We start from the raw sequence: 93,807 nt of genomic DNA on the forward strand, positions 1-93,807 counted from the left end.
CAGGCATGACGCAGTCATGCGTCTGCGGCTGGTTTGCCCCATTTTGGCGGCCGGTTGGTCAGTAGATGGGCTCTTGACTGAGCGTGATGACGAAAAGCCTGGCATCCGGCTCCTTCTGGGCCCTTTCGGCCTTCCAGATGCCCACGAAGAGGCCGCCAAGGTCTCCAGTGGGCCGCCATGGGGCCTGAACGGTGCTTGGATCGGTCCAGATTGCGGTCAGTTGGCTTTTCTGGTGTCAGCAGACGGCACACGAGTCATCCCAGGGCCTCGGTAGTGCTGAAGAGTTGGTCGTCTCGTCCCATCAACCCCGGACGGGCCGCGGACGCCGAGCCGAGATCGGCTGTGTGGCGATCTGTCGCGCCTCTCCCGGCTGCAGACGGCCGTCGGGCGCCAACGGAGACAGGCCCTGTGGGATCTGTGGCGGCTTATGAGCAAGCCCAGACGGTCGTCGGCCGCCAAACCAAGATCGGCTGTGTAGCGATCTGTGGCGGCTTATTCCCAGCCCCAGACGGGCCGGGGACGCTATGCCGAGACCGGCTGTGTAGCGATTTGGGGCGATGGTGGCCCCTGCGGGTCCCGATGCCCATCTGGTTGGCGTCGGCTGCGGCTTGACCCGGCCTGGGCTCGGAAAAGGGGATCGATCGGCCCCGGATGGGGAACTGGCGGCGGGAACCGGCCCGTGCATCGCTGACGGGCCCGCTCCTGGACTGTCACCCCCCGGCCATTCCCCGGGGGCTTCCCGGCAGTCTGTTGTCTTTCCGGGGCGGGCCGGGCAGTCAAGGGTGGCCGAAGGCCATCGCGAAGCGACGCGACGACGAGGAACGAGGAGGAGCGCCCTTGACGGGCCGGACCGGCACGGAAGGACAGTGGACTGACGGGACGCCCCCGGACTCCCTCCGACCCCGGTGCGGGCATCCCGACCACCGAAGCCCCCGCCCCGCCTTCCGGCACCGCATGCGCGGATCCCCGCCCTGCCCCGCCCCGCCTTCCGGCCCCGCCCGCGGGCATCCCGCCCGCGGTGGCGCCCGCGCGGTGTCAGGTCAGGACGTCGTCCTGGTGGGCCAGGATCTGGTGCCAGGCGGCTTCGTGCCGGTCGCGGGCGGCTTCGTCGTAGAAGCCGGCATGGGTGAGGTGGAGGCGGGTGCCGATCGGGTGCGGGCCGAACTCGACGGTGACCACCGTCTCCGCCCCCGCCGTTCCGTCCCGGCCCGTGACCCAGGTGAGCTCCACCAGCCGGCCTGGCTCCAGGCGCAGGAAGCGCCCGTAATGGGGGTGCCGGGCCCCGGGGGACTCCGTCTCGAAGAAGAACGGCGCGTTGACCTCCGGCCTCATGAGGACCGAGTCCGGTGCGGCGAACCAGCGGCCGAACCTCGCGGTCCACGCCGCGTACAGGGTGTGCGCGTTCGCGATCATCGTGCGTTCGACGGTCAACCGGTGCGGGCGGTCCGACAGGTCGGGGATGCGGATCGGATCGGCGGTCATGGCGGCTCCCGGCTCGGTGCGTGACGCCAGCGTGGCCGTCACCCTAGTGGCCGGGAAGCTCCTCGGGGCGCCGGGACACCCGCTCCCGCGCGTCCTCGTAGGACTGCAGCTCCCACAGGTTGCCCTCGGGGTCGCGGACCTGCGCGGTGCGCAGCGTCGGCCCCCACTCCGGGCGGTCGGCCGGCGGGGCCGCGGGGGTGGCGCCGTGGGCCAGGCAGGCGGCGTAGGCCGCGTCCACGTCGGGGACGCGACTGACCAGCATCGTGCGGTCGTCGGGGGCGGCCGCGGGACGGGGCGTCGCCGGGGCGGGGGTCGCCACCCGGTCGAGCAGGGCCAGGACGCCCTGGTCGCCCACGTCCCAGGAGGCGTACGGGCCTTCGGCGCTGCCGCGGGTGCGGGTGGCGCCGAGGAGGGCGGGGAGCAGGGCGTCGTAGAAGCGGAAGGTCGCGTCGAAGCGGGCGGTCAGGAGGCGGGGGTGCAGGGCGTCCATGCCGGTTCTCCTTCGAAGGATGGCGATGGCCTCATTAGTAGGGTGGCACCTACTATTGGTTCCACCCTACGATAGGTCCATGACCTTCCCCGCGACGCCCCGACTGGCCGCGCTCACGCCCTACTTGCTCTCGAAGGTGGGCAAGGCGGCCCGCACCCTGGTCGCCGAACGGCTCGCGGCCCGCGGGCTGCGGCTGTGGGACATGGCGGTGCTCGCCGCCCTGGCCGACCACGGCCCGCAGGTGCAGCGCGAGCTCGCCGAGCGGCTCGACGTGCACCCGAGTGACATGGCGAAGGTGGTCGACGGGCTGGCCCGGACCGGCCGCGTCGAGCGCGCGCGCGACCCGGCGGACCGCCGCCGGGTGCTGGTGCGCATCGCCGAGCCGGGGCGCCGCCTCCTGGAGGAGCTGACCGGGGAGGCAGCGGCCGTACGCGACGAGCTGCTGGGTCCCCTGGACGAGGCCGAACGGGCCACCCTGCACGAGCTCCTGCTCCGCGTGCACCTGCACGGCGCAGGCCGCTGACCCGGCTCAGCGGGCGGACATGGCCCTGATCTGGGCCGTGTCGTCCTCGTGACGGCGCAGGGCGACGGTGAGGGCACCGGAGGCGTACTGGTAGACCCCGCCGGCTGCCAGCGGCACGGAGACCAGCAGCAGGCCGAGCAGTTCGGCCCAGTCCCGCGCACCGGCGCAACGGTCGCCCTCGGCGTCGGCGTAGGAGCGGGTACCGAAGTCCCCGTCGTCGTAGAACACCCGGGAGGCGCAGTCGTGGCTGCGTCCGTTGTGGTCGAGGGTGAACGGGACGAACAACTGGTAGGCGAGCCAGAGCCATATGCCGCTCGCCGCGAGAAGAAGACCGAACCCGATGGTCCGCCTGCGCTCCGCACGCGCGCGGAAGGCCGCCTCGTGCACCTCGGTCGCCTCTGCTGTCATGTACGCCGACGCTAGCAGCGCGGACCGGCGGTCATGAACGGTCAAACCGGCGGGCTTTGGGGTCTTTCCGGCACGGCTGTGAGATCTTTGTGTGGGGTCTTTGTGCGTCCTGTCGCCGGACCCGGTGAAGTCGAGACGAATGGTGTGCCACAACTGCCGGGGTGGCGGCGAGTCGCGCCCGAATACCTGATAGACAGTGAATATTCACGGCTCGACCCGCCGTATACGTTGCCGGCCGCCTTGGGGGATCGCCGCACTGTGAAGCCGCTTCACCGTCACCTCGTCAACACCTCGCGCAAGGTCCTGTGCACGGCCGCGCTCGCGGCCAGCCTGACGACCGCCGCCGTGGTGACCAACACGTCCACCGCCGACGCGGGTGAGTCCGAGCCGACGCCGGACAGCCCGCAGGCCGCCGACCGCGGCGACGCGCGGCTCGACCTGCCCGACGCGGTCGCCGACCCGGCCGCGCCGCCCGCCGCCGGAGCGGGAGAGGGGGCCAGCGGCATACCCGGGACCGCCCTCGACGCGTACCAGCGCGCCCAGACCGCGGTGGCCGCCGCGCTGCCCGGCTGCCACCTTCCCTGGGAGCTGGTCGCGGGCATAGGCCGGGTCGAGTCCGTCCACGCCTCGGGCTACGGGCTGAAGGCCGACGGCTCCACCGAGAAGCCGATCCGGGGCCCGCGTCTGGACGGCAACGGCTTCGCCAAGATCATGGACACCGACAAGGGCGAGTGGGACGCGGACTCCGTCTACGACCGGGCCGTCGGCCCGATGCAGTTCATCCCCTCCACCTGGGCCACCTGGGGAGCCGACGGCAACGGCGACGGCAAGCGCGACCCGAACAACATCTACGACGCGGCGCTGGGCACGGGGCTCTACCTGTGCGCGGGCGACCGCGACCTCTCGGATCCGGCCAAGCTCGACAAGGCGATCCTCAGCTACAACGACTCCCGCGAGTACGTGAACACCGTGCTCGGGTACATGCGCCAGTACCAGAACGGCGCCGTCCAGGTGCCGAACCCGCCCGTCGGCAGCTACCCGACCCCGTCGACTCCGGTGCTGCCCACCCCGAGGCCGAACCCGTCGGCGCAGACGAAGCCCGTCACGTCGAAGCCGACCCCGACCCCGACTCCCACCCCGACGCCCACGCCGTCGAAGCCGGCCGAGCCGCAGAAGCCGACCCCGCCGGCCCCGCACCTGGACAAGTTGGAGCTGCTGGGGAGCGCCGAACTCAAGGCCGAGGCCGGGGCCGCGGTCACCGTGCCGCGCGTCAAGGCGGTGCTCAGCGACGGCAAGCCGGCCGCCAAGCTGAGCCTGCTGTTCGAGATCAAGGACGACACCACGGGTGGCACCGGCTTCGGTGCCGAGGCCAAGGACCACCTGGTGGTGGAGACCGACAGCGAGGGCATCGCGGCGGCGGCCGAGCTCAAGGCCGGCGCCAAGGCGGGCACCTTCACCCTGCGGATCGCGGGCTACGACACCACGGCCAAGGCCACGGCGAACCTCACCGGCACGGTCACGGCGAAGCCGCTCCCGGTCGCGGACAAGCTGACCCGGACCGGCCCGGATGCGGCGAAGCCGCTGGAGGTCGTCGCCGGCACCAGCCTGACGGGCGTCCAGCTGACGGCCACCGCTCAGGGCAAGCCGGTGGAGGGGACGCAGGCCACCGCCGCTCTCGTCGAGCCGGACGCGGCGGGCAGCGGCTGGGTGCCGGTGGATCCGGCGAAGGCGAAGGGTCCGTACTTCAAGGGCAAGGACGGCGAGAAACTGTTCACCCTGGACCTGACCCCGACGGGCGCCGACGGCACGATCGCACTGCCGGAGCTGTTCACCGCGGACGTGGCGCCGGGCACGTACCACCTGCGCCTGATCACCAAGGAGAAGGTCGTCCTGATCCTGGACCTCAAGATCACCGCGCCGCCGGCATAGCCGGCCGACGGGAAGGCAACGGCCCCCGTTCCGCGTCCGGCAGGGACACGGAACGTGGGCCGTCCCCGTGAGCCGTCCCCGTGGTGCGCCGCTCGATGCCACGCGGCACAAGAGGTGCACCCGGCGCAAAGGCGCAAAAGGCAGGAGCCCCGCAACCTCCGCTTGCACGGAGGAGGCAGGGCTCCTTGGGTACTGCTATCCAACCCGCGATGAGGTTGGCCCAGGCGACTAGGCCGGGGTGACGTTCTCCGCCTGCGGGCCCTTCGGACCCTGCGTGACGTCGAAGTTCACCGTCTGGTTCTCCTCAAGGGAGCGGAAGCCAGAGGCGTTGATCGCGGAGTAGTGGACGAAGACATCCGGGCCGCCGCCGTCCTGGGCGATGAAGCCGAAGCCCTTTTCAGCGTTGAACCACTTCACGGTTCCGGTAGCCATGAGCCCTCCTATGGGCCAAAGGGTCGCCCTGCTCCAGAACCTGCTAAGAAGTCTGAAAACTACAAAAGCCTGCGGGTCACATTCTCCGCAGGCCTCGTACTGCAAGGGAAACCAAACTGCAACTTGCGTCGAGCCTAGCATGCAGAGTGCGGCCGAGACCAGAGGGAAAGATCACGTCACTCGGACGTTTGAGGGCCGCCTGAAGGCTGACGGAGGCCCGGCGGCTAGTCTCGCGATGTGGATGTCTATCGCAGTCGCCCCCGCGTGGGCCACATTCAGTTCCTGAACTGCCTTCCCCTCTACTGGGGGCTGGCCAGAACCGGCACGCTGCTGGACCTGGAGCTGACCAAGGACACCCCCGAGAAGCTGAGCGAACGCCTTGTCGACGGGCAGTTGGACATCGCCCCCATCACCCTCGTGGAGTTCCTCCGCAACGCCGACCAGCTCGTTGCCTTCCCCGATCTCGCGGTCGGCTGCGACGGCCCGGTCATGTCCTGCGTGATCGTCTCCCAGGTGCCGCTGACCCGGTTGGACGGCGCGCGGGTCGCGCTCGGCTCCACCTCGCGCACCTCCGTGCGCCTCGCCCAGCTGCTGCTTTCGGAGCAGTACGGGGTCCGGCCCGACTACTACACCTGCCCGCCCGACCTGGGCGTGATGATGCAGGAGGCGGACGCGGCCGTGCTGATCGGCGACGCCGCGCTGCGCGCCTCGCTCCACGACGCACCCCGGCTCGGCCTCGACGTGCACGACTTGGGGCTGATGTGGAAGGAGTGGACCGGACTGCCGTTCGTCTTCGCCGTCTGGGCCGCCCGCAAGGACTACCTCGCCCGCGAGCCCGTCGTTGTGCGCAAGGTCCACGAGGCCTTCCTCGCCTCCCGGGACCTGTCCCTGGAGGAGGTCGCCAAGGTCGCCGAGCAGGCGGCCCGCTGGGAGGCCTTCGACGCCGACCTGCTGCAGCGGTACTTCACGACGCTCGACTTCCGCTTCGGACCCGATCAGCTGGCCGGCGTACGGGAATTCGCGCGCCGTACGGGAGCGACGACGGGCTATCCCGCGGATGTCACCGTGGAGCTCCTGAAGGCCGCCGCGGAGCATCCGCTGCGCTGATATGCCGTTTCCCGGGAATTCGCGATCTTTTCGCATTTCCGTCGCCTCGGGAGAATCCCCCGGGGACGGCCTTCGCGCCGGCGGTGCTCGGCGTGCGACGTGCTCCGGTGCCCTCCTCTCCTCTCCTCCCCTCTCCTCATCCTCCGGGTCTCCTCTGCTCCGGGCGGCGCGGGCGGCGGGGCGGGGCCACCATGGAAGGCGAGGGGACGCCTGTCGTCGCCGGCCGCGAGCGTCATACGCCAAGGGGGCCGTTCGGAGTTCCGCCATGACCAATCGCAAGGTCGGCCGAGACATCACCGTCCTGGGTGACAGCCTCGAAGTGCCCGGGATCGGTTTCCTCCCGGTCAACGCGTTCGTCCTGCACGCCCGGGAGCCCGTCGTCGTGGACACGGGCCTCGGACTGCCCGACCGCGACTTCCTGGAGGCGCTGGGCTCCGCGCTCGACCCCGCCGACGTGCGGTGGATCTGGCTGACGCACCCCGACCGGGACCACACCGGGGGGCTGTTCGCCCTGCTGGAGGCCGCCCCTCAGGCACGGCTCGTGACCACGTTCATCGCCGCCGGGATCATGTCCTGCGAGCGGCCGCTGCCGATGGACCGGGTCTTCCTGCTCAACCCCGGGCAGTCCCTGGACGTCGGGGACCGCTCGCTCGCCGCGTTCCGGCCGCCGCTCTTCGACAACCCCGCGACCGTCGGGTTCTACGACGACCGCTCGCGGGCCTGCTTCAGCTCCGACTGCTTCGGCGGGCCCATGCCGAGCGCGGACCTCGCCGGCGGCGGTGAGGCGGCGTCGGTCGGCGCCGAAGACCTGCGGGCCGCGCAGCTCCTGTGGACCTCCGTGGACAGCCCGTGGGTGCACCTCGTGGACCGTGACCGCTACCTCGCCACCGTGGCGCCGCTGCGCGCGATGGACCCGGAGATCGTGGTCTCCACGCACCTCCCGCCGGCCGTCGGGATCGCCGACCGGATGATCGAGACGGTGAGCCTGGCGGCGGGCATCGACCCCTTCGTCGGCCCCGACCAGCAGGCCCTGGAGCAGATGCTGGCCGGCTTCGAACCCGGCGGACCGGCCGCCCCCGCGCCCGAAGGGGCGGTGCCCGTCACCCCGACGTGAGCAGAGCACCCCGACGTGAGCAGGAGTCCGCCCCGGCGCCACCACACCCCCTAAGGTGCTGCTTGGCGTTCGCACAACCACGGGGGAGGCAACGCGATGCAGCCGCTCGAAGCGGACGAGCCGCGGACCATCGGCGCGTACCGGCTGCTCGGCCGGCTCGGCGCGGGCGGCATGGGACGGGTCTACCTGGGCCGCAGCGCGGGCGGGCGGACCGTCGCCGTCAAGATCGTGCACCCGCATTTCGCCACCGACGAGGAGTTCCGGGCCCGGTTCCGTCGGGAGGTGGAGGCCGCGCGGCGGGTCGGCGGCGAGTGGACCGCGCCCGTACTGGACGCCGACCCGGAGGCGGCGGTGCCGTGGGTGGCCACCGGGTACGTCGCCGGGCCGTCCCTGGCCCGGGCCGTGGCGGCGCACGGGCCGCTGCCCCAGGGCTCGGTACGGGCCGTCGGCGAGGGGCTGGCCCGCGCGCTGGTGGCGGTGCACGGGCTGGGCCTGGTCCACCGGGACGTGAAGCCGTCGAACGTGATGCTCACCCTGGACGGGCCCCGGCTGATCGACTTCGGGATCGCCCGGGCCACCGACGGGACCGCCTCGCTGACCTCCACCGGGGTGTCCGTGGGCTCGCCCGGGTACATGGCGCCCGAGCAGATCCTCGGCAAGGGCGTCACCGGCGCGGCCGACGTGTTCTCGCTGGGCGCGGTCCTGGCCTTCGCGGCGACCGGGCAGCCGCCCTTCACCGGAGACAACTCGGCCACCCTGCTCTACAAGGTGGTGCACGAGCCGCCGGACCTCGCCGAGGTCCCGGCGGGCGAGCTGCGCGAGCTGATCGCGGCATGCCTGGCCAAGGCGCCCGCCGACCGGCCCGCCCCGCAGGACCTCGCGGTGGCGCTGGACGGCGCCCTGGCCGCCCCCGGCCGGCTCCCCGCCCCGCTGGTGGAGGAGGCCAGCCGCGCCGCGGTGGCCCTGCTCGACCTGGAGGCCGCCCCCGCCGAGGCCGTGGAGGCCGCCCCCGTCCAGGTCGTGGAGGCCGCGTCCGGCCCGGTCCCGTTCCCGGTCTCCGGGGGCTTCGGGGCGCCCGACCCCTCGTACGGGCCCTCCTACGGCAGCGCGGGCACGGGCGCCCCGTACGCGCAGTACGGGCCCTACGGGCCGCCCACCGAGACCGCGGGGGCGGCGGTGCCGCAGCCGCGGACCGCCCCCGACCCGGGCCGCCAGGTCACGGTCAGGGCCGCCGGGCGCCGCTTCAGCTGCACGCTGGTCCTGGCCGCGGCGGCCGTGCTGGCCGTGCTGTCCGGCGGGATCTACGGGCTGGACCTGCTGCCCGGCATGGGCGGCGGCAGGGACCAGCACGCCTCGGGCGGCGCCGCCGAGTCCCCCTCGGGTTCCGGCTCGGCCGCGGCCACTGCACCGACCGGCGGCGGCGCCACCGGCTCGGCCCCGCCCCGGGGCACCCGCACCGATGTCCCGAAGGAGCTGACCGGCACCTGGAAGGGCACCGTGACCACCGCCCGGGCGGGGGTGCCCAGCGAGTTCCAGATCACCATCAAGGGCGGCAAGGTCGGCGAGGTCGTCGCCCGGGACAAGTCGATCCTGCCCCTCCTGGGCACCGACTGCAGCGGTGACTGGAAGCTCGCCTCCGCCACCGACCGCTCCCTCGTCCTGGACACCTCGGGCGGCCCCAACCCGGCGCCCGGCATCTGCTCCAACGGCTCCGCCGACGAGCGGTTCACCCTCAACGCGAACGGGACACTCCACTACAAGTCGGGTGACGTGCCCGCCGGAAACCCGGAGGGCGACCTGACCCGCGTCCCCTGAGAGCCCCTTGGAATCCGGTGAGCGGGGCTGGCGTAGGCTGGATCGGTCCGGACCTCTTGACACACCGCCGAAAGGTGACGCACCGGTGACCGACCAGGCCGCTCTCCAGTCTGTCCTCGACCGCGCCGCCGCAGGGGGCCGCATCACCAAGGAAGAGGCGCTCGACCTCTACCGCCACGCCCCGCTGCACGCGCTCGGCCAGGCCGCCGACGCGGTGCGCCGCCGCCGCTACGCCGGCACCGAGCACATCGCGACGTACATCATCGAGCGCAACATCAACTACACCAACGTGTGTGTCACGGCGTGCAAGTTCTGCGCCTTCTACGCGGCCCCCAAGGACACGAAGAAGGGCTGGTCCCGCGACCTCGACGACATCCTGCGCCGCTGCGCGGAGACCGTGGAGCTCGGCGGCACGCAGATCATGTTCCAGGGCGGCCACCACCCGGACTACGGCGTGGAGTACTACGAGGAGCACTTCTCCGCCATCAAGAAGGCGTTCCCGCAGCTGGTCATCCACTCCCTCGGCGCGTCCGAGGTCGACCACATGGCGCGGATCTCGGGCGTGAGCGCCGAGGAGGCCATCCGCCGCATCCACGCGGCCGGTCTCGACTCCTTCGCCGGCGCGGGCGCCGAACTGCTGCCGGAGCGGCCGCGCAAGGCGATCGCGCCGCTCAAGGAGTCCGGCGAGCGCTGGCTGGAGATCATGGAGATCGCCCACAAGCTGGGCGTGGAGTCCACCTCCACCATGCTGATGGGCACCGGCGAGACCAACGCCGAGCGGATCGAGCACATCGCGATGATCCGTGACACGCAGGACCGTACGGGCGGCTTCCGCGCCTTCATCCCGTACACGTACCAGCCCGAGAACAACCACCTCAAGGGCCGTACCCAGGCGACGGTCTTCGAGTACCTGCGGATGATCGCCATCGCGCGGCTGTTCCTCGACAACGTCGCCCACATCCAGGGCTCCTGGCTGACCGTCGGCAAGGAGGCCGGCCAGCTGTCCCTGCACTACGGCGCGGACGACCTCGGATCGATCATGCTGGAGGAGAACGTGGTCTCCTCCGCCGGTGCCAAGCACCGCTCGAACCGCCAGGAGATCATCGACCTGATCCGCAAGGCGGGCCGGGTCCCGGCGCAGCGCGCGACGACGTACGAGCACCTCCTGGTGCACGACGACCCGGCGAACGACCCGGTCGACGACCGCGTGGTCTCCCACATCTCCTCCACGGCCATCGAGGGCGGCACCGCGCACCCCGAGCTGAAGCTCATCTCCTCCAACTGACGTCCCCGTGCTGACGCTCCACACCGCCGACCTCCTCGTCCCCGGGCCGGGCCGCGTGCCGCAGACCGGCGGGGCGGTCCTCGTCGAGGGCGACCGGATCACCCTGGTGGGCCCGTACGAGGAGCTCGGCGCGGCCTGGCCGTACGCGCGGGTCCGCCGCTGGCCCGGGGTGCTGACCCCGGGGCTGCTGGTGCACGGGGCGGACGCGCTGCTGGAGCGGACGTACTACCCCGACGACCCGTACGAGGTCACCGAGCTGGGCAGCGAACCCCTCAGCGGAGCCGAGGCGCTGGCCGACCTGAAGATGACCGAGGCCCGCTGGGGCCACAGCGCCCGGCGGGCCACGCAGAAGCTGCTGGCGCGCGGGGTGGTGGCGGTGACCGGGCGGCTCACCGTCCCGGCGGTGCGGACGGCGGTGGTCCGCTCGGGCCTGGCCGTACTGCCGCCCGCGGCCGGACACCGCGGCGACGCCGCGTCGCTGGACCCGTTCGCCGGACGGGACGCGGCCGAGCAGGCCTTCCACGGGATCCTGGAGCCGGGCGCCCCGGCCCGCTTCGCGGTGTTCGCGGTGGCGGACCCGGCGGAGCTGCTCGCCCAGGGCGCGACGACGTGCGTGGCCACGGTCATCGGGGGCCGGCTGCTGCACCGCCGGCGCTGAACCGGCCGCGCGCCGCGGGGCGAGCCCCCGGCGCCACCGTCCTGCGCGCCGGGTGTGCCCCCGGCGCCCGGGGGCGGGGGCGCCTGCGAGAATGGCCCGGTATCAGCCCACCCGTACCGCACCTGAGGGGCCCACGCCAGTGACCCGCGCTTCCCTGGACAAGCAGCCGCACGAAGTCGCCTCCATGTTCGACGGTGTGGCGGCGAAGTACGACCTCACCAACGACGTCCTGTCCCTGGGCCAGGCCCGCCTGTGGCGCAAGGAGGTCGCCAAGGCGGTCGGCGCCCGCCCCGGCCACACGGTGCTGGACCTGGCCGCCGGGACCGCCACCTCCTCGCTGCCGTTCGCCGCGACCGGCGCGTACGTGGTCCCCTGCGACTTCTCCCTCGGCATGCTGCGGGAGGGCAAGAAGCGCCACGCGTGGCTGCCGCTGACCGCCGGTGACGCGACGAAGCTGCCGTTCCGGGACGAGGTCTTCGACACGGTGACGATCTCCTTCGGCCTGCGCAACGTGCAGGACACCGACGCCGCGCTGCGCGAGCTGTACCGGGTGACCAAGCCGGGCGGCCAAGTGGTCATCTGCGAGTTCTCGCAGCCCACCTGGGCACCGTTCCGGACCGTCTACATGGAGTACCTGATGCGTGCGCTGCCGCCGGTGGCCCGCGCCGTGTCCTCCAACCCGGACGCGTACGTGTACCTCGCCGAGTCGATCCGCGAGTGGCCGGACCAGCCCGGGCTGGCCGCGCTGCTGCAGAAGGCCGGCTGGTCCAAGGTGGCCTGGCGCAATCTGAGCGGCGGCATCGTGGCGCTGCACCGCGGCACCAAGTAAGCGCGGCGGCGGGTGGACTACCAAGGGCTGCTGGAGCAGATCGCGGCGGACGTCGCCCCGCTGGTGGGCAGCGGCGCGCCCGCCGCGTATATTCCGGCGCTCGCGTCCGTGGACCCCGCGCAGTTCGGGATGGCCGTGGCCGACCTCGACGGCAACGTCCACGGGGTGGGGGACTGGCAGGTCCCCTTCTCCGTCCAGTCCATCACGAAGGTGTTCGCGCTGGCCCTGGCGCTGGCGGAGGGTGGCGACAGCCTGTGGGAGCGGGTGGGCCGGGAGCCCTCGGGCAATCCGTTCAACTCGCTCGTGCAGCTGGAGTACGAGAACGGCATCCCGCGCAATCCGTTCATCAACGCGGGCGCCCTCGTCGTCACCGACCGGCTGCAGACCCTGACGGGTGACGCGAGCAGTGAACTGCTGGAGTTCCTGAGGCTGGAGAGCGGCAACCCGGACATGGGCTTCGACGCGGAGGTCGCGGCGTCCGAGCACGAGCACGGTGACCGGAACGCGGCCCTCGCCCACTTCATGGCCTCGTACGGGAACATCGACAATCCGGTGCCGACCCTGCTGGACCATTACTTCTGGCAGTGCTCCATCGAGATGAGCTGCGCCGACCTGGCCCGTGCGGGGCGCTTCCTGGCCCGGCACGGGCTGCGTGCGGACGGCTCGCGGCTGCTGACGCGCAGCGAGGCCAAGCAGGTCAACGCGGTGATGCTGACCTGCGGGACGTACGACGCGGCAGGCGAGTTCGCCTACCGCGTCGGCCTGCCCGGCAAGAGCGGGGTGGGCGGCGGGATCGTCGCGGTCGTTCCGGGCCGCTGCACGCTGGCCGCGTGGAGCCCGGGCCTCGACGTCCACGGCAACTCGGTCGCGGCCGTGGCGGCCCTGGACCGCTTCACTACCCTGACGGGCCTCTCGGTCTTCTGAGCCCCCGCTGCCCGGGGGAGCCGGAGGGTCAGGTGAGGCGGAGCTCGTAGCGGCGGCCCGGGTTCCCGCCCGGACTGGTGAACTCCTCGGCCAGGGTCATGCCCAGCCGCTCTGCCACCGCCACCGACCGCCCGTTGCGGGCGTCGATCATCGCGCAGACCCGGTCCACGCCGAGCTCCCGCAGACGGGCGAGCGTCGCCAGCGCCGCGGCGTACGCGTACCCCTTCCCCCACGCGGCGCGGCCCAGCCGCCAGCCGATCTCGATCCACCCCACCGGCCCCCACTTCTGCGCCGGCCAAGGCTGCGCCCCGGTGAAGCCGATGACCTCTCCCTCGCCGTCCAGCAGCGTCCACAGGCAGTGGCCGAGCTGTGCGTCGTGCATCCGCTGGCGCGCCGTGAACTCCTCGTACAGGGACAGCTCGGCGGGACCGCCGAGGAACTCCATGACGTCGGGGTCGTCGAAGACGGCGTGCCAGGCGTGCGCGTCCTCGTCGGTGGGCACGCGGAGCTGGACGGCGGGGAGCGGCCGGGTCGGCGAGGTGGTCACAGTGGGCAGCCCTTCGGATTCGCGATCTCTCTCGCTGCATAGACTGCACATGTCCTGTGCCGTTGGGCACCCTTTATCGAGCCTTCGGGAGACCCCGCAGTGACCGAGCCCCTCTCCGAACACTCCGCGGATGTGATCGTCGTCGGGGCCGGACCCGCCGGCTCCACCACCGCCTACTACCTCGCCAAGGCCGGACTGGACGTCCTGCTGCTGGAGAAGACGGCGTTCCCCCGCGAGAAGGTCTGCGGTGACGGGCTGACCCCGCGCGCCACCAAGCAGCTGGTGGCGATGGGCATCGACATCTCCGAAGAGGCCGGCTGGCTGCGCAACAAGGGCCTGCGGATCATCGGCGGCGGCCAGCGGCTCCAGCTGGACTGGCCGGAGCTCGCCTCGTTCCCGGACTACGGACTGGTCCGCAAGCGCGACGACTTCGACGAGACGCTGGCCCGGCAGGCACAGAAGGCGGGCGCCCGGCTGTACGAGCGCTGCAACGTCGGCGAGCCCGTCCGCGATCCGCGCACCGGCCACATCACCGGTGTGCAGGCGAAGCTGGGTGAGGAGAAGACCCCGGTCACCTTCAGTGCCCCGCTGGTCGTCGCGGCCGACGGCAACTCCTCCCGGCTGTCGCTGGCGATGGGCCTGCACCGGCGCGAGGACCGCCCGATGGGTGTCGCGGTCCGTACGTACTTCACCTCGCCGCGGCACGACGACGACTACCTGGAGTCGTGGCTGGAGCTGTGGGACCGGCGCGGCCCGCAGGACCGGCTGCTGCCCGGCTACGGCTGGATCTTCGGCATGGGCGACGGCACGTCCAACGTCGGCCTCGGCATCCTCAACTCCTCCTCCGCCTTCCGGGAGCTGGACTGGCGCGAGGTCCTCAAGGCGTGGTGCGCGTCCATGCCGGAGGACTGGGGCTACACCCCCGAGAACATGACGCAGCCGATCCGCGGGGCGGCCCTGCCGATGGCCTTCAACCGGCAGCCGCACTACACCAAGGGCCTGTTGCTGGTCGGCGACGCGGGCGGGCTCGTCAACCCGTTCAACGGCGAGGGCATCGCGTACGCCATGGAGTCGGGGCAGATCGCGGCCGACGTCATCGTCCAGGCGCACGCCCGGGCGACGCCCGCCCAGCGCGAGCTGGCGCTGCACAGCTACCCGAAGGTGCTGAAGGAGACGTACGGCGGCTACTACTCGCTGGGCCGCGCCTTCGTGAAGCTGATCGGCAACCCGAAGGTCATGAAGGTCGCCACCCAGCGGGGGTTGACGCACCCCGTGCTGATGCGCTTCACGCTGAAGATGCTGGCCAACCTGACCGACCCGGCGGGCGGCGACGCGATGGACCGCATCATCAACGGCCTCTCGAAGGTGGCCCCGAAGGCCTGACCGGCCGAGGCGGGGTCGCGCGGCACGGCCGTGCGGCCCGGGGCGCTCAGGAGACGGGGCGGTCCGGGGCGCTTCCGGGGGTGCCAACGTCTTCGGCTGCGTGGACGGAGCGGACGCAGCGGGTCAGCAGGACCAGTCCGTACAGCAGCATCGTGAGGCCGGCGGCCCAGCCGAGGCCCAGGGTGAGCGGATGTCCGGGTTTGTGCCAGGGGCGGGTGGTGTTGAGGAGCCAGCCGCCGACGGCGAGCAGGAAGAGCCCGGTGGCGGCCGGCACGGCGGTGGGGTCACCGCTGCCGTGCGCGGGGGTCGCGGTGTGCGCGGTGTCTGCGGTGTACGCGGTGCCCGCGGTGTCTTCGGGGTGTTCGAGGTGTTCGGGGCGTTCCTCACTCCGCACGGGCCACCACCTCCTCAGGTGAAATCGGGGCGGGCGCTGCGCCTCCGCTATCTTCGCAGGGCCTCGGCCGGTTCCACACGGGCAGCCCGCCAGGCAGGATGCACCCCGGCCAGCAGCCCGGTCACGAGCCCGACGAGCGGAGCCGCGGCCACCGTCAGCGGGTGGATCACCGGCGTCCAGTCCCGTACGAGGGACACCCCGACCACCGTCAGCTCGCCGAGGGACGTCCCCACCAGGCCGCCGAGCGCCCCCAGCGCGGCGGACTCGGCGAGGAACTGGGCCGACACGTGCCGCCCCCGGGCCCCCAGCGCACGGCGCAGCCCGATCTCCCCGGTCCGTTCCAGGACGGCGACGAGCGTCGTGTTGGCGATCCCGACCGCGCCGATGACCAGGCAGATCCCGGCCAGCAGCAGGAACAGGGCGCTGAGGTCTGAGGTCACCCCCGAGCGCAACAGCCGGGGGTCGGGCGGCGGCACCGACTTCAGGTACTCGGGGTGGTCGGGCCGCAGCGCGAGCGGGGCGAGCTCGGCGACCTGCCGGGCCGCGCCGAGCTCGGTGGCGATGAGCATGCTCGCACTGCCGGGCGAGGGCGGCCCCCACAGTTCTTCGGCCGTGGCCCGGGGCACGAGCACGGACAGCAGGTTCTCCGGCTTGCGTTCCACGTCGGAGACGATCCCCGCCACGGTGAAGGGCTCCTGCCCGATGTAGAGCGCGGGCCGGGTGGCCAGAGTGGTGATGCCGAGCCGGTCGGCGAGCCCGCCGCCGATGACCACGACGCGCTGTCGGCTCCGCTCGGAGAACTCGTCGTAGAAGCGGCCCTCCCGGAGCGTGGGCACGAGGGCGGCGACGGCCCCGGGCGAGGCGGCAACCACGGACGCACCGGTGATGGACTCTCCGCCGCCGGACGGCAGGGAGCCGAGGGAGGTCCGCGAGTCCAGTCGTACCGTCCACAGCACCCCGGCGTGCTCGATGCCCGCGACGGCGTGCAGCCGTTGCTCGGCGTCGGCGGGGAAGCCGGGCCCGGCGAACTCGCTCTGCTGGGCGGCGACGTCCTCGATGGTCACCTCGGTGGCGGTGAGGACGTTGAACCGGCCGTCGATCTGCGAGGAGATGGTGGCGGTGAGGCCGAGCACGGCCACGAAGCTGCCGACGCCGAGGACCGTGCCGAGCGCGGTGAGCACGGCCCTGCCGGGGCGGCGCAGCATGCCGGCGACGGCCTCGGAGACGGTGTCGCGCGGGGACAGCCGGGTGGGGCGGACGGCGCTCACCCGGAGAGCCGCCCGTCGCGGATGGTGACGGTCCGCCGGCCGCGGGCGGCGACCCCGGGGTCGTGGGTGATCAGGAGGACGGTCATGCCGGAGCCGTGCAGTTCGTCGAGCAGGGCGAGGACGGAGGCGGCGTTGGCCGAGTCGAGGTTGCCGGTCGGCTCGTCGCAGAGCAGCAGCGACGGGCGCCCGACGAGCGCGCGGGCGATGGCGACGCGCTGGCGCTCCCCACCGGAGAGCCGCCCGGGGACGGCGTCCGCCCGGTGCCCGAGCCCGACCTGCTCCAGGGCCTCGCGGGCCCGTACGAGGCGCTGCGCGCGCGGGACTTCGGTGTAGAGCATGGCGAGGGTGACGTTCTCCAGGGCGGACCGGTGGGGGAGCAGGTGGAAGGACTGGAAGACGAAGCCGATCCGGCGCCCGCGCAGGGCGGTGCGCTCCCGGTCGGCGAGCGCGGCGGTGTCGATCCCGTCGAGGAGGTAGCGGCCGGAGGTCGGGGAGTCGAGCAGTCCGGCGACGTTGAGGAAAGTGGACTTCCCCGAGCCGGAGGGCCCGACGACGGTGATGAACTCGCCGCGAGCCACGACCAGGTCGAAGGGGAGCAGCGCCTCGACGGGAGGTGGGCCGGGATAGGTGAGTCCGACGCCGCGGAACTCGATGACGGGGGCGTCGGGCTCCGCTGCCCCGCCGGCCCCCGGGCCGTGGGCGTCGGCCTCGGGCGGCCGGGCTTCGGCGGGGCGCCGGGGGCGCGCCGGATCCCGGTCCTCGGGACGGCGGGCGGGCTCCGGCTGCCCGGGCCCGGTCTGCCGGCGGCCGGTGAGGCCGCGGCGCAGGCGGACTCTCATCGGGGCGCCCCCTTGGGTGCGGCTCCGACGACCACGCGGGTACCGGCCGTGAGGGCGCCCGGCTGGAGGGGGGCCACGGCCACGTAGCCGTCTCCGCTGGTGCCGATGCGGACCTCGATACGGCGCTGTGCGCCGTCGGCGCCCTGGACGGTGACCACCGTGTGCCCGTCCGCACCGGCGGAGACCGCGGTGACCGGGACCACGAGGGCCTCACCGTCGGTGGCGGCGGACTCGATGGTCAGCCGCACGTCCTGCCCGGCGAATGCCGCCGGCAGCGGCTGGTCGGCGCGGACCACCATGCGGTAGCCGAGCTCGCCGCCGCTGCTCCCGCCGCCTGTGGCGCGCTTCGCGCCCTGGCCTTGGCCCTCGCCCTGGTCCGGCCCCTGCTGCGGCTGCCCGGCCCCGGCCGCCTGCGCAGCGGACCGCTCGGCGGCGACCGAGGCCACCTTGCCCCGGGCGTCGCTGCCGGTGAGTTCGGAGGAGATCATCACCGTCATCCCGGCGCGCAGCAGCTGTTTCTTGTCCTCTTTGAGGTAGGCCTCCACCACGAGTTCTCCCGCTGAGAGCGTCAGCACCGGCCCGGACACGGCGGCGCCGACCTGCCCGCCGACCGCGCTGACCCGGGCGGGGAAACCTCCGAGGAACACGGTCTCGGCGGCGGGCAGCATCGGCCCGTCCGCGGCCTCGGCCGCGGCCAGCGCGGTCCGCGCCTCGGCAAGGGCCTGCCGGGCGCGCGCGAGTTCGCGGCCGGAGCCGGAGCCGGAGCCGGAGCCGGAGCTTGGGCCGGAGCTTGGGCCTGGGCCTGGAGTCGCACCGGAGTCCGAACCCGGCCCGGGAGTCGCGCCGGGCCCGGGTTTCCCGGTGCTTCCAGTGGCTCCGCCCGCTCCGCCGGCGGAGCCACTGGCGTCTTCCACTGCCCACTGCGCCGACCGCACCGCGTCCCGGGCGGCCTTCAGCGCCGAGCCGCCGTCCGCGACCGCGGGCAGGGGGTCGTACCCGACGGCCTGGTACCGGGCGACGAGGGCCGCCTTCGTACCGGGGCCGAAGACCCCTTGGGCGTCTGCGCCGGTGCCGTGCCCGAGCTCGCGCAGCGCCTGCTGGAGTTGCGCGACGTCGTCGCCGGTGGTGCCCGGCTTGAGGTCCCGGTACATCGGCAGGCCGCCCTGCAGTGCGAAGACGGGCCTCCCGGACACCTCGGCGAGCAGTTGCCCGGCCTTGACCGGATCCCCGGCCTTCAGCGGCAGCTTGGTCACCACCGCAGCCCCCTGGCCCTCACCCGTCCGCACGCCCTGGGGCGACACCGCGACGCTCTGACCGGCGACCACGGTCCCGCGCATCACCACGGTCTCGGCGAGGACCCGCCGCTCGACCTCAGCGGTCAGCGCAGCCTGGGCCGGGGGGCCGGTCTCCGCCGCCACCTGGGCGGGCGACTTCACCAGTGCCGTGGCCAGCAGACCGCCGACCGCCATCAGCGCGGCGCCGCCGACGATGCCGAGGACCGCACGCCTGCCCCGGTCGAGCCCGCCGCTCTTGTCCCCCACGGTCGCAGGGGCCTGCACCGTCCCCACGGTGTGGCCGATTTCGCTCATCTCGCCGGCCGGCACTTCCGAAGGGTGTCGAGGTGTTCGGTCTTGAGCGAGGACCACTGCTCGGGCGTGCCGCCCTTGCTCTGGTCGAACTCGGCCGTCACCGGATCCGGATCCGGATACCAGGAGATGCCTTCGGCCCGCATGCACTCGGCTTGTTTCTGCGCGGCAGCGAGCACGTCGGGGTCGGCCGGCTCAGGACTGTGCGGCGCCGGATGAAGCGAAGCGCACGCGGTGTGCGCTTCCTCGTTCCAGGGCTGGTCCTTGTTCTCGTAGGGCATTCCGTTGCCCCGGTAGACGATGTCGACGCCGTGCTTTTTCAGACAGTCGTGGTAGGCGATTTCCTGCTGCGTGGGCGGCGGACTGTCGCTTGCCTTGGGCTCCTTTTCGCCTCCGCATGCCGTCAGGGAAAGGCATATGGCGAGCAGTGGAGCGAAGTGGCGTGCGTGCACGTCGGCGATTCCCTAAGGCCGTAGAGATGAGGTGGGCGCGTCCGTCGTAAAACGTGGCGGGGAGCGCGTTGCCAGATAGTAGGGAGTGGAGATCCACTGCCACAAGTTACCTATCGGCAACATCAGATGACTGTCCATCAGGTGAGAAGGGGCTTTGCCGGAGGGCGTCCGACCTGTTGACTTCCCGGCCGGAAGGAACCGTGATCACGGTTCACCACCCCATGGGTGTTTTCCATCCCGAGGACGAGGAGCACATGATGGAGAAGGTATTCCGCAACGTGGCGACGGGTTGTCTCACCGCTGTTTCGGTCGCCGCGCTTCTGCTGGGCACGGCAGGCCCGTCGGCCGCGTACGGAAAGGACGGAATTCTTGAAGTCGACGAGTTCGGGCTTTTCTACAACCAGTACCAGTCCGGTTGTGTCTTCGACCTATACGGTGAGGACCTCAACTTCAACGACAACTACTTCAAGAGCGGTTGCACGGGCGGCACCTCGCTGGTGAACGACAACACCGAGTCCTACAAGAACCGGGATGTCTACGCCTGGAAGGTGGCGACCGACGCCTACATGGACGGGAACGTCGGCGAGATTCCGTCGAACTACCAGGGCAACGCCTCCGCCACCTTCAAGAACACCATCAGCTCGTCCACCTACACCCTCCACGCCTGAGCAGGTGAAGGAGTGTTCCACGATGCGCACCGCCGGCCCCGCCGGATCCCCGTCCCGGCGGCGCTGCTGGCGGCCGTCCTCCTTGCGGGCTGTTCGGGAGCCGGCGGCGGGACGGGGAGCGGCGGTGGGGAGCCGAAGCTGGGTGCCGTCGCCGTGAACCCGGCCACGTCCTCCCTCTCCCTGCCCATGGACGCGTACATGGACACCGAGGCGGACACCATGAGGATGGGCCGGGTGCAGGAGGGCCTCGTCGCCGCGTGCATGGCCCGGTACGGGTTCACGTACGAGGGGGTGACGGCGGTCGGGCGCTCTGCGGGCGGGGCGCCGGGTGACCGGCACGCCCATCTGTTCGGCCTGGCCGATCCGGCGGTTGCGGCAGCCCACGGGTACGACAAGACCTCGGGCGAGGGGAAGCCGGCCAAGCCGCCTGCCCCGAAGCTGAGCGACAGCGCGTACACGGTCCTGCACGGTGAACCGCCGGGCGGCGGCGGGCCGGGCGCACAGCCGCCCCCCGACGCGCTCAACGAGGAGGACGCCGCCCGCGTGGACAGCGGCATCGAGGTCGGCGGGCAGAAGGTGCCCGCGGGGGGCTGTGGGCGGGAGGGCTACCGCAAGCTGTACGCGCCGACCAAGGACAGCGTGGACCTCCTCTTCGCCTTCGGCCTGGCCGGCGAGGCGCACGACCGCTCCAAGGGCGACTCCCGGGTCGTCGAGGTCCTGCGCAAGTGGTCCGCCTGCATGGACAAGTCCGGCTATACCGGGCTCAAAACCCCGTACGAGGTCGTCGAGAAGCTGGGCCTGCAGAGCGACTTGGGCGGCGCCAAGGCCGTTTCGGCGGCCAAGGCCGACGTGGCGTGCAAGTACGAGGTGAACCTCGTGGGGGTCTGGTACGCCGTCGAGAAGGCCTACCAGCAGCGGCTCATCGAGGAGCACGCCGAGACGCTCGCGCTCTACAAGAAGCAGCGCGACGCCCGCTTCAAGCTGGCGGCGTCGCTCGGCTGAAGCCGAACCGGGGCATGGCCAAGGGCCGGTACTCCACCCCCGAGCGGGGGAGTACCGGCCCTTCGCGGTGTCCGGCGTGCCGCGGAGCGGGGATCAGAGGACGCGGACGGCGCCCGTCGGGCGGTCGTAGCTCAGGGAGCGCTCGACGATGCCCGTGCTGGGGTTCTGCGCGCCGACGAACTTGCCGCCGCCGACGTAGAGGGCGACGTGGTAGGCGTTGCCGCGGGAGCCCCAGTACAGGATGTCGCCCGGCTGGAGGGCGCTGAGGGAGACCGAGCTGCCCTCGGAGGACTGGTCCTGCGACATGCGGGGCAGGGAGATGCCGGCCTGGCGGTAGGCGGCCTGCACGAGCCCGGAGCAGTCGAAGGAGGACGGGCCGGTGCCGCCCATCACGTAGGCCTTGCCGACCTGCGCGCGGGCGAAGTTCACGATGGCGGCCGCGGATCCGGTGGCCGGGGCGGTCACGGTGCCGGAGCCCAGGCTGCCGGAGGCAGAGGTGCTCTGCAGGGTGGCGCGGGAGGAGCTGCGGGTGGCGCGCTCGGCAGCGGCCTTGCGGTCCGCCTCTTCCTTCGCCTTCTTCTCGGCGTCGGCCTTCTCGGCGTCTTCCTTGGCCTTCTTCGCCTCGGCGGCGGCGCCCGTGCGGGCTTCCTCCTCCTGGACGTGCAGCTCGCCGGTGACGGCGGCGGCGGCCGTGTTCTCGGCGGCCGTGGTGACGGCGGAGGAGACCTCGGCGGCCAGATCCAGGTTCAGGACCGGCATTTCGAGCGTCGTCTCGGCCACGGGCTCGGACGGGGACGCGCTCGCCGTGCCGGCCATGGCCAGGGTGCTGAGGACGCCACCGGCAACTCCGGCGCGGACCGCGAGCTTCGAGGCGCTGCGACGGGGCTTCCGGTGGCTGGGTATGTGAGCGGTGTGGGACATGGGTACAACCGCTATCAGGGGGTCGCGGTTCCCTTCAAGAAACGTGGTGTGCGCCACAGTTGTGCGCGATTCGGGCGCAACCGGACGCGCCGCGCGACCTATTGACGCCGTAACGGACGAATCGGACAGCCCCTCACAAGCCTGTGATCATGGGGTTTCAGTAATTAGTCCGAATTGATCCGCGGCCTACCATCCCCGCGCACAGTTGGCCAAGCCCTCTTTCGGAGGCACGAATCCGACGTGGCGCAGGTCACAGGAATGTCTCGCCGTGGGGAGTCTGTGGCCCGTCCGTGATCTCGCCGTGAACCGGCCGGGCACAACCCGCCGGGTTCGTGAACGGATGCACACGTCCACTCCCGTACGCGCGGCCTCCCTCGACCGGGCGACGCGGATCCCCTTATCACCGACGGGCCCGACAGGGCGAATTTGCCTGCACTGACCATCGTTTGATAGGAGCAGTCGCCTTCTACCTGCGGTAACGCAGCTAATGTCACCTTTCGTAGCCGTGTGAATCCTTCGCGTACAAAGATCGCCACCTGGAAGCCTTCATGATCGTTCGTCGGGTGGTGGAGATCACAAACTCGGTGTTGCAACCCGTGTCGCAGATCACAGACGAGCGGGCATAGGATGCGCATCAGTCCGGCTTGTGAACTGCCTCACATGTACACGATCTTCGCGAGGCAGGACTCCCCCAGCTCCCGCTGGGAGGGGCCCCGCGCCGGCGCAGCGGTCCAACGGTCAAGGACGACTGGAAGGAGCGAGGAGCGTGAATGCGTACGCGCCCATCCTCGTGCTCGGCGCCCTCGGCGCAGGGTTTGCGATCTTCTCCGTGGTCATGGCCACGCTGATCGGCCCCAAACGGTACAACCGGGCAAAGCTCGAAGCGTACGAGTGCGGCATCGAGCCGACGCCCACGCCGGCCGGTGGCGGTCGCTTCCCCATCAAGTACTACCTGACGGCGATGCTCTTCATCGTCTTCGACATCGAGGTTGTCTTCCTCTACCCCTGGGCCGTCACCTTCGACTCCCTGGGGATCTTCGGGCTCGTCGAGATGCTGCTCTTCGTGCTCACCGTCTTCGTCGCCTACGCCTACGTCTGGCGCCGCGGCGGCCTGGAATGGGACTGAGGGGCTGAATTTCCCATGGGACTGGAAGAGAAGCTGCCGAGCGGCTTCCTGCTGACCACCGTCGAACAGGCCGCGGGATGGGTGCGCAAGTCATCCGTCTTCCCCGCGACCTTCGGCCTCGCCTGCTGCGCCATCGAGATGATGACCACCGGCGCCGGCCGCTACGACCTGGCCCGCTTCGGCATGGAGGTGTTCCGCGGCTCCCCGCGCCAGGCCGACCTGATGATCGTGGCCGGGCGGGTCAGCCAGAAGATGGCGCCGGTGCTCCGGCAGGTGTACGACCAGATGCCCGCTCCCAAGTGGGTCATCTCCATGGGGGTTTGCGCCTCCTCGGGCGGCATGTTCAACAACTACGCGATCGTCCAGGGCGTCGACCACATCGTCCCGGTGGACATCTACCTGCCCGGCTGCCCGCCCCGCCCCGAGATGCTCATGGACGCGATCCTCAAGCTCCACCAGAAGATCCAGGGCTCCAAGCTCGGCGTGAACCGGGAAGAAGCGGCCCGCGAGGCGGAGGCGGCGGCCCTCAAGGCCCTCCCGACCATCGAGATGAAGGGGCTGCTCCGGTGAGCGACACCAGCCAGACCCCCCCGGACAACGGCAGCAACGGGAACAACGTTCCTGCTCCCCGGGGCTCCGCCGGACCCGAGGTGATCGGCGTCCGCAAGGGCATGTTCGGCGCCAACAACGGCGGCGACACCAGCGGCTACGGCCGCCTCGTCCGCACCGTGGCGCTGCCCGGCGCCAGCCACCGCCCCTACGGTTCGTACTTCGACGAGGTCGCCGACGAGCTCGAAGGCGCCCTGGAGGAGCAGGACCTCGTCCCCGAGAACGCCATCGAGAAGACGGTGGTCGACCGGGGCGAGCTCACCTTCCACATCGCCCGCGAGCACCTCGTACGCGTCGCCCGCACCCTGCGCGACGACCCGGCACTGCGCTTCGAGCTCTGCACCGGTGTCAGCGGCGTCCACTTCCCCGGGGACGCGGGCCGCGAGCTGCACGCCGTCTACCACCTGCGCTCGATCACGCACGGCAGGGTCCTGCGGCTGGAGGTGTCCGTCCCGGACGGCGACCCGCACCTCCCGTCGCTCGTCGCGGTCTACCCGACCAACGACTGGCACGAGCGCGAGGCGTACGACTTCTTCGGCCTGGTCTTCGACGGGCACCCGGCCCTCACCCGGATCATGATGCCGGACGACTGGCAGGGCTTCCCACAGCGCAAGGACTACCCGCTCGGCGGTATTCCCGTCGAGTACAAGGGCGCCCAGATCCCGGCTCCCGACCAGCGGAGGTCGTACAGCTGATGTCCACGTCCCACCACGCCTCCTCCGCCGACCACGCCTCGGCGCGCGAGACGACCGAAGGAACCGTCTACACCGTCACCGGCGGCGACTGGGACGAGATCGTCCAGTCGGCCGCCAAGGCGGACGACGAGCGGATCGTCGTCAACATGGGTCCCCAGCACCCGTCCACCCACGGAGTGCTCCGCCTGATCCTGGAGATCGACGGCGAGACGGTCACCGAGGCCCGCTGCGGCATCGGTTACCTGCACACCGGCATCGAGAAGAACCTCGAATTCCGCAACTGGACGCAGGGGACCACCTTCGTCACGCGCATGGACTACCTGACGCCGTTCTTCAACGAGACGGCGTACTGCCTCGGCGTCGAGAAGCTCCTCGGCATCACCGACCAGGTCCCCGACCGCGCCACCGTCATCCGCGTCCTGCTGATGGAGCTCAACCGGCTCTCCTCCCACCTGGTGTGCATCGCCACCGGCGGCATGGAGCTGGGCGCGACCACGATCATGATCTACGGCTTCCGGGACCGCGAGCTGATCCTCGACATCTTCGAGCTGATCACCGGCCTGCGCATGAACCACGCGTTCATCCGGCCCGGCGGCCTCGCGCAGGACCTGCCCCCGGGCGCCGTGGACCAGCTGCGCGACTTCCTGAAGACCATGAAGAAGAACCTGCCGGAGTACGACAAGCTCGCCACCGGCAACCCGATCTTCAAGGCGCGCATGCAGGACGTCGGCTACCTCGACCTCACCGGCTGCATGGCGCTCGGCGCCACCGGCCCGATCCTGCGCTCGGCGGGCCTGCCGCACGACCTGCGCAAGGCGGACCCGTACTGCGGCTACGAGACCTACGAGTTCGACGTGCCGACCACCGAGACCTGCGACTCGTACGGGCGGTTCCTGATCCGCCTGGAGGAGATGCGCCAGTCGCTGCGGATCATCGAACAGTGCCTGGAGCGGCTGGAGCCGGGCCCGGTGATGGTCGCCGACAAGAAGATCGCCTGGCCGGCGCAGCTCGCGATGGGCCCCGACGGCCTCGGCAACTCGCTCGACCACATCAAGAACATCATGGGCACCTCCATGGAGGCACTCATCCACCACTTCAAGCTGGTGACCGAGGGCTTCCGGGTCCCGGCCGGGCAGGCGTACGCGGCCGTCGAGTCCCCCAAGGGCGAGCTCGGCGTGCACGTCGTCTCCGACGGCGGCACCCGCCCCTACCGGGTCCACTTCCGCGACCCGTCCTTCACCAACCTGCAGGCCATGGCAGCGATGTGCGAGGGCGGCCAGGTCGCCGACGTCATCGTCGCCGTCGCCTCCATCGACCCCGTGATGGGAGGCGTCGACCGATGACAGCCGTGTCTTCCGGAGGGGCCACGCCCCAGGGCCCCCTCAGCCTGGGCATGCCCCAGCTGCCGGCCCCCGACTTCCCGGCCGAGGTGCGCGCCCGGCTCGACGCGGACGCGAAGGAGATCGTCGCCCGCTACCCCGACAGCCGCTCCGCGCTGCTGCCGCTGCTGCACCTGACGCAGTCCGAGGAGGGGTACGTCTCGCGCACCGGCATCCGGTTCTGCGCCGAGACGCTGGGCCTGACCACCGCCGAGGTCACCGCCGTGGCCACCTTCTACACGATGTACCGGCGGCGGCCCTCGGGCGACTACCAGGTCGGGGTCTGTACGAACACCCTGTGCGCGGTCATGGGCGGCGACGCCATCTTCGAGGAGCTCAAGGAACACCTCGGGGTCGGCAACAACGAGACCACCCCCGACGGCAAGGTCACCCTCGAACACATCGAGTGCAACGCGGCCTGCGACTACGCCCCCGTGGTGATGGTCAACTGGGAGTTCTTCGACAACCAGACCCCCGAGTCCGCCAAGGCCATGGTGGACGACCTGATCGCCGGCCGCACGGTCACCCCCACCCGGGGCGCGCCGCTGTGCACGTACAAGGAGACCGCCCGGATCCTCGCGGGCTTCCCCGACGAGCGCGAGGGCGCCGTCGAGGCGGGCGGCGGCGCCGGCCCCGCCTCGCTGATCGGACTGCGGATCGCCCGGGGCGAAAGCCCGCAGCAGGGCAGCAAGGTCGTGCACCCGCGTGGCGAGGCACCGGCTGCCACCGAGGAGGGGGAGTGATGACCGTGACCGCCGACATGCACACGAACGGCGCCCCGGACAAGCTGCTGGCACCCGTGCTGTCGGCCTTCTGGGACGAGCCGCAGTCCTGGACGCTGGAGACATACCGGCGCCACGAGGGGTACGAGGGCCTGCGCAAGGCGCTCGCGATGACCCCGGACGACCTCATCGCGTACGTGAAGGACTCCGGTCTGCGCGGACGCGGCGGGGCGGGCTTCCCCACCGGAATGAAGTGGCAGTTCATCCCGCAGGGCGACGGGAAGCCGCATTACCTCGTCGTGAACGCGGACGAGTCGGAACCGGGAACCTGCAAGGACATCCCCCTTCTCTTCGCCAATCCGCACTCCCTCATCGAGGGAATGATCATTGCCTGTTACGCGATCCGGTCGGAGCACGCCTTCATCTACCTGCGCGGCGAGGTCGTACCGGTCCTGCGGCGCCTGCACGAGGCGGTGCGCGAGGCGTACGAGGCCGGTTACCTCGGGGAGAACATCCTCGGGAGCGGGCTCAAGCTCGACATCACGGTGCACGCGGGAGCGGGCGCGTACATCTGCGGCGAGGAGACGGCCCTCCTCGACTCCCTCGAAGGCCGGCGCGGTCAGCCCCGGCTGCGTCCCCCCTTCCCTGCCGTCGAGGGGCTCTACGCCTGCCCCACCGTCGTGAACAACGTCGAGTCCATCGCGTCGGTTCCCGCGATCCTCAACAACGGCAACGACTGGTTCAAGGCGATGGGGACCGAGAAGTCCCCCGGCTTCACCCTGTACTCGCTCTCCGGGCACGTCGCCGGTCCCGGCCAGTACGAGGCCCCGCTCGGCATCACCCTGCGCCAGCTCCTCGACATGAGCGGCGGGATGCGCCCCGGCCACCGGCTGAAGTTCTGGACCCCGGGCGGCTCCTCCACGCCGATGTTCACCGACGAGCACCTCGACGTCCCCCTCGACTACGAGGGCGTCGGCGCGGCCGGATCCATGCTCGGCACCAAGGCCCTCCAGTGCTTCGACGAGACCACCTGCGTGGTCCGTGCGGTGACCCGGTGGACCGAGTTCTACGCCCACGAGTCCTGCGGCAAGTGCACGCCCTGCCGCGAGGGCACGTACTGGCTGGTCCAGTTGCTGCGCGACATCGAGGCCGGCAAGGGCGTGATGTCCGACCTCGACAAGCTGAACGACATCGCCGACAACATCAACGGCAAGTCCTTCTGCGCGCTCGGCGACGGCGCCGCCAGCCCGATCTTCTCCTCGCTGAAGTACTTCCGCGAGGAGTACGAACAGCACATCACGGGCAGGGGCTGCCCCTTCGACCCCAGGAAGTCGACCCTCTGGGCTGACACGGAGGTGAACGCATGACCGTCACCACCAACGCTCCCGCCGGTGGCGGGGAGGCGGCGGGGCGGCCGAAGGCCGCCGAAGACACGGTCTCGCTGACCATCGACGGCATCGAGCTGTCGGTGCCCAAGGGCACGCTCGTGATCCGGGCCGCCGAGCAGATCGGCATCGAGGTCCCCCGGTTCTGCGACCACCCCCTCCTCGACCCGGTCGGCGCCTGCCGCCAGTGCATCGTCGAGGTCGAGGGCCAGCGCAAGCCGATGGCCTCCTGCACGATCACCTGCACCGACGGCATGGTCGTCAAGACGCAGCTGACCTCCGAGGTCGCCGAGAAGTCCCAGCGCGGGGTGATGGAGCTGCTGCTCATCAACCACCCGCTGGACTGCCCGGTCTGCGACAAGGGCGGCGAGTGCCCGCTGCAGAACCAGGCGATGTCGCACGGGAACGCCGAATCGCGTTTCGAGGGCAGGAAGCGCACCTACGAGAAGCCGGTTCCGATCTCCACCCAGGTGCTGCTGGACCGCGAGCGGTGCGTGCTGTGCGCGCGCTGCACCCGCTTCTCCACGCAGGTGGCGGGCGACCCGATGATCGAGCTGCTGGAGCGCGGTGCGCTCCAGCAGGTCGGCACCGGCGAGGGCGACCCCTTCGTGTCGTACTTCTCCGGCAACACCATCCAGATCTGCCCGGTCGGCGCCCTCACCTCGGCCGCGTACCGCTTCCGTTCCCGCCCCTTCGACCTCGTCTCCTCCCCGAGCGTGTGCGAGCACTGCGCGGGCGGCTGCGCGACCCGGACCGACCACCGGCGCGGCAAGGTGCTGCGCCGGCTGGCCGCCGAGGACCCCGAGGTCAACGAGGAGTGGGTGTGCGACAAGGGGCGCTTCGCGTTCCGCTACGCGCAGCGCCCCGACCGGCTGACCACCCCGCTGGTGCGCGGCGCCGACGGCGTCCTCGCCCCGGCGAGCTGGCCCGAGGCCCTGGAGGTCGCGGCCGCCGGGCTCGCCGCCGCACGGGGCCGGGCCGGGGCGCTGACCGGCGGCCGGCTCACCGTCGAGGACGCCTACGCGTACGCCAAGTTCGCCCGGGTCGTGCTGGACACCAACGACATCGACTTCCGGGCCCGGATCCACAGCGCGGAGGAGGCCGAGTTCCTGGCCGCCGCCGTCGCGGGCACCGGCAAGGACCTCGACGGCAGCGGAGTGACCTACTCCTCGCTGGAGGCGGCGCCCGCGGTGCTGCTCGCCGGCATCGAGGCGGAGGAGGAGGCCCCCGGCGTCTTCCTGCGGCTGCGCAAGGCCCACCGCAAGCACAAGCAGCGGACCTTCGCCCTCGCCCCCTACGCCACCCGCGGTCTGGAGAAGGCGGGCGGCACCCTGCTGGCCGCCGCCCCCGGCACCGAACCCGAGTGGCTGGACGCGCTGGCCACCCGTACCGGCCTGGAGGCCGGCGGCTCCGAGGCCGCCGACGCGCTGCGCGAGCCGGGCGCCGTCATCGTCGTCGGGGAGCGCCTCGCGGGCGTGCCGGGCGCGCTGACCGCGGCCGTACGGGCCGCCACCGCCACCGGCGCCACGCTCGTGTGGATCCCGCGCCGGGCCGGGGAGCGGGCCGCCGTCGAGGCGGGCGCACTGCCGTCGCTGCTGCCCGGCGGCCGCCCGGCCACCGACCCGCGGGCCCGCGACGAGGTCGCCGCCGCCTGGGGGCTGGACGAACTCCCGCACCGCTACGGCCGGGACACCGGCCAGATCGTCGAGGCCGCGGCCGGGGGCGAGCTGACCGCCCTGCTGGTCGCGGGCGTCGAGGTGCGCGACCTGCCGGACCCGGCCCGCGCGCGGGTCGCCCTCCGGGAGGCCTTCGTGGTCTCCCTGGAACTGCGGCCCGGCGAGGTCACCGACCACGCCGATGTGGTGTTCCCGGTGGCGGCGGTCGCGGAGAAGGCGGGGGCGTTCATCAACTGGGAGGGCCGGGTCCGGCCGTTCGAGGCGGCGCTCAAGCCCGACCAGATGACCCGCCGGCTCGCCCCGGCCGACGCCCGCGTGCTGCACATGCTCGCCGACGCCGCCGACCGGCCGATCGCCCTGCCCGACGTCCACGCCGTACGCCGCGAGCTCGACGGGCTCGGCCCGTGGTCGGGGGAGCGCGCCACCGCGCAGTCCGCGGACACCGCGCCGCTGCCCCGGCCGCGCGCCGGTGAGGCGGTCCTCGCGGGCCACCGGCTGCTGCTCGACCTGGGCCTGCTCCAGGAGGGTGACGAGGCCCTGGCCGGCACCCGGCACGAGGCCCTCGCCCGGCTGTCGGCGGCCACCGCCGCCGAGAGCGGCGTCAAGGACGGCGACGTCCTCGCGGTGACCGGCCCGGCCGGCTCCGTGGAACTGCCGCTGCGGATCACCGACATGCCCGACCGGGTGGTCTGGCTCCCGCTGAACTCCGCCGGCTCCGGCGTCCTCGCCGACACCGGCGCCCTCCCGGGCGCCCTCGTACGGATCGGTCCGGCGACCCCGGCCGGCGCAGCCGACACCACCGCGGAGGTGGACGCGTGAACGCGGCACACGGTGACCTCGTACAACTTGCCGCAGAGGACCTGTCCCTGTTCGGCCGGGACCCCTGGTGGCTCGTGGTCGTCAAGGCGGTGTTCTGCTTCGCCTTCCTGATGGTGACCGTGCTGTTCTCCATCGTGTGGGAGCGCAAGGTCGTCGCCTGGATGCAGCTGCGCATCGGCCCCAACCGGCACGGCCCCTGGGGCATGCTCCAGTCGCTCGCCGACGGCGTGAAGCTGATGCTCAAGGAAGACATCATCGTCAAGCGGGCGGACAAGGTCGTCTACGTCCTGGCGCCGATCATCGCCGCGATCCCGGCCTTCATGGCGATCGCGGTGATCCCCTTCGGTCCCTCGGGCAACGAGGTCTCGATCTTCGGGCAGCGCACCACGATGCAGCTGACCGACCTGCCGATCGCGATGCTCTACGTCCTGGCCGTCGCCTCGGTGGGCATCTACGGGATCGTCCTCGCGGGCTGGTCCTCGGGCTCGACGTACCCGCTGCTCGGCGGCCTGCGTTCCTGCGCGCAGATGATCTCGTACGAGATCGCGATGGGCGCGGCCTTCGCCTCGGTCTTCCTCTACTCCGGGTCGATGTCGACCTCGGCGATCGTCGAGGCGCAGGCCGACCGCTGGTACATCGTCCTGCTGCCGGTCTCCTTCATCATCTACGTCGTCACGATGGTCGGCGAGACGAACCGCGCCCCCTTCGACATGCCGGAGTCCGAGGGCGACCTGGTCGGCGGCTTCAACACCGAGTACTCCTCCATCAAGTTCGCGCTGTTCATGCTGGCCGAGTACGTCAACATGGTCACCGTCTCGGCGGTCTCGGTCACCCTCTTCCTGGGCGGCTGGCGGGCCCCGGCGCCGATCTCGACGTACTGGGAGGGCGCGAACCACGGCTGGTGGCCGCTGCTCTGGTTCGTCATCAAGGTCCAGCTGCTGCTCTTCTTCTTCATCTGGCTGCGCGGCACGCTGCCGCGCGTGCGCTACGACCAGCTGATGAAGCTCGGCTGGAAGGTGCTGATCCCGGTCTCCGTGGTCTGGCTGATGCTCGTCGCGACCGTACGGGCGCTGCGCAACGAGAGGTACGACTTCTCGGAGATCGTGCTCTACGTCGGCGGCGCGGTCGTCGCCATCCTGCTGCTGTCCCTCGTCGCGGACCTGCTGCGCGACCGCAAGGAGAAGGCCGCCGGAGGAGGCGCCGGCAAGGGCGCCGCAGCCGAGTCCTTCGATCCGCTGGCCGGCGGATTCCCCGTACCGCCCAAGCCGGGCCAGCAGCTCGCACCCGTGCCGCGCAGGCGGCCCCGCGGTGCGGGGGAGCTGATTGTCAGTGGCGGGACGAATACTGACAGTGACCGAGAGGAGGGTGCTGAGAATGTCTGACGCGGACCCGAACGAGAAGTGGCAGAACCCGGTGGCCGGCTTCGGCGTGACCTTCAAGGCCATGTTCAAGAAGCGCCTCACCGAGCAGTACCCGGAGCAGCAGAAGACCACCGCCCCGCGCTTCCACGGACGGCACCAGCTGAACCGGCACCCGGACGGCCTGGAGAAGTGCATCGGGTGCGAGCTGTGCGCCTGGGCCTGTCCCGCCGACGCCATCTACGTGGAGGGCGCGGACAACACCGAGGAGGAGCGCTACTCCCCGGGCGAGCGGTACGGCGCGGTCTACCAGATCAACTACGCCCGCTGCATCCTGTGCGGGCTGTGCATCGAGGCCTGCCCGACGCGGGCGCTGACGATGACGAACGAGTTCGAACTGGCCGACTCCAGCCGCGAGTCGCTCATCTACACCAAGGAACAGCTGCTCGCCGGGCTGACCGAGGGCATGGTCGAGGCACCGCACGCCATGTACCCGGGCACGGACGAGCAGGACTACTACCGCGGGCTGGTGTCGGGCGCTGCTCCCGGTATGCAGCGCCAGGCCGCCCGGTCCAAGGGTGAGACGGCGGCTCCTGCCGGGACCGAGACGTCGGGCGCATCCGCTCGTGGCGAGGGGGTGGGGGCATGAGCGCGATCGCCGCGGCTGCCGGCACGGTGACCTCCACGGGTGAGGCGGTGCAGTTCTGGATCCTCGGCGTGGTCGCCGTGATCGGCGCGCTGTCCACGATCCTGATGAAGAAAGCCGTCCACAGCGCTCTGAGCCTGGCCGGGACGATGATCGTCCTGGCGGTCTTCTACCTCGCCAACGGGGCCTACTTCCTGGGCGTGGTCCAGGTGATCGTCTACACCGGCGCGATCATGATGCTGTTCCTGTTCGTGGTCATGCTGGTCGGCGTCACGGCGGCCGACTCGCTGAAGGAGACCCTCAAGGGGCAGCGCTGGCTGGCGGTCCTGTGCGGGCTCGGCTTCGGCGTCCTGCTCGTCGCCGGGATCGGCAACGCCTCGCTGAAGCACTTCAACGGGCTCGGCCGGATCAACTCCACCGGGCACGTGGAGGGTCTGGCCACGCTGATCTTCACCAAGTACGTGTTCGCCTTCGAGATCACCGGTGCGCTGCTGATCACCGCGACCGTCGGTGCGATGGTGCTGACCCACCGCGAGCGCACCGAGCGGGCCGCCACGCAGCGCGAGCTCGCCGAGCGGCGCGTACGCGAGGGGGTCCAGCTCCCGCCGCTGCCCGCGCCCGGCGTCTACGCCCGGCACAACGCGGTCGACGTCGCCGGTCTACTGCCGGACGGTACCCCGTCCGAGCTGACCGTCAACAAGACGCTGCGGGCCCGCGGCCAGATCCGGGACGTCTCCAGCGAGGCCCTTGAGGACATGAAGGCACTGGAGCAGCGGGCCGCCGAGCGGCTCGGCCGTGAGGAGGCCTCGAAGTGAACCCGGTCAATTACCTGTACCTGTCGGCACTGCTGTTCACGATCGGCGCCGCAGGCGTGCTGATCCGGCGGAACGCGATCGTCCTGTTCATGTGCGTGGAGCTGATGCTCAACGCCTGCAACCTGGCCTTCGTGACCTTCTCCCGGATGCACGGCAACCTCGACGGCCAGATCATCGCCTTCTTCACGATGGTCGTCGCCGCCGCGGAGGTCGTGGTGGGCCTCGCGATCATCGTGTCGCTGTTCCGTACCCGCCACTCGGCCTCGGTCGACGACGCCAGCCTGATGAAGCTGTAAGGGGCGTTCACACAGTGGAGAATCTGATTGCGCTGCTGGTCGCGGCGCCCCTGCTCGGGGCGGCGGTGCTGCTGTGCGGCGGCCGGCGGCTCGACAAGGCCGGCCACTGGCTCGGCACCCTGCTCGCCGCCGTCTCCTTCGGCATCGGCGCGGCCCTGTTCGCGGACATGCTGGGGCGCGGCGCCGAGGACCGGGCCATGCACCAGAAGCTGTTCAGCTGGATCCCCGTCGAGGGCTTCCAGGCGGACGTCGCCTTCCAGCTCGACCAGCTGTCGATGACCTTCGTCCTGCTGATCACCGGAGTCGGCACGCTCATCCACGTGTACTCCATCGGGTACATGGAGCACGACGACCGCCGCCGCCGCTTCTTCGGCTACCTGAACCTGTTCCTCGCGGCGATGCTCCTCCTCGTCATCGCCGACAACTACCTGCTGCTGTACGTCGGGTGGGAGGGCGTCGGCCTCGCCTCGTACCTGCTCATCGGCTTCTGGCAGCACAAGCCCAGCGCGGCCACCGCCGCGAAGAAGGCCTTCCTGGTCAACCGGGTCGGCGACATGGGCCTGTCGATCGCGATCATGCTGATGTTCACCACCTTCGGGACCTTCGCCTTCGGGCCGGTGTTCGGCGCGGTGGACGCGACGAGCGAGGGCAAGCTGACGGCGATCGCCCTGATGCTGCTGCTGGCCGCGTGCGGCAAGTCGGCACAGGTGCCGCTGCAATCCTGGCTCGGTGACGCGATGGAGGGCCCGACCCCGGTCTCGGCCCTGATCCACGCGGCCACCATGGTCACCGCCGGCGTGTACCTGATCACCCGGTCCGGGGCGGTCTTCAACGCCGCACCGGACGCGCAGACCGCGGTGGTCGTGGTCGGCGCGGTCACGCTCCTCTTCGGTGCGATCGTCGGTTGCGCGAAGGACGACATCAAGAAGGCCTTGGCGGGCTCCACGATGTCGCAGATCGGCTACATGATCCTGGCGGCGGGCCTCGGCCCCGTCGGGTACGCCTTCGCGATCATGCACCTGGTCACGCACGGCTTCTTCAAGGCCGGCCTCTTCCTCGGCGCGGGTTCCGTGATGCACGGGATGAACGACGAGGTCGACATGCGCAAGTACGGGGCCCTGCGCCGGTACATGCCGGTCACCTTCGTGACCTTCGGCCTCGGCTACCTCGCCATCATCGGCTTCCCGGGCCTGTCGGGCTTCTGGTCCAAGGACAAGATCATCGAGGCGGCCTTCGCCAAGGGCGGCACCGAGGGCTGGATCCTCGGGGCGGTCACCCTGCTCGGCGCGGGCATCACCGCCTACTACATGACCCGCGTCATGGTGCTCACGTTCTTCGGTGAGAAGCGGTGGCAGCCGGCGCCCGACCCCGCCACCGCGCCCGGCGTGGAGCCCGGCGTCGAAGCCCGCCCCGGAGAGATGCCCCACCCGCACGAGTCCCCGAAGTCCATGACCATCCCGATGATCGTGCTGGCCTTCGGCTCGGTCTTCGCGGGCGGCCTCTTCAGCCTGAACGAGGCCTTCGTGAAGTGGCTGGAGCCGGTCACCTCCTTCGAGCACGGGCATCCGCCCATCGGCGCCGGTGCGATCACCGCCGCCACGGTCGTGGTGCTGCTCCTCGGCGTGGGCCTCGCGTACGCCCAGTACGGCCGCAGGGCCGTCCCGGTCGTCGCCCCGCGCGGCAGCTGGCTCACCCGGGCGGCCCGGCGGGACCTGCTCCAGGACGACTTCAACCACGTCGTACTCGTCCGCGGCGGGGAGCACCTGACCCGCTCGCTCGTCTACGTCGACCACAGCCTCGTCGACGGGGTGGTCAACGGGACGGCCGCCTCGGTCGGCGGGACCTCGGGTCGGCTGCGCAAGCTCCAGAACGGCTATGCCCGCAGCTACGCGGTCTCGATGTTCGGGGGCACGGCGATCCTCATCGCCGCGACCCTGCTGATGAGGGCGGTGTGAAATGAGTTTCCCGCTTCTGACGGTGACGGCCGCGGTGCCCGCGGTCGGCGCGGTCCTCACGGCGGCCGTCCCGGCCGCCCGCCGGACCGCCGCCAAGTGGCTCGCGCTGCTCGTCTCGCTGGCGACCCTGGCCTTGGCCGTGCTCGTCGCGGTCCGCTTCGAGCCCGGCGGCGCGCGCTACCAGCTGACCGAATCGCACGCCTGGATCGCCGACTTCGGCGTCCGCTACGAACTGGGCGTCGACGGCATCGGGGTGGCGCTGATCGGGCTCACCGCCGTTTTGATGCCGTTCATCATTCTGGCCGGGTGGCATGACGCCGACCCGTTGGAGACCAAGAGTCAGCGCTGGCGGCCGACGCAGGGCTTCTTCGCGCTGATCCTGCTGGTCGAGGCGATGGTGGTGATCTCCTTCGAGGCCACCGACGTCTTCCTCTTCTACATCTTCTTCGAAGCCATGCTCATCCCGATGTACTTCCTCATCGGCGGCTTCGGGGACCGGGCGACTTCCTCTCGATCAGCCGCTGCCGCGGCGGGCGGCTCCGAGGAGAACGCGGCCGCGCAGCGCTCGTACGCGGCGGTCAAGTTCCTCCTCTACAACCTGGTCGGCGGCCTGATCATGCTGGCCGCAGTCATCGGGCTCTACGTGGTCGCCGGGAACTTCTCGCTCCAGGAGATCACCGCCGCCCGCGCCGCCGGCACGCTCGACATGGCGACCAACACCGAGCGGCTGCTCTTCCTCGGCTTCTTCTTCGCCTTCGCGGTGAAGGCGCCGCTGTGGCCGCTGCACACCTGGCTGCCCAACGCGATGGGCGAGGCCACAGCCCCGGTCGCCGTGCTGATCACCGCGGTCGTCGACAAGGTCGGCACCTTCGCGATGCTCCGCTTCTGCCTCGGGCTGTTCCCCGAGGCCAGCAAGTGGGCCACGCCGGTGATCCTGGTGCTTGCCCTGATCAGCATCGTCTACGGTGCGCTGGTCGCGGTCGGGCAGCGCGACATCAAGCGGCTGGTCGCCTACGCCTCGATCTCGCACTTCGGCTTCATCATCCTGGGCATCTTCGCGATGACCTCCCAGGGGCAGTCGGGCGCGACGCTCTACATGGTCAACCACGGGCTGTCGACGGCGGCGCTGATGCTGGTGGCCGGCTTCCTGATCTCGCGGCGCGGCTCGCGGCTCATCGCCGACTACGGCGGTGTGCAGAAGGTGGCCCCGGTCCTCGCCGGCACCTTCCTGATCGGCGGCCTCGCCACCCTCTCCCTGCCGGGCCTCGCGCCCTTCGTCAGTGAGTTCCTGGTGCTGGTGGGCACCTTCGCCCGGTACCCGGTCGTCGGGATCATCGCCACCGTCGGCATCGTGCTCGCCGCGCTCTACACGCTGGTGCTCTACCAGCGCACGATGACCGGCCCGGTGAAGGAGGAGGTCCGGAGCATGCCGGACCTGCGCCTGCGCGAGGTACTGGTGGTGGCCCCGCTGATCGCCTTGCTGATCGGGCTCGGCGTGTACCCGAAGCCGCTGACCGAGATCGTCAACCCGGCGGTCAAGCACACCCTGTCCGACGTCCACGAGAAGGACCCGAAGCCACAGGTGGCCGTCGAGGCCAAGAACGGGGAGGCGGCGAAGTGAGCACGATGGCTGCTGCCCAAGGGCTGCTGACACTGGCGGCCGCGGAGCCGGTGGAGAAGATCCCCGCTCCGCACATCGAGTACGCGCAGCTCGCGCCCACGCTGATCGTGGTGGGCGCGGCGGTCCTCGGAGTCCTCGTCGAGGCCTTCGTACCGCGCAGGTCCCGCTACTACGTGCAGGCGTTCCTCGCCGTCGCCGCCCTGGCCTCGGCCTTCGCGGCGGTCGTCGGCCTCGCCGCCGGCGGGTACGGCAGCTCCAAGGCGCACATCGCGGCGATGGGCGCCGTGGCCGTGGACGGCCCGGCGCTGTTCCTGCAGGGCACGATCCTGCTGGCGTCGATCGTCGCGGTCTTCACCTTCGCCGAACGGCGCCTCGACCCGGCCGCGCACGGCAACCGGGTGGACTCCTTCGCCGCGCAGGCGGCGTCCGTCCCGGGCAGCGAGAGCGAGAAGGCCGCGGTCAAGGCGGGCTTCACCACCACCGAGGTCTTCCCGCTGGTGCTGTTCGCCATCTCCGGCATGCTGATCTTCCCGGCCGCCAACGACCTGCTGACGCTGTTCGTGGCGCTGGAGGTCTTCTCCCTCCCGCTGTACCTGCTCTGCGCCGTCGCCCGCCGCCAGCGGCTGATGTCGCAGGAGGCCGCGGTCAAGTACTTCCTGCTGGGCGCCTTCTCCTCCGCCTTCTTCCTCTTCGGCATCGCGCTGCTCTACGGGTACGCGGGCTCGGTCTCGTACGCGGTGATCGCCGACGTGGTGGACGGCAAGCTCAGCCAGCTCGACCCGGCGCTCGCCGACACCATGGGCAATGACGCGCTGCTGCTGATCGGCGGCGCGCTGATCCTGATGGGCCTGCTGTTCAAGGTGGGTGCGGTGCCCTTCCACATGTGGACCCCGGACGTCTACCAGGGCGCCCCGACCCCGGTGACGGGCTTCATGGCGGCGGCCACGAAGGTGGCCGCGTTCGGCGCGCTGCTGCGCCTGCTGTACGTGGTCCTGCCGGGTCTGCGGTGGGACTGGCGGCCGGTGATGTGGGGCGTGGCGATCGTGACCATGCTGGCCGGCGCAGTGATCGCGGTGACCCAGACCGACGTGAAGCGCCTGCTGGCGTACTCCTCAATCGCGCACGCGGGCTTCATCCTGGCCGGTGTGATCGCGACGTCGGCGGAGGGCGTCAAGTCCGTCCTCTTCTACCTGGGCGCCTACTCCTTCGTGACGATCGGCGCGTTCGCGGTGGTCACGCTGGTCCGGGACGCGGGCGGCGAGGCGACGCACCTGTCCAAGTGGGCGGGCCTGGGCCGTCGTTCGCCGCTGACGGCGGCGGTCTTCGCGGTGTTCCTGCTGGCCTTCGCCGGCATCCCGCTCACCTCCGGCTTCGCCGGGAAGTTCGCGGTGTTCAAAGCGGCCGCGGAGGGCGGCGCGGGCGTGCTGGTCGTGATCGGTGTGATCTCGTCGGCGATCGCCGCGTTCTTCTACATCAGGGTCATCGTGCTGATGTTCTTCAGCGAGCCCAAGGCGGACGGCCCCACGGTGGCCGTCCCGTCGCCACTGACGATGACGACGATCGCGGTGGGCGTGGCCGTCACCCTGGTCCTGGGTGTGGCCCCGCAGTACTTCCTGGACCTGGCGGGGCAGGCGAGCACGTTCGTGCGGTAGCCTCCGGCGGTTCCGCGTCAGGGCCCGGCTCCCTCAGGGGGAGCCGGGCCCTGGCACGTGGTGCTATTCGGAGGCGCGGCGCTTCGGAGTGATGGCGGTCAGGTCCAGGTCCATCTGAAACGGCACCGAGACCTTGAGGCGGTCGTGGAAGATGCCGGTCGCCACGTATGCCTTTGTTGCCGGGTCGAGCTCGTAGACGTACACCACAGCCCGGCCCTCCCTGTTCTCCACTCGCCAGAAGTGCGGGATCTTGGCGCGGGCGTACTTGAGGGGCTTGGTTTCCCGGTCGCGCTCGACCGACTCCGGGGAGACCACCTCGATGGCGAGGTGGACGCAGGAGGCGGGAAAGCGGGTCAGCGACGGATCGTCCACGACCTCCTCGTCGACAACGATGACATCTGGTTCGGGCCTGTTCTTCCGGTCGATGTCGATGGTGAACTCGCGCACCACCTCCAGCCCTGCGGGAAGCAGCGACTGAAGCTGCCATTCGAAGAAGCTCACGGCGCGCGAGTGGAAAAGAGTCTGCGGACTCACGAAGACCAAGCTCCCGTCGATCAGCTCCGTATGCGGAGGCAGGTTGGGAAGCCGGTCGAGGTCGTCGGCGGTCCAGCCGCCCGCAGGGGGGATCGGCCAGTGGAGCGAGGGCTCCCGCTCAGGGATCTCGGGATCGACGCTCATGTGTAGTGCTCCCATGGGACGGAGTCTCGCGAGTCCGTCCAGCGTATCGCCGGAGATCCGTTCCGGACCGCCTGCACGTGTGAACCACTCCGTGCCATTGACGGAGTCAGTGGCGGCTGGCATATGCCCGGACGTCGGCGTCCGGGTCCGAGGTGGCCGTGGCCAGGGCCGTGCGGGCCTCCGGGGTGGTGCGGTGGGCGCGCAGGGAGAGGACCGCAGCCTTGCGGACGTCCGCGTTCGGGTCCTTCAGGGCCTCGGCCAGGGCGGCCACGGCGGTATCCGAAGCTGCGGCCGACAGGGCCGTCGCCGCGCCCGCGCGGACCTGCCAGGCCGGGGCGGCGAGGGCCGCCACGGCGGTGGCCGCGTGGGCGGGCGGGCAGCCCGTCGCCGCCAGGGCCGCCAGGGCCGCGCCCCGGACCAGCGGGTCCAGGTCCGCCAGGAGGGGGTCCAGCGGGGCGGGGGCCGGGGTGTGGACCGCCGCGAGGCCCTTGGCCACCGCGACCCGGACCTCCCGCGCCGGGTCGGTGGCGGCCCGTGCGAGGGCCTCGACGGCGTCCACCGAGACCAGCGCCCGTACCGCGTGGACACGGACCTCCGGGTCGGTGTCCGCGAGGGACCCGGCGTACAGGTCGGCGTCCCCGAGGCGCAGCGCGCGCAGGGCCTCCAGCGCCGCCGAGCGGACCACCGGGTCGGGGACCGGCAGCGCGGCGCGCAGGGCGGCCCCCAGTTCCGCGTCGCCCGGCAGGACCTCCAGCAGCTCCCGCAGCGCGGCCGCGGCCGCCGCCCGTACCGCCGGATCCGCATCGCCGAGGCGGGCCGCCAGCTCCGGTCCCGCACCCGCCGGAACGGTTTCGCCGATCGCGGCCACGGCGGTGGCCCGTACCGCCGGATCGGGGTCGGCGAGGTACGGGCGCAGGGCCGCCAGGTCCGGAGACTCCTCGGCCAGGACCAGGAGTTCGAGGATCCGGGGGGACGGCCCGGCCGGTACCGTGGCGGCTCCGGATGCCGGGGCTGCGCCCGCGCCGGCCGCCGTGGCCGTACGCGCCGCAGGCACCGCTTCGCGCGGGCCCGCCGTCGCCACCGGGAGCAGTTCCACCGCGCCCAGGTGGCGCGAGGGGCCGCCCGCCGGGGCGAAGCCCTCCACCGGCACGAGGTACGGCTCCACCGGCCGGGCCGTGAACTCCATCTCCCCCGAAGCCGACTTGTGCAGGTCCAGGTGGTACAGCCAGCCCGCGTCGTCCCGCTCCGGGTGGTCGAGGCGCTCGTGGTAGAGGCCCCAGCGGGACTCCGTCCGCGCCAGCGAGGACCGGGCCGCCATCTCCGCGCAGTCCCGGATGAAGGACACCTCCGCGCACCGCATCAGCTCGTGCGCGGTCTGCGCCCCCATCTGCGCGATCTCCGCCTCCATCCGGGTGAACGCCTCGACCGCCAGCGACAGCCTCGTGCCCGTCTTCGGCGGGGCCACGTAGTCGTTCACGAAGCGGCGGAGCTTGTACTCGACCTGCGGCTGCGGCGGCCCGTCCGGATGGCGCAGCGGCCGGTAGACCAGCTCGTGCGCGACCGCCAGCTGATCGGCGGGCAGGGGACCCTCGTAGGCCGTGTACCGCGCCGCGTCCGCGCCCGCCAGGTCGCCGAAGACGAACGCCCCGATCATGTAGTTGTGCGGTACGGAGGCCAGGTCACCGGCCGCGTACAGCCGCGGCACGGTGGTGCGGGCGTGGTCGTCGACCCGGACGCCCGAGGCCGAGTGGCCCCCGCACAGGCCGATCTCCGAGATGTGCATCTCGACGTCGTGGGTGCGGTAGTCGTGGCCCCGGCCCGCGTGGAAGGTGCCGCGCGTGGGCCGCTCGGTGGTGTGCAGGATCGTTTCGAGGGACGAGAGGGACTCCTCCGGGAGGTGGCTCAGCTTCAGGTACACCGGCCCCCGGTCGGAGGCCAGCTCGGCCGCGAACTCCGCCATCATCTGGCCCGACCAGTAGTCGGAGTCGACGAACCGCTCACCGTGCCGGTTGACCTGGTAGCCGCCGAAGGGGTTGGCGACGTACGCGCACGCCGGACCGTTGTAGTCCTTGATGAGCGGGTTGATCTGGAAGCATTCGATCCCGGTCAGCGCCGCGCCCGCGTGGTAGGCCATGGCGTAGCCGTCGCCCGCGTTCGTCGGGTTCTCGTACGTCCCGTAGAGGTAGCCGGAAGCGGGCAGGCCCAGGCGCCCGCACGGGCCGGTCGCCAGGACCACCGCCCCGGCACGCACGGTCACGAAGGCGCCGGTGCGGGTGTTGAAGGCCGCCGCGCCGATCGCGCGGCCGTCCTCGGGGGAGGTGAGGACCCGTACCGGCATCACCCGGTTCTCGATCCGGATCCGCTCGCGCATCTCGCGGCGGCGCAGCTGCCGGTAGAGGACCTTCTTGACGTCCTTGCCCTCGGGCATGGGCAGCACGTACGAGCCGGAGCGGTGCACCTGGCGCACCGCGTACTCGCCGTGCTCGTCCTTCTCGAACTTCACCCCGTACGACTCCAGGCGCCGGACCATCGCGAAGCCGCGGGTGGCGGTCTGGCGGACGGTGGACTGGTCGACGATGCCGTCGTTGGCGCGGGTGATCTCGGCGACGTAGTCGTCGGGTTCGGCGCGGCCGGGCACGACGGCGTTGTTGACCCCGTCCATGCCCATGGCGAGGGCGCCGGAGTGCCGTACGTGCGCCTTCTCCAACAGCAGCACCCGGGCCCCGCGCTCGGCGGCGGTCAGCGCCGCCATCGTGCCGGCGGTGCCGCCGCCGATGACGAGGACGTCGCAGGTGAGTTCCTCGGCGTCGGCGATCGCGGGGATGTCCATGGTGCGGCCCTTCGGGTACGGGTGCGGGTGCGGTGGCGGGGGCGGGGTTCAGAGGGAGTTGAGGATCTGCTGCCGGAGCGGGGAGCGGTCGGTGTCGCGCTGCCGCGGGTGCGGTACGTCGAGCACCTCGCCGCCGGAGCCGAGGAGGGCGATGCGGTCGCCGAGGAACAGCGCCTCGTCCACGTCATGGGTGACGAAGACGACGGTCGCGCCGGTCCCGGCGAGGACGTCGACGAGGAGGTCCTGCATCTCCGAGCGGGTCTGGGCGTCCAGCGCCCCGAACGGCTCGTCCATGAGGACGGCGCGGGGGCGCGCGACGAGGGCGCGGGCCAGCTGTACGCGCTGGCGCTGGCCGCCGGAGAGCCGGTGCGGGAGCTTGTGCGCGTGGTCGGCGAGGCCGACGCGGGCCAGCCAGTCCGCGGCGGCGGTGCGGCGGTCGGCGCGGGGGGTCCCGCGGATGGCGAGGGGGAGTTCGACGTTGGCGCGGGCCGTCCGCCAGGGCAGCAGGGCGTCGTCCTGGAAGACGAGGGCCCGTTCGGCGTCCGGCCCGGTGATGGGACGGCCGTCCTGCTCGGCCCTCCCGCCGAGCGGCGGCAGCAGCCCGGCGAGGGTGCGCAGCAGCGTCGACTTCCCGCAGCCGGAGGGGCCTACGACGGCCAGCACCTCGCCAGGCCGGACGTCGAGGTCGAGCCGGTCCAGAACGGCAGCGCCGGGGCGGCCCAGCCGTACGCCGTCGAGGCGGAGGGCGGCGCCGGCCGGAACGGCCGTGGGGGCGGGTGCGGGTGCGGGCATGGGCTGCCTTCCTCCGAGTGCGGGGTGCGTACGGGCGGGACGGGGCGCCGCCGGGACGGCTGGGGCGGAGCCCCCGGGGCGGCGGCAGGGCGGGCGAACCGGCCCGTCCAGCGGCCCCGCGCCCGCAGCCGCGGCGGGCTGAGCGCCCGGGTGCGGACGGGGGGCCGGTTCCCGGCTCCGGGTTGGGGGGTGAGGCGACCGGGTCAGGGTGTGCTGCGGGCAACGGGGTCGGGCGTGCGGGCCGGGGTTCGGGGGCGGTGGCGCGGATCGGGCTGCCCGGGCCGGGGGTCGGCGGTGGGCTCCTGGCCGGGGTGTGGGCCGCGGAGTCGGGGGACCGGCCGCGGCGCCGGCCCCGCCGGGCCCTGCGCCGGGAGCCAGTGGGTCAGGCGGCGGCCCGCCCGTTCCACCGCCGTCGAGGTCAGCCAGCCCAGCGCGCCGATGGTGACCATCCCGACGAACACCGCCGGGTAGTCCACCACCGTGTAGTCCTGCCAGGTCCGGTACCCGACCCCGTACTCCCCCGAGATCATCTCGGCGGAGATCACGCAGATCCACGCCACGCCCATCCCCACCGACAGCCCGCCGAAGATGCCCGGCAGGGCGCCCGGCAGGACCACCGAGAACAGGACCCGCGACCGCCCCCCGCCCATCGTCAGGACCGCCTCCTCCCACACTGGCGACAGTGCCGCCACCGCGTGCCGGGTCGAGACCAGCACCGGGAAGAAGGCCGCCGAGCAGGTGATGAAGACGATCCCCTGCTCGTTCGAGGGGAACAGCAGGATCGCCACCGGCACCAGCGCGATCGCCGGGATCGGCCGCAGCACCTCAACCAGCGGCCCCAGCAGGTCCGCGGCCGTCCGGGAGCGCGCGATGGCCGTGCCCGCCGCCACGCCCAGCACCGCGGCCAGCACGAAGCCCGTCACGATCCGGCTCAGGCTGGAGCCGAGGTCCTGCCAGTACGGACCGGTCGACGCCCGCTCCAGGAGCCTCGACGCGACCTCGCCCACCGTCGGGAACTGCTCGAACCGCAGCAGCACCAGGTTCACGTCCCACGAGGTCAGCCCCTGCCATGCGACCAGGGCCGCCCCGAGCGAGGCCGCGCGCAGCAGTCGGCGCCCCGGGGTCATGAGGCCAGGGCTCCGGCCTCGGCGAAGCCCACGATCCGCGCCCCGGATTCCCGGTGCCGGTCGACGTACGCCGTGGCGCCCGCCCGGGTGACGAAGGCCCGCAGGTCGGAGCCCTCGGCCACCCAGACCGCCTGGTCCGCGAACCAGAGGGTTCCGGTCACCGCGTCCGGTACGTAGGCCGCCCGGACGTCGGCCCCCTTCGCCGCCTTGAGGAGCTCGCGCGGGGAGTCGAAGGACTCCGCGCGGGCCTGGCCGCGCCGCCAGAGCTCGGCGCGGGCGGGTGCGGCCACCGGATAGTCCTGGCCCGCGGCGACCCGCTTCAGGGGAGCCGGGTCCACGAAGGCGTCCACGTCCACGTCCGCCACCAGCTTCGCGTCCTTCAGCACCGGCACGTCCGCCTTCAGCGCCGCGACCAACTCCGGGCGCAGCGCCGGGTCGAAGGTCGCGATGCCGTGGGCGCCGTTGTAGAGGTAGACGACCTCGGCCGGCAGCCCCGTCTCCTTCGCCACCGACTCGGCCGCCGCGACCGGGTTCGTCCGCAAATAGTCGGTCGCCTTGCGCTGCGCCCGCAGGAAGTCGTCCAGCACACCCGCCCGCTGCGCGGCGAACTTCTCGCGCACCGTGACCCCGTGGAAGGTCGGCACGTTCAGCTCGGCGCCGTCGTAGAGGGCTCTCGCCTTCCCCTCGTACGCCAGCTGCCCCGGCCACGCTACGAACTGCGACAGCGCGTCCGCGCTGCCTGCCTGGAGGGCCGAAGCGCCCACGCTGGGCTGCTGGTTGAGCTTCTGGATGCCGCTCGACGGGTCGATCCCGGCGCGCTGCAGGGCCCGTACGAGGGTGCCGTCCGCGGCCGAGCCGACAGAGGTCGACACCTTCTTGCCGCGCAGGTCGGCGAGCGACTCCAGCTTCGAATCAGGGGCCGTGACCACGGTGTTGAGGCCGCCGCGCAGGTTGTAGCCGGTGACGGAGACCAGTCGGGTGGGCTGCTTCAGCTCGCGGCCGCGCGCGGCGTTGATCAGCAGCGGGAAGTCGCCCATCGAACCGATGTCGATCTTCCCGGCGGTCATCTGCGCGGTGATGGGCGCGCCGGTGGCGTAGTCCTGCCAGTCGACCTTGTACGTGACACCGTCCTTCTTGCCGCGGGCCGCGAGCTCCTGCTCGAAGTAGCCGAGGGAGCGCAGCAGGGTGCCGGCGGTGACGGTGTTGATGGTCTTGGACTGGTAGCCGACGGTCACGGTGACGGTCTTGGCGCCGTCCGCCCCGGACGCACTGCCGCACGCGGTGGCCAGCGGGGCGAGGAGGGCGGCGAGGGCAAGGACGAGGCGTACGGGGGTTCTGGTGCTGCGCATGGGGAGGGGGCCTTTCACCGGAGCAGGTAGGGCATGTTGACGGTCACCGCGCCGGTGGGACAGCGGGCGGCGCAGGGGCCGCAGTACCAGCACTCGTCCACGTGCATGTAGGCCTTGCCGCTGTCCTGGTGGATCGCGAGCGAGTCGAGCGGACACATGTCGACGCAGAGGGTGCAGCCGTCGATGCACAGGGACTCGTCGATGGTCACGGGCACGTCGCCGCGCTGGGGGACCAGAGGCATGGCTGTCTCCAGGGAAGGGTCTTGGCGAAGGGGGGGGCGTGGCGGGACGGGGGCGGGAGGGGAGGGGCTTCACAGGGAGCGGTGGAGCAGGCCGCCCATGGTGATCCGGTCGCCGCGGAAGCGGATGAACTCCAGGTCCACGGGGCGCCCGTCGCGCAGGTGGGTGAGCCGCTCCAGCAGCAGGACCGCGGCTCCGCGCGGGGCGTTGAGGACGGCGGCGGAGTGCGCGTCGGCGTTGACGGCTTCCAGGGTGATCTCGGCGTGGCCGAGCGGCTGCCCGGACAGGGTTTCCAGCAGCCGGAAGACGTCGGTGTTCTCCAGGTCGCAGTCGAGCAGTCCGGCGCCGACGTCCAGCGGGACGTACGTGAGGTCGAGGGAGAGCGGCAGGCCGTTCAGGCGCCGCAGCCGCTCGATGTAGAGCACCTCGGTGTGCTCGGGCAGGCCCAGCCGGCCGGCGACGGGGGCGGGGGCCCGCACCGGGCCGACCGTGCGGACCTCGTTGGTGACCCTGCCGTGCTCGTGCAGGGTTTCGGCCAGGCCCTGGAGGCGGTCGAGGCCGTGCGGGTACTTCTCGCAGACGACGACGGTCCCGACCCCGGGCCTGCGTTCGACGAGCCGTTCCCCGCGCAGCAGGTCGAGGGCCTGGCGGACGGTGTTGCGCCCGGCGCCGTACTCGGCGGCGAGGCGGTCCTCCAGGGGAAGGACCCCGCCGGGGTAGCCGCCGGCCAGGATCTGGTGGCGCAGCAGGTCGGCGAGCTGCCGCGCCTGGTCCGCGCGCAGCCGCCGCCGGCGCGCGGCGGCGACCGGGGCGGTGTGTGCGGAGGTGCGTTCGGCTGGCATGGCAGGGAACGTACCGGCGGTTCGGCGGCCGTGGTGTTGCAGCAGTATTGCGCCACCCCGTGGTCCGGGGGCGGGGCTGTGACCTGCGGTTTCGGCGGGGTGGCGGAAAGATCCGCCACCCCGCCGTTCACACTTCGGACTAGCGGGATCCCACGATGCGGCCGGTGACCTCGCCGAGGCCGACCCGGGTGCCGTCGGGGCCCGGGGCCCAGGCGGTGAGGGTGACGGTGTCCCCGTCCTCCAGGAAGGTGCGCTTGCCGTCGGCGAGCTCGACGGCGTCGCGTCCGTTCCACGTCAGCTCCAGCAGGGAGCCGCGCTGGCCGACCTCGGGGCCGCTGACCGTGCCGGAGCCGTACACGTCGCCCGTCCGCAGGGAGGCCCCGTTGACCGTCATGTGCGCGAGCTGCTGCGCGGCGGTCCAGTACATCGACGCGAAGGGCGGCTGCGCGACCTCCTGCCCGTTGATGGAGACGGTGATGTGCAGGTCGAAGCCGCCGGGGGTCTCGGCCCCGGCGTCGTCGAGGTAGGGCAGCAGCGGGAAGTCCCGGGCGGGCGGGGTGACCCGGGCGGCCTCCAGGGCGTCCAGCGGGGTCACCCAGGCGGAGACGGAGGTGGCGAAGGACTTGCCGAGGAAGGGGCCCAGCGGCACGTACTCCCAGGCCTGGATGTCGCGCGCCGACCAGTCGTTGAGCAGGAACAGCCCGAAGACGTGGTCCTCGAACTCGCCGAGCGGCACCGGACGGCCCAGTTCGGAGGGGGTGCCGACGACGAAGCCCACCTCGGCCTCGATGTCGAGCTTGACCGACGGCCCGAAGACGGGCGCCGGGTCGGCGGGTGCCTTGCGCTGGCCGCTGGGGCGCACGACCTCGGTGCCGGAGACGACGATGGTGCCGGAGCGGCCGTGGTAACCGATCGGCAGGTGCTTCCAGTTGGGCGTCAGCGCGTCGCCGTCGGGGCGGAAGATCCTGCCGACGTTGGTGGCGTGGTGCTCGCTCGCGTAGAAGTCGACGTAGTCGGCGACCTCGTAGGGCAGGTGCAGGGTGACGGCGTCCAGCGGCGTCAGGTGCGGCTCGACCGTCGCGCGGTGGCCCGGGTCGGTCACCCAGGCGGTCAGCGCACGCCGCACGTCGCGCCAGACGGGGCGGCCGGCGGCCAGCAGCGGATTGAGGGAGGTCTGCCCGAGCAGTGCGGCGTACGGGGAGCCGAGCGCGGCCGCGACCGCCCCCGCGTCGAGCACGTGGCCGCCGATGCGCACACCGATGCGGTGGCGCGGCTCCTCGGGCGTGGAGAAGACGCCGTACGGGAGGTTGTGCGGCCCGAACGGGTCGCCCTCGGGGACATCGAGGGGGCTCTGCTGGGGCATGGGGTGCTGCCTCGCTTTCGATGTGGTCCGGGGGTGTCCCGGGGGCTTGTTGACACGTTACGTGGCTGGTGGGGCCTGCGGGAGGCCGGATTCGGGCGCTATTTGTAGGACTTGTCCAATGGGGTCCGTATCCTTGCGCCCGTGACTTCCGCCGTGACTTCCGTGCATTCCGCCGTGCATTCCGCCCTCCCCTACGCACTCGTGGCCACCGATCTGGACGGGACCCTGCTGCGCGCCGGAGACACCGTCTCGGCCCGCTCGTACGCGGCGCTCGCGCGGGCGCGCGCCGCGGGCGCCCAGCACATCATCGTCACCGGGCGCCCCGTTCCCCAGGTCCGGCACGTGCTGGACGGCCTCGGTTACACGGGGCTCGCGGTGTGCGGGCAGGGCGCGCAGGTGTACGACGTGGCGGGCGCGCGCCTGTTGCACTCCGTTCCGCTGGACCGGGACCTGGCGGAGGTGGCGCTGGGCAAGATCGAGGCGGAGATCGGGGAGGTCTACGCGGCGGTCAACCAGGAGGGCGTGGACGCGGAGATGCTGATAGGGCCCGGCTACCGGATGTGGCACCCGCACCTGCCGACCGTGCGGGTGCGGCGCCGGTCCGACCTGTGGGCCTCGCCGATCAACAAGGTGCTGCTCCAGCACCCGGAACTGGACGACGACGAACTGACGCGGGTGGCGCGGTCGGTGGTCGGGGACCTGGTCAACGTGACGATGGCGGGGGAGCACACCGTGGAACTCCAGCCGCCGGGCGTGGACAAGGCGAGCGGGCTGGCGCTGGCGGCGGAGGTCCTGGGCGCGGCGGCGGGGTCGACGATCGCCTTCGGTGACATGCCGAACGACATCCCGATGTTCGCGTGGGCGGCGCGCGGGGTGGCGATGGCCAATGCGCACCGGGAGCTGGTGGCCGTGGCCGACGAGGTCACGCTGTCCAACGAGGACGACGGCATCGCGGTGGTCCTGGAGCGGCTGTTCGGCTGAGGGGGCTACCCCCTCAGGTCCGGGCGCCGGCCGTCCGGCCCTCAGGTCGCCGCGCGGGGGAGGCGGCGCTGCCACGTGCGGTGGAAGACCACCTCGTCGCCCTCCCTGCACACCACCTCGTTCGCCACGACGAAGCCGCCCTCGTCGCAGGTGGTCTCCGCATGCGTCTCGACCTGCGTGTCCCACGCCGGTTCGGGCCGGTGCATGCGGATCCGCCAGTCCGAGCGGGTCCGCGCCGACAGCGGATCCGCCTCCTGGATCTCGTACACGTCCAGCGCGTCGTCGACGACCTCCAGCCCGTCCGGGTAGATGCGCGTGCCCCCGTACCGGGGATCCACCTCCAGGCGCCACGTCCCGCTCGCGACGTCCCGTACGACGAGCCGCCCGGGCACCGGCTCGTCCAGCGTGGCCGGAACCGCCACCGCCAGCGGCGGCGCCTGTTCCGGGGCCTCGAACACGATCCCGGAGTCCGCCGCGCCGGCGGCCGCGGACCGCACCGGCAGGGTCAGGGCGCTGCCCGCCGGTTCCAGCGTCCAGCCCGCCTCCGAACCGGCCCGCGGCCAGACCCAGGGCCAGTACGCCGAGGAGAGCGCGAGCCGGATCCGGTGGCCCGGCGGGAAGGCGTGCCCGATGGCGCTCAGCTCGAAGGACACGTCCTCGAAGGCGCCCAGCGGCCACGGCACCGCCTTCTCCCGGCCCTGGCGCGCCGAGAGGTTCAGCGCCCCGCGCGTGACCAGGGTGGAAGCGCCGTCCGGGGCCACGTCGCACAGCCGCGCCACCACCTGCCCGTAGGGCACGTCCAGCCGCAGCCGGAGGGTGACCTGCGGCCGACCCAGGACCTCCACCGGGCCGGCGTCCGGCACGGGGAACTCGAAGCACGCCGACTTCGCGTCCTCCTCCCGCTGGTCGGGCGGCAGGTCGGCGTCGTCGCCGGAGGGGACGAACCGCCCGGCGTCCACGCCCGTGTACTGGGGCGAGGCCACGATCACCGGTGCGCCCTGGAGCCCGTAGGTGACGGGGGCGACGGCCGGGGAAGGCCACGCCGGGTCGCCGACCCAGCGGCCCTCCAGGTGCTCGTACGCCGTCGCCGGCCGGTGCGACCCCGAGATCCAGGAACGCAGCAGGGGCTCGTCCATCACCCCGTTGTCGGCGCCCTTGAGCCAGTGGTCCCACCACCGCAGCGTCTCCTGGAGGAAGCCGACGGCCGGGCCGGGCGACAGCCCGTGGTCCGGGTACCGGTGCGCCCACGGGCCGATCAGCCCGCGCACCCGGTCGGCGGGCAGGGCGGACAGCAGCCGCAGCACCGTGTCCCGGAAGGGGTCGTGCCAGCCGCCCACCGCCAGCACCGCCGCGCCGACCGCCCCGAGGTCCTCGCCGGCACTGCCGAGGTGCCAGTACGCGTCCCGGGTCTGGTGCGCCAACCAGGTGTGGAGCGGCGGCTCGACCGCTTCCAGCCGTGCGAGCCACTGCTCGCGCCAGCCGTCACCGGCGAACAGCGGATCCGGCGGGCGCGCGGCGAAGGCCGTCAGGGCCGCCGACCGCGCGCACATGCCCGCGGCCGTCGCCGAGCCGCCCCAGTAGTGGACGCCGTTCTCGTAGGGATCGTCCGTGGAGCAGACCGCGACCACCGCCTTCAGGGCCGGCGGCGCCAGGGCGGCGATCCGGAGGCTGCCGGTACCGCCCCGCCCGATCCCGAACATCCCCACCGGGCCGGTGCACCACGGCTGCTGCGCGAGCCACTCCACCACCGCGGCCCCGTCGGCCGCCTCCTGGGCGCCGTACGCGTCGCCGGGATTCCCCCCGCTGCAGCCGTGGCCCCGTACGTCCACCCGGACCGACGCGTAACCGTGGCCCGCGTACCACGGGTGGCGCTGGGCGTCGCGCGGGGCGGTCCGGTCCGTCAACCGGCCGGGCAGGTACTCCAGCAGCGCCGGAACCGCCTCGTCCGTCCGGGGGCGCCAGATCCGGGCGTACAGTTCGACGCCGTCCTGCAGGGGGATGCGGACGTCCTCGTGGGCGGTGTCGTAGGGGAAGTCGGTACGGATGATCATCGGATTCGACTCCCCGGTCCGCCAGGTCGGTCGGCGGTTCTGGCTGAAAGGCATGCTCCGGTCGTTCCGCCCCATCATGAAACATACCGGCGTGTATCGGGCGGTGCGCGCGCGGCGACATGACGGGCGCTCTCGGTGATCGAAAACAGACCGGATACGCTGGCTTGAGTGATGGCAGCGACACATCGACAATCCAGGTGATCGTCAGCGTGATCGTCAGCAGACAGGAGTACCCCTCGTGACCGTCGTCGGGCCGTTCGGACTGAGCGTGCGGGACCAGGCTCTTGAGACCGATGTCCAGGCCGGACTGGCCGCCGTCGAGGCGGGTCTGCTGGAGGCCACCAAGAGCGAAGTCCCCTTCATCACCGAGGCCGCACAACACCTGGTGCGGGCCGGCGGCAAGCGGTTCCGGCCGCTGCTGGTGATGCTCGCCGCCCGTTTCGGCGATCCGTACGCGCCGGGAGTGGTGCCCTCCGCCGTGGTCGTGGAGCTCACCCATCTGGCGACGCTCTACCACGACGACGTCATGGACGAGGCGGACGTCCGCCGCGGAGTGGCCAGCGCCAACGCCCGCTGGGGCAACTCGGTGGCCGTCCTGACGGGTGACTTCCTCTTCGCCCGCGCCTCGCACATCCTGGCCGACCTCGGGCCGGAGGCCGTACGCATCCAGGCCGAGGCCTTCGAGCGGCTCGTGACGGGCCAGATCCTGGAGACGGCCGGTCCGCGCGACGGCCGCGACCCCGTCGAGCACTACCTCGACGTCATCGCCGGCAAGACCGGCTCGCTGATCGCGGTCTCCGGCCGGTTCGGCGCGCTGATGTCCGGCGCCGACGAGTCGGTCGTCGACATCCTCACCCAGTACGGGGAGCGCCTCGGCACCGCCTTCCAGCTCGCCGACGACGTCCTCGACATCGCCTCCGACTCCCACGAGTCCGGCAAGACCCCGGGCACGGACCTGCGCGAGGGCATCCCCACGCTGCCCGTGCTGCGGCTGCGCGAGATGGCGGCCCAGGGCGGGGCCGCCGAGGACCTCGACCTCGTACGCCTCCTGGACGGCGACCTCACCGACGACGCGCGGCACGTCGAGGTGCTCTCCCGGCTGCGGGTGCACCCGGCGCTGGAACAGGCCCGCCGGGACACCATCCGCTACGCGCAGGACGCACGGGCCACGCTCGCCCCGCTGCCCGAGTGCTTCGCGAAGTCGGCCCTGGAGGAGCTGTGCGACGCGGTGGTGCACCGCGCCGGCTAGCCGGCACGGACCCCGGCTCCGGTGAGCCGCGTACGACCGAAGGCAGAGGCCCGGGCCCTGTGTCCCCTACGGGTAGGGGACACAGGGCCCGGTGCGTGTCATCCCTGGGGCGTACGCGGAGTTGAGTCCGCGGAGTGATGCCCCGACCCCCTCCCCTTTGGTCAGATAGAGGCACAACGCCACCAGATCGGGTGACAAAGGGGTAGGGCAGACATGGCAACGAACGCAAAGACCCGCAAGGCCGCACGGTATGCCGTTCCGGTCGCGGTGGCGGGTGTGGCCGCCGCGACCGTGGCGATGGTCCCGGCCTTCGCGAACTCCGGCAGCCCGGACCTGCCGGGGGTGACGGCCCAGCAGCTGATCGAGAAGATCGCGGCCTCGGAGGTGCAGCAGCTGTCCGGAAGTGCGCGCATCAGCACCGACCTCGGCCTGCCCTCCCTGGCGAGCGGCCTGCTCGGCGGGGCCGGCGGGGCCGGCGGCTCGGCCAACCCGGAGGACCGGATCGCCCAGTTGGCGAGCGGTACGCACACGGTACGGGTCGCCGCCGACGGGCCGGACCGCCAGAAGCTCACGTTCGTGGACGGCAAGAACGAGTACAGCGTCGTCCACAACGGCGCGGACGTCTGGGGATACGACAGCAAGGCCAACGAGGTCTGGCACGAGAAGAACCAGGACGCCGGGAAGCCGGCCGAGGGACCGGCCGGATCGCCCCAGCAGCTGGCCCAGGACATCCTGAAGGCCGCGGGCCCGACCACGGACGTCAGCGTGGGCGACACCGCGCAGGTGGCCGGCCGGGACGCCTACCAGCTGGTGCTGAAGCCGAAGCAGAGCGGCTCCACGATCGCCTCGGTCAAGATCGCGGTGGATGCGAAGAACGGCGTCCCGCTCCGCGTCCAGCTGCTGGCGACCGAGGGCGGCAAGCCGATCGTCGACGCCGGCTTCACCAAGGTGGACTTCGCCAAGCCGTCCGCCGACACCTTCGCCTTCACCGCGCCCAAGGGCGCCAAGGTGACCGAGGGCGCCGACCACGCCCCGGGCAAGGGTGGCAAGGACGGCAAGGAATGGAAGGGCCTGGACTCCTTCCCCGGCCTTGAGGGCCTGACCGGCGGTGCGGGCGGCAAGGGCGAGACGAAGGTGCTCGGCGAGGGCTGGGCGACGATCGCCCGCATCGACACGGGCGCCGGCAAGAGCCTCAAGGAGCTGGAGAACGACAAGAACGCCCCCAAGGAAGCCAAGCAGTTCCTGAGCAGCCTCGGGGACAAGGTCAGCGGGAAGTTCGGCGAGGGCCGGCTCTTCAAGACCCGCGTGGTCAATGCCCTGATCACGGACGACGGCAAGGTCTATGTCGGCGCGGTCACCAAGGACGCCCTGGTGCAGGCGGCTGACGCCAACAAGTAATCCCGTGTGAGGGGTGTGCCCGAAGGGTGGGCGGGGACTGTGTCCCTGCCCACCCTTCGGCCGTTCCGGCCCTCCGTACAGCGGCCCCGCTGTACGGTGAAGGACATGTCGAGACACGTCACCATCCGCCTGGATGAAGAGTTCCACGAACGCCTGAAGGCGCGCGCGGCGGCGCTGGGGACGACGGTCACCGCGCTGATCACCGAGGTGACGGAACGCGAACTCGACGAGGACCGGAAGAACTTCCTCTCCGGGATAGAGGAGTTCGCCGACCACTGGGGCTACTTCCAGGAGCGGTTCGGCAATTGAAGATCACCATGGAGTGGGCCTGGACGGCTCTGGCCCACCATCTCCCGTCCGATCCCGCCGTATGGGATCCCTCCGGGGTGGCCGCCGCGGTCGCCCGGCACCAGAACGACCTCGTCCTGGTGCCCGAACAGCCCGCCCCGGACACCGCGTGGCGGGCTGCTGCGTTCCTGCACACGCTCGCCGTGTGCCCCGCGCTGGAATCGCCGATGAACGAGTTCTACGCGGCCGCCGCCACCCGCTCCTACCTGCGGGTGGCGGGAGCCACGCAACTGCCCTCCCCGGAGGAGCTCGGCGACCTGGTGGAGGCGGCGAAGCTGGGCCGCGCGGACGTCTGCGCGGTGGCCGAGGAACTGCGCGCCCTGATCCGGGAGCCGCAGTCCGCCGGGCCGTCCTCGCAGGGGGCGTCCTCCTAGGCGGCCGGCCCCCGCGGGACGGCCCCTCCCGGGCGCCCGCCTCCTAGAAGGTGATCTTCCAGCTGTTGATGTAGCCGACGTCCTGCGCCGCGACGTCCTTGACCTGGAGCTTCCAGACGCCGTTGGCGACCTCGCCGGAGGCATTGACCGTGTAGGAAGCCACCACGTTGTCCGCGGAGTCCGAACCGGAGGAGTTCTTCAGCCGGTACGCCGTGCCGTCCGGGGCGATCAGGTCGACCACCAGGTCACCGCGGTAGGTGTGGACGATGTTCACGTCGACCTTGGTGGTGGCCGGGGCGTTCCCCGTCACGCCGGATACCGTGATCGGCGAGGTCGCCGCGGCGCCGGGGGAGTCCGGGATGTTCACGTCCGCCGTGTTCTCGAAGGACGGGCCGGGCGGTACCGGCGTGGCCGCCCCGAGGTTCCATATCGCGTAGGCGATGGCGTCGGAATTGCGGTCCAGGGCGGTGTCGTTGATGTTCGCCGTGGTGTCGCAGGAGGAGTGGTAGCAGCGGTCGAAGGCCTGACCGGAGGTGCCGCCCCACTTCTGGGCCTGCGCCGCGGTCTTGGTGTAGTCGGCGCCGGAGAACAGGCCGCCGACCGGGATGCCCGCGCTCTTGAAGGGGGCGTGGTCGGAGCGCCCGTCGCCCTCGGTCTCTATCTCCGTCGGGATGTTCAGTCCCGCGAAGTAGGTCTTGAAGGTCTGCTCGATCGTCGGGTCGTCGTCGTAGACGAAGTACCCCGGGTTGGGAGAGCCGATCATGTCGAAGTTCAGGTAGCCGGAGATCTTCGCCTTCTCGGCGCTCGGCAGGTTGTTGACGTAGTACTTGGAGCCGACGAGTCCCAGCTCCTCCGCTCCCCACCAACCGAACCGCAGGTGCTTGGTGGGCTGGAGCTGAGCGCGCGACACGGCCAGCGCGGTCTCCAGTACGGCGGCCGAACCGGATCCGTTGTCGTTGATGCCGGGACCCGCGGTCACCGAGTCCAGGTGCGAACCGGCCATCAGCACGGAGTTCGGGTCGCCGCCCGGCCAGTCGGCGATCAGGTTGTAGCCGGTGGCGCCGCTGGAGGTGAAGGTCTGCAGCGTGGTGGTGAAGCCGGCCGCGTCCAGCTTCGCCTTCACGTAGTCGATCGAGGCCTTGTACCCGGCCCTGCCGTGGGCGCGGTTCCCGCCGTTGCCGTTGGCGATGCTCTGGAACTGGGCCAGGTGCGCCTTGACGTTGGCCAGCGGGATGTCGGGCGGAGTCGGGGCCGCGGCGACCGCCGTGGGAGCGGCCAGTGCGGCGGGGGCGGTGGAGGCGAACAGGCCGGCGACCGCGAGGGCGGTCACGGCGGCAAGACGCCGGGAGACGGACAGGCTCATGTGGGGGCTCTCCGGGATTCCGTTGGGGATGGAACGGAACGTTCGGGGGTGGCGCAGGTGAGCGATCGTGCGTCAGTGCGAGCCCGATGTTGAGTGAGATATGACGGCGCGTCAAGACCGGGATCCGGTCAGGGTGGTTCGGAAAACGGACGATCCCCGGTGCGGAGGTTCCGCACCGGGGATCGTGGGGGTATGGGGCGCGGTGTTACGCCGGCTCGTGGGCCGGCGCGGCCGGCGACGGCCCGGCGGCGCGCAGCGCGTCGAGCCGGATCCGGGACTGCCGCGCCGTGCGCAGCGCGTCCCAGGTGAGCAGCGCGAGCGCCACCCAGACCAGGGAGAACCCGGCCCAGCGCTCGGGCGGCATGGCCTCGTGGAAGTACAGGACGCCCAGCCCGAACTGGAACACCGGGGCCATGTACTGGAGCAGCCCGAGGGTGGAGAGTGGAACGCGGATCGCCGCCGCGCCGAAGAACACCAGCGGGATCGCGGTGACCAGCCCGGTCGCGGCGAGCAGGGCGGAGTGCCCGGGGCCCTCGGCGGCGAAGGTGGACCGGCCCTGCGCGCCCAGCCACAGCAGGTAACCGAGCGCGGGCAGGAACAGCAGTGCGGTCTCGGCGGCCAGCGACTCCACGCCGCCCATGTCGAGCTTCTTCTTGATCAGCCCGTACGCGGCGAAGGAGAAGGCAAGCACCAGTGAGATCCACGGCGGCCGTCCGTACCCGACGGCGAGCACCAGCACGGCGGCCGCGCCGATGCCGACCGCCGCCCACTGCGCGCGGCGCAGCCGCTCGCCGAGGACCAGCACGCCGATCCCGATGGTGACCAGCGGGTTGATGAAGTACCCCAGGCTGGCCTCGACCACGGCCCCGTGGTTGACGGCCCAGATGTAGAGGCCCCAGTTCACGGAGATCACCGAGGCCGCCAGGGCGGTCAGGCCCAGTTTGCGGGGCTGGCGCAGGAGCTCGCGTATCCAGCCCCAGCGGCGCAGTGCGAGCAGCACCACGCCGACGAAGGCCAGCGACCACACCATGCGGTGGGCGAGGATCTCGACGGCCCCCGAAGGCTTGAGGAGCGGCCAGAAGAGGGGGACGAGCCCCCACATCCCGTACGCGCCGAATCCGTAGAGCAGACCCGTGCGCTGCTCGTTCTCTGCCTTCACGGGGCCTCCCGTACGTGTTTCGGCCAACTTCACGAAGGTAGCGCCGTACGGGGCGGATGTCATGCCCGTCTACCCGAGATACTCATGACATCTTCGCGGCCTTGCGGGACGGGCGCCCGGCGGGCTCAGGCCAGTGCCGAGGCGATCGCGTGGGCCACCGGGGTGGTCGGGCGCCCGATGAGCCGGGACAGGTCCCCGCCGGTGTGGGCCAGTCGGCCGCGGGAGATCGCCGCGTCCACGTCGACGAGGATCGCCGCGAAGCCCTCGGGGACCCCGGCGCCGGTCAGGATCGACCGGTGCGTGTCCGCCGGGACCTCGGAGTACGCCACCTCCTTGCCGGACTGCGCCGCGACCTCGGCCGCGTACTCCGCCAGGCTCCAGGCGGTGTCGCCGGACAGCTCGTAGACCCGGTTCAGATGGCCCTCGCCGGTTAGGACGGCTGCCGCGGCGGCCGCGTAGTCGGCGCGCGCGGCAGAGGCGATCCGGCCCTCGCCCGCGCTGCCCACGACGGCGCCGTGCTCCAGCACCGTGCCCAGCCGGCCCGTGTAGTTCTCGTGGTACCAGCCGTTGCGCAGGAAGGTGTACGGCAGGCCGGAGTCGAGGATGGCCTGCTCGGTGACCTGGTGCTCGGCGGCCAGGTCGAAGTCGGCCTCGGGGCCGCCGAGGATCCCGGTGTAGGCGAGCTGGGCGACGCCGGCGGCCTTCGCGGCCTCGATGACGGCGGCGTGCTGCGGCACGCGGCGCCCGACCTCGTTGCCGGAGATCAGCAGCACGCGGTCGCCGGCGCGGAAGGCGCCGGCCAGGGTCTCGGGGGAGTCGTAGTCCGCGATGCGCACCTCGACGCCGCGCGCGGCCAGGTCGGCGGCCCTCTCCTTGCTGCGGACGACGACGGCGATGCGCTCGGCCGGAACCTGCTCCAGCAGTTCCTCGACGACGAGGCGGCCGAGGGCTCCGGTGGCTCCGGTGACGACGATGCTCATGGGGTGCGCTCCTTGCGGTGGGGTCCGTTGCCGGGTCCGTCGGTCGCGGGGGCGGTCGGTTCCGGCTGTGTCCCCAAGCTAAATGAAAGCGCTAACCTTTCGTAAGTACCCACTTCAAAGTAAGCTACTGCCATGGGAGTAAGGGACGTGAGCAGGGAAGTCTCCGTGAAGGCCCCGATGTGCCCCTCGCGGGGCGTGCTGGAACACGTCACCAGCCGCTGGGGCGTCCTGGTCCTGGCCGCCCTGGTCGAGCGCTCCCACCGCTTCGGCGAACTGCGCCGCGAGATCGGCGGCGTCAGCGAGAAGATGCTGACCCAGACCCTCCGGACGCTGGAGCGCGACGGCTTCCTGCTGCGCGACGTGAAGCCCGTGATCCCCCCGCGGGTGGACTACTCGCTCACCCCCCTCGGGCGCGAGGCCGCCGAGCAGGTGTGGGCCCTCGCGCGCTGGACCGAGCGGCGCACCCCGGACGTGCAGGCGGCGCGCGCCGCGTACGACGAAGCCCGGAGCTCCTGAGGAACTCCGGGCTCGGCGGCTCACGGGCCGGGCGGCTCTGCGGCCGGGCGGCTCGCGGCGCCCTAGCCGACGACCGTCCAGGTGTCGTTGCCGGTCAGCAGCGTGCTGAGGTCGCCCTTGCCCTTGGCGTCGACCGCCGCATCGAGCTGCTCCGCCATGAGCGTGTCGTACACGGGCCGCTCGACATTGCGGAACACCCCGATCGGGGTCTGCCGCAGCGTGTCGGGGTCGGCCAGCCGGGACAGGGCGAACGCGGTGGTCGGGCTGGCGAGCGTCGCGTCGTGCACCAGGATCCGCGCCTCGTTCTCCGGGGTGACCGCGACGACCTCAAGGTCACCGGTGGCCGGGTTGCGGACGACGCCCTTGTGGCCGTCGGCGCCGAAGCGGATCGGCTTGCCGTGCTCCAGCCGGATCACGGCCTCCTGGGCCTGCTCCTGGTCCTTGAGGACCTCGAAGGCGCCGTCGTTGAAGATGTTGCAGTTCTGGTAGATCTCCACCAGCGCCGTTCCCTGGTGGTCGGCGGCCGCGCGCAGCACCTCCGTGAGGTGCTTGCGGTCGGAGTCGACCGTGCGGGCCACGAAGGAGGCCTCGGCGCCGAGCGCCAGCGACACCGGGTTGAAGGGCGCGTCGAGAGAGCCCATCGGCGTGGACTTGGTGATCTTGCCGACCTCGGAGGTGGGCGAGTACTGGCCCTTGGTCAGGCCGTAGATCCGGTTGTTGAACAGCAGGATCTTCAGGTTGACGTTCCGCCGCAGGGCGTGGATCAGGTGGTTGCCGCCGATGGAGAGCGCGTCGCCGTCACCGGTGACCACCCACACCGACAGGTCCCGGCGCGAGGTGGCCAGGCCCGTGGCGATGGCGGGGGCGCGGCCGTGGATCGAGTGCATCCCGTAGGTGTTCATGTAGTACGGGAAGCGGGAGGAGCAGCCGATGCCGGAGACGAAGACGATGTTCTCCTTCGCCAGCCCCAGCTCGGGCATGAAGCCCTGCACGGCCGCGAGCACCGCGTAGTCCCCGCAGCCCGGGCACCATCGGACCTCCTGGTCCGACTTGAAGTCCTTCATGGACTGCTTGGCCTGTGCCTTGGGCACCAGGGAGAGCAGGGTGGGAGCGTCCGTCACCTCAGTCATTGATGGCCTCCTCAAGAACCTTCGCGAGCTGCTCCGCCTTGAACGGCATTCCGTTCACCTGGTTGTACGACTGGGCGTCGACCAGGTACTTCGCCCTGATGAGGGTCGCGAGCTGCCCGAGGTTCATCTCCGGCACCACTACCTTCTGGTAACGCTTCAGGACCTCTCCCAGATTCCGCGGGAAGGGGTTGAGGTGGCGCAGGTGGGCCTGCGCGACGGGGACCCCGGCGGCGCGCAGCCGGCGTACTGCGGCGGTGATGGGTCCGTAGGTGGAGCCCCAGCCCAGGACGAGGGTGCGGGCCTGGTCGGGGTCGTCGACCTCCACGTCCGGGACCTCGATGCCGTCGATCTTGGCCTGGCGGGTGCGGACCATGAGGTCGTGGTTGGCCGGGTCGTACGAGATGTTGCCCGTGCCGTCCTGCTTCTCGATGCCGCCGATCCGGTGCTCCAGGCCCGGCGTGCCCGGGACCGCCCAGGGCCGGGCCAGGGTGTGCGGGTCGCGCTTGAACGGCCAGAAGACCTCGGTGCCGTCCGCGAGCTCGTGGTTGGGGCCGGAGGCGAACCGCACCCGCAGGTCCGGCAGGTCCGCCACGTCCGGGATCCGCCACGGCTCGGAGCCGTTGGCCAGGTACCCGTCCGACAGCAGGAACACCGGCGTCCGGTACGTCAGCGCGATCCGGGCCGCATCCAGCGCCGCGTCGAAGCAGTCCGCCGGAGTGCGCGGGGCCACGACGGGGACGGGAGCCTCGCCGTTGCGGCCGTACATGGCCTGGAGCAGATCCGCCTGCTCCGTCTTGGTCGGCAGGCCGGTGGACGGGCCGCCGCGCTGGATGTCCACGATCAGCAGCGGCAGCTCCAGGGAGACCGCCAGGCCGATCGTCTCCGACTTCAGCGCCACGCCCGGACCGGAGGTGGTCGTCACGCCGAGGGCCCCGCCGAAGGCCGCGCCCAGCGCCGCCCCGATGCCGGCGATCTCGTCCTCGGCCTGGAAGGTCCGCACGCCGAAGTTCTTGTGCCGGCTCAGCTCGTGCAGGATGTCCGAGGCCGGGGTGATCGGGTACGAGCCCAGGTAGAGCGGCAGATCGGCCTGGCGGCTCGCCGCGATCAGCCCGTAGGACAGGGCGAGGTTCCCGGAGATGTTGCGGTACGTGCCGGTCGGGAAGGCGCGGGTGGCCGGGGCCACCTCGTACGAGACCGCGAAGTCCTCGGTGGTCTCGCCGAAGTTCCAGCCCGCCCGGAACGCCGCCACGTTCGCCTCGGCGATCTCCGGCTTCTTGGCGAACTTCTGCCGCAGGAAGGTCTCCGTGCCCTCGGTCGGCCGGTGGTACATCCAGCTGAGCAGGCCCAGCGCGAACATGTTCTTGCTGCGCTCCGCCTCCTTGCGGGACAGCCCGAAATCCTTCAGGGCCTCGACCGTGAGGGTGGTCAGCGGGACCGGATGGATGTTGTAGGCCCCCAGGGAGCCGTCTTCCAGCGGGGAGGTTTCGTAGCCGACCTTCGCCATCGGGCGCTTGGTGAATTCATCGGTGTTGATGATGATCTCCGCGCCCCGCGGCACGTCCCCGATGTTCGCCTTCAGCGCCGCCGGATTCATCGCCACCAGTACGTTCGGGGCATCGCCCGGCGTCAGGATGTCGTGGTCGGCGAAATGCAGCTGGAAGGAGGAGACGCCCGGCAGGGTCCCGGCAGGCGCGCGGATCTCGGCCGGGAAATTCGGCAGTGTCGAGAGATCGTTGCCGAAGGACGCCGTCTCCGAGGTGAACCGGTCACCGGTGAGCTGCATGCCGTCACCCGAGTCACCCGCGAACCGGATGATCACCCGGTCGAGGCGGCGCACTTCCTTGCCGCCCGGGCCCGGGGGTGTCCGCTGCTCGCCGACTACAGCCCCTTCGGCGCCGTCGGCCTGTTCGGCTGGGCTACTGACCTGGCTGGTCACTGAACTGGACCTCCTTCGAGGCGTGGCGTTCCCGCTCCCAAGGCCAACCCTACGTCGGTCGGGATGACCTTCCTCGGGGACGCTCATATTCTGGACCGTCGTCTTGCGGCGGTCTGTCGGAAGAATGCCGAGAGATTCCGAGAGATTCCGAGAGATTCCGAGACGTTCCGGGATCTCGCGCCGTGCAGGAAATAGTGCGAGCCCCTTCGGCCAGGCGCGGTAACCGCCGTACCTGACAGGGTGTCAGTCGATCAGGATTCCGATCAAGGCCGGACCGGCGCGGAAATCCGCGATCACGGCCCCCGCGGGCCCGCCCGGCCCGTCACGAGCGCAGATAGGTCAGGACGGCCAGGACGCGTCGGTGGTCCCCGTCGCTGGGGGACAGGCCGAGCTTCATGAAGATGTTGCTGACGTGCTTCTCCACCGCCCCGTCGCTCACCACCAGCTGCTTGGCCACGGCGGAATTGGTCCGGCCCTCCGCCATCAGCCCCAGCACCTCGCGCTCCCGCGGGGTCAGACCGGCCAGCACGTCCTGCTTGCGGCTGCGGCCGAGCAGCTGGGCCACCACCTCCGGGTCCAGGGCGGTGCCGCCCCGGGCCACGCGGACGACGGCGTCCACGAACTCCCGCACGTCGGCGACCCGGTCCTTGAGGAGGTACCCCACGCCGGTACTGGACCCGGCCAGCAGTTCCGTGGCGTACTGCTCCTCCACGTACTGGGACAGCACCAGGACCCCGATCCCGGGGTGCTCGCGCCTGAGCCGTACCGCCGCCCGTACGCCCTCGTCGGTGTGGGTCGGGGGCATCCGTACGTCGGCCACCACCACATCCGGCAGCGCGTCCTCCGCGGCCAGCTCGGCGACCGTCTTGAGCAGGGCCTCCGCGTCGGACACGCCGGCCACGACGTCATGCCCCCGGTCGGTCAGCAGCCGGGTCAGCCCCTCACGCAGCAGCACCGAATCCTCGGCGATGACCACCCGCACCCTGTCTTCCACGACTCGCCGCTCCCGCATCCGCACCGCACATCCCCGTTGTCGCTGTCCCAGCCAAGCATCCCAGCCTCAAGGGCCGGTGTAGGCGTAATTGGATCAACGAACGGCTGCGGGTCGGTGCCCCGGGGAGCCGGGCGGCGGCCGAGCCGGGAGGGCCCGCCGGGATGCCGGCGGCCGGCCGCCGGGCCGGTCAGGCCGAGCGCCCACGCCAGGGCAGCTCGGCGGTGACGGTGGTGCCGCCACCGACGGGGGAGTCCACGACCAGCACCCCGTCGACGGCGTCGAGCCGTTCGGCGAGCCCCGCCAGCCCGCTCCCGGCCCCGTCGGTCCGTGCGCCGCCGCGGCCGTCGTCGGCGACCTGGATCAGCAGGCGGTCCCCGGACCGCCACACGTCCACGCTCGCGACCCGGGCCCCCGCGTGCTTGCTGGTGTTCTGCAGCAGCTCCGACACGGTGAAGTAGGCGATCCCCTCAACCGCGGCCGCCGGCCGCTCGGCCAGATCCACCGCCACCTTCACCGGGACGGTGCACCGGGCGGCCACGGAGGACAGCGCGGCGTCCAGCCCCCGGTCGGTCAGCACCGCCGGGTGGATCCCGCGGGCCAGGTCACGCAGCTCCTGGAGCGCGATCTTCACCTCGCCGTGGGCCTCGTCCACCATCCGCGCCGCGGCCTGCGGATCCTGCGCGAGCTTCTCCTTCGCGAGCCCCAGGTCCATCGCCAGCGCCACCAGCCGCGCCTGCGCCCCGTCGTGCAGGTCCCGCTCGATGCGCCGCAGGTCGGCCGCCGCCGTGTCGGCCACGACCCCCCGGTCGGACTCCAGCTCGCTGACCCGGTGGTCGAGGCGGGAGGGGCCGAGCAGCGCGGCGACCAGCAGCCGGTCGACGGTGGCCAGGGCGTGGATCACCCAGGGCGTGGCCAGGGTGACGAGGAGCCCGGCCAGGCAGGCCAGGGCCGTCCCGGTGGGTGAATCCAGGGAGATCGCGTGGTCGCCGTTCTGGAACACCAGGACCTCGCGCTCGCCGGCGTGCTCCGGGAACACCCAGTACCAGACGGGGTACAGCAGGAGGGCCCACCCGGTCGTCCACAGGGTCACGGCCACGCAGAAGCCGAAGACCGCCCACGGGAAGTGGACCAGGGAGTACAGGACGTGCCGCCAGGCGCTGCCGTTCCTGAGCAGCGCCCCCACGGTGGCGAGCGGCCCCGGCTTGCCGGCCCGGACGGGAGCGGGATCGGCCATGTCCACGCCGAGCAGCCCGCGCACCCGGACCCGCTCGATCCGTCCGAAGCCGCGGCACAGGGCGAGCACCCCGGCAAGCACGGGGACCCCGAGGAAGGTGACGAGCAGTCCGGCACCGAGGCTGACGCCGGTCACGGCGGCGGTGAAGTAGCAGATGCTCAGCGGCAGCCCGAGCAGCAGGTACCCCAGCTCCCGCCAGGTCCGCCCCGCCACCGGAGCCCGCAACACCGCAACGACACCCATGATCCCCGCCCCGCCTTTCCCCGCGCCTGATGTATGTCCCCACCCTCCCGCCCGCGTGCGCCCGCGCACCATCGGGCGGGTCGGCGTCCGCCCCCGGGGGTTAACCCCACCCCGGGGATCCGCCGGTCATCCGGTCAGCGGGCGCGCCACGGCAGTTCCGCCGTGACCACCGTGCCCCCGCCCTCCGGGGAGTCCACCGCGAACACCCCGTCCACCGCCCCGATCCGCTCCGCCAGCCCCGCCAGGCCCGTTCCGCCGCCCCGCCGGATACCGGCACCGCCCCGGCCGTCGTCGGACACGCGGATCAGCAGCCGGGTGTCCGCCCGCCACACCTCCACGCCCGCGCCGCGGGCCCCGGCATGCTTGCTGATGTTCTGCAGCAGCTCCGACACGGTGAAGTAGGCGATCCCCTCGACCGCGGCCGCCGGCCGCTCCGGCAGGTCCACCGCCACCTTCACCGGCACCGCGCACCGCGAAGCCACCGCCGACAGCGCCGCGTCCAGCCCCCGGTCCGTCAGCACCGCCGGGTGGATCCCCCGCGCCAGGTCCCGCAGCTCCTGCAGGGCCAGCTTCACCTCGCCGTGGGCCTCGTCGACCATCGCCGCCGCCGCGTCCGGGTCCTCCAGCAGCTTCTCCTTCGCGAGGCCCAGCCCCATCGCCAGCGCCACCAGCCGGGCCTGTGCCCCGTCGTGCAGGTCCCGCTCGATGCGCCGCAGGTCGGCCGCGGCCGTGTCCACCACCACCCCCCGGTCGGACTCCAGCTCCGCGATCCGCCGCTCCAGCCCGTCAGAGGGCGACAGCAGCCCCCGTACCATCGCCCGGTCCACGTCCGACAGGGCCCGCGACACGTACGGCAGTACCGGCCACAGCACGAACAGCCCGGTCAGCGTCACCGAGAACGTCAACACCCCCCAGGGCAGCCGCACCAGCTCGAACAGCACCGTCCGCCAGGCCACCGGGTCCTTCACGGCGATCCACAGCCAGGGGAAGAACCCCCCGGACCGCCGCCACCCGGGCAGCGGGCTCGGCTCTTCCACCCGTACGCCCAGGAGCCACCGCGCCCGGGCCCGCTCGAACCGTCCCAACCAGCGAGACACCGCCAAACCGGCTGCGAGCAGCGGAAGACCGATCGCGGTCACGGACAGACCACCCGCGGTCGACACCATGCACACGGTGTAGAGGAACCCGGCAAGCGCCAGCGGAAGATTGACCAGCAGATGGGCGATCTCCTTCCAGGCCACGGCACCCAGGGCAGGGCGGACGGGAGGCAGCCCGCCGTCTTCGGCGGCTTGGTGGGAGACTTGAAGGCTCACGGTCATGCGCCTCAGCCTGCCAATTCCGCAAGGTGCATGCCATGGGGGAGCCGGGCCGCAGTGAACGGGGGATAACCCCACCCCCCGGGGACCAGGCCCTAGACTCCCGTCCGTACCAGATCACCGACAGCGGCCAAGGAGCGAGGAACGGACGTGCCCGACCCGACGGTATCGACCGTAACCGTGCTCGCAGCGGACTATTTCGAGAGCTATTCGGTCGTCGGCCTGCTGGCCGTCCTCGGTGTGCTCTTCGTGGCCGTCGCCTTCGGCGCGGGCCGTCTGCTGCGGCCCGTGGTCCCGACCCGCGAGAAGCTGCTGACGTACGAATGCGGCGTCGACCCGGTGGGCGAGGGCTGGGCGCACACCCAGGTCCGCTACTACGTCTACGCGTTCCTCTACGTCATCTTCGCCGTCGACTCGATCTTCCTCTTCCCGTGGGCGACCGTGTTCGCCGTCGCCGGCTACGGCGCCACGACCCTGGTGGAGATGTTCGTCTTCCTGGGCTTCCTGGCCGTCGGCCTGCTCTACGCGTACAAGAAGGGCGTCCTCGAATGGACGTGACACCCGAGCCCGAGCTGCAGCTGCTTCCCGAGCCCAAGCGCCTGGGAGTGCTCTCCCGGCTTGCCCCGGAGCCGATGAAGGTCATCCTCAACTGGGGACGCCGATACAGCCTGTGGGTCTTCAACTTCGGTCTGGCCTGCTGCGCGATCGAGTTCATCGCCGCGTCCATGGCCCGCCACGACTTCATCCGGCTCGGCGTCATCCCCTTCGCGCCCGGCCCCCGCCAGGCCGACCTGATGATCGTCTCGGGCACGGTGACCGACAAGATGGCGCCCGCCGTCAAGCGGCTGTACGAGCAGATGCCGGAGCCGAAGTACGTCATCTCCTTCGGCGCCTGCTCCAATTGCGGGGGCCCGTACTGGGACTCGTACTCCGTGACCAAGGGCGTCGACCAGATCATCCCGGTGGACGTGTACGTCCCCGGCTGCCCGCCGCGCCCCGAGGCGCTGCTCCAGGGCATCCTCAAGCTCCAGGAGAAGATCGCCCGGGAGTCGCTGGCGGACCGCTACGCCTCCGGACCCTCCGTCACGCAGCTCACCAGCGGCCTGGTCACGGCCCCGCCCGCACCGGGAGCCGGCGCATGAACCTGTACGACACCCTCCCGGACGCCGCCGCCACGGTCTTCGGCGCGGAGGCGGTGGCCTCGTACGCGTACGACGTCCTGACGGTCGACGTCCCCGTCGGCAGCTGGATCCCGGCCCTGGAGATCGCTCGGGACAAGCTGGGCTGCACCTACTTCGACTGGCTGAGCGCGGTGGACGAGCCGGGTACCGGCTTCCGGATCTGCGCGCACGTGGCGGCGCTGGAACAGCACCGGGTACGCCGCCTCCTGCTGCGCACGACCGTCCCGCACGGCGCGCCCTCCCTGCCGTCCGCCGTCGCGGTCTACGCGGGCGCGGAATGGCACGAGCGGGAGACGTACGAGATGTTCGGGGTGGTCTTCACCGACCACCCGCACCTGGTTCCCCTCCTGCTTCCGGAGAACTTCGAGGGGCATCCGCTGCGCAAGGACTTCGTGCTGGCCGCGCGGGTCGCGAAGGCCTGGCCGGGGGCCAAGGAGCCCGGCGAGACCCATGACCCGGACGCGCCGAAGCGCCGCCAGATGCTGCCCCCGGGCGTCCCGGACCCCAACGACTGGGGCCCCCTCAAGGGGCAGCTGCCCCCGGCCCCCGCCCGCCCGGCCCGCACCCCGCGCGCCGCGGGCGCCCCGGCCCGCACCCCGCGCGAGGGCGCCCCGGCGCGCCGTGCCCGCTCGGTGGCGGAGGGCTCGGCGAGCCAGGCGGCGGAGGCTGCGGGTGCCGCGGCCGGTGCCCCGGTGTCTCCGGAGGCGGAGGCTCCGCGTCCGGCGCGCCGCAGCCGCTCGGCGGCAGAGGGCTCCGCGAGCCAGGAGCCGGCGCCCGGGCGCACGGTGGCGCCGGGCCGGCGCCCCGCCCCGCGCAGCGCGGACGCCCCCTGGCACAACCCCCGGCCCGCCTTCGCGGACCGGGAACCGGAACCGGAGCCCGGGGAGGGCCCCGGCTCCGCGGCCGACCCCGGGCCTCTGGGCGAGCCGAAGTCCACCCCCAAGGTCGGCCCCCCGCCCGAGACCGAACCGAAGCCCGCGGCCGAGCCCGCGGCTGCGCCGGAGCCGAAGCCCGAGCTGAAGCCCGAGGCGAAGCCCGCCGAGACCACCACCGAATCCGAACCCGACAACGGAGGCGACGCGTGAATGACGTCCTCGACGTCGCGCTGCGACTGATCGTCGTCTTCGCCGTCTTCCTCGTGCTCCCGCTCGTCGTCGGGCAGACCGAGCACAAGGTGATGGCCCACATGCAGGGCCGCCTCGGCCCCATGTACGCCGGCGGGTTCCACGGCTGGGCCCAGCTCGTCGCCGACGGGGTCAAGTTCGCGCAGAAGGAAGATGTGGTCCCCGCCAACGCGGACCGCCGGATCTTCCAGCTCGCGCCCGCCGTCGCCCTGCTCCCGTACCTCCTCGTCCTGATCGCCATCCCCATCGGCCCCGGCAAGGGTGCCGTCGGCCAGGTGATCGACGCCGGGCTGTTCTTCGTCCTCGCCGTCATGGGCGTCGGAGTCCTCGGCAGCCTGATGGCCGGCTGGGCCTCGGCGAACAAGTTCTCCCTGCTCGGAGGCCTGCGCACCGCCGCCCAGCTGCTCGCGTACGAACTGCCCATGCTGCTGGCCGCCGCCTCCGTCGCCATGGCCGCGGGGACCGTCTCCCTGCCCGGCATCGTCGACGCCTTCGAGTGGTGGTGGCTGCCCTGGCAGATCGTCGGCGGCCTCGTCTTCTTCACCGCCGGTCTCGCCGAACTCCAGCGCCCCCCCTTCGACATGCCCGTCGCCGATTCCGAGATCATCTTCGGCGCGTACACCGAGTACACCGGCCTGCGCTTCGCGCTGTTCCTGCTCGCCGAGTACGCCGGCATCGTCGTCCTCTGCGCCCTCACCACCGTCCTCTTCCTCGGCGGCTGGCAGGGGCCCTTCGGCGGCGGCTGGGGCTGGACCCTCCTGAAGACCGCGATCCTCGCCTTCCTCGTGATCTGGCTCCGCGTCAGCTACCCCCGGCTGCGCGAGGACCAGCTCCAGAGGCTCGCCTGGACCACACTCATCCCGCTCGCGCTCGCGCAGATCGCGCTCACCGGCATCGTGAAGGTGGCGATCCTGTAATGCCCATCCCCGGATCCGGCCTGGCCAAGGGCCTGGCCGTCACCCTGCGCACGATGACGAAGCGCTCGCACACCGCCCAGTACCCGGACGTGCAGCCCGAGCTGCCGCCCCGCAGCCGCGGGGTCATCGGCCTGTTCGAGGAGAACTGCACGGTCTGCATGCTGTGCGCCCGCGAGTGCCCCGACTGGTGCATCTACATCGACTCCCACAAGGAGACGGTCCCGGCCGCCACCCCCGGTGGCCGCGAGCGCAGCCGCAACGTCCTCGACCGCTTCGCCATCGACTTCTCCCTCTGCATGTACTGCGGGATCTGCATCGAGGTGTGCCCCTTCGACGCCCTGTTCTGGTCGCCGGAGTTCGAGTACGCGGAGACGGACATCCTGGAACTCACCCACGAGCGCGACAAGCTGCGCGAGTGGATGTGGACCGTACCGGCCCCGCCCGCGCTGGATCCGGCCGCGGAGGAGCCCAAGGAGATCGCCGCCGCCCGCAAGGCAGCGGAGAAGGCCGAAGCCGCCGCCGCGGCGGCCGCCGCAACCTCCCCCGAGCCGGACCCCGGGCCGGGCGCCCAGGCCACGGGCCCGACGGGCCGCCCCGGCCCGGCCGAGGCCACCGGCCCGAACGACCCGGCCGGCGGTTCCGGCAGCACCGGTACCGAGGACCCGGCGGGAGGCGCCGCCTGATGTTCACCGCCCACCTCGCAGCCGCCGCCCAGGGCGCCGGCAGCGGCTTCCTCTCGCCGACCGGCGTCGAGATCGCCTTCGTCCTCGTCGCCCTGGCCACGCTCGGCGCGGCCGCCGTCACGGTCACCACCCGCCAGCTCGTGCACGCCGCCCTCTGGCTGGTCGTCGCGCTCGGCGGCATCGCCGTCGAGTACCTCCTGCTGACCGCCGAGTTCATCGCCTGGGTCCAGGTCTTGATCTACCTCGGCTCCGTGGTCGTGCTCCTCCTCTTCGGACTGATGCTGACCAAGGCCCCCATCGGCCGCTCCCCGGACGCCGACTCGAACAACCGCTGGGTCGCGCTCGGCGTCGCCCTCGTCGCGGCCGCCGCGCTCGTCTGGGTCGTCGTCGACGCCTTCCGCACCACCTGGATCGACCTCGACGGGCCGGCCCAGGGCTCCACCAGGGTCTCCGGGGAGATCCTCTTCCAGCATTGGGTGCTGCCCTTCGAGGCGCTCTCCGTCCTCCTGCTCGCGGCCCTGATCGGCGCCATCGTGCTCTCCCGCCGCAACCCCGCCGCCGACGGCGGCAACGGCGGCCCTGCCGGCCCCGACGACAAGAAGGGGCACCAGCGCTGATGCACCTCGCCTATCCCGCCGTGCTCGCGGCGCTCCTCTTCTGCACGGGCCTGTACGGAGTACTGGCCCGCCGCAACGCCATCCTGGTCCTGATGTCCGTCGAGCTGATGCTCAACGCCGTCAACCTCAACCTGGTGGCCTTCGACGTCTGGCTGCGCGACACCCTGCACGCCGGCCAGGCCCTCACCCTCTTCACCATCGCCATCGCCGCCGCCGAGATCGGCATCGGCCTCGCGATCGTGCTGATGGTCTACCGCAACCGCGGTACCTCGGACGTCGACAAGCTGCGCGACACCGCCGAGGGCCGCGAACCCGACCAGCCAGGCCTCCCCGGCCCGGCCGACGAGACCGCAGCACGGCCGGAGGTCGCCGCGTGAGCACCACGACCCTCGCCGTCCTCGTCCCCCTCCTCCCCTTCCTGGGCGCTGTGGCGGGCCTGCTGCTCGGCCGGACCGCCCCCGGCTTCGTCCGGCCCCTCGCGCTGCTGCCCACCCTGGCCGCCGCCGTACTGGCCGTGCTCGTCGCCGTGCGCCAGGGCGGCGGCAAGGCGATCGACACCGCCACCGAGCTGACCCCGACCGGGTCCGTGCCGATCGAGCTCTCCCTGCACCTCGACGGCTTCGCCGCGCTGGTGGCCGTCCTCGTCGGCGTCGTCGCGACCTGCGTCCAGCTCTACTCGACGGCGTACCTCCGCGAGGACCCGCGCTACCCCTCGTACGCCGCTCTGGTCTCCCTGTTCACCTCCGCCATGCTGCTCGTCGTCTACTCCGGCGACCTGATGGTGCTGCTGGTCGGCTGGGAGATCATGGGCATCTGCTCCTACTTCCTGGTCGGGCACTACTGGGAGACCGAGGCGGCCCGCTCCGCCTCCCTGAAGGCCTTCCTCGTCACCAAGCTCGGCGACGTCCCCTTCCTCATCGGCCTGTTCGCGCTCGCCGCCGACGCCGGCTCCTTCCGGATCACCGGGATCCTGGGCACCGTCGCCGCGGGCGGGCTCGACCACCCGACGCTGATCGCCCTCCTGCTGCTCGCCGGAGTGGCCGGCAAGTCCGCGCAGTTCCCGCTGCACACCTGGCTCCCGGACGCGATGGCGGGCCCCACCCCGGTCTCCGCCCTGATCCACGCCGCGACGATGGTCGCCGCCGGTGTCTACTTCATCGCCCGGCTCCTGCCCGTCTTCACGGCCTCCCGGGCCGCGCTGCTGGTCATGGCCGTCATGGCGGCCGTCACGATGGTCGGCTCCGGCCTCGCCGCCCTCGCCCAGGACGACATCAAGCGGGTCCTCGCCTACTCCACGGTGGGCCAGCTCGGCTACATGACCGGCGCCCTGGCCGTCGGCGACCGCGGCGCCGCCGTCTTCCACCTCCTGTCCCACGGCGCCTTCAAGGCCCTCTTGTTCCTCGGCGCCGGCGTGATCATCCACGCCGCCGGTACGAACTCCCTGGCCGCCATGTCCCGTATGGACGGCCTGGCCAAGCGCATCCCCGACGCCTTCTGGACCATGACGATCGCGCTGCTCGCGCTCGCCGCCATCCCGCCCTTCGCCGGCTTCTTCTCCAAGGAAGCCGTCCTCGTCGCCGCCGAGCACACCGCCACCGGGCACGAACGGCTCGCACCGGCCGCCGCCGGCTGGGTGGTGCTCACCGCCGGGGTGCTGACCGCCCTGCTCACCGCCGCCTACGCCGCCCGCCTGTGGCTGATGGCCTTCCGCGGCCGGGGCGCCGCCGCCCCCGACCACGGCAGGGAGCCCCTCGCCATGACCGGCGTGCTGTGGCTGCTCGCGATCCCCTCGGTCGGCTTCGGCCTCGCCGCGGGCCCGCTCGCCGACTGGTTCGACGGCCGCGAGCTCAGCCCGACGGTGACCACCTCAGTCCTGGGTACCGGAGCCGCCGTCCTCGGCGCGGTCCTCACCTACGCCCTGTGGCAGCGCGCCACGGCCAAGCTGCCCGCAGTCCCCGCCGTGCCCGTCACCGGCGCCGGAGCAGGTGGTGTCGAACAGCCCGCCGTCGCCGCCGCCGACTCCGCCGCGACCGCCGCCGCGGAGTCCGCCGCCGAGACCCCCGAGGTCGCCGAGGTCACCCACGAGCACCCCGCCGTCCCGGCCGGCCCCGCCCCCGACCCCGGTCGGGCGCTCCTGGGCCCGCTGCACCGGCACGCCGCCGACGGCTTCCACCTCGACGCCGTCTACGACCGCCTCTTCGTCCGTCCCGTCCGGGCGGCCGCCGGCCTCGTCCGCTTCCTCGACCGCGAGGTGGTGGACACGTACGTCCGCGGCGCGGGCACCGGCCCCCGGCTGCTCGGCAGCCTCGTACGCCGCGCCCAGACCGGCAACGTGCAGAGCTACCTGAGCGCCCTGCTCGCCGGCGCCGTGGTCCTGGCGATCGCCACCGCCGTCCTCGCCAACATCAACGCCGGATCGTGAGCCGAGAGTCAGCCGTGATCGATATCAGCCCGTCCGTGATGCAGTTCCTTCTGGCGTTCGTCGTGGCCGCACCGCTCCTCGGCGCCGCCGCGGCCCTGCTGCCGCCCCCGCCCGGTCTCAAGGGCAGGAGCCCCGACCAGGCCGTGCTGCGCCACGGCGTGACCGTGACCGGCGTGATCCTCGCCGCGGCGATCGCCCTCGCCCTCGGCTTCGACCACGACGCCCCCGCCCGCTTCCAGGCGACCACCGACATCAGCTGGATCCAGGCGCTGAACGTCCGGATCCACCTCGGCATCGACGGCATCTCGCTCCCCCTCCTCCTGATGACCGCGCTGCTGTTCTTCCTCTGCGCGCTCTACAGCTACTTCAAGCTCCCCGCAGGCCCCTCCCCCAAGGCCTTCGTCGCGCTGCTCCTCGTCCTGGAGTCCGGCACCCTCGCCACCTTCGCCGTCCTCGACCTGCTGCTGTTCTTCCTCGCCTTCGAGATGGTCCTCATCCCGATGTACTTCCTCATCGCCCGCTGGGGCGGGGCTCAGCGGCAGGCCGCCGCCTGGAAGTTCATCCTCTACACCCTCCTCGGATCCGTGGTCATGCTCCTCGGACTGCTGCTGATCGGACTGAACAGCGGCACGTTCGACATGGTGGCACTCGCCTCCGACAACGGGCGCGGACTGACCCACACCACCCAGGTCCTGGCCGTTCTCGCCATCGGCATCGGCCTCGCCGTGAAGACCCCGATGTGGCCGCTGCACAGCTGGCTGCCGGACGCCCACACCGCCGCGCCCACCGTCGGCTCCGTCCTGCTGGCCGGCGTCCTGCTCAAGATGGGCACGTACGGGTTCGTCCGCATCCTGCTCCCCGTCACCCCCGGCGGCATGCACACCTTCGCCCCCTACCTGGGCGCCCTCGCCGCCATCGGCATCGTCTACGGCTCCCTGGCCTGCCTGTGGCTGGCCCGCAAGGGCAACAAGGGCGACCTCAAGCGGCTCATCGCGTACTCCTCCGTCGGCCACATGGGCTTCGTCCTCCTCGGCATCGCCTCGATGACCCCCACCGGCGTGAACGGCGCGCTCTTCGCCAACATCGCCCACGGCCTGATCACCGGCCTTCTCTTCTTCCTGGTCGGCGCCCTCAAGGACCGCTACGGCACCGCCGACCTCGACACCCTCGCCGGAGCCACCGGCGCCGCCCTCTACGGCCGCGCCCCGCGCCTCGGCGCGCTCCTCGCCTTCGCCGCCGTCGCCTCCCTCGGCCTGCCCGGCCTCGCCGGCTTCTGGGGCGAGATGCTCTCCCTGTTCGGCGCGTTCGACCCGGCGGCGGGCCTGTCCCGCCCGGCCTTCCTCACGTACATGGCCTTCGGTGCGTTCGGCACCCTCCTCACCGCCGCCTACCTGCTGATCGTCGTACGGCGCGTCTGCATGGGCGACCCCGCGGCGCCCCGCCCGTCCGAGGCCGGGCCCGCGCCCGTCCTCGCGGACGTCCAGCACTACGAGTTCGCCGCCTGGACCCCGCTCGCCGCCCTCACCGTCCTCGCCGGCCTGTGGCCCGCGGTCCTCCTCGGCCTCACCGACCCGGCCGTCCACAAGCTCCTCGCCGGAGGCAACGCATGACGGCCCTGCACACGGCCCTCGCCGCAACCGCACCCACCGCCACGTACGTCCAGAGCGTCGACTGGCTCGCGATCACCCCCGTGGTCCTCACCGCCGCCGTCGCCCTCGTCGTCCTGGTCGCCGACCTCTTCGTCCCCGAGGGGCGCAAGCCGCTGCTCGGCTGGGTCTCCGTGGCCGGCCTCGCCGCCGCCACCGCCTTCCTGCTGCCGCTGAGGGCAGGCGACCGCGCCACCTTCTGCCTCATCGGCGACCCCGGCGCGTGCAGTTACACCGCCGACCACTTCACGCTCGTCATCCAGTTCCTGGTCCTGGCCGGCGCGCTGGTCACCGCCCTGCTGTCCGTCACCGGCATCCGCGACGGGCGCATGCCGGCCGGCGAGTACTGGTTCCTGCTGCTCTCCTCGGCCGCCGGCGCCGCCCTGCTGCCCGCCTCCCGCGACCTCGCCACCCTGATCGTCGCCCTGGAAGTCGCCTCGCTGCCCGCCTTCGCGCTCGTCGGCATGCGCCGCGGCGACCGGCTCTCCTCCGAGGCCGCCCTCAAGTTCTTCCTGTCCTCGGTCACGGCCACCGCCGTCTCCCTGCTCGGCGTCAGCTTCGTCTACGCCGCCACCGGCTCCCTGCACCTCAGCCAGGTCGCCGTCCTCCTCGGAAACGTCCCCGGGCAGCTCGACACCCTCGCCATGGCGGGCGTCGCGCTCACCCTCGTCGGCTTCGCCTTCAAGACCGCGGCCGTCCCCTTCCACTTCTGGGTGCCCGACACGTACGTCGGCGCGCCGCTGCCCATCGCGGGCTACCTCTCCGTGATCGGCAAGGCCGTCGGCTTCACCGGCCTCATCCTGGTCACGGTGGTCGCCTTTCCCGCGTACGCGCAGATCTGGGGTCCGGCCCTCGCCGTCCTCGCCGCGCTCACCATGACCCTCGGCAACGCCGCCGCCCTGCGCCAGTCCGCCGACCGGCCGCACGGCGCCGTACGCCTGCTCGCCTGGTCCTCGGTCGGCCAGGCCGGCTACCTGCTGGTCCCGATCGCGGCCGCCGCCTACTCCGACCGGGACCAGATCGGCTCCACCGTCGCGTACGCCCTCATGTACGCCGCCGTGAACCTCGGAGCCTTCGCCGTGGCCGCCCTGGTCGCCCGGACGAAGCCGCTGCACCGCATCAGCGACTACCGGGGGCTGTACGCGCAGCGCCCCGCCGCCGCGCTCGCGCTGGCCTTCTTCCTGCTCTGCCTGGCCGGGCTGCCCCCGGGTCTGATCGGCCTGTTCGCCAAGGTCACCGTCTTCCGCTCCGCGGTCGACGCGGGCCTGGGCTGGCTGGCCGTGGTCATGGCGGTCAACGTCGTCATCGCCCTGTACTACTACCTGCGGTGGACCGCGCTGCTGTTCCGCGCGCCGGAGCACCCGGCCCCGGACGCGGCCCCGGCGAAGACGCCCTGGCCGGTCGGCGCCGCGATCGTGGTCACCGCCGTCGTCGCGGTGGTGCTGTCCGGCGCCCCGCAGCTGGTCCTGCGCTTCGCCGCGGGCAGCCTGTTCCCGCTGTAGCCCGTACACCGGCTCGTACACCGGCCCGGACGCCGTCCGCCCGTACGCCGTCCGCCCGTACGCCGTCCGCCCGTAGGCCCGCGGCCCGTATGCCCTCCTCCGTACGCCCTGCCCCGTACGGAGCAACGCCCGCCGCCGCCCGTCCGGCCCCGGCCGGGGCGGACGGCGGGCCCGGCACGCTCCGGGAACCGGACGCCCTCCCCTCGCGTTGACCAGGAAGGGAGGCTCCACTGGACCGTAGACCCCCAGGTGTCCTCGGATCCTCGACGGGGGTCTTCCTGCCGCACCATTTGGAGGGCGCACCGTGCACCGCCGGCACAACGGGCTGAAGACCGCCGTACTCCTCGGCGGGCTGTCCGCACTCATCATCCTGATCGGGAGCCGCTTCGGGCGGACCGGCCTGATCGTGGCCGTCCTCGTCGCCCTCGGGACCAATGCGTACGCGTACTGGAACAGCGACAAGCTGGCTCTACGCGCGATGCGCGCCCGCCCCGTCAGCGAGTTCGAGGCGCCCGCGCTCTACCGCATGGTGCGCGAGCTCTCGACGTCCGCGCGCCAGCCCATGCCCCGGCTCTACATCTCGCCGACCGACGCACCCAACGCCTTCGCCACCGGCCGCAATCCGCGCAACGCCGCCGTCTGCTGCACCGAGGGCATCCTGCGCCTCCTCGACGAGCGCGAGCTGCGCGGGGTCATCGGCCACGAGCTGAGCCACGTCTACAACCGCGACATCCTCATCTCGTCGGTCGCCGGAGCGCTCGCCTCCGTCATCATGTTCCTGGTGAACTTCGCCTGGTTGATCCCGGTCGGCCGGTCCGACGACGACGAGGGCCCCGGCCTCCTCGGCATGCTGCTGATCATGATCCTGGGGCCGCTGGCCGCCTCCGTGATCCAGCTCGCCATCAGCCGCTCGCGCGAGTACGAGGCCGACGCGTCCGGCGCCCAGCTCACCGGGGACCCGCTCGCCCTGGCGGGCGCCCTGCGCAAGCTGGACGCGGGCACCAAGCAGTTGCCGCTGCCCCCCGAGCCCCGGCTGGAAACGGCGAGCCACATGATGATCGCCAACCCGTTCCGCCCGGGCCAGGGCCTTTCTAAGATGTTCTCCACGCATCCTCCGATGGCCGAGCGCATCGCCCGGCTCGAACAGATGGCAGGCCGCAGTCAGTGAAAACCATCCTGAACATCATTTGGCTCGTCCTCAGCGGCGTCTGGCTGTTCCTGGGCTACTGCCTGGCGGGTGTGCTCCTGTGCATCACCATCCTCGGCATCCCCTTCGGCATCGCCGCATTCCGCATCGCGGTGTACGCCCTCTGGCCGTTCGGCTACACCGCCGTCGAGCGCCGGGACGCGGGCGCGGCCTCCTGCATCGGCAATGTCCTGTGGCTGGTCCTGGCGGGCTGGTGGCTGGCCCTGAGCCACATCGTCACCGGCATCGCCCTGTGCGTGACGATCATCGGCATCCCCTTCGGCATCGCCAACTTCAAGATGGTGCCGCTCTCCCTGCTGCCGCTGGGCCGCGAGATCGTCCCGACCGACGCTCCGTTCGCGTCCCGGTAGCCGGCCAACCGACGGGCAGGAAGAACCAGTGCCAGTGCCGGCCGCGAACACGGACACGACCCTGTCGGTCATCGTGCCGATGTACAACGAGGAAGAGGCCCTGCCCGCCCTCGTGAGCCGCCTGCGGCCCGTACTCGACGCCACCACCGACGCGTACGAGGTCGTCGCCGTCGACGACGGCAGCACCGACGGCACCGCCCGGCTCCTCCAGGAACTCCACAGCAGCTGGCCGCAACTGCGCATCGTGCGGCTGCGCGGCAACTCCGGTCACCAGGCAGCCCTGCGGGCCGGACTGCACCGCTGCGTCGGGGCGTACGTGGCGAGCATCGACGCCGACCTCCAGGACCCGCCGGAGAAGATCCCGGAGATGCTAGAGCTGGCCCGGGCCGAACACCTCGACATCGTCTACGGCGTCCGCTCCGACCGCAGCACCGACACCGGCTTCAAGCGCCGCACCGCCGGGGCCTACTACTGGCTGATGCGCCGCATGGTCGGCAAGCAGGTGCCCGCGCAGGCCGGGGACTTCCGGCTGCTCAGCCGCGAGGCCGTGGAAGCCCTCAAGGCCCTTCCCGACCAGCACCAGGTCTACCGGCTGCTCGTGCCGTGGCTCGGCTTCCCCAGCGGCCAGGTCACCTACCGGCGGGGCGAGCGGGTGGCGGGCGAGACCAAGTACCCGCTGAGCAAGATGATCCGCCTCGCCGTCGACGGCATCACCAATTTCTCGGCCGCCCCGCTGCGGCTCGCGACCTGGCTCGGCGTGATCAGCTTCGTCACCTGCTTCCTGATGATCGCCGTCACCCTCGTCATCTTCCTGGTGGGCAGCACGGTCCCCGGATGGACCTCGCTGTTCGTCGCGATGCTCTTCCTCGGCGGGGTGCAGCTGATCTGCGTCGGGCTGCTCGGCGAGTACATCGGGCGGATCTACACCGCCGTGCAGCGCAGGCCCACGTACTTCGTCGGGTACGACTCGGCCCGCGACGGCTCGTCAGAAAGCCGCGACGGGACGGCCGGCGGCGAGAGCAGGACGGCCGGCGGCGAGAGCTGACGGTTGCTCCGAACTGCCTCGCCGGGCTCGATCGTGCAGGTCAGGGCGATTGTCAGTGGGGTGGGTCACGATGGGGTCATGAACGGGACCGAGCAGTTGCCGATGCAAGTCGCCGCAGATGCGCACCGCTGTGCGCACTGATACGGAATGCCCTTGACGGCGACGTTGGGTGCCGCGGAGCCGACCCGTGTCGCGCTCATAGCCGGCTTCGGTCCCCGCCGGTGAGCCGCCCGCGTACGGCGTAGGCCAGTGCGCCCAGCGCCAGCACCGCCGCCCCCGCGGCGGCCGAGGCGGCGGGGAGCGCGCAGGCCAGTACGACACAGCCGGACAGCCCGACCGCTGCCACGGCCCGGCCCTTGACAGCTGAATCGAGAGTCCACGCAGAAGCGTTCGCGATCGCGTAGTAGGCGAGTACTCCGAAGGAGGAGAAACCGATCGCACCCCGCAGATCAGTGGTCGCCGCGAGGACCGCGACCACCGCACCCACGGCGATCTCCGCATGGTGCGGAACCTGGTGGCGGGGGTGTACGGCGGCCAGCGCGCGCGGGAGGTGGCCGTCCCGCGCCATCGCCAGGGTGGTCCGCGACACCCCGAGCACCAGCGCCAGCAGCGAGCCCAGCGCCGCCAGGGCCGCCCCCGCCCGGACCACGGGTGCCAGTCCGGGCCGCCCGGCCGCCCGGACCGCGTCGGCCAGCGGGGCCGCCGACCCGGCGAGCGCCTCGGCGCCGAGCACCGACAGCGCCGCCACCGCCACCGCGGCGTACACCAGCAGGGCGATCCCCAGGGCGAGCGGCACCGCCCGCGGGATCGTGCGCTCCGGATCACGCACCTCCTCGCCCAGGGTGGTGATCCGGGCGTAGCCCGCGAAGGCGAAGAACAGCAGCCCCGCCGCCTGCAGCAGCCCGAGGGCACCGGACAGGCCCCCGCCGCCCCAACTGCCGCCGAGCCGCCCCGAATCGGCCGCTCCGGAGGACAGGCACACCACCACGACCCCGGCCAGCACGGCCAGCACCGCCGCCACGATCACCCGGGCGATCCGGGCGGACTTCTGCACGCCCCCGTAGTTCGCGGCGGTCAGCGCCACCACCGCCGTGACGGCCACGGCATGCTGCTGCCCCGGCCATACGTACGCCCCGACCGTGAGCGCCATGGCCGCGCAGGAGGCGGTCTTGCCGATGACGAAGCCCCAGCCCGCCAGATATCCCCAGAACGGGCCGAGCCGTTCCCGCCCGTAGACGTAGGTGCCGCCGGAGGCGGGGTAGCGGGCGGCCAGCCGCGCCGAGGAGTGCGCGTTGCAGTAGGCGACGAGGGCCGCCCCTGCGAGGGCGGCCAGCAGGTCGCCGCCCGCCGTGCCCGCCGCGTGCGCCGCCGGGGCGAGCGCGGCGAAGATTCCGGCCCCGACCATCGCGCCCAGCCCGACGACCACGGCGTCGGTGACGCCGAGGGTGCGCTTCAGCCCGTTGTCCACGGGCGGAGCGTAGCCGGGCCGGATCGCGGGCCGGTCGCACGGGGCGGCGTGATGGCGGACCTACGCGACGCCTTCCCGGCCGGGCACGGGGGCCCGGTCCTTCTCCCATCCGCGGAGAGCGGTCAGGCAGGCGTGGTCGAGGTGGCGCAGTCGGCTCAGGTCCAGGCGTACGGGCTGTTCCGGCGGCAGCGCCTCCAGCGCGTCCAGCAGCCGGGGCAGCCGCAGGAAGCTGGCGTTGCCCAAGACCTGCACGCACAGCTCCCCGCCCTCCCAGACCTCCTCGATGTGCACGTGCGAGGTCTCCCAGGCCGCCTTGACCACGGCGAGGCCCAGCCCGATGAGCACCCCCTCGAACAGGTTGGTGGCCACGACCGCGGCGGCCGTCGCCACCAGCACCACCGCCTCGCCCCGGTGCGTCCGCCACAGGGCGAGCACCGCCCGGACCGGGAGCAGCTTCCAGCCCGCGTGCAGCAGTACGCCGGCCAGTGCCGCGAGCGGCACCACCTCCAACAGCCGCGGGAGTGCCACGGCGAACAGCAGCAGCCAGCCGCCGTGCATGATCCGGGCCGCCCGGGTGCGGGCCCCGGCCTCCACGTTCGTGGCGCTGCGCACGATCACGGCGGTCATCGGCAGCGCCCCGAGGATGCCGCAGACCGTGTTGCCGACGCCCTGGGCGATGAGTTCCCGGTCGTAGTCGGTCCGCGCGCCGTCGTGCATGCGGTCCACGGCGGCCGCGCTGAACAGCGTCTCGGCGGAGGCGATCAGCGCGAGCGCGAGGACCGTTCCGCAGGCCCCGACGGAGGCCAGCACCCCGAATTCCCCCCAGCCGGGCGGAGCGACGGCCTCCAGCACCCCCGTCACCCGTACCGTCTCGACGGGCAGCTCCAGGAACACGGCCGCGGCGGTGGCCGCGGCCACCCCGACCAGGGCCCCGGGGACGAGCCGCAGCCGGGCCGGCATGCGGCGCCAGGCCGCGAGGACGGCGATGGTCGCCGCGCCGAGCGCCACGGCGGCCCAGTCGGCCTCGGTGCCGAGGGCCGACACCCCGCCGATCTTCTCCAGGGTCCGGCCGGGCGCGGGCACACCGCCCACCGCTTACAGCTGCCCGGCGATCAGCACCAGCCCGATCCCGGCCAGCATCCCGTGCACGACGGCGAGGGAGATCGCCCGGAACCACCGCCCGAACCGCAGCACCGCCATGCACAGCTGCAGGATCCCGGCGGCCAGCACCAGCACCCCGAGCGCGGGCAGCCCGTACGCCTGCACCGCCTCGTAGACGAGCACGGTGAGCCCCGCGGCCGGCCCGCTCACCTGGAGCGAACTGCCGGGCAGCCACCCGGTGACGAGCCCGCCCACCACCCCGGTGACGATCCCCAGCTCGGCCGGCACCCCGGAAGCGACGGCCACCCCCACGCAGAGCGGCAGCGCGACGAGCGCGACGACGACGGACGCCCCGAGGTCTTCGCGAAACGAGCCGGCCCCAGGCATGTGCGCACCTTCCTGCCGCGCGGTGATGGATGCCACCAGCGTGGTGGGCGCACACAGAGCGGCCCAAGTGCCCATCGGAGGCCCCCGAGGCGCGCGCGCCGCGCACGCCGGGCCCGTGTGCCGTCATGCCCCCGCAACGACCGCGGCCCGGCGGTCCTGTGGGACCACCGGGCCGGCGTGCGGGCCGATCGCTGACCCGGTTCAGCGGGTCAGCGGGGTCAGCGGTAGTTCACGAACTGGATCGCGAAGTCCAGGTCCTTGCCCTTCAGGAGCGCCTGGACGGCCTGCAGGTCGTCGCGGCTCTTGGAGCTGACGCGCAGCTCCTCGCCCTGGACCTGGGCCTTGACGCCCTTGGGACCCTCGTCCCGGATGATCTTCGCGACCTTCTTGGCGTTCTCCTGGGAGATGCCCTCCTGGATCGTGGCGAAGATCTTGTACTCCTTGCCGGACAGCTGGGGCTCACCGGCGTCGAGCGCCTTGAGCGAGATCCCGCGCTTGACCAGCTTGGTCTCGAACACGTCGAGGACGGCCTTGACGCGCTCCTCGGAGTTCGCCTCCATCAGGATCTTCTCGCCGGACCAGGCGATGGTGGCGCCGGTGCCCTTGAAGTCGTAGCGCTGCGAGAGTTCCTTGGCGGCCTGGTTGAGGGCGTTGTCGACCTCCTGCCGCTCGACCTTCGAGACGATGTCGAAACTGGAGTCGGCCATGTGCTGTGGCTCCTTGAAGTCGGCTGTCATTGCCCCGGAGGGCGCGGCCGGACATCCCCGGCCCGCTCCGCAAAGCCTAGCCACCGCGCCCGGGCGCAGCGCTGATCAATCCGGTGGCGAAGCACCCTCTGGCATCAGGTATCGTTTACGTCGTTGCCACCGAGCACCGCCCCAAAGCGGCCTCACCGGCGACATCCCATGGCGGTGTGCCCGAGTGGCCAATGGGAGCGGACTGTAAATCCGTCGGCTTAGCCTACCCAGGTTCGAATCCTGGCGCCGCCACGCGAGTGGAACCCCCGTTCATCTGCGGAAACGCAGTGCGCGGGGGTTTCTTCGTATGCCCGGGCACGGCCCGCCGATCGATTGACCGCCGCGGGCCGTGGGCGAGGGTGGCTGACCCTTGTGGCGGTCCATGGCGAACGCTGGCGAATGGTTCCGGGGCGCGTATCCGCTGTGTGGCGCACGGTAAGTTGCGAGCAGTTCGACGCTTTCTCTCCTTGCATGCGCCCTGCCCGTCGGGGCGGGGTCCGGCTCCGGCCGGAGGACGAGAGAAGGAGTGGGATCGATGGTGCGGCCGAAGAAGTGCAAGGCACGACGACGACGCGGGCAGCAGCGCGACTGGCTGCAGACCGCGTTAGCGGTCCTGGCTGCGGTTGCCGCCATCGCGGAGTGCATCGAGCGGCTCACGCCTTGATGGCGTGGCCGAAGGTCCGGACGATCGGTCGTGGTGTGAGCCCGGCCGCCGTCTAGTCGGCCGGGCCCACGATGCCCGCGCGAGGCCCGATTCCGGGTGGTGCCGGAATCGGGCCGACTTCGTTGCGCGGGAGTCCAGGTGAGTCTCTGCCTGCCGGCGCAGATCGTCCAGCACCCCGGTGCATTCCAGCCCGCGGTGTGGCTCCCACCTTACAGAGGCTCTTGCCTGGTCAGCGGGAGGAAGCAGGCGTTTTCCCAGGTCAGGGGCATGGCGCGAAGCCTTGCGGCCCGTGGCGCCAGGTGGCGAATTCTGCGGCTCGCGCGCTCTGTCCCAGATCAGGGCGCTGGACGGGTAGCGCGAAAGTACGGCGGAGGGTGGCGAATGGTGGCGAGCCGTCGTGGGCGGGGCAGGAGGGTCCGCGTGCTGCCGCCGGCCCTGCGGGGTGGCGGCTTCAGCCGGGCGCGGCGCCCGGGCGGGAGCCGGCCTCGGCGGGCGGGGCCGAGTCCCGGACCCGCAGGTCGAGCGGGAGGTAGGCGTCCTCGGGCCGGGCGGCCAGCTGGGTGGCGTAGGCCGGCAGGTCGTGCGCGACGTGGGCCGCCGTCGTCCAGCAGCTCCAGTCGAGGGAGCCGGCCCGGACCTGCCCGTCGCGGTCCGTGTGCGGGGCCAGGGCCGCCACCATGTCGGCTGCCGCCCGTTCGACGTCGGAGGCGGTCATCGGCCGCATCGTCCTCGTCTCCTGTTCGTTCTCCGGGGGTGAAACGGATTTCTGCATCGGGTGGGAAGGTCGGCGGCGGGGTGCTCCTCGCCCTGCTCGCGGCCGGGATCCCGGCCCTGGTGGGAGCCGCGCTGCACGGTCACGTCGGGGCGCCCTACCAGGAGACGCGGCTGTACTTCGGCACCGGCCGGCCCGGCGGCCGGCCGCCCGTCGGAGAGAAGGAGTTCATGCGGTTCCTGGACCGGGAGATCACCCCCGCCTTCCCCGAGGGGCTGACCCTCCAGGACGGCCGCGGCCAGTGGCGCGGCCAGGACGGCAGGACCGTCCGCGAGACGTCGTACGAGGTGGTGCTGCTCTACCCCGAGAGCGAGGCCGACGAACGCGGCGCGCGCATCGAGCGTATCCGCACGGCCTACGAGAAGCAGTACCAGCAGGATTCCGTCGGACGCTCCGACGACAAGGTCACCGCCGAGTTCTGATCCAGGGCCACGGCCAGAGCCGTGACGGCCGTTCAGGTCAGTTGCCGGCCACCGCCTTCACGGCCACCGGGACCGGGGTCGAGCCCGAGACCAGCTCCAGGGTCAGGCCGGCCGTCGCCGGGGTCTCGATCAGCTCCGCCAGCACCGTCGCCACGTCGTCGCGCGGCACCGCCCCGCGGCCCGTGCGCGCCTCCAGGCGGACCTGGCCCGTGCCCGGCTCGTCGGTCAGCGAGCCGGGCCGCAGGATCGTCCACTCCAGCCCCAGCCGCGTCCGTACGTGGTCGTCGGCCGCACCCTTGGCGCGCAGGTAGACGTCGAAGACCTCGTCGCCCTCGTGATGCGCGTCCGCCCCCATCGAAGAGACCATCAGGAAACGCCGTACACGGGCCCGTTCGGACGCATCGGCGAACAGCACCGCCGCATCCCGGTCCACGGTGCCCTTGCGTTCCGCCCCGCTGCCCGGCCCCGCCCCGGCCGCGAACACCGCCGCCTCCGCGCCCTGCAGAATCCCCGCCACATGCTCCACGGAGGCCGACTCCAGGTCGCAGAGCACCGGTTCGGCGCCCGCTGCGCGCAGGTCGTCGCCCTGCGCCGGATCGCGGATGATGCCCGCGACCTCGTATCCGCGCGCGGCGAGCAGCTGCTCCAGCCGCAGCGCGATCTGACCGTGTCCACCCGCGATGACGATGCGCATGCCCCGACCGTACGACGAGCCGGGCACGCCCGCCCGGGAACGCCCGGCGCAGGATCAGGGGCCGGGCTCCATTCGGCCCTGCCGGGGCAGGTCCAGGGCCACCGCGACCGCCGAGTCGCAGTACTCCCGGACGGCACTCGTACGGGCTACCACCCGGCCGCGGTGGATCACGATCCGGCTGTAGGCGAGGGACAGCACGCCCGAGATCCGGTCCCCGCGCACGGCGAGCAGTTCCGCCGGGAAGCCCGCCTCCACCCGCACCTCCGGCAGGCCCATGGCCTCCCGCGCGGCGGTGCTGATCGCCCCGTACGCCTCCGCGGGCCGCAGACCGCCCTGCGAGGCCAGCAGGTACGCGGCCTCCAGCGGGTCCCCCCGCCCGACCGGGTTCCCGGCGTCGCGCAGGGCGCCGCTGCCCGCCGCGACCCGGACCCCGGCCGCGCGCAGCAGGCGTACGGGGGCGGTGCGCAGGCCGCGGCGTTCCAGGGCCGCGCAGTCGCCCTGGGGCAGGCAGGTCACCCGTACCCCGGCCGCGGCGAGCTGGTCGGCGGCGCGGGTCGCCGCGTCCAGCGGGAGCCGCGACAAGCCGCCGCAGGGGCCGATGCTCACGCCGGGCCGCAGCCCGCCGGCCATCGCGGCGAGCCGGGACAGCCGGCCGGGATCGTCACCGTCCGTGTGCAGGTCCACGGGGCAGCCGTGCTCCGCGGCGAGCTCCAGGACGGCTTCGAGGAAACCGGCGGGATCGGGGTCCAGGTCCGGGCAGCCGCCGATCACGGAGGCGCCCATCTTGACGGCGTCACGCAGCATGGCGAGCCCGTCCGCGCCCGCCACCCCGGTCAGCAGCCGCGGTACGGCCACGGCCGTCAGGTCCGCGAGCCCGCGCAGCGAGCGGCGGGCCTGGAGGACGGCCTCGACGGGGCCGAGGCCGTGGACGTCGCCGATCCGGACGTGGGAGCGCACGGCCGTCGCCCCGTGGCCGAGCTGGAGCAGAACCGCCTCGGTGGCCCGGCGCTGCACCTCGTCGGCGGTGTACGAGACCGGCCCCTCCCCGTCGGCCGTCAGGGCCGTGTCCCCGTGGGCGTGCGGCTCGGCGGGGGCGGGGAGCAGCAGGTAGCCGCTCAGGTCCACCCGCGACAGCGCCGGCGTGCGCAGGCTGCCCGCGGTGCCGACGGCCTGGATGCGGCCGCCGCTGAGCCGGACGTCGACCGTACGGCCGTCGGTGAGGCGGGCTCCGGCGAGCAGGAGGGTGGTGGCCTCGGAGGCGGCCGGATGCGCGTTGCCTGTGGGGCGCAGGGGTCCGTGGCCGCCCTCCGTGCCGCGACCGTTGCCGCGGCGCGGGGACGGGGGCGGCTGCTGCGGCTGGCTGTCGGACATCGCGCTCCTGCGGGGGCTCGGGCGGTTCCTGGGCCGGGCGGCCGCGGCCTGCGGCCCAAGATCACGCAGCGTGCTCCGAGCCTAGGGCGCGGGGCTCCCCGCTTCGCGGAGGAGCGCAATAGTCGTACCGGTGTGGTGCCCCTGCGCCACGGCGTACGCGGCTGTGCTCCGGCCGGCTGTGCTCCGGCCGGCTGCGCTCCGACTGACCGCGCCCCGGCCGGCTCGCCGAGCTGACGGAGGGCGGCCCTTCCTGTGAGCCCGGCCACATATCGCCCCGAAAGTGACCCCGAAACGCCCCGACGGGCTCCCCGCGTTGATCCGGAAAGGCATCACGGGGCGCTCCGAGGCCAGGCGCCGCAAAGGATTTGGGCGATCGGCGGGCAACCGTGTAATGTCTTCATCGCTCGCCCCAATAGCTCAGTCGGTAGAGCGTCTCCATGGTAAGGAGAAGGTCTGCGGTTCGATTCCGCATTGGGGCTCTGGTGAGAGAGGTTCCCCACCCTCGGGTGGGGAGCTGATCACATCAAAGCGGCGTAGCTCAGTCGGTAGAGCAAGCGGCTCATAATCGCTGTGTCACCGGTTCAAGTCCGGTCGCCGCTACCCACAGTAGCCGATTGCGGGGTCGGTCTCCCGATCGGCTACTCTTTTATGCGTTCATCCGTCCCATAGTCCGTCCAAGGAGCACTCACGTGGCTGCCACCGACGTCCGCCCGAAGATCACGCTGGCCTGCGTGGAGTGCAAGGAGCGGAACTACATCACCAAGAAGAACCGGCGTAACAACCCGGACCGTCTTGAGATGAAGAAGCACTGCCCGCGCTGCAACTCGCACACCGCGCACCGCGAGACCCGCTGACCCCAGCGCCGTCTCGAACACAGGCACCGTCATGAGGTCGTCCCCTGCATTGGGGGACGGCCTCCTGTCGTTCAACAGGAGGTAGTGAGCCATGGCGCTCGACCAGTCCTTCGTCGGGCGGAGCTACCCGCCCACCGATCCCTACGAGGTCGGTCGGGAAAAGATCCGCGAATTCGCGGTGGCGGTGGGTGACGCGAATCCCGCGTACACCGACCCCGATGCCGCCAAGGCGCTCGGGCATCCGGATGTGATCGCGCCGCCGACTTTTGTGTTCGCGATCACTTTTGCGGCCGCGGGCCAGGTCGTCGAGGACCCGCAGCTGGGCCTGGACTACAGCCGCGTCGTGCACGGCGACCAGAAGTTCGCGTACACCCGCCCGGTGCGGGCCGGTGACCGGCTGACGGTGACCTCCACCATCGAGGCCGTGAAGTCGCTCGCGGGCAACGACATCATCGACATCCGCGGCGAGGTCCACGACGAGTCCGGCGAGCACGTGGTGACGGCGTGGACGAAGCTCGTCTCCCGCGCCCCCGAGGAGGCCTGAGATGACTGCGCAGATCAAGTACGCCGACGTCGAGGTCGGCACCGAACTGCCGGCGGCGTCCTTCCCGGTGACGCGCGCCACCCTCGTGCGGTACGCGGGTGCCTCGGGGGACTTCAACCCGATCCACTGGAACGAGAAGTTCGCGAAGGAGGTCGGGCTGCCGGACGTGATCGCGCACGGCATGTTCACGATGGCCGAGGCGATCCGCGTGGTGACGGACTGGGTCGGCGACCCGGGCGCGGTGGTGGAGTACGGCGTGCGGTTCACCAAGCCGGTGGTGGTCCCGAACGACGACGCCGGTGCGGTGATCGAGGTCACGGGGAAGGTCGCGGCCAAGCTGGACGACAACCGCGTCCGCGTCGACCTGACGGCCCTCAGCGCGGGCCAAAAGGTCCTGGGCATGTCCCGCGCGGTGGTCACCCTGGCCTGAGGCCACCTACGTCCGGGCCCGCCGGCCCCACACCCTGCCGGAGCCCCCGCGGACCGCGCGCCGCCCGGAGCGGACCCGGGCGCTCGACTTGCCGCCGGCTTTGGCCCGGCGGGCCCCGGCCTCAGCCGGGCGCCGGCGGGGCCCGGGCGCTCGACTTGCCGCCGGGGTGGGCCAGAACGGGCTGGGGCCCCGGCCTTCGGCTGGCGCTCCGGCCGGACTCGGCGGGGCCAGCCGGGCCCCGGCTCGCTGCTCCGGCCGGGGCTGACGGGCCCGATCGCAGCCGGCGCCGGTGGGGTCGGTGCTCGGCTTGGCGCTCGGGTGGGCTTGGCGGGCGCCACGGCCCCGGCGACCCCGGGCCTTCGGCTGGCGCTCCGGCCGGACTCGACGGGGTCGGTGCTCGGCTTGGCGCTCGGGTGGGCTTGGCGGGCCCCGCCCCGGCGGCCCCCCGCCTTGTGGCCGATCCGACCCGCTCCTACCGAGCCGGCTCGGCAACGCCGCTGCTCGGGAGCCGCTCCGCGTAGCCAAGGGCGGCTGGCCGGGCTGTTCTTGGGCCGCCGGGCTCGGTAGCGGCCGAGTGGGTGGCCCGAGCCGCTGCCCGGGCTGAGCGACAGCCGTGCCCGCCGCCCTGCGTAGCCGGTGAGTGGGCTCGGGTTCGGCCGGAGCCATCCTGCGGGGTTGGTGGGGAGACCCTGGCCCGGTGGCCGGTCCGGGGCTCGTTTCGGCGGAGCCCGTGGCCGGAGCCGCCGGTGCGCGGCCGCTTCGCACGAGGCCTGCCTGGTCCCGCTTGGCCCTGGGGCCCGGAGGGCGAGCGGGCCCTTGCCCAGGCCTTGCGGAGTTAGTGATTGAGTACTAACTTAGCTCACATGGCAAGGATGAGCGCAGACGAGCGACGTGAGAGCGTCATCCGCGCGGCGATGCACGAGTTCGCCCGCGGTGGTTACTACGGGACCTCCACCGAGGCCATCGCCAAGCGCGTCGGCGTCTCGCAGCCGTATCTCTTCCGGCTCTTCCCCAACAAGCCCGCCATCTTCCTCGCCGCCGCCGAGCGCTGCCTCCGCGACACCCGCGAGGTCTTCGTCGCCGCCGCCGAAGGCCTGCACGGGGAGGAGGCCGCGCAGGCCATGGCCAACGCCTATGTCCGGCTCATCGCCGAGGACCCCGACAAGCTGCAGATGCAGCTCCAGATGTACGTCACCGTCGGCGCCGCCGAGGCGGCCGGGGACCACGAGCTCGGGGAGGTCGTCCGGAAGGGGTGGATGGAGCTCTGGGACACCGTCCGCATCCCGCTCGGGGGCGAGGTCCACGACACCACCACTTTCATGGCCATCGGAATGCTGATCAACACCCTCGCGGCCATGGGCTTCCCGCCCGAGCACCGCGTATGGGAGGGGCTGTATCCCGAGGCCCGGGCCCGGGCCCGGCTCCGCCCGGAGGGGTGAGCGGGGGGCGGGGGAGTGGGCAGGGTGCGCGGCTCCGCTTCATAGCGCCCGTTTTCAGGGCCACCTCCGTGTGCGCACGAAAGTTAGTCAGTGATAACTAATAGAAAGAACCGGTTAGGGGCGTCGTGAACCGCAACGAGCAAAGCCAGGACAACCAGCACCTCCGCGGACCCGCCCTCTGGGCCCTCGTCCTCACCTCCGCCGCCGGCTTCATGGCCGCTCTCGACAACCTCGTCGTCACCACGGCGCTCCCCGCCATCCGCAAGGATCTCGGCGGCGCGCTCGCCGACCTGGAGTGGACGGTGAACGCGTACACGCTCACCTTCGCCGTCCTCCTCATGTTCGGCGCGGCCCTCGGCGACCGCTTCGGCCGGCGCCGGCTCTTCATCGCCGGGCTCGCGATCTTCACCGGCGCCTCCGCCGCAGCCGCCCTCTCGCCCGGTATCGGCGCCCTCATCGCGGCCCGCGCCGTGCAAGGCGTCGGCGCGGCGGTCATGATGCCGCTCTCCCTCACCCTGCTCACCGCCGCCGTGCCGGCCGCCCGCCGCGGACTGGCGCTCGGCATCAACGGCGCGGTCGGCGGGCTCGCCGTCGCCAGCGGACCCCTCGTCGGAGGCAGCCTCACCGAGCACATCTCCTGGCAGTGGATCTTCTGGCTGAACGTGCCCATCGGCCTCGCCCTGATCCCGCTCGCCCGGCTCCGCCTCGCCGAGTCCAAGGCCCCGACCGCCCGCCTCGACTTCCCCGGTACCCTCCTCATCAGCGGCGGGCTCTTCGGCATCGTCTACGGCCTGGTCAACGCCAACGCACACGGCTGGACCAGCGGCCCCGTCCTCACCGGCCTGATCGCCGGAACGGCCCTCGTGGGTGCCTTCGTCCGCCACGGCTTCACCAGCGCGAACCCCATGCTCCCCATGCGGCTCTTCCGCAGCCGCGGCTTCCTCGGGATCAATGCGGCCGGGCTGCTGATGTTCCTCGGCATGTTCGGCTCGATCTTCCTGCTCAGCCAGTTCCTCCAGGGTGTCGCCGGTTACACCCCCACCGAAGCCGGCCTGCGCATGCTCCCCTGGACCGGCATGCCCATGCTCGTCGCCCCGGTCGCCGGGATCCTCGCCGACCGGATCGGCGGTCGTCCCGTCGTCGCCGCGGGGCTCGCGCTGCAGGCCCTCGGCCTCGCCTGGTTCGCGATGATCCTGAGCACGGACGTCTCGTACGCCGCCCAGCTCCCGGCGCTGATCGTCAGCGGGATCGGCATGGGCCTGTACTTCGCCCCCGCCTCCCACGTCCTGATGTCCACCGTCGCCCCCGCCGACCAGGGCAAGGCCTCCGGCACCAACAACGCCCTGCGCGAGGTCGGCGGCGCGTTGGGTGTCGCGGTCCTCGCCTCGGTCTTCTCCGCCCAGGGCGGTTACGCCTCGCCGCAGAGCTTCGCCGACGGGACCGTCCCCGCCCTGTGGATCGGCGCCGGCGCCGTCGCTCTCGCCGCCTGCCTGGCCCTGCTGCTGCCGCGCACGGCCAAGGCGCCGTCCCCCGCAGCCCGCGCCTCGACCCCGACCTCGACCTCGACCCCGACCCCGGCCCCAGCCCCCGACAAGGTCCGGACCGCTTGAGCTCCGCTCAACAGGTACTGCCCGAAATTCACTTGAGCCACTTACCCTCCTGAGATCCCGGACACATGAAGGAGCGCCTGCCGTGCCCGACATCCCCTGGTCCACTCCCACGCCACCCGCCCCCGGGGCCGAGGTCTACGTCATGGCCTCCCGGTTCGAGACCGAGACCCTCACCGGCGCCCTCCGGTTCTTCCTCAAGGCGCCCGGCATCATCCGCCAGATCCGCTCCGCCCCCGGCGCCCACGGCGTCGCCCTGCGCGCCCGGGTGCTGCGCCGCACCTTCCTCACCCTCTCCGCCTGGGAGGACCGCGACGCGCTGTACCGCTTCGCCCGCAGCGAGCCGCACCGCTCCAGCTCCCGCGCCGCCGCCGGCTTCATGAAGGAATCGGCCTTCACCTTCTGGACCGTCCCGGCCGCCGAGCTGCCCCTCGGCTGGGCCGAAGCCGAGCGCCGGCTGGCCGAGCAGCAGAGCCGGGCCTGACGTACGGTCCGTGGCCCCGCCGGGATGCGAGGGTCACGGACCGTACTCTTGTCCACGTGCAGGAACTCCACCACGCCCCCCTCGCCCCTCTGACCACCTTCCGCCTCGGTGGCCCCGCCACCCGTCTGGTCACCGCGACCACCGACGCCGAGGTGGTCGACGCCGTCCGCGCCGCGGACGAGAGCGGCACCCCGCTCCTCGTCATCGGCGGCGGCAGCAACCTGGTCATCGGCGACCGCGGCTTCGACGGCACCGCCCTGCGCATCGCGACCACCGGCTTCACCCTCACCGGCACCACCCTGGAGCTGGCCGCGGGCGAGAACTGGAGCGACGCCGTCGCCCGCACCGTCGAGGCAGGCCTCGCGGGCATCGAATGCCTCGCCGGAATCCCCGGCTCCGCCGGTGCGACCCCGATCCAGAACGTCGGGGCGTACGGGCAGGAGGTGTGTGACACCATCACCGAGGTCGTCGCCTACGACCGGACCCGGCGCGAGACGGTCACGCTGACCGCCGCCGAGTGCGCGTTCTCGTACCGCAACAGCCTCTTCAAGCACCAGCCCGAGCGGTACGTCGTCCTGCGCGTCCGCTTCGCCCTGGAGGACGCGGGAGGCCTCTCCGCGCCGATCAAGTACCCGGAGACCGCCCGCGCCCTCGGCGTCGAGGCCGGTGACCGCGTCCCCGCCGCCACGGCCCGCGAGACCGTCCTGCGGCTGCGCGCCGGCAAGGGCATGGTCCTCGACCCCGCCGACCACGACACCTGGTCCGCCGGCTCCTTCTTCCACAACCCGGTCCTCGACGAGGAGGCGTACGCCGCCTTCCTCGCCCGCGTCCGGGACCGCCTCGGCCCCGGCACCGCCCCGCCCGCCTACCCCGCCGGCGAGGGCCGTACGAAGACCAGCGCGGCCTGGCTCATCGACAAGGCCGGCTTCACCAAGGGCTACGGCACCGGCCCCGCCCGCATCTCGACCAAGCACACCCTCGCGCTGACCAACCGCGGCACGGCCACCACCGAGGACCTCCTCGCCCTGGCCCGCGAGGTCCGTGCGGGCGTCCACGCGGCCTTCGGCGTCACCCTGGTCAACGAACCGGTGACGGTCGGCGTCAGCATCTGAGGAGCCCCGGCCGCCATGCTCTGTCCACTGCACGGGGCCGGTACGGACCCCACCCGCCTGGTGGGACGCACGATCAGCCGGATCGTCGCGTCCTGGCACGTCTACGAGGGCGAACGCTCCGAGGCACCGCTCGACGTCTGGCTCATCGACAGCGAGGGCGAGTCCACCAGGATCAGCACCGGGTCCGACCGGTGCCTCATCGTGGAGTCTGCCGCGCCCCACCAGCCCTACGACATGGGGGAGTGGGGCCGGATCGAGGTCGGCGAGGACCTCGGCGACCACCCCTTCCTGCGGCACCTCGGCGAGACCGTGGCGACGGTCACCGAGTTCGCGGCGCCCGACACCGGCCGCACCCGCCTGGAGATCGGCTTCCCGGACGGGGACCGGGTACGGGCCGACTGCTGGGAGGGCGACCTGCGGCTCACCCGATGACCGCTAGGAAGCCAGCCAGTGGTCGATCCCGGCCAGCAGCTTGTCCTGTACGTCGCCCGGCGCGGCGCTGCCGCGCACCGACTGGCGGGCCAGCTCGGCGAGCTCCGCGTCGGTGAAGGCGTGGTGGCGGCGGGCGATCTCGTACTGCGCCGCGAGCCGGGAGCCGAACAGCAGCGGGTCGTCGGCGCCCAGCGCCATCGGCACCCCGGCCTCGAACAGGGTCCGCAGCGGGACGTCCTCGGGCCGCTCGTACACGCCGAGGGCGACATTGGACGCCGGGCAGACCTCGCAGGTGATCTGCCGGTCGGCGAGCCGCCGGAGCAGCCGGGGGTCCTCGGCTGCGCGGACGCCGTGGCCGATGCGGGAGGCGTGCAGATCGTCGAGGCAGTCGCGGACCGAGGCGGGGCCGGTGAGCTCGCCGCCGTGCGGGGCCGCGAGGAGGCCGCCCTCCCGGGCGATGGCGAAGGCGCGGTCGAAGTCGCGGGCCATGCCGCGGCGCTCGTCGTTGGAGAGCCCGAAGCCGACGATCCCGCGGTCGGCGTAGCGGACGGCGAGGCGGGCCAGGGTGCGGGCGTCCAAGGGGTGCTTCATGCGGTTGGCGGCGATCAGCACGCGCATGCCCAGGCCGGTGTCCCGGGAGGCCGCGTCGACGGCGTCGAGGATGATCTCGACGGCCGGGATCATCCCGCCGAGGAGCGGGGCGTAGGAGGTGGGGTCCACCTGGATCTCCAGCCAGCCGCTGCCGTCGCGGACGTCCTCCTCGGCGGCCTCGCGGACCAGGCGCCGGATGTCCTCGGGCTCGCGCAGACAGGACCGGGCGGCATCGTAGAGCCGCTGGAAGCGGAACCAGCCGCGTTCGTCGGTGGCGCGCAGCTTGGGCGGCTCCCCGGCGGTCAGGGCGTCCGGCAGGCGCACACCGTACTTGTCGGCGAGCTCCAGCAGGGTCGAGGGGCGCATGGACCCCGTGAAGTGCAGGTGGAGGTGGGCCTTCGGCAGAAGCGTGAGATCGCGTACGTGCTCCATTGGGTGATCCTGCCGTACCGCTGCGCCCGGCGGGAGGGGGTTTTCCCGATCGGGGCCTTGCTCGAACGCGAAAGCGGGGCCGGGGCGGGGTGCCGCAACGCCTGAGCGGCGGCTCCCGGAGGGGAACCGCCGCTCAGGACGGGGCTGCGGGGCCGGCCCGCCCGGGGCCTAGGTGTGTATTGGCCCGCAGGGTTGTTAACGCGGCTGATGGGCGGCTTGCCGTCGAGTGCGGTGTGGCAGCGGTGGTGGTTGTAGGTGTGGAGGAAGTC

89 protein-coding genes, 3 tRNA genes and 1 pseudogene are annotated in these 93,807 nt (G+C 72.1%); 58 read left to right on the plus strand and 35 right to left on the minus strand.

What is annotated here, in order from left to right:
* Positions 1-1,035: 1,035 nt before the first annotated feature.
* Complete coding sequence (locus tag AB0B01_RS16495) at positions 1,036-1,482, minus strand: SRPBCC domain-containing protein (protein WP_361718656.1); 447 nt, start codon at positions 1,480-1,482, stop codon at positions 1,036-1,038.
* Between the two features lie 43 nt (positions 1,483-1,525).
* Positions 1,526-1,972 carry a VOC family protein gene (locus AB0B01_RS16500; protein ID WP_361718659.1) on the minus strand — a complete coding sequence of 149 codons (447 nt, stop codon included), beginning with the start codon at positions 1,970-1,972 and terminating at the stop codon, positions 1,526-1,528.
* Positions 1,973-2,051: 79 nt separating this feature from the next.
* Here AB0B01_RS16500 and AB0B01_RS16505 point away from each other — a divergent pair, with 79 nt between their 5' ends.
* A complete protein-coding gene (locus tag AB0B01_RS16505; RefSeq protein ID WP_361718662.1) occupies positions 2,052-2,495 on the plus strand; it encodes a MarR family transcriptional regulator in 444 nt (147 codons plus the stop codon).
* Positions 2,496-2,501: 6 nt separating this feature from the next.
* Here the strand turns inward: AB0B01_RS16505 and AB0B01_RS16510 are convergent, their stop codons facing one another.
* Entirely contained in the window at positions 2,502-2,903 is a 402-nt protein-coding gene (locus AB0B01_RS16510) for a hypothetical protein (RefSeq protein ID WP_361718665.1), read from the minus strand.
* A 258-nt stretch (positions 2,904-3,161) separates the two neighbouring features.
* On the opposite strand from AB0B01_RS16510, the gene AB0B01_RS16515 reads away from it, so the two are divergent.
* Complete coding sequence (locus tag AB0B01_RS16515; RefSeq protein ID WP_361718668.1) at positions 3,162-4,832, plus strand: lytic transglycosylase domain-containing protein; 1,671 nt, start codon at positions 3,162-3,164, stop codon at positions 4,830-4,832.
* A 228-nt stretch (positions 4,833-5,060) separates the two neighbouring features.
* Here the strand turns inward: AB0B01_RS16515 and AB0B01_RS16520 are convergent, their stop codons facing one another.
* The gene (locus tag AB0B01_RS16520) at positions 5,061-5,264 is read right to left on the minus strand and encodes a cold-shock protein (protein ID WP_030012116.1); all 204 of its coding nucleotides are present in this window, start codon (positions 5,262-5,264) and stop codon (positions 5,061-5,063) included.
* Between the two features lie 237 nt (positions 5,265-5,501).
* Here AB0B01_RS16520 and AB0B01_RS16525 point away from each other — a divergent pair, with 237 nt between their 5' ends.
* From AB0B01_RS16525 to AB0B01_RS16555, 7 genes are all read left to right on the plus strand, one after another.
* The gene (locus tag AB0B01_RS16525) at positions 5,502-6,371 is read left to right on the plus strand and encodes a menaquinone biosynthesis protein (protein WP_361718671.1); all 870 of its coding nucleotides are present in this window, start codon (positions 5,502-5,504) and stop codon (positions 6,369-6,371) included.
* A 265-nt stretch (positions 6,372-6,636) separates the two neighbouring features.
* The gene (locus AB0B01_RS16530) at positions 6,637-7,485 is read left to right on the plus strand and encodes an MBL fold metallo-hydrolase (RefSeq protein WP_361718674.1); all 849 of its coding nucleotides are present in this window, start codon (positions 6,637-6,639) and stop codon (positions 7,483-7,485) included.
* A 96-nt stretch (positions 7,486-7,581) separates the two neighbouring features.
* A complete protein-coding gene (locus AB0B01_RS16535) occupies positions 7,582-9,300 on the plus strand; it encodes a protein kinase (RefSeq protein ID WP_361718677.1) in 1,719 nt (572 codons plus the stop codon).
* 85 nt (positions 9,301-9,385) lie between these two features.
* The gene (gene mqnC, locus AB0B01_RS16540; RefSeq protein WP_361718680.1) at positions 9,386-10,585 is read left to right on the plus strand and encodes a cyclic dehypoxanthinyl futalosine synthase; all 1,200 of its coding nucleotides are present in this window, start codon (positions 9,386-9,388) and stop codon (positions 10,583-10,585) included.
* Positions 10,586-10,592: 7 nt separating this feature from the next.
* Positions 10,593-11,243, plus strand: a complete 651-nt coding sequence (locus AB0B01_RS16545; RefSeq protein ID WP_361718683.1) for a hypothetical protein — start codon at positions 10,593-10,595, stop codon at positions 11,241-11,243.
* 139 nt (positions 11,244-11,382) lie between these two features.
* Positions 11,383-12,072, plus strand: a complete 690-nt coding sequence (locus AB0B01_RS16550; protein WP_361718686.1) for a demethylmenaquinone methyltransferase — start codon at positions 11,383-11,385, stop codon at positions 12,070-12,072.
* 12 nt (positions 12,073-12,084) lie between these two features.
* On the plus strand, positions 12,085-12,996 hold the full coding sequence (locus AB0B01_RS16555) for a glutaminase (RefSeq protein ID WP_361718689.1): 912 nt from the start codon (positions 12,085-12,087) through the stop codon (positions 12,994-12,996).
* 28 nt (positions 12,997-13,024) lie between these two features.
* On the opposite strand, the gene AB0B01_RS16560 is transcribed toward AB0B01_RS16555, so the two are convergent.
* Positions 13,025-13,543 (minus strand): GNAT family N-acetyltransferase, encoded by a 519-nt coding sequence (locus AB0B01_RS16560; protein ID WP_361718692.1) that lies wholly within the window; start codon positions 13,541-13,543, stop codon positions 13,025-13,027.
* A 99-nt stretch (positions 13,544-13,642) separates the two neighbouring features.
* On the opposite strand from AB0B01_RS16560, the gene AB0B01_RS16565 reads away from it, so the two are divergent.
* On the plus strand, positions 13,643-14,926 hold the full coding sequence (locus AB0B01_RS16565; RefSeq protein ID WP_356850809.1) for a geranylgeranyl reductase family protein: 1,284 nt from the start codon (positions 13,643-13,645) through the stop codon (positions 14,924-14,926).
* Positions 14,927-14,972: 46 nt separating this feature from the next.
* Here AB0B01_RS16565 and AB0B01_RS16570 read toward each other — a convergent pair whose 3' ends face one another.
* The 5 genes from AB0B01_RS16570 to AB0B01_RS16590 are packed head-to-tail and all read right to left on the minus strand — an operon-like array spanning position 14,973 to position 19,465.
* Positions 14,973-15,320, minus strand: coding sequence for a hypothetical protein (locus AB0B01_RS16570; RefSeq protein ID WP_361718695.1), 348 nt, complete (start codon positions 15,318-15,320; stop codon positions 14,973-14,975).
* 47 nt (positions 15,321-15,367) lie between these two features.
* Positions 15,368-16,588, minus strand: coding sequence for an ABC transporter permease (locus AB0B01_RS16575; RefSeq protein ID WP_361718698.1), 1,221 nt, complete (start codon positions 16,586-16,588; stop codon positions 15,368-15,370).
* Positions 16,585-17,427, minus strand: coding sequence for an ABC transporter ATP-binding protein (locus tag AB0B01_RS16580; protein ID WP_361718701.1), 843 nt, complete (start codon positions 17,425-17,427; stop codon positions 16,585-16,587). The genes AB0B01_RS16575 and AB0B01_RS16580 overlap by 4 nt, the downstream gene beginning before the upstream one ends.
* Positions 17,424-19,016 carry a peptidoglycan-binding protein gene (locus AB0B01_RS16585; RefSeq protein WP_361718704.1) on the minus strand — a complete coding sequence of 531 codons (1,593 nt, stop codon included), beginning with the start codon at positions 19,014-19,016 and terminating at the stop codon, positions 17,424-17,426. Before AB0B01_RS16585 ends, AB0B01_RS16580 begins: the two co-directional genes overlap by 4 nt.
* Entirely contained in the window at positions 19,013-19,465 is a 453-nt protein-coding gene (locus AB0B01_RS16590; RefSeq protein WP_361718707.1) for a hypothetical protein, read from the minus strand. The genes AB0B01_RS16585 and AB0B01_RS16590 overlap by 4 nt, the downstream gene beginning before the upstream one ends.
* Before the next feature lie 221 nt (positions 19,466-19,686).
* On the opposite strand from AB0B01_RS16590, the gene AB0B01_RS16595 reads away from it, so the two are divergent.
* Together AB0B01_RS16595 and AB0B01_RS16600 are read left to right on the plus strand one after the other, a co-directional pair.
* Positions 19,687-20,133, plus strand: a complete 447-nt coding sequence (locus AB0B01_RS16595; protein ID WP_361718710.1) for a hypothetical protein — start codon at positions 19,687-19,689, stop codon at positions 20,131-20,133.
* Positions 20,134-20,145: 12 nt separating this feature from the next.
* Positions 20,146-21,135: a hypothetical protein gene (locus AB0B01_RS16600; protein WP_361718712.1), complete on the plus strand. Its 990-nt coding sequence runs from the start codon at positions 20,146-20,148 to the stop codon at positions 21,133-21,135.
* 93 nt (positions 21,136-21,228) lie between these two features.
* On the opposite strand, the gene AB0B01_RS16605 is transcribed toward AB0B01_RS16600, so the two are convergent.
* Entirely contained in the window at positions 21,229-22,056 is an 828-nt protein-coding gene (locus AB0B01_RS16605; protein ID WP_361718715.1) for a C40 family peptidase, read from the minus strand.
* Between the two features lie 766 nt (positions 22,057-22,822).
* Between AB0B01_RS16605 and AB0B01_RS16610 the strand changes: the two genes are divergently transcribed.
* From AB0B01_RS16610 to nuoN, 14 genes are read left to right on the plus strand one after another with little or no spacing between them, the layout of a single operon-like run.
* Positions 22,823-23,182 (plus strand): NADH-quinone oxidoreductase subunit A, encoded by a 360-nt coding sequence (locus AB0B01_RS16610; RefSeq protein WP_030028256.1) that lies wholly within the window; start codon positions 22,823-22,825, stop codon positions 23,180-23,182.
* A gap of 15 nt (positions 23,183-23,197) precedes the next feature.
* Positions 23,198-23,752 carry an NADH-quinone oxidoreductase subunit B family protein gene (locus tag AB0B01_RS16615; protein ID WP_356850818.1) on the plus strand — a complete coding sequence of 185 codons (555 nt, stop codon included), beginning with the start codon at positions 23,198-23,200 and terminating at the stop codon, positions 23,750-23,752.
* Positions 23,749-24,486: an NADH-quinone oxidoreductase subunit C gene (locus AB0B01_RS16620; protein ID WP_361718718.1), complete on the plus strand. Its 738-nt coding sequence runs from the start codon at positions 23,749-23,751 to the stop codon at positions 24,484-24,486. The genes AB0B01_RS16615 and AB0B01_RS16620 overlap by 4 nt, the downstream gene beginning before the upstream one ends.
* Positions 24,486-25,829, plus strand: coding sequence for an NADH-quinone oxidoreductase subunit D (locus AB0B01_RS16625; RefSeq protein ID WP_356850820.1), 1,344 nt, complete (start codon positions 24,486-24,488; stop codon positions 25,827-25,829). Before AB0B01_RS16620 ends, AB0B01_RS16625 begins: the two co-directional genes overlap by 1 nt.
* A 50-nt stretch (positions 25,830-25,879) precedes the next feature.
* Positions 25,880-26,608, plus strand: a complete 729-nt coding sequence (gene nuoE / locus AB0B01_RS16630) for an NADH-quinone oxidoreductase subunit NuoE (protein ID WP_361718722.1) — start codon at positions 25,880-25,882, stop codon at positions 26,606-26,608.
* Positions 26,605-27,954, plus strand: a complete 1,350-nt coding sequence (nuoF, locus tag AB0B01_RS16635; RefSeq protein WP_361718725.1) for an NADH-quinone oxidoreductase subunit NuoF — start codon at positions 26,605-26,607, stop codon at positions 27,952-27,954. Before nuoE ends, nuoF begins: the two co-directional genes overlap by 4 nt.
* The gene (locus AB0B01_RS16640; RefSeq protein WP_361718728.1) at positions 27,951-30,467 is read left to right on the plus strand and encodes an NADH-quinone oxidoreductase subunit G; all 2,517 of its coding nucleotides are present in this window, start codon (positions 27,951-27,953) and stop codon (positions 30,465-30,467) included. Before nuoF ends, AB0B01_RS16640 begins: the two co-directional genes overlap by 4 nt.
* A complete protein-coding gene (nuoH, locus tag AB0B01_RS16645; RefSeq protein WP_361718731.1) occupies positions 30,464-31,849 on the plus strand; it encodes an NADH-quinone oxidoreductase subunit NuoH in 1,386 nt (461 codons plus the stop codon). The genes AB0B01_RS16640 and nuoH overlap by 4 nt, the downstream gene beginning before the upstream one ends.
* A complete protein-coding gene (gene nuoI / locus AB0B01_RS16650) occupies positions 31,842-32,474 on the plus strand; it encodes an NADH-quinone oxidoreductase subunit NuoI (protein WP_361718734.1) in 633 nt (210 codons plus the stop codon). Before nuoH ends, nuoI begins: the two co-directional genes overlap by 8 nt.
* Positions 32,471-33,286: an NADH-quinone oxidoreductase subunit J gene (locus tag AB0B01_RS16655; RefSeq protein ID WP_361718736.1), complete on the plus strand. Its 816-nt coding sequence runs from the start codon at positions 32,471-32,473 to the stop codon at positions 33,284-33,286. Before nuoI ends, AB0B01_RS16655 begins: the two co-directional genes overlap by 4 nt.
* Positions 33,283-33,582: an NADH-quinone oxidoreductase subunit NuoK gene (gene nuoK, locus AB0B01_RS16660; protein WP_356850827.1), complete on the plus strand. Its 300-nt coding sequence runs from the start codon at positions 33,283-33,285 to the stop codon at positions 33,580-33,582. The genes AB0B01_RS16655 and nuoK (AB0B01_RS16660) overlap by 4 nt, the downstream gene beginning before the upstream one ends.
* Before the next feature lie 14 nt (positions 33,583-33,596).
* Complete coding sequence (gene nuoL / locus AB0B01_RS16665) at positions 33,597-35,537, plus strand: NADH-quinone oxidoreductase subunit L (protein WP_361718739.1); 1,941 nt, start codon at positions 33,597-33,599, stop codon at positions 35,535-35,537.
* Between the two features lies 1 nt (position 35,538).
* Entirely contained in the window at positions 35,539-37,158 is a 1,620-nt protein-coding gene (locus AB0B01_RS16670; protein ID WP_361718742.1) for an NADH-quinone oxidoreductase subunit M, read from the plus strand.
* A gap of 5 nt (positions 37,159-37,163) precedes the next feature.
* On the plus strand, positions 37,164-38,810 hold the full coding sequence (gene nuoN / locus AB0B01_RS16675) for an NADH-quinone oxidoreductase subunit NuoN (RefSeq protein WP_361718745.1): 1,647 nt from the start codon (positions 37,164-37,166) through the stop codon (positions 38,808-38,810).
* 63 nt (positions 38,811-38,873) lie between these two features.
* Here the strand turns inward: nuoN and AB0B01_RS16680 are convergent, their stop codons facing one another.
* From AB0B01_RS16680 to fahA, 8 genes are all read right to left on the minus strand, one after another.
* Entirely contained in the window at positions 38,874-39,488 is a 615-nt protein-coding gene (locus tag AB0B01_RS16680) for a Uma2 family endonuclease (protein WP_361718748.1), read from the minus strand.
* A gap of 106 nt (positions 39,489-39,594) precedes the next feature.
* Positions 39,595-42,318 carry a fumarate reductase/succinate dehydrogenase flavoprotein subunit gene (locus AB0B01_RS16685; protein ID WP_361718751.1) on the minus strand — a complete coding sequence of 908 codons (2,724 nt, stop codon included), beginning with the start codon at positions 42,316-42,318 and terminating at the stop codon, positions 39,595-39,597.
* A 48-nt stretch (positions 42,319-42,366) separates the two neighbouring features.
* Positions 42,367-43,110: an ABC transporter ATP-binding protein gene (locus AB0B01_RS16690; protein ID WP_361718754.1), complete on the minus strand. Its 744-nt coding sequence runs from the start codon at positions 43,108-43,110 to the stop codon at positions 42,367-42,369.
* A 203-nt stretch (positions 43,111-43,313) separates the two neighbouring features.
* On the minus strand, positions 43,314-44,237 hold the full coding sequence (locus AB0B01_RS16695) for an ABC transporter permease (protein WP_361718757.1): 924 nt from the start codon (positions 44,235-44,237) through the stop codon (positions 43,314-43,316).
* On the minus strand, positions 44,234-45,586 hold the full coding sequence (locus tag AB0B01_RS16700) for an ABC transporter substrate-binding protein (protein WP_361718760.1): 1,353 nt from the start codon (positions 45,584-45,586) through the stop codon (positions 44,234-44,236). The genes AB0B01_RS16695 and AB0B01_RS16700 overlap by 4 nt, the downstream gene beginning before the upstream one ends.
* Before the next feature lie 14 nt (positions 45,587-45,600).
* Complete coding sequence (locus AB0B01_RS16705) at positions 45,601-45,828, minus strand: ferredoxin family protein (protein WP_030298062.1); 228 nt, start codon at positions 45,826-45,828, stop codon at positions 45,601-45,603.
* 69 nt (positions 45,829-45,897) lie between these two features.
* Positions 45,898-46,668 carry a GntR family transcriptional regulator gene (locus AB0B01_RS16710; protein WP_361718764.1) on the minus strand — a complete coding sequence of 257 codons (771 nt, stop codon included), beginning with the start codon at positions 46,666-46,668 and terminating at the stop codon, positions 45,898-45,900.
* Positions 46,669-46,807: 139 nt separating this feature from the next.
* Positions 46,808-48,031 carry a fumarylacetoacetase gene (gene fahA / locus AB0B01_RS16715; protein ID WP_361718767.1) on the minus strand — a complete coding sequence of 408 codons (1,224 nt, stop codon included), beginning with the start codon at positions 48,029-48,031 and terminating at the stop codon, positions 46,808-46,810.
* Positions 48,032-48,205: 174 nt separating this feature from the next.
* On the opposite strand from fahA, the gene AB0B01_RS16720 reads away from it, so the two are divergent.
* A complete protein-coding gene (locus tag AB0B01_RS16720; protein ID WP_361718884.1) occupies positions 48,206-49,012 on the plus strand; it encodes an HAD family hydrolase in 807 nt (268 codons plus the stop codon).
* Positions 49,013-49,053: 41 nt separating this feature from the next.
* Here the strand turns inward: AB0B01_RS16720 and AB0B01_RS16725 are convergent, their stop codons facing one another.
* Positions 49,054-51,063 (minus strand): CocE/NonD family hydrolase, encoded by a 2,010-nt coding sequence (locus AB0B01_RS16725; RefSeq protein ID WP_361718770.1) that lies wholly within the window; start codon positions 51,061-51,063, stop codon positions 49,054-49,056.
* Positions 51,064-51,301: 238 nt separating this feature from the next.
* On the opposite strand from AB0B01_RS16725, the gene AB0B01_RS16730 reads away from it, so the two are divergent.
* From AB0B01_RS16730 to AB0B01_RS16745, 4 genes are all read left to right on the plus strand, one after another.
* Positions 51,302-52,312 (plus strand): polyprenyl synthetase family protein, encoded by a 1,011-nt coding sequence (locus AB0B01_RS16730; RefSeq protein WP_361718773.1) that lies wholly within the window; start codon positions 51,302-51,304, stop codon positions 52,310-52,312.
* Between the two features lie 213 nt (positions 52,313-52,525).
* Complete coding sequence (locus AB0B01_RS16735) at positions 52,526-53,710, plus strand: DUF2092 domain-containing protein (RefSeq protein ID WP_361718776.1); 1,185 nt, start codon at positions 52,526-52,528, stop codon at positions 53,708-53,710.
* 105 nt (positions 53,711-53,815) lie between these two features.
* Entirely contained in the window at positions 53,816-54,019 is a 204-nt protein-coding gene (locus AB0B01_RS16740; RefSeq protein ID WP_225884906.1) for a ribbon-helix-helix domain-containing protein, read from the plus strand.
* Positions 54,016-54,432 (plus strand): hypothetical protein, encoded by a 417-nt coding sequence (locus AB0B01_RS16745; protein WP_361718779.1) that lies wholly within the window; start codon positions 54,016-54,018, stop codon positions 54,430-54,432. Before AB0B01_RS16740 ends, AB0B01_RS16745 begins: the two co-directional genes overlap by 4 nt.
* Positions 54,433-54,475: 43 nt before the next feature.
* Here AB0B01_RS16745 and AB0B01_RS16750 read toward each other — a convergent pair whose 3' ends face one another.
* The 3 genes from AB0B01_RS16750 to AB0B01_RS16760 all read right to left on the minus strand — a co-directional run bounded on the left by AB0B01_RS16750 (position 54,476) and on the right by AB0B01_RS16760 (position 57,934).
* On the minus strand, positions 54,476-55,795 hold the full coding sequence (locus AB0B01_RS16750; protein ID WP_361718782.1) for a M28 family metallopeptidase: 1,320 nt from the start codon (positions 55,793-55,795) through the stop codon (positions 54,476-54,478).
* Positions 55,796-56,000: 205 nt separating this feature from the next.
* Positions 56,001-56,954 carry an EamA family transporter RarD gene (gene rarD / locus AB0B01_RS16755; protein ID WP_361718785.1) on the minus strand — a complete coding sequence of 318 codons (954 nt, stop codon included), beginning with the start codon at positions 56,952-56,954 and terminating at the stop codon, positions 56,001-56,003.
* Positions 56,955-57,079: 125 nt separating this feature from the next.
* Positions 57,080-57,934, minus strand: a complete 855-nt coding sequence (locus AB0B01_RS16760) for an SDR family oxidoreductase (RefSeq protein WP_361718788.1) — start codon at positions 57,932-57,934, stop codon at positions 57,080-57,082.
* Positions 57,935-58,066: 132 nt separating this feature from the next.
* Here AB0B01_RS16760 and AB0B01_RS16765 point away from each other — a divergent pair, with 132 nt between their 5' ends.
* Entirely contained in the window at positions 58,067-58,450 is a 384-nt protein-coding gene (locus AB0B01_RS16765) for a helix-turn-helix domain-containing protein (protein WP_361718791.1), read from the plus strand.
* Between the two features lie 62 nt (positions 58,451-58,512).
* On the opposite strand, the gene AB0B01_RS16770 is transcribed toward AB0B01_RS16765, so the two are convergent.
* The 5 genes from AB0B01_RS16770 to AB0B01_RS16790 all read right to left on the minus strand — a co-directional run bounded on the left by AB0B01_RS16770 (position 58,513) and on the right by AB0B01_RS16790 (position 65,306).
* Positions 58,513-59,580 carry a 2-oxoacid:ferredoxin oxidoreductase subunit beta gene (locus tag AB0B01_RS16770; protein ID WP_361718793.1) on the minus strand — a complete coding sequence of 356 codons (1,068 nt, stop codon included), beginning with the start codon at positions 59,578-59,580 and terminating at the stop codon, positions 58,513-58,515.
* The gene (locus tag AB0B01_RS16775) at positions 59,573-61,516 is read right to left on the minus strand and encodes a 2-oxoacid:acceptor oxidoreductase subunit alpha (RefSeq protein WP_361718796.1); all 1,944 of its coding nucleotides are present in this window, start codon (positions 61,514-61,516) and stop codon (positions 59,573-59,575) included. Before AB0B01_RS16775 ends, AB0B01_RS16770 begins: the two co-directional genes overlap by 8 nt.
* A gap of 322 nt (positions 61,517-61,838) precedes the next feature.
* On the minus strand, positions 61,839-62,498 hold the full coding sequence (locus AB0B01_RS16780) for a response regulator transcription factor (protein ID WP_361718887.1): 660 nt from the start codon (positions 62,496-62,498) through the stop codon (positions 61,839-61,841).
* 199 nt (positions 62,499-62,697) lie between these two features.
* The gene (locus tag AB0B01_RS16785; RefSeq protein ID WP_361718798.1) at positions 62,698-63,987 is read right to left on the minus strand and encodes a sensor domain-containing protein; all 1,290 of its coding nucleotides are present in this window, start codon (positions 63,985-63,987) and stop codon (positions 62,698-62,700) included.
* Positions 63,988-64,121: 134 nt separating this feature from the next.
* The gene (locus AB0B01_RS16790; RefSeq protein WP_361718801.1) at positions 64,122-65,306 is read right to left on the minus strand and encodes a sensor domain-containing protein; all 1,185 of its coding nucleotides are present in this window, start codon (positions 65,304-65,306) and stop codon (positions 64,122-64,124) included.
* Between the two features lie 147 nt (positions 65,307-65,453).
* Between AB0B01_RS16790 and AB0B01_RS16795 the strand changes: the two genes are divergently transcribed.
* The 13 genes from AB0B01_RS16795 (at position 65,454) to AB0B01_RS16855 (ending at position 77,997) form a co-directional block, all read left to right on the plus strand.
* A complete protein-coding gene (locus AB0B01_RS16795; RefSeq protein WP_361718804.1) occupies positions 65,454-65,861 on the plus strand; it encodes an NADH-quinone oxidoreductase subunit A in 408 nt (135 codons plus the stop codon).
* On the plus strand, positions 65,852-66,445 hold the full coding sequence (locus AB0B01_RS16800) for an NADH-quinone oxidoreductase subunit B family protein (protein ID WP_361718807.1): 594 nt from the start codon (positions 65,852-65,854) through the stop codon (positions 66,443-66,445). The genes AB0B01_RS16795 and AB0B01_RS16800 overlap by 10 nt, the downstream gene beginning before the upstream one ends.
* The gene (locus tag AB0B01_RS16805) at positions 66,442-67,569 is read left to right on the plus strand and encodes an NADH-quinone oxidoreductase subunit C (protein ID WP_361718810.1); all 1,128 of its coding nucleotides are present in this window, start codon (positions 66,442-66,444) and stop codon (positions 67,567-67,569) included. Before AB0B01_RS16800 ends, AB0B01_RS16805 begins: the two co-directional genes overlap by 4 nt.
* A complete protein-coding gene (locus AB0B01_RS16810; protein WP_361718813.1) occupies positions 67,566-68,525 on the plus strand; it encodes a complex I subunit 1 family protein in 960 nt (319 codons plus the stop codon). The genes AB0B01_RS16805 and AB0B01_RS16810 overlap by 4 nt, the downstream gene beginning before the upstream one ends.
* The gene (locus AB0B01_RS16815; RefSeq protein ID WP_361718815.1) at positions 68,525-69,208 is read left to right on the plus strand and encodes an NADH-quinone oxidoreductase subunit I; all 684 of its coding nucleotides are present in this window, start codon (positions 68,525-68,527) and stop codon (positions 69,206-69,208) included. Before AB0B01_RS16810 ends, AB0B01_RS16815 begins: the two co-directional genes overlap by 1 nt.
* Positions 69,208-69,825 carry an NADH-quinone oxidoreductase subunit J gene (locus tag AB0B01_RS16820; protein WP_361718818.1) on the plus strand — a complete coding sequence of 206 codons (618 nt, stop codon included), beginning with the start codon at positions 69,208-69,210 and terminating at the stop codon, positions 69,823-69,825. Before AB0B01_RS16815 ends, AB0B01_RS16820 begins: the two co-directional genes overlap by 1 nt.
* Positions 69,825-70,202 carry an NADH-quinone oxidoreductase subunit NuoK gene (nuoK, locus tag AB0B01_RS16825; RefSeq protein WP_361718821.1) on the plus strand — a complete coding sequence of 126 codons (378 nt, stop codon included), beginning with the start codon at positions 69,825-69,827 and terminating at the stop codon, positions 70,200-70,202. Before AB0B01_RS16820 ends, nuoK (AB0B01_RS16825) begins: the two co-directional genes overlap by 1 nt.
* The gene (locus AB0B01_RS16830) at positions 70,199-72,247 is read left to right on the plus strand and encodes an NADH-quinone oxidoreductase subunit L (RefSeq protein WP_361718824.1); all 2,049 of its coding nucleotides are present in this window, start codon (positions 70,199-70,201) and stop codon (positions 72,245-72,247) included. The genes nuoK (AB0B01_RS16825) and AB0B01_RS16830 overlap by 4 nt, the downstream gene beginning before the upstream one ends.
* Before the next feature lie 38 nt (positions 72,248-72,285).
* A complete protein-coding gene (locus AB0B01_RS16835; RefSeq protein ID WP_361718827.1) occupies positions 72,286-73,857 on the plus strand; it encodes an NADH-quinone oxidoreductase subunit M in 1,572 nt (523 codons plus the stop codon).
* Positions 73,854-75,395 carry an NADH-quinone oxidoreductase subunit N gene (locus AB0B01_RS16840; protein ID WP_361718830.1) on the plus strand — a complete coding sequence of 514 codons (1,542 nt, stop codon included), beginning with the start codon at positions 73,854-73,856 and terminating at the stop codon, positions 75,393-75,395. Before AB0B01_RS16835 ends, AB0B01_RS16840 begins: the two co-directional genes overlap by 4 nt.
* 304 nt (positions 75,396-75,699) lie before the next feature.
* Positions 75,700-76,563, plus strand: coding sequence for a zinc metalloprotease HtpX (gene htpX / locus AB0B01_RS16845; RefSeq protein ID WP_361718833.1), 864 nt, complete (start codon positions 75,700-75,702; stop codon positions 76,561-76,563).
* Positions 76,560-76,952, plus strand: a complete 393-nt coding sequence (locus AB0B01_RS16850) for a YccF domain-containing protein (RefSeq protein ID WP_361718836.1) — start codon at positions 76,560-76,562, stop codon at positions 76,950-76,952. Before htpX ends, AB0B01_RS16850 begins: the two co-directional genes overlap by 4 nt.
* A gap of 28 nt (positions 76,953-76,980) precedes the next feature.
* On the plus strand, positions 76,981-77,997 hold the full coding sequence (locus tag AB0B01_RS16855; protein ID WP_361718839.1) for a glycosyltransferase family 2 protein: 1,017 nt from the start codon (positions 76,981-76,983) through the stop codon (positions 77,995-77,997).
* A gap of 196 nt (positions 77,998-78,193) precedes the next feature.
* Here the strand turns inward: AB0B01_RS16855 and AB0B01_RS16860 are convergent, their stop codons facing one another.
* The 3 genes and pseudogenes from AB0B01_RS16860 to AB0B01_RS16870 all read right to left on the minus strand — a co-directional run bounded on the left by AB0B01_RS16860 (position 78,194) and on the right by AB0B01_RS16870 (position 81,660).
* Positions 78,194-79,465 carry an APC family permease gene (locus AB0B01_RS16860; RefSeq protein WP_361718842.1) on the minus strand — a complete coding sequence of 424 codons (1,272 nt, stop codon included), beginning with the start codon at positions 79,463-79,465 and terminating at the stop codon, positions 78,194-78,196.
* Between the two features lie 60 nt (positions 79,466-79,525).
* Positions 79,526-80,953 (minus strand): annotated as a pseudogene (locus AB0B01_RS16865) (SulP family inorganic anion transporter).
* Between the two features lie 218 nt (positions 80,954-81,171).
* Positions 81,172-81,660: a YajQ family cyclic di-GMP-binding protein gene (locus AB0B01_RS16870; protein ID WP_361718845.1), complete on the minus strand. Its 489-nt coding sequence runs from the start codon at positions 81,658-81,660 to the stop codon at positions 81,172-81,174.
* A gap of 200 nt (positions 81,661-81,860) precedes the next feature.
* Here AB0B01_RS16870 and AB0B01_RS16875 point away from each other — a divergent pair.
* Together AB0B01_RS16875 and AB0B01_RS16880 are read left to right on the plus strand one after the other, a co-directional pair.
* Positions 81,861-81,942: transfer RNA gene (locus AB0B01_RS16875), tRNA-Tyr, on the plus strand.
* A gap of 283 nt (positions 81,943-82,225) precedes the next feature.
* Positions 82,226-82,354 (plus strand): hypothetical protein, encoded by a 129-nt coding sequence (locus tag AB0B01_RS16880; protein ID WP_361718848.1) that lies wholly within the window; start codon positions 82,226-82,228, stop codon positions 82,352-82,354.
* Between the two features lie 451 nt (positions 82,355-82,805).
* Here AB0B01_RS16880 and AB0B01_RS16885 read toward each other — a convergent pair whose 3' ends face one another.
* Positions 82,806-83,069 carry a hypothetical protein gene (locus AB0B01_RS16885; RefSeq protein WP_361718851.1) on the minus strand — a complete coding sequence of 88 codons (264 nt, stop codon included), beginning with the start codon at positions 83,067-83,069 and terminating at the stop codon, positions 82,806-82,808.
* 38 nt (positions 83,070-83,107) lie between these two features.
* Here AB0B01_RS16885 and AB0B01_RS16890 point away from each other — a divergent pair, with 38 nt between their 5' ends.
* Entirely contained in the window at positions 83,108-83,548 is a 441-nt protein-coding gene (locus AB0B01_RS16890) for a DUF3574 domain-containing protein (RefSeq protein ID WP_361718854.1), read from the plus strand.
* 37 nt (positions 83,549-83,585) lie between these two features.
* On the opposite strand, the gene AB0B01_RS16895 is transcribed toward AB0B01_RS16890, so the two are convergent.
* Together AB0B01_RS16895 and AB0B01_RS16900 are read right to left on the minus strand one after the other, a co-directional pair.
* Entirely contained in the window at positions 83,586-84,242 is a 657-nt protein-coding gene (locus tag AB0B01_RS16895) for an SDR family oxidoreductase (RefSeq protein ID WP_361718857.1), read from the minus strand.
* Between the two features lie 54 nt (positions 84,243-84,296).
* Positions 84,297-85,613: an amidohydrolase family protein gene (locus AB0B01_RS16900; RefSeq protein ID WP_361718860.1), complete on the minus strand. Its 1,317-nt coding sequence runs from the start codon at positions 85,611-85,613 to the stop codon at positions 84,297-84,299.
* Positions 85,614-86,019: 406 nt separating this feature from the next.
* On the opposite strand from AB0B01_RS16900, the gene AB0B01_RS16905 reads away from it, so the two are divergent.
* The 10 genes from AB0B01_RS16905 to AB0B01_RS16950 all read left to right on the plus strand — a co-directional run bounded on the left by AB0B01_RS16905 (position 86,020) and on the right by AB0B01_RS16950 (position 92,515).
* Positions 86,020-86,092 (plus strand) — tRNA-Thr (locus tag AB0B01_RS16905).
* A gap of 48 nt (positions 86,093-86,140) precedes the next feature.
* Positions 86,141-86,213, plus strand: a tRNA-Met gene (locus AB0B01_RS16910).
* Between the two features lie 89 nt (positions 86,214-86,302).
* On the plus strand, positions 86,303-86,467 hold the full coding sequence (gene rpmG / locus AB0B01_RS16915) for a 50S ribosomal protein L33 (RefSeq protein ID WP_003956487.1): 165 nt from the start codon (positions 86,303-86,305) through the stop codon (positions 86,465-86,467).
* 91 nt (positions 86,468-86,558) lie between these two features.
* The gene (locus AB0B01_RS16920) at positions 86,559-87,011 is read left to right on the plus strand and encodes a MaoC family dehydratase N-terminal domain-containing protein (protein ID WP_361718863.1); all 453 of its coding nucleotides are present in this window, start codon (positions 86,559-86,561) and stop codon (positions 87,009-87,011) included.
* A 1-nt stretch (position 87,012) separates the two neighbouring features.
* Positions 87,013-87,441 carry a MaoC family dehydratase gene (locus AB0B01_RS16925; RefSeq protein ID WP_361718866.1) on the plus strand — a complete coding sequence of 143 codons (429 nt, stop codon included), beginning with the start codon at positions 87,013-87,015 and terminating at the stop codon, positions 87,439-87,441.
* A gap of 863 nt (positions 87,442-88,304) precedes the next feature.
* Positions 88,305-88,880 carry a helix-turn-helix domain-containing protein gene (locus AB0B01_RS16930; protein ID WP_361718869.1) on the plus strand — a complete coding sequence of 192 codons (576 nt, stop codon included), beginning with the start codon at positions 88,305-88,307 and terminating at the stop codon, positions 88,878-88,880.
* Between the two features lie 125 nt (positions 88,881-89,005).
* Positions 89,006-90,490 (plus strand): DHA2 family efflux MFS transporter permease subunit, encoded by a 1,485-nt coding sequence (locus tag AB0B01_RS16935; protein ID WP_361718872.1) that lies wholly within the window; start codon positions 89,006-89,008, stop codon positions 90,488-90,490.
* A gap of 82 nt (positions 90,491-90,572) precedes the next feature.
* Positions 90,573-90,971, plus strand: a complete 399-nt coding sequence (locus tag AB0B01_RS16940; protein ID WP_361718875.1) for a DUF3291 domain-containing protein — start codon at positions 90,573-90,575, stop codon at positions 90,969-90,971.
* On the plus strand, positions 90,968-92,083 hold the full coding sequence (locus AB0B01_RS16945; RefSeq protein ID WP_361718890.1) for a UDP-N-acetylmuramate dehydrogenase: 1,116 nt from the start codon (positions 90,968-90,970) through the stop codon (positions 92,081-92,083). Before AB0B01_RS16940 ends, AB0B01_RS16945 begins: the two co-directional genes overlap by 4 nt.
* Positions 92,084-92,098: 15 nt before the next feature.
* The gene (locus AB0B01_RS16950) at positions 92,099-92,515 is read left to right on the plus strand and encodes a hypothetical protein (protein ID WP_361718878.1); all 417 of its coding nucleotides are present in this window, start codon (positions 92,099-92,101) and stop codon (positions 92,513-92,515) included.
* A gap of 3 nt (positions 92,516-92,518) precedes the next feature.
* Here AB0B01_RS16950 and AB0B01_RS16955 read toward each other — a convergent pair whose 3' ends face one another.
* Entirely contained in the window at positions 92,519-93,538 is a 1,020-nt protein-coding gene (locus AB0B01_RS16955; protein WP_361718881.1) for an adenosine deaminase, read from the minus strand.
* Between the last annotated feature and the right edge of the window lie 269 nt (positions 93,539-93,807).

Origin of the sequence: Streptomyces sp. NPDC044571 (assembly GCF_040647115.1) — a bacterium.
GTDB lineage: Bacteria > Actinomycetota > Actinomycetes > Streptomycetales > Streptomycetaceae > Streptomyces.

What these genes read in the sequence shown, in the direction of transcription:
- AB0B01_RS16805 (WP_361718810.1), top strand. Translation starts at nt 66,442, where the DNA reads ATGAACCTGTACGACACCCTCCCGGACGCCGCCGCCACGGTCTTCGGC.
- AB0B01_RS16925 (WP_361718866.1), top strand. Translation starts at nt 87,013, where the DNA reads ATGACTGCGCAGATCAAGTACGCCGACGTCGAGGTCGGCACCGAACTG.
- AB0B01_RS16595 (WP_361718710.1), top strand. Translation starts at nt 19,687, where the DNA reads ATGGGTGTTTTCCATCCCGAGGACGAGGAGCACATGATGGAGAAGGTA.
- AB0B01_RS16695 (WP_361718757.1), bottom strand. Translation starts at nt 44,237, where the DNA reads ATGACCCCGGGGCGCCGACTGCTGCGCGCGGCCTCGCTCGGGGCGGCC.
- AB0B01_RS16900 (WP_361718860.1), bottom strand. Translation starts at nt 85,613, where the DNA reads ATGTCCGACAGCCAGCCGCAGCAGCCGCCCCCGTCCCCGCGCCGCGGC.
- AB0B01_RS16765 (WP_361718791.1), top strand. Translation starts at nt 58,067, where the DNA reads ATGGGAGTAAGGGACGTGAGCAGGGAAGTCTCCGTGAAGGCCCCGATG.
- AB0B01_RS16705 (WP_030298062.1), bottom strand. Translation starts at nt 45,828, where the DNA reads ATGCCTCTGGTCCCCCAGCGCGGCGACGTGCCCGTGACCATCGACGAG.
- AB0B01_RS16880 (WP_361718848.1), top strand. Translation starts at nt 82,226, where the DNA reads ATGGTGCGGCCGAAGAAGTGCAAGGCACGACGACGACGCGGGCAGCAG.
- AB0B01_RS16950 (WP_361718878.1), top strand. Translation starts at nt 92,099, where the DNA reads ATGCTCTGTCCACTGCACGGGGCCGGTACGGACCCCACCCGCCTGGTG.
- AB0B01_RS16690 (WP_361718754.1), bottom strand. Translation starts at nt 43,110, where the DNA reads ATGCCCGCACCCGCACCCGCCCCCACGGCCGTTCCGGCCGGCGCCGCC.
- AB0B01_RS16625 (WP_356850820.1), top strand. Translation starts at nt 24,486, where the DNA reads ATGTCCACGTCCCACCACGCCTCCTCCGCCGACCACGCCTCGGCGCGC.
- AB0B01_RS16815 (WP_361718815.1), top strand. Translation starts at nt 68,525, where the DNA reads ATGCCCATCCCCGGATCCGGCCTGGCCAAGGGCCTGGCCGTCACCCTG.
- nuoI (WP_361718734.1), top strand. Translation starts at nt 31,842, where the DNA reads ATGTCTGACGCGGACCCGAACGAGAAGTGGCAGAACCCGGTGGCCGGC.
- AB0B01_RS16820 (WP_361718818.1), top strand. Translation starts at nt 69,208, where the DNA reads ATGTTCACCGCCCACCTCGCAGCCGCCGCCCAGGGCGCCGGCAGCGGC.
- AB0B01_RS16885 (WP_361718851.1), bottom strand. Translation starts at nt 83,069, where the DNA reads ATGACCGCCTCCGACGTCGAACGGGCGGCAGCCGACATGGTGGCGGCC.
- AB0B01_RS16685 (WP_361718751.1), bottom strand. Translation starts at nt 42,318, where the DNA reads ATGGACATCCCCGCGATCGCCGACGCCGAGGAACTCACCTGCGACGTC.
- AB0B01_RS16580 (WP_361718701.1), bottom strand. Translation starts at nt 17,427, where the DNA reads ATGAGAGTCCGCCTGCGCCGCGGCCTCACCGGCCGCCGGCAGACCGGG.
- AB0B01_RS16735 (WP_361718776.1), top strand. Translation starts at nt 52,526, where the DNA reads ATGGCAACGAACGCAAAGACCCGCAAGGCCGCACGGTATGCCGTTCCG.
- AB0B01_RS16920 (WP_361718863.1), top strand. Translation starts at nt 86,559, where the DNA reads ATGGCGCTCGACCAGTCCTTCGTCGGGCGGAGCTACCCGCCCACCGAT.
- AB0B01_RS16605 (WP_361718715.1), bottom strand. Translation starts at nt 22,056, where the DNA reads ATGTCCCACACCGCTCACATACCCAGCCACCGGAAGCCCCGTCGCAGC.
- nuoN (WP_361718745.1), top strand. Translation starts at nt 37,164, where the DNA reads ATGGCTGCTGCCCAAGGGCTGCTGACACTGGCGGCCGCGGAGCCGGTG.
- AB0B01_RS16770 (WP_361718793.1), bottom strand. Translation starts at nt 59,580, where the DNA reads ATGACTGAGGTGACGGACGCTCCCACCCTGCTCTCCCTGGTGCCCAAG.
- AB0B01_RS16535 (WP_361718677.1), top strand. Translation starts at nt 7,582, where the DNA reads ATGCAGCCGCTCGAAGCGGACGAGCCGCGGACCATCGGCGCGTACCGG.
- nuoK (WP_361718821.1), top strand. Translation starts at nt 69,825, where the DNA reads ATGCACCTCGCCTATCCCGCCGTGCTCGCGGCGCTCCTCTTCTGCACG.
- AB0B01_RS16725 (WP_361718770.1), bottom strand. Translation starts at nt 51,063, where the DNA reads ATGATCATCCGTACCGACTTCCCCTACGACACCGCCCACGAGGACGTC.
- AB0B01_RS16700 (WP_361718760.1), bottom strand. Translation starts at nt 45,586, where the DNA reads ATGCGCAGCACCAGAACCCCCGTACGCCTCGTCCTTGCCCTCGCCGCC.
- AB0B01_RS16760 (WP_361718788.1), bottom strand. Translation starts at nt 57,934, where the DNA reads ATGAGCATCGTCGTCACCGGAGCCACCGGAGCCCTCGGCCGCCTCGTC.
- AB0B01_RS16785 (WP_361718798.1), bottom strand. Translation starts at nt 63,987, where the DNA reads ATGGGTGTCGTTGCGGTGTTGCGGGCTCCGGTGGCGGGGCGGACCTGG.
- AB0B01_RS16740 (WP_225884906.1), top strand. Translation starts at nt 53,816, where the DNA reads ATGTCGAGACACGTCACCATCCGCCTGGATGAAGAGTTCCACGAACGC.
- AB0B01_RS16840 (WP_361718830.1), top strand. Translation starts at nt 73,854, where the DNA reads ATGACGGCCCTGCACACGGCCCTCGCCGCAACCGCACCCACCGCCACG.
- AB0B01_RS16495 (WP_361718656.1), bottom strand. Translation starts at nt 1,482, where the DNA reads ATGACCGCCGATCCGATCCGCATCCCCGACCTGTCGGACCGCCCGCAC.
- AB0B01_RS16800 (WP_361718807.1), top strand. Translation starts at nt 65,852, where the DNA reads ATGGACGTGACACCCGAGCCCGAGCTGCAGCTGCTTCCCGAGCCCAAG.
- AB0B01_RS16615 (WP_356850818.1), top strand. Translation starts at nt 23,198, where the DNA reads ATGGGACTGGAAGAGAAGCTGCCGAGCGGCTTCCTGCTGACCACCGTC.
- AB0B01_RS16750 (WP_361718782.1), bottom strand. Translation starts at nt 55,795, where the DNA reads ATGAGCCTGTCCGTCTCCCGGCGTCTTGCCGCCGTGACCGCCCTCGCG.
- nuoE (WP_361718722.1), top strand. Translation starts at nt 25,880, where the DNA reads ATGCCCCAGCTGCCGGCCCCCGACTTCCCGGCCGAGGTGCGCGCCCGG.
- fahA (WP_361718767.1), bottom strand. Translation starts at nt 48,031, where the DNA reads ATGCCCCAGCAGAGCCCCCTCGATGTCCCCGAGGGCGACCCGTTCGGG.
- AB0B01_RS16835 (WP_361718827.1), top strand. Translation starts at nt 72,286, where the DNA reads ATGCAGTTCCTTCTGGCGTTCGTCGTGGCCGCACCGCTCCTCGGCGCC.
- AB0B01_RS16505 (WP_361718662.1), top strand. Translation starts at nt 2,052, where the DNA reads ATGACCTTCCCCGCGACGCCCCGACTGGCCGCGCTCACGCCCTACTTG.
- AB0B01_RS16585 (WP_361718704.1), bottom strand. Translation starts at nt 19,016, where the DNA reads ATGAGCGAAATCGGCCACACCGTGGGGACGGTGCAGGCCCCTGCGACC.
- AB0B01_RS16955 (WP_361718881.1), bottom strand. Translation starts at nt 93,538, where the DNA reads ATGGAGCACGTACGCGATCTCACGCTTCTGCCGAAGGCCCACCTCCAC.
- AB0B01_RS16870 (WP_361718845.1), bottom strand. Translation starts at nt 81,660, where the DNA reads ATGGCCGACTCCAGTTTCGACATCGTCTCGAAGGTCGAGCGGCAGGAG.
- AB0B01_RS16640 (WP_361718728.1), top strand. Translation starts at nt 27,951, where the DNA reads ATGACCGTCACCACCAACGCTCCCGCCGGTGGCGGGGAGGCGGCGGGG.
- AB0B01_RS16895 (WP_361718857.1), bottom strand. Translation starts at nt 84,242, where the DNA reads ATGCGCATCGTCATCGCGGGTGGACACGGTCAGATCGCGCTGCGGCTG.
- AB0B01_RS16670 (WP_361718742.1), top strand. Translation starts at nt 35,539, where the DNA reads ATGAGTTTCCCGCTTCTGACGGTGACGGCCGCGGTGCCCGCGGTCGGC.
- AB0B01_RS16710 (WP_361718764.1), bottom strand. Translation starts at nt 46,668, where the DNA reads ATGCCAGCCGAACGCACCTCCGCACACACCGCCCCGGTCGCCGCCGCG.
- AB0B01_RS16510 (WP_361718665.1), bottom strand. Translation starts at nt 2,903, where the DNA reads ATGACAGCAGAGGCGACCGAGGTGCACGAGGCGGCCTTCCGCGCGCGT.
- AB0B01_RS16530 (WP_361718674.1), top strand. Translation starts at nt 6,637, where the DNA reads ATGACCAATCGCAAGGTCGGCCGAGACATCACCGTCCTGGGTGACAGC.
- AB0B01_RS16790 (WP_361718801.1), bottom strand. Translation starts at nt 65,306, where the DNA reads ATGACCGTGAGCCTTCAAGTCTCCCACCAAGCCGCCGAAGACGGCGGG.
- AB0B01_RS16680 (WP_361718748.1), bottom strand. Translation starts at nt 39,488, where the DNA reads ATGAGCGTCGATCCCGAGATCCCTGAGCGGGAGCCCTCGCTCCACTGG.
- AB0B01_RS16500 (WP_361718659.1), bottom strand. Translation starts at nt 1,972, where the DNA reads ATGGACGCCCTGCACCCCCGCCTCCTGACCGCCCGCTTCGACGCGACC.
- AB0B01_RS16520 (WP_030012116.1), bottom strand. Translation starts at nt 5,264, where the DNA reads ATGGCTACCGGAACCGTGAAGTGGTTCAACGCTGAAAAGGGCTTCGGC.
- AB0B01_RS16655 (WP_361718736.1), top strand. Translation starts at nt 32,471, where the DNA reads ATGAGCGCGATCGCCGCGGCTGCCGGCACGGTGACCTCCACGGGTGAG.
- AB0B01_RS16930 (WP_361718869.1), top strand. Translation starts at nt 88,305, where the DNA reads ATGGCAAGGATGAGCGCAGACGAGCGACGTGAGAGCGTCATCCGCGCG.